Origin of the sequence: Eggerthia catenaformis OT 569 = DSM 20559 (genome assembly GCF_000340375.1) — a bacterium.
Lineage (GTDB): Bacteria > Bacillota_I > Bacilli_A > Erysipelotrichales > Coprobacillaceae > Eggerthia > Eggerthia catenaformis.
Genome location: NZ_KB446647.1, coordinates 207875 through 322065, shown reverse-complemented (window position 1 = coordinate 322065; position 114191 = coordinate 207875). Strand labels below are relative to the sequence as shown.

Below are 114191 nucleotides of genomic sequence, written 5' to 3'. Positions count from 1 at the left end.
ATATATTAAAATTCTATAATTTTATGAAAGAATGTTTTGTAAACAGAGGATTTATAGTATAATAAAAAGGAAAGGGGTTGGAAATAGTGTCATATGCTATTGAAATGCTTAATATCACGAAAGAATTTCCCGGTATTAAAGCAAATGACAATATCACTCTTCAAGTAAAGAAGGGTGAAATTCATGCACTTTTAGGTGAGAATGGTGCTGGAAAGTCTACATTAATGAGTGTACTGTTTGGTCTTTATCAACCTGATGAGGGTCAAATTAAGATTAATGGAAATGCTGTTAAGATTAATGATCCGAATGATGCAAATAAATATAATATTGGAATGGTACATCAACATTTTAAATTAGTACACAATTTTACTGTATTGGAGAATATTATTCTTGGTATTGAAGAAAAAGGAGCTTTTGGTATTCTAAAAAGAGATAATGCTCGTAAAAAGGTTGTTGAGCTTTCTACAAAATATCATTTGAATGTTGATCCTGATGCAATTATTGAAAATATTACTGTGGGTATGCAGCAGCGTGTTGAAATATTAAAAATGCTTTTTAGAGATAATGATATTCTTATTTTTGATGAACCAACTGCTGTTTTGACTCCTCAGGAAATTGATGAACTGATGCAAATTATGAAAAAATTAAAGAATGAAGGAAAATCAATTATTTTCATTACTCACAAACTTAATGAAATTAAGGCTGTAGCTGATCGTTGTACAATTATTCGTAAAGGGAAATATGTTGATACGGTTGATATAGCTGATGTAACAAAAGAGCAACTGTCTGAAAAAATGGTAGGGCATAAAGTTAATTTTATTGTTGATAAAACTGATGCTAATCCCGGTGATACAGTATTAAAGGTAGATCATCTGACTTATCATCCTAAAACAGCTAATAAAGCCTTATTAAATGATATTTCTTTTGAAGTAAGAAAAGGAGAAATTGTTTGTATTGCCGGTATTGATGGTAACGGACAGACTGAGCTTATATATAATCTGACAGGTTTAAAAACGCCTACTAGTGGAAAAATTTTATTGAATGATCAGAATATTACAAAAAAGTCTATTAGAAGCCGTAATGATTCCGGTATGAAATGTATTCCTGAAGATAGACATAAGCATGGTCTTGTTTTGGATTATTCTTTGATGGAAAATCTTAATTTAAAACAGTATTATAAAGAACCGTTTTCTAAAAATAATTTATTAAAATTTGATCAGATGAATGAATATGCAGAAAAGCTGATTGAACAATATGATGTACGTAGCGGAGAGGGTGCTAAATCATCAGCACGAGGTATGTCCGGCGGAAATCAGCAAAAAGCTATTGTTGCCAGAGAAATAGAGGCGGAAGGAGATTTACTGATTGCTGTGCAGCCTACTAGAGGATTAGATGTAGGAGCTATTGAATTTATTCATAAGAGAATTATTGCAGCCAGAGATGCTGGTAATGCTGTTTTATTAATTTCACTGGAATTAGATGAAGTTATGAATGTTAGTGATAGAATTCTTGTCATTTATGAAGGTGAGATTGTAGGTGATCTTGATCCTAAACAAACAAATATACAAGAATTAGGTTTATATATGGCCGGTTCAAAGAGAGGTACACAGTATGAAAAATAAATTTGCTGAGCTGCTGCATAAAGAAAGTGTAAATTCTTTTGTTGCCTCATTAATTGCAATTTTCTTCGGTTTACTGTTTGGTGTTCTTATTATTTTTATTTCATTTCCACAAGGTGCTTTGGAATGCTTTGGCATTTTACTCGCTGGAGGTTTTTATAAAGGTCTGGAATCATTATCAATGGTATTCTATACTGCTACACCAATTATGCTGACAGGTCTTTGTATTGCGTTTGCCTATAAATGTGGTGAATTTAATATTGGAGTACCGGGACAATATTTAGTGGGTTCATTTGTAGCTATGTTTATTGCGATTAGATGTACTTTTATTCCTGCTCCTCTTACATGGCTTGCTGCTGTTATTGCTGCCGGTCTTGCCGGTATGGTATGGGCATTGATCCCTGGTATTTTAAAGGCATATCGTAATGTTAATGTAGTTATTTCAGGAATTATGATGAATTATATTGGCTTGCTGCTGGTTATTCAGGGGATTAAGAGTACTATTTATAATTCAGAAGGTGCTGAGTCAATGACGGTAGAACAATCTCGCAGCCTGCCGCGTACTTTTATAGATGATTTTTTTACATCTGATGCAGAACTTCGCTTTTTTGTTGGAATAATTATTGCGGTTTTATTATGTGTATTGGCATGGTTTATTATGAATAAGACAGTATTCGGATATGAATTAAAAGCTTGCGGATTTAATAAAGAAGCTGCTAAATATGCTGGAATGAATGAAAAAAGATGTATTATTATGTCAATTGCTATTGCAGGGTTCTTTGCCGGAGTAGGTGGAGCACTGCCATATTTATCAGGTGCCGGACGTAAACTTCAGATTGTTGAGAAATTACCTGCTGAAGGTTTCAATGGTATTCCAATCGCATTACTTGGATTTTCTAACCCTATTGGATGTATCTTTGCCGCTTTGTTTATCGGTTATTTAAATGTTGGTGGCAATTATCTTCAGTCTTTAAATGTTCCAATTGAAGTTATTGATGTTATTGTTGCTATTATTATCTATTTTGCTTCATTTACTTTACTTATTAAGACAATATTGAATAAAAAAGCAAAATCTGTTAAAGGAGGTAAATAAATAATGCATATCATTTATTTCTTGTTTTCTCAGACATTATTATTTGCTATCCCATTACTGATTGTAGCATTAGGCGGCATGTTTTCTGAACGAAGCGGTGTTGTCAATCTGGCTCTTGAAGGTATCATGGTTATGGGAGGTTTTGGTGGTATTCTCTTTATGCATCATATGCAAAATGCGATGATTCTTAGTGGTACGCCTTTATTGCTTGCATCACTTCTTGTTGCCGGGATAGTAGGCTTGATTTTCTCATTACTTCATTCATTTGCTGCTATTCATTTAAAAGCGGATCAGACAATTTCCGGTACTGCTTTAAATATGTTAGGTCCTGCATTAGCTATTTTTGTTGCTAAAACTCTTCAGGACGGAGTACAGAACATTACTTTTGAAAATGAATTTAGAATTGCATCAATTCCGATATTATCTAAAATTCCTTTTATTGGTCCAATGTTTTTTGAAAATTTTTATCTCACAACTTTTTTAGGAATAATCATCTTGCTTATTTCGTGGTATGTATTGATAAAAACTAAATTAGGTCTTCATATCAGATCATGTGGTGAGAATCCTCAGGCTGCTGATGCTGCCGGTATCAGTGTTTATAAGATTAGATATATTGGCGTATCTATTTCCGGATTTTTAGCCGGTATAGGAGGCTTAGTTTATATTCTTCCAATTTCTACTGAATTCACCGGAACTGTTGCCGGCTATGGTTTCTTGGCATTAGCAGTTATGATTTTTGGTAACTGGACTCCATGGAGAATTGCCGGTGCATCTTTCTTCTTTGGTATTACTAAAACATTGGCTTATACTTATGGCTCTATTCCATTTCTGGCTTCTTTATCACTTCCAGATACAGTTTATAAGCTCATTCCTTACGTTGCTACGCTTGTTTTACTGGCATTTACTTCTAAACATTCAGCAGCTCCATTAGCTGATGGTATTCCTTATGATAAATCTAAACGATAAGAGTCGCAATGCGACTCTTTTTAAGTCTTTTACTTTTTAAATTATATAGATTATTATATAATAACTAGGGAGGATTTTATGAAAACAGATTATCAAGTGAATGGATATACTTTACATGTAATTCCATCAGATAAATTTAAAGATATTACAATTTCAGTTTATTTCAAAAAGGACTTATCTAAAAAGAATAAAACTTTAAGAAGTATATTAGGCTTTGTGATGGCAGCAGCTACATCACATTATCCATCACAAAAACAATTAGCCGGCTATTTAGAAGAACTATATGGTGCTAATTTATCTGTCAATGTTATGACTAAAGGGCAAAGCGATATTATTTGCTTTAAAACAGTGGCAGTTAATCAGGAATATCTTCCTGATCATTCACCAATGCTTTTATCACAGATAAATCTTATAAAAGATGTTATTTTCAATCCTTTTGTAAAAAACAATAGTTTTGATCATACCTTAACAGAATTGAAGAAAAATGAAATAAAAGCCCGTATACAAGCCTCACTGGATGATAAAGTTACCTATTCAGCAAATCAGCTATTTTCCTTAATGGGACATGGAACACCATTAGAAATATCTTCTACAGGCTATTTGGAAGATATTGAATCTATTACAGAAAAAGATCTTTATGAAGCCTATATAGATATGATTCATAATGATGAAAAACATGTTTATATAGCCGGTCATATTAAAGAAGAGGATATTGCTTTATTTAATACTCTTTCATTTCCTCAGTCAAAGCCTCAGCTTTTAAGCTGTTATCATTTTAAAAGTACACATAAAGATTTTGTAGAAATTATTGAAAAACAAAATATTATCCAATCAAAGCTTAATCTTGGGTATCAAACTGATACTTATTTCTTAGATGATGATAATGAAGCTATGACAGTGTTTTCTGATTTGTTGGGTGGTTATTCACAATCAAGACTTTTCTTAAATATACGTGAGAAAAACAGTCTTTGCTATTATATTAATAGCATCTATGATCCATATCATGGTGTTATGAGTATTTCCAGTGGAATTGAAATGGAGAACTATCAGAAAGTAAAAGAACTGATTAATTATGAGATTAATGAATTAAGAAAGGGACATTTTTCAAAAGAAGAATTAGAAATGACTAAGATGATGATTATATCTTCACTTGCTAAAGCTTATGATTCTATACCTTATCTTATTTCTCTTGCATTTAATAGAGATATCATCAGAAAAAAACAGTCAATAGAAGACTATATAGAAGTAATAAACAAAGTTAAAAAAGAAGATATTCAAAGATGTGCAGAAAAAATCAGATTGGATACAGTTTATTTTTTAACAAGAAAGGAATTCCATGGATAAAATATATTACTCAGATATTAAAGAAACACTTTATCATGAAAAAATGAAAAATGGTCTTGAGGTGTTTTTAATGCCTAAAGATAATTTTAATAAGACATATGGTCTTTTTACTACTGATTTTGGATCAATAGACAGATCATTTATACCTTTAGGAAAAGAAAATATGATTACTGTACCAGATGGAGTTGCTCATTTTCTAGAACATAAGATGTTTGATCTGAAAAATGGAGATGCTTCAGAAGAATTTGCTAAATTGGGAGCATCAAGTAATGCTTATACTTCTAATGTACGCACTTCTTATTTGTTTTCTACAACACAAAATGAAAATGAATGTACAGAACTTCTTCTTGATTTTGTTCAAGAACTGAATGTTACAGAAGAATCAGTTGAAAAAGAAAAGGGCATTATTATTCAGGAAATAGGTATGTATGATGATAATCCTGATTGGCAGTCTTACTTTGGAGCAATCAAAAATCTGTATCATCAACACCCTGTAAAAATAGATATTGCCGGTACTGCTGATACAGTTAGAAAAATTGATAAGACTATTTTATATGATTGCTATCGTACATTCTATCAGCCAAGTAATATGGTCTTATTCATAGCAGGACATATTCAACCTGATAAGTTAATGGATATTATTAGAGATAATCAGGATAAGAAATCTTTTGTTTCCATGCCGCTGGTGACAAGAGGTGATTATCAGGAAGATAAAAGTGTTTTTTGTAGAAGAGAAGTCAAATATATGGATGTATCGGCAAGTAAGGTTTCTATTGCTTTAAAAATTAATGATATACCATCTAATATTCAAGACAGATTAAACAGAGAACTTGCTTTTACTATCTTACTGGATATGTTATTTAGCAAATCAAGTGATATAAGAGAAGAATGGACTCTAAGAGAGTTAATTAATGATTCATTTGATGTTACATTTATACAAGAGAGAGATTATTCTTTATTTTTTATGTCTAGTGATACTGAAAAGACTAATGAATTAGAAGAAGTTTTTCATCAATTTATTAAAAATATGAAAGATTATTCTGCTGATCCGGTTATATTTGAAAGAATGAAAAAGAAAAATATAGGAATGATTATTCAGGCATTTAATTCACCTGAAACAATTGCTTCATTATTCAGCAGATATTATTTTGAGGGAATTAATGCTTTTGATTTGATATCTTTAATTAATAATTTAGATATTAAAGAAATTAGAAAGATATCAAATTTATTTGATGATGATTTAACTTCGACTTTTCTTATCATCCCGGAGGGTAAGAATATTGACTAAAGTAAATGCTATGATATAATGTGGATGACCTAAGAGTATATGCATTTCCTACATATTTGATAAGGGAATCTGATAATTATCATTTGTGTTGAAGACCTATTTAATTAGGGATCCTAATAATGATGATAAGATACCCACCTGTATATACAACAGGGATAGTCAAGTCTCTTAGGTCATTTTTAAGGAGCTTATTATGAATCAAGAAATGGATTTATTAATTAAAGAAATTAATTTTTTAGCTAATAAAAAGAAAACTGAAGGTCTGACTGATGAAGAATTGGTAAAACAGAAAGCTTTACGTGATAAGTATATTGAGAATTTCAGAAAAGGATTTCGTCAGGAACTTGAACATATCCGGGTGATTGATTCTCAAGGAAATGATGTAACTCCAAGAAAGATGAGAAAAGTGAATTAAGAGGTGTTCATAGCACCTTTTTTATGTTATTCTATGAAAGAATGCTATATAGGGGGAAATTATAAGAATGGATACAAATTTATCAATAGCGACCATTAGATCACTTGGTATTGATATGATTAATAAAGCTAAATCAGGACATCCGGGTATGGTATTAGGATCTGCACCCGCACTTTATACACTTTTTACTAAACAGCTTGCAGTGAATCCGCAATTACCGGATTGGCAGAATAGGGATCGCTTTGTATTAGCAAGTGGACATGCTAGTGCGTTATTGTATAGTTTATTGCATCTTTCCGGTTATGATTTAAGTATAGAAGATTTAAAGCAATTTAGGCAGTGGAGAAGCAAAACTCCGGGACATCCTGAATATAAATTAACACCCGGTGTTGATGCTGCTTCCGGGCCATTAGGGCAAGGTATTCCAATGGCTATTGGAATGGCTATGGCTGAAAAGTTCCTTGCTGAAAAATTCAATAAAGAAGATCTCCAAATTGTTGATCATTACACTTATGCACTTTGTGGTGATGGCGATATGCAAGAAGGTGTTACATACGAAGCATCATCACTTGCTGGACACTTATCTTTAGGAAAATTAATTATTATTTATGATGCTAATGATGTAACGTTAGATGGACCATTAAGCTATTCTTTTTCAGAAAATGTTAAACAGCGGTATTTAGCTATGAACTGGCAGGTTATTGAAGTTGCTGATGGAAATGATACTAATAGTCTTGCTAAAGCCCTTAAGAAAGCAAAAAAAGAGATATATAAGCCTACAATCATTATTATGAAAACTATTATCGGCTATGGATCATCTAATCAGGGTACTAATAAAGTCCACGGCAATCCCTTAGGAGATAAAGATGGAAAACAGACAAAATTAAATTATCATTTTGATTATGAAAATTTTTATGTTCCTGATGAAGTTTATAATGATTTTAAAAAGAATGTTTTTAATAGAGGAAAACGCCAATATAAAAAATGGGTTACTCTTTTAGAACAATATAAAAATACATATCCTAACGATTATGAAAGTTATAAAAAAGCTATTAATGGGGAGTACCATTTGGATTATTCTGAACTGTTGTCTGAATATGATATTTCCAGCTGTGAAGCAACAAGAGATACAAGCAGGAAAGTTATTCAATATACTGCTAAGCAGAATCCTACTTTTTTATCAGGAACTGCTGATTTAGCATCTTCAACAAAGACTTTGATTGATGGAGAAGATCGTTATTCGCCCGAAAATTATCAAGGCAGAAACCTTTATTTTGGTATCAGAGAATTTGCTATGGTTTCAATCATGAATGGATTAACTTTACATAAAGGAATTAAAGTATCTGCCGGTGGTTTTTTAGTGTTCAGTGATTATTTTAAGCCGGCTTTGCGTATGGCTTGTTTAATGAAACTTCCTATTATCTTACCGTTATCCCATGATTCAATTGCGGTTGGAGAAGATGGCTCAACTCATCAGCCTGTAGAACAACTGGCAATGCTGCGTTCAATGGTTAATATGCATGTTTTTAGACCGGCTGATGCTAATGAATTAATGGCTTGTTGGAAAATAGCCTTAGAAACAAAAGATAGTCCTAGTGCTCTTATTCTAACTCGCCAGAAAGTCGATAATATTACTCAGGCTACTTATGAACAGGTTTTAACAGGAGCTTATGTTGTTTCTTATGAAAAAGAAACATTAGATGGAATTATTATAGCTACAGGATCTGAAGTCAGTCTTGCCTTAAAAGCACAAAAAGAGCTTTATTATAAAGGTAAGGATGTAAGAATTGTATCTATGCCATGTAATGAACTCTTTGATTTACAATCTGATGATTATAAAGAATCAGTATTACCATCCCAGTGTCGCAGACGCTTATCAGTTGAGATGGCCAGTGACTTTGGCTGGAGCAAATATGTAGGATTGGATGGCTTATCATTATCTGTTAATACTTTTGGAGCATCTGCTCCAGCAGATATTATTATTAAAAATTACGGATTTACTGTTGAAAATGTTGTAAATACTTATTTAAAACTTAAATAAGATGACAATTAAAAAGAAGTTTGATATAATTCTAATATTACTGGAGGTGTAAGTAATGGAAATAGCTGGATATATTATTTGTACCATCATTGGAGCAATTGTTGGCTTTTTCTTAGCTCGTTATAACTTTAAGAAAAATCTGAAAAAGAATCCGCCAATTAATGAAAAAATGATTCGTGCAATGTTTAGGGAAATGGGACGTAAACCAAGTGAAGTACAAATCAATAGAATTATGAAAAGTATTAATGATCAGTATAAATAAAGCTATCTGTCTCTATTTATGCATCAAAATAAAAAACCAAGTATATTGCTTGGTTTTTTTAAAGCCATGAAACTTTATTTTCAGTTTTATTTTTTATTCGTTCTATATTACTGCGATGCTTATAAACAATCAATAAAACGATACATAAGTTTGTAAATATGCCAGAAAGGCTATATCCAATAAATGGTGAAGCAATTAGAATCGCAATAGAACCTAAAATTGACGAAAGCGAAACATATTTGCTGATCTTTAAAGTTATCATAAAAACACAAACACCGATAATAAAACCAATCCAGTTTGTATATAAAGCATAAGCTATTGCACTGGAAACTCCTTTGCCGCCTTTAAAACCGGCAAATATAGGATAACAGTGCCCAAGAATACAAATAAATGCACAAGGGTATATAATATCAGGATTAATATTGAAATGTGATGCAATCATTTTTACTATTGCGATTGCTACAATACATTTGCTGGCATCTAGTAATATAACAGAAAAACCTGCTTTTTTACCCAATACTCTGCCGGCATTAGTGCCTCCTAAATTTCCGGATCCTTTCTCTCTGACATCTGTATGATAAAATAACTTGCCTATAACTAAAGCAAAGGGAACTGACCCATACAAATAACTTAAGAGAAAGCAAACAATGGTTATTAGTATATTCATAAGCTCACCTCATTTAAAAATTATACATGACTTTTTAATATTTGCATAGTTTCTCATATGAATTTTTTAAGAAAATAAATAGTATCAGATATTTCTAAATGATTATATCTTCAACTTTTATTAAAAACATGATAAAATAAGGAGTCATTAAGGAGTGTGAAAGAATGTCAAATAATCATTATGATGAATCAGATATACAAATACTAAAAGGTCTAGAAGCAGTCAGAAAAAGACCGGGAATGTATATTGGTTCTACTGATCATCGTGGATTACATCATTTAGTATGGGAAATTGTAGATAATTCTATTGATGAAGCTATTGCCGGATATGGTAAAAAGATTACAGTCACTTTACATAAAGATAATAGCGTGACTGTTACTGATGAAGGACGTGGTATGCCAACAGGTATTAATGCAGAAACAGGAAAACCTACTACTGAAGTTATTTTAACTGTTTTACATGCAGGCGGAAAATTTTCTGCTGAAGGCGGTTATAAGACATCAGGAGGTCTGCATGGAGTAGGGTCTTCTGTTGTAAATGCATTAAGTGAATTACTGGAAGTAATAGTTTATCGTGATGGTGAAATACACTATCAGAAATTTGAAAAGGGAGCTACACAGATAAGCAAGCTAAAGAAGCTTGGTAAAACAAATAAAACAGGAACTACTATTCATTTTCTTCCTGATAAAAGTATTTTTAATAAGATTAATTTTAACTTTTCCACAATAAGTGAACGATTAAGAGAAGATGCTTTTCTGCTTAAAGGGATTACAATGGAGCTTATTGATGAGAGAACAAAGCCTGAAAGAAAAGAAAGTTATTTTTATGATAATGGTTTAGAAGCTTTTATTGAATGGATTAATAATGATAAAAAAGCTATTTCTAAGGTTATTAATATTGATGATACAAGCAAAGAAATTGAAGTGGAATTGGCTTTGCAGTTTACTGATGGGTATCAGGAGAATATTGTTTCTTTTGTTAATCTGGTAAGAACTAATGATGGGGGAACTCATGAAATGGGATTTAAGTCCGGATTAACAAAGGTTTTTAATGAATATGCAAGAAAATATAATTTTTTAAAAACAAAGGATAAGAATCTTGAAGGAACAGATGTTAGGGAAGGCTTAACAGCAATCATATCTGTTAAAATACCTGAACAGTATCTCCAGTTTGAAGGTCAGACAAAATCAAAGCTTGGATCTCCTATTGCTCGTAACATATTAGAAAATGTGACTCAGGAGCGTATTAATTATTATTTAGAGGAAAACAAAGCTGAAGCAGAAGAGCTTATTAAGAAAATGATTAAAGCTGCCGGAGCTAGAAATGCTGCCAGAAAAGCAAGAGAGTTGGCAAGAACCGGTAAGTCTAAAAGGGAAAAGCAAATTCTTTCAGGTAAACTTGCTCCAGCACAGTCTAAAAACAAGCATAAAAATGAACTATACCTGGTAGAGGGAGATTCTGCCGGCGGAAGTGCAAAACAGGGTAGAGATCGTAGATTTCAGGCTATTTTGCCTTTAAGAGGTAAAGTTGTTAATACTGAAAGAGCCAGTATGGCAGACATTATAAAGAATGAAGAAATTGCAACCATGATTAATACTATTAATGCCGGATATGGCAGTGATTTTAATGCTGATGATTCTGCTTATGATAAGGTTATTATTATGACTGATGCTGATACTGACGGTGCACATATTCAGATTCTTCTTTTAACTTTTTTTTATCGTTATATGAAAGGACTTATTCAGTCAGGTAAGGTTTATATTGCAATGCCGCCTCTTTATAAGGTTTCAAAACGAGAGGGTAAGAAAAACAAGATTATTTATTGTTGGGATGAATCAGAATTAGAATCAGCTAAAAGAAAAGCAGGTCGTGGCTATTCTATCCAAAGATATAAAGGTTTAGGTGAAATGAATGCAGATCAGTTATGGGAAACAACTATGAATCCTGAAACAAGAACATTGATTCAGGTTACTATTGAAGATGCTGCTCTTGTTGAAAGAAGAGTCTCTGTTTTGATGGGTGATAAAGTTGAACCTAGAAGAGAATGGATAGAAGATAATGTTCAATTCTCTTTAGAAGATGATTTTGATTCATTTACTATGGATCAGAAAGATTTAATAAGACATACATAGGAGGAAATAATGGAAGAAAATAAAGATAAAATACTCATTATGTCTTTAGATGATATAATGGGAGACCGTTTTGGCCGCTATTCAAAATATATTATCCAAGACCGTGCACTTCCTGATGTCAGAGATGGCTTAAAGCCTGTACAAAGACGTATTCTTTATGCTATGTATAAAGAAGGGAATCTTCCCGGTAAGCCATATCGTAAATCTGCTAAGACTGTGGGTAATGTTATTGGTAATTACCATCCACATGGAGACAGTTCAGTTTATGAAGCAATGGTAAGACTTTCCCAGGAATGGAAAATGCGTATGCCGCTTATTGATATGCAAGGTAATAACGGTTCTATTGATAATGATCCGGCCGCTGCAATGCGTTATACAGAAGCACGTCTTGCTCCGATCTCACTGGAATTGCTTAAAGATATAGATAAAGAAACAGTTCTTGAAACATTAAATTTTGATGATACTGAATATGAGCCTACTGTATTGCCGGCAAAATTTCCTCATCTACTTGTAAATGGTGCAACAGGCATATCAGCCGGATATGCTACAGATATACCTCCACACAACTTAGAAGAGGTTATTGATGCAACAATACATCGTATCAAACATCCGCACTGTTCTTTTGAAGAATTAACCGGTTTTATCAAAGGCCCGGATTTTCCTACCGGTGCTATTGCAGAAGGAAAAAAAGATATTCTTAATGCCTTAAAAACAGGTAAAGGTAAAGTGACTGTTAGAAGTAAAACAGAAATTATTCAGGAAAAGAGCATAAATAAGATTGTTATTAGTGAAATACCTTATGAAGTCAATAAAGCTGAGCTTGTCCGTAAAATTGATGAAATTAGATTTAATAAAGATATTGATGGTATTATTGAAGTCAGAGACGAGAGTGACCGTTCCGGATTAAGAATTGTTATTGATTTAAAGAAAGATGTAGATACTGTTAATACCTTGAATTATTTCTTTAAAAATACAGAACTGCAAAAGAATTATAATTACAATATGGTTGCTATCAAAGATAAAAGACCTGAGTTAATGGGAATTGAAAAGATCCTTGATGGTTATATTGATCATGCTATCGAAGTTGTTACTAAGAGATCCCAGTTTGATCTTAATAAAGCAAGAAATAGAGAACATATTGTAGAGGGACTAATTCATGCTGTCAGTATATTAGATGAAGTTGTTTATACAATAAGACATTCTCATGACAAAGCTGATGCAAAGATAAATCTGCAAAATAAATATCAGTTTAGTGAAAAGCAATCCGAAGCTATTGTAATGCTCCAGTTATATCGACTAACAAATACTGATATTGTTGCATTACAGGAAGAATTGAAGTCTTTACAGGAAACAATTGAAACACTTGTCAATATTCTTAATAATGAAAAAGTCTTAAGATCAGTTATTATCAATGAGTTAAAAGAATTAAAGAAGGCTTTTCCTTCACCAAGACTTACTGAGATAAAAGATTCCATCACTGATACTTCTATTAATGAACAGGCTATGATTATTGCAGAAGATTGCTATGTAACAGTTACAAGAGATGGCTATATTAAAAAAGTTTCTGAGCGAAGCTATAAAGCAAGTGAAGATAATACATTTGGTAAGAAAGATGATGATTATATGGTTTCATTGCATAAAGCTGTAACTCTGAATACCTTATTAGTATTTACTGATGCCGGTAATTATTGTTTTATTCCTGTTTATAAGCTTGAAGAATTTAAATGGAAAGAATTAGGTAAGCATATTAGCTATCTGGTTAAAATGGGCAATGATGAAAAAGTTATCAGTACTGTTCTTATTAAAGATTTTAATGTTCCTTATTATATTATCATTGCGACAAAAGATGGACAGATTAAACGTGTCTTATTAAAAGATTTTGAAGTTTCAAGATATTCTAAGGCTTATAAATGCATTAATCTTAAAAAAGAGGATAGAGTAGTTGATATTGCCTATACAAAAGGGCATAATGGTCTTGTATTAGGAACAAAAGCCGGTTATGCAACGCTGTTTAGCGAAGAAGAAGTAAGTGTTATGGGATTAAAGGCGAGTGGCGTAAAAGCTATGAATATTAAGAATGATGAGCTTGCTTATATGTGCTGTTTTGATCCATCAGTTGATGAATCCTTGCTTTTATTTACAAAGCCGGCCGGTATAAAGCGAATTCATGTAGGAGATATCCCGGCGGCTAAAAGAGGTGCTAGAGGTATTATTGTCTGTAAAAAGCCAAAAACAAAGGAACAGATTGTTATAAAAGGTATCGTTGCTCATACGAAAGATCAGCTCACTCTCTATAGTAATCAGGAACCTCTCAATCTTTATGCTAGAGATTATTCTTTTACCGGCACTGCCAATCGTGTGAGTACAATTAAAGGACTAAATAGTGAAATTGATTATATTTATTATGCTAATGAACAGATTATAGGTTCAGATGATAAGGAAAATGATAAAGAAAATAAAGAGCCGGTTATTGACATGAATGTAGAAGATCATAATTTATTTGATGAACTTAATTATTCTAATGATAATAAGGAAACAAGACAACCTTATCAAGAAGAAACACATCATAAAATAAAGAAAATAAAAGAATTTAAAACAATTACTTTAGAAGATCTTTTAGACGATGATGAATTTTAAAAAGGAGCATTTAGTAATGAAAGAAATTAAATGTTATGGATGTGGAGCTATTATTCAGACTAACAGTCCTAAAGAGCCCGGCTATTTGCCGGAAAAAGCATTTAATAATGAACGAGTACTCTGTCAAAGATGTTTTAAACTTATGCATTACCATACAAAGATAGAAACATCAGCAGAAAGTATTGACTTTGTTAAAATTCTTTCTCAGATAGGGCAAAAGGATGCTTTAGTTGTTTATATAGTTGATTTATTTGATCTTTATGGCTCAATGATTCCCGGATTTATGAGACATGTAGGCTTTAATGATGTTTTAGTACTTGCTAATAAAAGAGATGTGCTGCCAAAATCATTAAAAGATGACAAATTAGAGCGTTATGTAAGACGGCAGTTGAAAAAAGAATCTATTAAACCTTTAGATGTTATCATAACAAGTGCTAAGAAAAATTATAATTATGATCTTATTTATGAATCTATAAATGAATTGAGAAAAGGTCGAGATGTCTATGTTACCGGAACTACAAATGTAGGTAAATCAAGCTTTATAAATGGATTATTAAAGCATTATGGAGGAATAAAAGGATTTATTACTGTCAGTGAATTTCCCGGAACAACTTTAGGAATGATTAAAATTCCATTAGATGAGAATAGTGCAATTTATGATACACCGGGTATTATTAATAATCATCAGATGACATCACGAGTAACTCATAAAGATTTAGTTAAAATTATTCCTCAAAGTGAAATTCGTCCTGTTACTTTTCAGCTTTCGGGAAATCAGACATTATATTTTGGAGCTTTAGCCAGATTGGATTATTTAGGAGATAAAGGTTCATTTACCTGCTATTTCAGTAAAAATCTTCCTATTCATAGAACAAAGCTTGAAAATGCTGATAATCTTTATAATCGTCATATGGAATTAAAAATAGGTATTGATATTAGTAAAATAGAAGATTTTGAAACAATCAGCTATATGGTAAAAGAACCATGTGAAATTGTGATTTCCGGCTTAGGGTTTATTTCAGTAAATGCTTTAGGAATCATTAAAATACATGTTCCTGTCGGTATCGATGTTATTATGAGGGAGAGAATGATTTAATATGCTAACAAATAAACAGAAAAAATATTTAAGAAGTGAGGCACATTCACTTAATCCTATTTTTCAGATAGGGAAAGATGGTACAAGTACTAAACAGATTAATTCTATTAATGATGCATTAAAGGTTAAAGAATTAATTAAAGTAAAACTTCTTGGGACATGTCCGCAAAGTATAAATGAAGTCAGTATTGATATATGCTCAAAAACAAGAGCTGAAGTTGTTCATATTATTGGACATACTATTATTTTATACAAACAATCAGAAAAAAGGATTTACAAGCTGCCATGAAAATAGGGTTATTTGGCGGAAGTTTTGATCCTATTCACAAAGGACATATTGCTCTCGCAAAGAAAGCCATTGAAACACTTTCTTTAGATTCTTTCTGGTTTATTCCTGCTAAGAATAATCCTTGGAAAGAAAATAAAATTGCTGATGATGAAGACCGGATAAAAATGATTGAAATCGCAATTAAGAATTTAAATAAAGTGAAAGTATCAAGAATTGAACTTGATTCAAATGATAAAAAGAATTATACCATTGATACAATAAAAAAATTACTTGTTCTTTATCCAGATAATAAATACTTTTATTTGATTGGTATGGATCAGGTTTGTGCTTTTAATTACTGGAAATCGGCAGAACAGTTTCCATCCCTTGTTCAGCTTGTAGCGTTTAATAGAGGGGGATATCCTAAAAAACATCCTAATCTTGATAAATATCATTTTATTAAGATTGAAAATATTCTTATATTAGCTAGTTCTACTGAAGCAAGGGAAGGTAATCTTGAAATACTTGATCAGGAGGTTCTTCGCTATATTTCTTCTCATGGTCTTTATTTAGATACAATGATTGAAAAAAGAATGAAGAAAAAAAGATATGAACATTCTTTAAGTGTTGCTGCTCTTACGAAAGAATTTGCCTTGTTTAACCATGTCGATCCACTTAAAGGATATATTGCAGGTATATTGCATGATGTTGCTAAAGAAATGGATATGGATCTGGCAAGAGAAATGATGAAAGCCTATTATCCTAATCATCTCCATACCTCACCTGCAATATGGCATCAATGGCTGTCAAGTTATATTGCCAAATATGAATTTCTTATTGATGATCAGGAGATATTAAAAGCAATAGAGGATCATACAACTGCTTCATGTGATATGTCTGTATTAGGAAAATGTCTTTATTGTGCTGATAAGCTTGATCCTTTAAGAGGATATGATTCATCAAAGCAGATAGAAATCTGTAAAAAAGATATTCATGAAGGTTTTAGAAATGCTCTTATAGAGTTTTATGATTTTTCAAAGAAAAAGAACAGGAAAATAGATTCTATTTTCTTTGATGTTTATAACAAATATGTGAAGGAGTGAAAAAATGGATAAATTAGAATGTATTGTTAGAGCTATGGATGATAAAATGGCAACGAATATAGTTGCGATCGATATGCGGGAAGCAAGTCCGATGTTTGATACTTTTGTTTTATGTACTGCCAATAATGTTCGATTGCTTCAAGCTATTAGAGAAAGCATAGAAGATTCCTGCGCTTTAAACGGCTTTGAAATCAAACAGATAGAGGGATTAAGAAATTCTAAATGGATTTTAATAGACTGCGGTGATGTTGTTTGTCATATTTTTGAGGATGAAGAACGCAATAATTATGGTTTAGAAAAACTATGGAGCGATATGCCGCGTATTAATATTGAGGGATATTTATCTAAATGAGTTATCAGCAATTTGCTTATTACTATGATTCATTGATGGATCCACAGTTCTATAACGATTATGAAGATTTTATTCTTAAGCATACTGATGCTGACTTCTTTCTTGAATTAGGCTGTGGTACCGGTGAAATTGCAATCAGACTGCTCAAAAAAGAAAAGTCTATCTTAGCAACTGATTTAAGTGAAGATATGCTTTATATAGCCAGCGAGAAAGCATCTAGTGAAGGATTATGTTTAGATGTTCAGCAAGCTGATATGATTGATTTTCAAGTCACTCATCCGGTGGATTGTGTACTTTGCTTGTGTGATTCGCTTAATTATATTATTGATAAGAATGATATAATTAAGGTTTTTTCCAATGTTTACCAGGCATTGAAACCCAAAGGAATATTTATTTTTGATATTAATAGTATGTATAAATGTAATATTATATTAGATAATTACCATGAAGAATCACATGATGAGGATTATGATTTTTATTGGGATGTTACTAGTAATAATAGAGGAGATATTTATCATCATATCATTATTAATGATCTTGAGAATAACGAACAAATAGATGAAATTCATCATCAGAAAACATATGAATTAGATATTTATAAAAGTTTATTAGATAATACTGGCTTTACTTATGAAATATTCAGTGATTTTGATAAGTATAATGAAGAATCAGAAAGACTGATATTTGTCTGTAGAAAAGGGGAATAGTATGATAGGAATTATTGGGGCAATGGAACAGGAAGTTGATCAACTGTTATCATTAATGAAAGTTACTGAAGATAGTTATGATTGCGGCTATCATTTTTATAAAGGATTAATGGCAGATAAGGATGTTGTAGTTGTTCAAGGAGGTATTGGAAAAGTTAATGCCAGTTTATCTGTTGCCATTCTTTTAAAAGATTATCCAATAGATTATGTCATTAATATTGGATCAGCCGGAGGATTGAAAGAACAAGAAAATATTGGTGATATTGTTATTGGAGAAAAAGTTATTCATCACGATTTTGATCTAACCGGATTCGGCCGTCCAATAGGACAAGTCCCTGATATGCCTCACTATTTTGAAGCAGATTCAAAGATGATAGAATTAGCTCATCAGATACTTGAAAAGAATAATCAGAAAGCATTTATTGGTGTCATTGCATCTGGGGATCAGTTTGTCTATCGGGAAGATCAAGTTCATTCTATTTTAAAGAATATTCCTGATGCTTTATGTACTGAAATGGAAGCAGCCAGTATTGCTCAGATTTGCTTTATTTTTAAGAAGCCTTTTCTTATTACCAGAGGTATTAGTGATGTTTACAATAAAGGCAGCAACTCTATTCAATTTGATCAGTATTTGGAAAAAGCTTCCCGTTCGTCTGCACTTATGTGTTATGAGATGGTTAAAGCATTATGAGTATAGAATTATTAGCACCGGCCGGAGATTTTGATTCATTAAAAGCTGCTATTGAAAATGGTGCAAATGCTATATATCTTGGATCAAAGCTCTTTAGTGCACGTGCTTTCGCAAAAAATTTTTCCTTATCTGAAATTAAAGAAGCTATTGATTACGCTCATCTTAGAGATGTGCGTATTTTTGTGACAATCAATGTCCTTTATAATGATCAGGATCTTCCTGAACTTATTAAATTGTTAGATGCACTATATGAATATCAAACGGATGCTTTACTGATCGCTGATATAGGATTGTTAAAGCTGGTCAGACATAGATATCCTGATTTTGAAATTCATGTATCTACCCAAATGACTATTCATTCTTTAGAAGCCGTTCATTATTTTGAAAGCCTTGGAGTTAAGAGAATTGTTTTAAGCAGAGAAAATACTATTGAAGAAATTAAATATATATGTAGTCATACAAGTCTTGAAATAGAAGTATTTGCACACGGAGCTCTATGTGTCTCTTATTCAGGACAATGTCTAATGAGTAGCATGATAGGGCATAGAAGCGGTAATAAAGGAGCCTGTGCCCAGCCATGCCGTCTGCCATATCAGCTAGAAGAAGATCAGACTCTTATTGATGACTATTCTTTTCTTTTATCACCAAAAGACTTATGTACGATAGATAATATAGCAGAATATATTAAAGCAGAGGTAACATCTCTTAAACTGGAAGGACGTATGAAAAAACCTGAATATGTAGCTGCTATTACCAAAGCTTATCGCAAGGCAATTGATCATTTAATTAAGAATACACCTAATTATAATGATGAAGATATCTATGACATGAAACAAATGTTTAATAGAAAATATACCTCCGGTTTTCCTTTTCATGATCAGACAATTATTGATACTTCATTTTCCGGCAATAGAGGAATAGCAATCGGTAAAGTGACCGGTTATTCTAAAATGAATCATCTGGTTCATATTAGATTAAATAAATCATTGAATCAGGGAGATTCTATTCGCTTTTTAGCAATTGATGCCGGTCGTCCAGTCAATAAAATGTATAAGAATGGTAAACTTGTGTCAAAGGGATATCCTAATGATCTCATTGATATTGAATTTGACATACCTGTTTATCAAGGTCAGGTAGTAAGAACTGTATCTTTAGAAACAATCAAAAAGTTAAATACAATAACCAAAGAAAAAAAATATAGATATATAGATATGTTCTTCGAAGCTTCTCTTAATAAACCTGCTAAACTTACTGCAAAAACAAACAAATATTGTTCTACCATTCAAAGTGATATTCTTATTGAATCTTCAAAAAATAATCCTACTTCACAGGAGCGTATAAAACAGCAATTATCTAAATTAGGAGGAACTATTTTTGGTCTATCAAATATTGATATTTATATTGAAGATAATCTGTTTATTCCTATTACTTTATTAAATAATTTAAGAAAAAAAGCTGTTAAAGATTTAGAAAATCAGATCCTTAATAACTGTATTCATAACAAAAAGATTAATAATGATATAATACTTAAAAATTATAAAAATAAGGAAAATGATATTTATGTTATAGTTTATCAGATAGAACAACTGAATACTGCTCTCAGCTATACAAATAATGTTTATTTCTACTATGATAAAAATATTGATGAAGCTATTTCTTTATTTAAAAAATATCAAACATCAGTTAAATTTTACCTGCCTCATATTAATAAAGATAATGATTTAAAGAAAATGAAAGCTGATATACGACTTAATGATGCATCATTAATAGTTAATGATTATGGGAGTTTAAATCTATTTAGTGATCATGACCTTATTTTAGGAACAAGTTTTAATATTACCAATTCATTAAGTGCTTCTGCATTTAATAGACCATTTATTGCTTCTTATGAAATAACACATGCAATAATTGAAAAAATAAGCAACCATAATAAAGTCATTATTCCTGTCTATGGAAAAACAGTTAATATGATTACAGAGCATTGTCTCATTTCCCAGCATTATTTTGGAAAGAAAGTGCCACACTGTCAAAAATGTAAAGGACACCAATATACTCTAATAGATAGAAAAAAAGAAAAATTTGATGTCCTAACTGATGAAAGATGTAGAAATCATATTTTGCATAACAGAGCAATTTATCTTCCTGAAATAAAGAAAGGAAATAGAGTTATTATTCTAACAAATGAAGATAATAATCAGACTCAAATGATTTTAGATCATTTCTTTTCTAATAGTTTAAAAGAACTCAAAAAATTTATTAATACAACAAGTGGATATTATAAAAAATAAGATTTTTTATAATATCCTAAATTGAATTATCAAAAAATACATGTTATAATGTGATACATAGGAGGAAATGATGATGGCTTTAGATATGGATTTAGCCCAGCGATTAAAAGCATATCGTAATTTCAAACACCTCACTCAGAAAGAAGTAGCAGTTCAGTTAAATGTCCCACACTCTGCTATATCAGATATTGAAAATGGTAAACGTGATGTAACAGTAGGGGAATTGCGTATTCTTTCTCATCTTTACGGTAGAAGCGTTGAAGAAATTATGAGTGGTAAGAAATACGATTATTACAATATTGCAAATATTGCTCGTTTATTATCTGAATTACCCGATGAAGATCTTAAAGAGGTAATGTTTATTATTGAATATAAACGAAAAAGACTTCAAGAAAATGAAGATTAGTTTTCTGTATAATAAAAGAATGTGAGATTCACATTCTTTTATTATACACTTTAACAAGTTCCTTAAACTCTTTTAGCATTTTTATGCCATCCGGTAAAACAATCTCATTGACAGGGTAGTGCTGAGTGTGATGATAATAAGTAACAGTTATCTGATTATTCTTTATATCCACAATTGCATAAGTTCCAAATCCATAGCTTCCTCTATTCATCATAGTACTGCCAGGATTAATAAAATGAATATTATCAATAACTGTATGACTGGCAACATGTGTATGTCCATGAAAACATATATTACAATGATGCTGTCCGGCTTTTTTTAACATATTATCATAACCTTCATAGACATGCTCTTTATGGCCATGAGTAATAAGAATATTGTCTTTGTAAACAATGTATGGAAAATCTTCATTGTCATGATTACCTCTAACAACAATATGATAATCCTTTAACAATAAATCATTTTTTCTTAAGGAAGAATCACCGCAATGTATAAGTAAATCAGTATGATTCTTATATCTTTCAGTAATTTCTTTAAAAATATCATTAAACATATGTGTATCACTTACAACTAGTATTTTCATGCTTTTCTCCCATTAATCATTTGTAAATTTATTATATCAAAAGAGTGATAAATTTGATAGGAAGTGTTTACATTATTAGTAAAAGTTGTTAGAATATGATTATAGAAATTAAAAAAAGGAGTAATAAGAAATGAAAACTATTTTATTAGTATGTTCAGCTGGTATGTCTACAAGTTTATTAGTAACTAAAATGGAAGCAGCAGCTAAAGAATTAGGTGAAGAAACTAAAATCTTTGCATTACCTTTCTCTGATGCACCAAGAGTATTAGAAGAAGTTGATTGTATTTTACTTGGCCCACAGGTAAGATTCCAGAAAACAGCAATCGAGAAATTAGCTGCTTCAAGAAAAGCAGGTCCAATCCCTGTTGATGTTATCGACATGAGAGATTACGGAACAATGAATGGTAAAGCTGTTCTTGCGAAAGCGTTAAAAATGTTAGGTTAAGATAATTTAGAAGAGGAGGTTCCATATGGAAACTCCTTTTTTTCTTTACTTATATTTGCTATAATATTGATACATTACAGATAGGAGCTGAAATTGATGGAAAAAGGTATTATTACAGTTGTAGGTAAAGATCAGGTAGGAATTATTGGTAAGGTATGCACTTTTTTAGCAGAAAAGAAAATTAATATTCTTGATATTTCTCAAACTATTATCCAAGGTTATTTTAATATGATGATGATAGTTGATACCTCTAATTCCGATACTTCTTTTAATAAGTTAACAGAGCAGATGAAGATATTAGGGGAAGATATAGGCGTAAAAATTCGTCTACAGCATGAAAATATATTTGAAAAAATGCATCGTTTATAGGAGAGAGTAATGATTAATATATTTGAAGTTTCTGAAACTAATAGAATGATAGAAGAAGAGAATCTTGATGTACGTACAATTACAGTCGGAATCAGTTTACTAGATTGCATTGATACAAATATAGATAATGTCTGTGATAATATTTATCATAAAATTACTAAAATTGCAAAAAACTTAGTTCCAACAGGAAAATCAATAGAAAAGAAATATGGTATTCCTATTGTCAATAAACGTATTTCTGTGACTCCGATTGGTACAATTGGAGCATCATGTGCACATAGTAAAGATGATTTTATTAAGATTGCTAAAACTTTAGATCGATGTGCAAAAGAATTAGATGTTAATTTTATTGGCGGCTATAGTGCGATTGTATCAAAAAGCATGACAAAGGCTGAAGAAATGCTTATTGAATCAATACCTGAAGCAATGAAACAGACTCATTTTGTCTGTTCAAGTATTAATGTAGGATCTACAAAAACAGGTATTAATATGAATGCAGTAAAAAAAATAGGTGAAATTATTAAAGAAACTGCTTATTTAACTGCAAATCAGGATTCTATCGGTTGTGCTAAATTTGTTGTGTTCTGTAATGCACCTGATGATAATCCTTTTATGGCCGGGGCATTTCATGGCATCAGTGAAGGTGACTGTATCATAAATGTAGGTGTCAGCGGTCCCGGTGTCATGCATAATGCAATTAAGCAATGTCAGGGAAAAAGCTTTGGTGAACTTTGTGAAACAATCAAGAAAACTGCTTTTAAAATCACAAGAGTTGGACAGCTGGTCGCTTTAGAAGCCAGCAAGATGCTGAATATTCCTTTTGGAATTATTGACTTGTCTTTAGCTCCCACTCCAGCAATAGGTGATTCTATTGCTGACTGTTTACAGTCAATGGGCTTAGAAAAAGTTGGTGCTCCAGGTACTACAGCTGCTCTTGCGATTTTGAATGATCAGGTAAAAAAAGGCGGTGTCATGGCTTCTAGCTATGTTGGCGGTCTTTCCGGAGCTTTTATTCCTGTTTCAGAAGACCAAGGAATGATTGATGCAGTTAATGCAGGTGCTCTCAGTATTGAAAAACTTGAAGCTATGACATGTGTATGTTCTGTCGGGTTAGATATGATTGCGATTCCGGGAGATACAAAAGCAACAACTATTTCCGGTATTATTGCTGATGAAATGGCTATAGGCATGATTAATCAAAAAACAACAGCTGTTCGTATTATTCCGGTTATCGGTAAAGAAGTAGGGGATATAGTTGAATTTGGTGGTCTTTTGGGTTACGCTCCTATCATGAATGTTAATAAATTTTCATGTGATGAATTTATAAACAGGGGAGGACGAATTCCTGCACCTATACATAGTTTTAAGAATTAAGGAGGTCTCATGACTTCCTTAATCTTTTTTAAATAAATGCATTTTTATTGAATCCTTAAAAAAGAGTAATTATAATAGCTAATATATGGATTGGAGGCATCCGGAATTTCCGGATAATTATGAAACAGCTACAATTAACTGATTATAATAAAATTAAAAAATATTTAGATATGGCTGATTATGAAGGCTATAATTCTAATTTTGTTACTATGATGATGTGGAATCATGAATATCATATTGAATATGAAATTCATGAACATTTCTGTATTATGCTACATAATTATAAAGGTATCAAATACTTTGCTATGCCTTTTACAACTCCTAAGTATTATCAGGAAGCTATGGACTATATGCTTTCTTATAGCCAGAAACATCATTTTACATTTATGATTGATTGTGCCGTTCCATCATTTATAAAAGAAATAAAGAAAATTTATGGTGACAGATTTATATTTGAACGTACTAGAGACTTTGATGATTATGTTTATGATAAAGATATGCTTAAAACTCTTTCAGGTAAAAAAATGCAAAAGAGAAGAAATCATTATAATAATTTCTTAAAAGAATATCCAAATCATCAGTATCGTTCTTTATCTATTGATTCAGATTTTGATTTAATACTTTCCTGTTTAAATAAATGGGAAACTGATAAGAATGCTAGTGAATCATTATCATCAGAAGTTTATGGAATTATGTTTTTATTGTCCAGTAATCATTTATTAGATATTAAAATAGGTGGTATATTTATTGATGATGATTTAAAAGCTTTTATTATTGCTTCACCACTAAATCATTCGACAATTCAGATACATGTAGAAAAAGCGGATAAAACTATCAGAGGATTATATCCTGCTATCTTAAAAGAATTTCTTGATCATGAATATTCTTCTTATCAATATGTGAATAGGGAAGAAGATATGGGCCTTCAAAATCTCAGAATATCAAAACAAAGACTTCATCCTTCCCATATGATAGAAAAATCAAGAGTCTTTTTTAACTCATCCTATATTAGATTAGCAAACAAGAATGATACAAATAAAATAAAAAAATTATGGTTTGATCATTTTGAAGATGAAGATTCATCATCCACTGAATATGTCTTTAATTATCAGTATAATCCTGAAAATACCTATGTTATTAGTTTTCATCATAAAATAATTAGCGCTTTACAGATTCATTCATTATCTGTCAGTGGTTATAAAGATTGTTATTTTATATACGGTGTTGTAACAGATCGGCCTTATCAAAATCAAGGATTAATGAAAAAGCTCATGAATAGAGTATTAGATGATTATAAAGATAAAAGATTATATCTTCAGGCTTATCATCCTGAAATCTATCAGTCATTTGGTTTTAAAGCTTCTCATACTCATCAGCTTATTCAGCTACAAAAATCAGAATATCGAAAAGAAAGCAATGCAATATTCGATAATAACTGTGATTATTTATCTATTTATATGGCATACTGTAAAGATTATAAAGAATATGGAATAAGAGATAAAAAATATTATCATGATCTTAAAATTCGCTTAGAAGCTTATCATGAGAATATTATAGGCTTTAAAAGTAATCATCAAGATATTGGCTATATGATTTATCATGAAACAGAAGAAGAGTTATATATTAGTGAATTTATTATATTAAGACAGTTAGAAGATATCCTTTCCTTAATTTCCAGTTCTTTTCATAAAGAGATTTTTATCGAATGTCAAAATGATTTAAATATCCATGTTAAAGTAAAAGAGATAACTGCTATGATGTGCAATCAAGAATCTCATACACCAATAAGCACTAGATTTATAAATGAAATATACTAAAAAAGAAAAACAGAAGTAATCATGATTACTTCTGTTTAAATAACATATAACTTCGCATAATGTATATTATGTAATTTTTATAGTATATGATTAACTATTATATAGAAACTAGACAATACTATTAGGAATAAATTTATACATAATATATATAAGTAGATAATATATTTTTCTTTTTTATAATTATTATATAGTGCTAGACTAGAAACAATAACCATACTAGTACAAAGCAAATAATAAATAATATCTAGAATAAATCTCTTATGTGAAATGCTTAATCCAAAGATAAATAATAATAAACCTAACAATGTTGCAGCTAATGACAAGATAATAACTTTTCTAGGATTATTATCCATTATCATCTCTCTTTAATTCATTTAAAATTGAATATCCAATACCAGGATTCTCTACATTAAAGTTATCTGCAATTGTAGCTCCAATCACTGCATAGCTTTCCAAAACTCCTAAATTAACTGGATTCATTAGAGTTTTGCTATAGATAATTAATGGTACATGCTCTCTGGTATGATCAGTACCAGTCCATGTAGGATCATTGCCATGATCTGCCGTAATCATCAGCAAATCATCATCATTCATTTCTTTCATTAGATCAGTTAATTGTTCATCAAATTTAACAATAGCATTTCCATAACCAATAGGATCTCTTCGATGACCATAAACAGCATCAAAATCAACTAAATTTACGAAAATCAGTCCTTTATGATCTTTTTTAGCTAAATCAATAGTTTTATTCATGCCATCAATATTATTATCAGTATGGATTTCTTCTGTAATTCCTGCATGGTCAAATATATCAGGTATTTTACCAACTCCAACAACATCATATCCATTTTCCTTTAAACTGTCCAATACAGTCTTATTAAATGGTTTTAAGGCATAATCATGACGATGTGGTGTTCTTTTGAACTCCCCTTTTTTCTTGCCTATATAAGGTCTGGCAATCACTCTTCCTACTTTCCATTCATCTTTCATTAAAAGATCTCTTGCGATTTCACAAGCTTTATAGAGTTCTTCTAATGAAATAATCTCCTCATTAGCAGCTATCTGAAATACAGAATCAGCAGATGTATAAACAATCCATTGACCGGTCTTAATCTGTTCTTCTCCTAATTCATCTAAAATAACTGTACCACTTGACGCATAATTACCTAAGCATTTTCTGCCTGTTTTTTCTTCAAATAGTTTAATAAATTCTTCAGGAAATCCAGTTTCAGTAAACGTCAGGAATGGCTTCTCTACTTTAAGTCCCATCATCTCCCAATGTCCTGTCATTGTATCTTTTCCATTTGATACTTCTTTTAAAGCAGCAATAGTACCTAAATGATGTTTTATAGGGTGAATGCCTTTAAAATTACCAAGATTTCCTAATCCTAATCTTTCAAGATTAAGAACTTTTAATCCACCACAAACATCGCAGATATGAGCAATGGTATTAGCACCTTTATCACCAAACTTTTCTGCATCTTCAGCATTGCCAATTCCCATTGAATCACAGACTATCACAAATATACGTTTATACTCTTTATTCATTTTTACCTACCTTCTTTCTATTACCTGGATGAAATCTGTTATAATCTTCAACAAGCTTCTCATTTGCTATATGAGTGTAAATTGTTGTAGTTACTAAATTACTATGTCCTAATAGCTCTTGAATACTTCTTAAATTCGCTCCTCCTTCTAATAAAGTTGTCGCATATGTATGTCTAAGCTTATGAGGAGAAACAGAAGCCTTAATTCCTGCTTTTAATGATATATGAGATAAAATACGATAAAAATTCTCACGAGATATTTTTTCTCCTTTTTCAGTTAAAAATATATAGACTGATTTTTTTTTATTTAATGCAAGCCTTGCAGAATTTAAATAATCATGGATCAGTTTACATGTTATATCATCTAAAGGAACAATACGCTCTTTATTTCCTTTTCCAATAATTTTTATCTGTCTCATTTTTTCTGAGAAATCATTTGTCTTCACATTAATAAGCTCGGATACTCTTATTCCGGAAGAAATAAGCAATGAAATCATACAATAATCTCTCATTCCTTTAATGCTGGCTATATCAAGAGAATGAAGCATAGCAGCAATATCTTTAATAGATAATACTGATGGAAGCTTCTTTTGTGTTTTAGGAAGATCTATTGATGATAACGGGTTTTCTTTAATTAATTCTTCCTTATATAAATAAGAGAAAAACTGTCTTAATGAAATAACCTTTCTTTGAATAGATGCAGAAGCATAATGAGTATTCAAATAATGAAGATATTCCTGAATATCTTTAACAGTTATTTGATTAAAGTTTTTCTTTTTAATTTCAAAAAACAAAGAAAGATCTCTTATATAAGCCATTGAAGTATTCCGGCTTAACCCTTTTTCTATTAATAAGTAAGTTTGAAAATCTTGTAGAATATCATTCATATTTAACCTTTATTTAATAAATCACTTGCTTTCATCAAATGAAGAGAATTATTTTCATTAAGTTCCTCAATAAAAGTATTGATATCTTCACCCTTCTTTTTTGAAGAAGTCATATCAAAAATAGACATCTGTACTTTTACATCCTTAATATTCAATGTATCATTCATCCCTATACCAATAAGTCTTATTTGCTGATTAGAATAGTTTCTTCTTAGAAGTATTATAGCATAATTATAAATATCTTCATAATCATTTGTATAGTGGTTAATAACCATCTGTCTTGTTAATGAATGCATATAGTCGCTTTTTAAAGTAATGCCTATATGATTTGATACCAGATTATACTGCTTAGCACGCTCTGATAGAGCCAGAACAATATTCTTATAAGCTTCTTCTATTTCCTCAAGACTATCTAAATCTCTTTCAAAAGTCATAGAATGACTTATACTTTTGGCATCACTTTCATCATATTCTATTTTAGAATCATCTTTTCCATTAGCTCTTTGATAATATATGAGTGCCTTTCTACCCAAAATCGTCCTTAATACAGTGTAATTACTATAATTCGCCACATCACCTATTGTCTTTATATTATTCTCAATAAGCTTAGGAGCAGTTTTTTTACCAATCCCATACATTTCATTAACAGACAAAGGCCATAAAATCTCTTTAATATTACTTTTTGTAATAATTGTTATACCTAAAGGCTTTTTCATATCACTTGCCATCTTTGATAGAAATTTATTGGGAGAAATTCCAATAGAACAAGGTAAATTCAGCTTATTTAAAATCTCCTGTTGAATCTTATAAGCTAAAGCATATGGCTGCATATAACTCTCGGTAATCATTTCGCTAAAATCTGCATAGCATTCATCAATACTGGCAATCTGAATCATTTTTGTGTAGCTACGTATAATATCAAAAAACTGATTTGAAAGAGAACGGTACAAATCAAAATGAGGACTAACAATAATGAGATTTTTGCATTTTTCTTTTGCCTGATATAAAGGCATTGCTGAATGAATACCATACTTTCTTGCTTCATAACTGGCAGTAGAAACAACCGCCCTTCTAGAATCTCTAGAAATAACCACCGGTTGATTATTTAATGACGGATTCTTACTAATTTCTGCACTCACAAAAAAAGCATTTAAATCAATATGAAATATAACTCTCATTTATAAATCCTTTTTTTGCTGAAGCAATGCTTTTGCATTATTAATTGCTTCATTAGTAATCACATTACTTGACAGCATTTTTGCAATTTCAGCAACTCTTTCCTGATTATTAAGCTCTTTTATGGAGCTATATGTCTCAGCATTATCAGACTCTTTAATAATTGAATAATGATGTTTTGCATGAACCGCCACCTGAGGTAAATGTGTAATACAAATCACCTGTTTAAACGCTGATAACTGTTCCATTTTTGCACCGATTGCATCAGCGGCTTTTCCACTGACACCGGTATCTACTTCATCAAAAATAATAGTATCTGTTACATTATCAACAAAAGTAATAGTTTTAATAGCCAGCATCATACGAGACATCTCTCCTCCACTTGCTGACTCACTAATAGGTATAAACGCACTCCCTCTATTCATAGCAGCCATAAATATAATTTTATCAGTTCCACTCTTATTTAAAGAGCTTTTGTCAAAATGAACTTTTAATAAAGCTTGAGGCATATAAAGATCTTCGAGCTGATTCTTTATTTCTTTTTCAAACTCAATAGCTGCATCTTTTCTTAAATAATGCAGTTTTTTAGCTTTTTCAATTGCCTGATTATATAACAGATTTTTCTTCTTATAAAGTTCAGCAATTATACTTTCTCTATTCATAGATAATTCTATTTTTTCTTTTAGGTTTTCTTTAGCAGCAATTATTTTTTCTATAGAATAGCCATATTTGCGCTGTATTTTTTGAATTTTAAATAATTCTTCCTGAAGTTCATTAAAACGATACTCATCAAAAGAAAAAGAATGATAATGATTCATAATCTCTGAATAAATATCTTTTAAATTATAATACTCATTATAAAGATGATCATAACTATCTGAAAATACATTGAAATCTTTAAGTTGATTTAATTCATCAATTGCATCAGATAAATATTCAAGTACTCCACCATGTGAACCATTGAATAATCTATCAAATTCATTAATATGAAGATTCATTTTTTCATAATTCTTCATTAAATTGAGCTCATTTTCAATTTCTTCAATATCTTCATCTGTATATGAAAAATCTTTAATTTCATTATACTGTGACTGATAATATTCAATAGCCTCATCACTCATTTCTTCTTCAGAAATCATTTTTAGCTTAGATTCAATCTTCTTATAATTATTATAACTAGATTGATAATCATCAATCATATCCTGAGAAATCTTAGCATATTGATCTAAAATAGAAAGATGTTTATCAGCAGAAAATAAGGATTGAGTCTCAAATTGAGAATGAATATGAATAAGATAAGGTGCTAATAATTTTAAGGCATTATTTGTCGCATTACGATAATTAATCTTGATATGTGATTTACCATTTTCATATATTTCTTTTGTTATTATAGTTTCATTATCAAAATCTATATTAATAGAGTTAAAAATAGCTAAAAGCTCCGTTGATTTTTCAAGATAAAAAACACCTTCAATAATAGCTTTATCTTTTCCTTTACGTACCATCGTATTTGAAGCACGGTTACCTGTAAGCTGTCCAATAGCATCTATAATAATAGATTTTCCTGCACCGGTTTCACCTGTTAATACAGACATATGATCATGAAAATCTATCTGCATTTTATCAATAATCACAAATGATGAAATATATAAACTATTAAGCATAAAATCACTTCCTTTCAAAATTAAAATGTGCCTGCTCTACAACTTCTTTTATATCTATATTAATATTCTTATTTTCTTCTAATTTAAAATAGGCTAAAAATTCAATATTCCCTTCTCCGCCTGTAATAGGTGAAAATGTTAATCCATGACAATAAAAAGAATCTTCCGCAGCAAATTTTAATACCTTTTTAATAACTTCAATATGGACATTTTTATCCCTAACAATTCCCTTTTTTCCTACATATTCTCTTCCTGCTTCAAATTGTGGTTTAATTAAAGCAATAACTTCACCATCCAATGAGATAATATCTTTTAATGGATGAAAAATATGGCTTAAAGAAATAAAAGAGACATCAATAGAAGCAAAAGATGGCTTTCCATTCTTAAAATCTTCTAATCTACTGTAACGAAAATTTGTTTTTTCCATCACAATAACTTGAGGATGATTTCTTAGTTTCCATGCTAACTGATTAGTTCCAACATCTAATGCATAGACTAAAGAAATACCATTTTGGAGTGCACAATCAGTAAATCCACCAGTAGATGAACCAATATCAAGCATTATTCTATTTTTAAGGTAAATATTAAAATAATGAATAGCTTTTTCAAGTTTCAAACCGCCACGTGAGACATATCTAAATTGTTCCCCTTTAATAGATAATTTTGTCTGTCTTTCTATTTTTATTCCGGGTTTATCAAGAATCTGATGGTCATCATGTATTATTCCAGCCATGATAGCTCTTTTGGCTTTCTCTCTTGATTCAAATAGCCCCTGCTCTACACAGAGAATATCAACTCTTTCTTTACTCATTTACTACCTCTTTAATTAGACTATATAAATCATTAAGACTTATTTTTTCTTGATTCATTAGCTCTTCAACTGATCCATGTGCTACATAATGATCCTCTAATCCTATAAAATGCATATTAACAGAATTCTGCTTATTAGCATAATAATAAGCAATTGCCTCTCCTAACGATCCTTTCTTCATTACTGTTTCATAAACAATAATTTTAGTCTCTTTTATTTCTTCTAGCAATTTATAATCAATAGGTTTTAAAAACAATGCATTGATAAGATTAATTCTGTAATTATTTTCATTAGCAGCTTTTCTTATTTTACTAACACTATCACCATATGTGATAATAGTAACAGAATTATTTTCACTATAAAGTTCCTTTTTCCATTGCCCTATTTTCATAATCTGATCATTATGAACAGGGAGTCTCATTAAGGTGCTTTTTGAATATCTAATAATATAGGGTTTATCCCTTAATCGATAAGCTGTATTCATCATCGCTTCAGCTTCCAACTGATTTGACGGTACCATAATAACTACATTCGGTAAAGGCATAAATAATCCTAAATCAAATACTCCGTGATGCGTAGAACCATCTTCTCCTACTAATCCGACACGATCAATACCAATCAAACAAGGTATATTCATTCTGGCAATATCATGATTTAGCTGATCATAAGCTCTTTGAGAGAAAGATGAATAAATACTTAAGAAAGGAAACATGCCTCCAATTGATAGACCACCTATAAACGTCATTGCATGTTCTTCCGCAATACCTACATCAAAACAGCGTTCAGGATACTTCTCAAATACTTTATTCAAACAGCTTCCGGTAATCATTGCAGGTGTAACAGCACAGATATCATTATAATTGGTCATCATGTATAGTAAATGCTGACTAATTGCCTGACTCCATGTCTGTTCATTCTTTGAATAGGAAGGTAAAATCCCTTCATCAAGATTAAATGAAGATACACCATGATATAAGCCAATCTTATCTTTTTCTGCTTTAGGATATCCTTTACCTTTAATCGTTTTAACATGTAATACAACGCTATGATCTATATCTTTTACAGTACTTAATGCTTGGATAAGATCATTCATATTGTGTCCATCAATGGGACCTATGTAATCAAGACCAAAATGAGAAAACAATGTATCATCTAATACCTTATCCTTTAATGCATCCTTCATTTTCTTGGTTGCCTCATATATTTTCTTGCCGGCATTTGTTTTAGATAAGAAATGTACATAATTCTGTCTAGCACGCTTAAAGCCTTTAGAAACTCTAACATCAGATAAAAAATCAGATAATCCTCCAACATTTTTTGTAATAGACATATTATTATCGTTTAAAATAATAATAACTTTAGTATGACTGCTGCCTATATAATTCAAAGCTTCAAATGACTCTCCGCTCATAATTGCAGCATCACCTACAAAAGCTATAACTTCATAATCTGATTTTTTTAAATCTCTAGCAGTTGCAAGCCCAATACTTGCTGACAAAGCAGTAGAAGAATGTCCAGCCTCCCATATATCATATGGACTTTCACTTCTTTTCTGAAATCCGCTTAATCCTTGATATTGTCGCAAAGTATCAAACTGACAAGCTCTACCGCTAAGTATTTTATGAATATAAGCCTGATGTCCTACATCAAATAATATTTTATCTTTTGGAAAATTAAAAACATAGTGCAAAGCTACAGTTAATTCTACAACTCCAAGATTACTTGAAAAATGTCCTCCGGTTTTTGCAACAGAATGCATAGTAAAATCTCTAATTTCTGAAGAAAGATTTTCCAACTGTTTTATATTTAATTGTTTTAGAAATTGAGAATCTTTAATTTCTTTAATATCCAAATTAATTCACCCTTTTTATGACTTTCTCAATAATTTCAATAAGTAAGCCATGATTTAATTGTAATCCATATATATCTTCTAAACATTTATTAAACAATTCAGTTATATATTTTTGCGACTTTTCTATCCCTAAAAAAGTAACATACGTAGACTTATGATTTGTTGCATCAGAACCAGTATTTTTACCTAATTCATTAGGATTACTAATTACATCAAGAATATCATCTTGTATTTGAAAAGCTAAGCCCAAATGAAAACCTAAATCAGTCATTGGCTTAAAATCTTCCTGTTTAGCAATAATTGATGCTATTTGTAAAGGAGCAGCTATCAGACAGCCTGTTTTATAATGATGAATATTTTCTAGTTCAGATAAATCAGCACTCTTATTTTCAAAATATATATCCTGCTGCTGTCCATAAATCATACCATTCATTCCAGAAGCATTAAATAAAAGTTTAATAATTTCTATTTTTAAATGGTCTTCAACATCAAGACCGGCAATAACATTCATTGATTCATTCAACAGCCCGTCACCGGCAAGAATAGCAGTAGCTTCATCAAACTGTTTATGACAAGATGGTTTCCCTCTTCTTAAGTCATCATTATCCATAGCAGGAAGATCATCATGAATAAGTGAATAAGTATGTATCATTTCAATAGCACAGGCAATATCAAGATACTCATCATACTTAATTCCATAAGCATGTAAAGCAGTAAGCAATAAAGAACCCCGCAATCTTTTTCCTCCGGACATTGTTGAATAAATCATTGCCTCTTTAACCTTACCTTCTTTTAACTGACTAAGAATCTCATACAGTCTCTTATTAATCAATTCAATCATTTGTTTCACCTTCATAGGATTTTAACTGATTATCTTCAAAAATTTTAATTACTCTATCCTCAATATTTTTTAGTTTATCATCACAGTATTTAGACAAAGCTATACCTTCTTCATATAATTTGATACTTTCATCTAAAGAAACTTCGTTTTTCTCAAGAATAGAAATTATTTCTTCTAAACGATTCATTGCTTCTTCATATGTATATTTTTTATTCATTCTACTTACTCCTCTTATTGAATCTTTGCTTTCTTCGTACCATCATAAAAATGAATATCCACTATATCATCTTTATGAATATCATTCTTTGATTTAATAATTTTTTCTTCACTCTTAACAACAGAATAACCTTTAGATAATATTTTTAAAGGACTCACTAAATCAAGCTTTTCAATACACATCTGAAAACTCATTTTTACTTTCATAAGATTGTTTTGAAAATAATGAGTCAAACGATCTTCATTAACATTCTTTTTTATACTTTCCTGCTGTATTCTATTCTTCATTGCATTACCCATTCGCTCATTTTTAGAAAATAATTCATTATGACAATCATTAATAGTCAGACGAGCATGCTTAGATAACTTATCTTTAAAAGCAGCTAATCTAATAAATTCATTCTCATATAAATAACCCGGATTCTTAAAAATATAATAATTCTCAGATTGCGTGAGAAGCATTTTTTTATTTTTTATATATGTTTTTACAAGATTATTAAGTTTATTATATGTTATGTATAGATGTTTTTTTAGCTCTTTTTGATCCGGAGTTGCATATACCGCAGCTGCGGTTGGTGTTGCTGCTCTGTAATCACTTACAAAATCAGTAAGAGTAAAATCAGTTTCATGTCCGATACCGCTAATAAGAGGTGTTTCCAGCTTATAGATACATTTAACAAGATCCTCCTCATTAAAGTTCCACAAGTCTTCTAAAGAACCTCCTCCTCTGGCTAGAATGATTGTTGAGCAATGTAATTTATCAACAAAATTTAAAGTATCAATAATTTTCTTATAAGCTTCCACTCCCTGTACAGGAATAGGAAAAATAACAATATTAACAAAAGGAAATCTGAGTTTTATAGTTCTTAAAACATCCTGTAAAGCAGCACCTTGTTTGGCAGATAAAACAGCAATTCTGCTTGGAAAAGAAGGAATTTTCTTTTTATGATTCTGATCAAACAATCCTTCCTTCTCCAGTTTCTTTTTTAGGATTTCAAAACGATAAGCCAAATCCCCAATACCGGCTTCTCTCATATCTTTAATATAAATCTGATATGTACCTGTTTTTTCATATACTGAAACATGACATCTTACTTGTACTTTAAGTCCATTTGTCACCTTAAAAGGAACTTTTTTTGCATATGAAGAAAACATAATAGCATTAATGCTTGCGTATTTATCTTTCAAGGTAAAGTACATATGGCCACTGGCATGAGGACGATAATTTGATATTTCACCTTCAATAAAAAGATTCTGCAACTGATAATCATTATCTAATACTGCCTTAATATATTTATTAAGAGCATGTACACTTAAATATTTTCTTTCCATTTAAACAATATCGTTAAGAACACCATTAATAAATTTATAAGAATCTTCATCACAGTATTCTTTAGCATTAATAACAGCCTCATTAATAACAATGCTTTTATCAAGATCAGAATCAAGTAATTCACTGGTAGATACAAGTAAAATAGCTGCCTCCATTTTATTAAGACGATTAAAACTCCATCCTTTTTTCAGCTGTTTTTCAATAACCTGAATATAGTTATCCTTGTTTTTGAGAACATTTTCTATTAACTGAATACAGAATTCATAAGCCCTCGCCCCTTCTATTAGCTGATCATCAGCTTTTATATAATTTTTCATATCAGTCCAAGAAGCATCCACAATCAAATTCTGATAAACGCAAATGATTGCTTTCTGTCTTGCAACTTGACGTATTGTTTTAGCCATAAAAATCCTCCAATTATAACCTCATTCATTTTATCATAAAATCCTATAAATTGGAATTACTGCATTAAAAGAGTAATGAAAAAGACATCTATCCTAACAGATAAATGTCTCATATGATATTACGCTTAAAAATCAATACTTTCAACACAGATATCAACTGATTTTACAGCTACATTAGCCATGTCTTTAACTGTATTAGCAATCATTCTTTGAAGTTCTTTTGTTTTTTTAGTGACTTTAATACCATATTTTACCTTAATATGTAAAGTAATGCTTACCTCATTATTCTCAATCTGACAATTGACTAATTTTTTTGTACCCGGCATTGCAAATCCTTTTGAAGCATCAAGACTAACATCTTTATCTTCAGCTATAACCTGTTTTGCGATAATATCAAATACCTGAATACTCATCATGATATCTCCATTAATTGGACTTTCCTTATATGTATAATATTCATTCTTTGCCATAAATGTACACCTCTCTCAATCTCTATTGTATAAGAATTTGATAAATATTACAAGAAATAAAAAGGAATCATTCAATGATTCTATGAATGATTCTTTATATTATATTATGCACGTCCTACATATTTTCCATCTGTAGTATTTACTAATACAATTTCTCCTTCAGAAATAAATAATGGTACTCTAATTTCATATCCCGTTTCAATTTTAGCTAATTTAGTGGCACCCTGAGCAGTATCACCTTTGATTGCCGGTTCAGTTTCAGTAACAGTAAATGGAACATTAACAGGTAAAGAAACACCTAAGATTTCTCCTTCAAAGCTTGTTACTTCAACTTCATCACTTGCTTTCATAAAATTTTGTTCCCATACTAAACGGTCTGCAGGGATTTCAATTTGATCATATGTCTCATTGTCCATAAATACCAGCATACCGCCATTATCATATAAATACTGCATTTTACGCTTTTCAATATGAGCTCTTGCAACCTTTTCACTGTTTCCAAACGTGATTTCAGTCGTTGATCCAGTTCTCATATTCTTCATCTTAACCTTGATATTTGCAGCTGCTCTAGCTGTTTTATTGTGTGAATATTCAAGCACTATATATAAGTTACCATCATACTGAAAAGTTATTCCCGGTCTTAAATCGCCAACATTAATCATTTTTTGTTTTCCTCCTCATAGTCTTATAGATTATAACAAATAACTAATCTCTTGTAAAATAGATTTTTAATTAACACCATTGCCAGTTTAATACTGATAAATTTGTTTGATCAATCGTAATTATTAAGTGCTTACTTATTTTAGGAAAAATACATTCAATTTCCTTATTATTTTCAAATCCCTTTATTCTATAACTAACATCAGCAACCTGACCACTTGAATAATCATAATTAGCAATTTTCTTAATAAAATAACGTTTCATATAAACTTCTATTTGTCTTTGCTGATTAAGCTTATCTTCATATTTATACAGTGTATTTTTCTGAATTATAAAGGAACTATAAATCACAACAAAGGACAGAAGAATACAATAAATAATCAATGTAATTTGTAAGACATTCCCTTTATCGCTTTTAGCTATCACAATTCTCATTTTGCTTTATACATATCACCAATCAGATATGATATCTCCTGACTATTTCTTTTAATTTTCATTATTAAATAGTTATCTCTATTTATAAACTGGACATCATCTATATTATCAATAATTATTTCATATCCGGGCTGCTTAACCAATCTATGATTATCTATCTTAATTGTATACTTCAGATTATCATGAGTTTGGCAAGTAAGCTCCTTATGACAGGAAATAACTGATGAAACAAGCAGATAATCTGAAAGCTGCTTTGCACCTAAAGATAAGTCTTCATTATATGTCAGTTGAACTGTATAAGTGTTTTTTATTAAGGTAAAAGCATTGAATATGATAATAATTGTAATAGATAAAGAAAATAATACCTCTATTAGCGTAAAACCTCTTTGATCTTTAATTCTTCATCCCTCCCATTTTCAATAATTTCTAATTCTTTTTGTTGTCCTTTTAAATGATGTCTATTGATCTTAGTGACAGAGTGATTTAAAACCGTAATCAGACTAATAAATAATACTAATACAGTCGTGTAAATCATAAAGGCAAACAATGATTCTACCAAAGATGATCCTTTATTATTTAACATAAAAGACACCGCTTCCTACCTGAAAAACAAAGCGTACTTCGTTATAAGGTGTTCTTAAAACTAATGTTTTTGCAATTTTAATATGACCTTTCTCATTGTAAGAAAACATATGTCTGTTCCTGAAAAAATAACCCTTGTTTAAAATAACAGTTTTCTTATAATCATTATCATTCATGACAATTTTATCCTGATAAACTTCACATATTACTTTTCTTTTATTCACCAATGCTCTCATTTTCGCTTCATAAAAAATTCCGGAAATCAGACTCACCTGTTCTTTTGTATTAATAGTTTTTTTATGATAAACAAAGCTAAAAGAAGAAATAATAATCATAATAGAAACCACAAACAGCATCTCTATCAAAGTAAAGCCTCTATTATTTAGCATATGCCTGTCCATTACTGATATAGATTGATTTTCCATTAGGACACTTTGTCTGTTTAGTGGTCAGATAGGGATGTGATCCGGATGTTAAATCAGAAATGCTTGTAGGTAGATGTTCATGCTCTATTTCATATAGGATAATCTGACTATTGACAACTTCTATCTGGGCATCACAACTTTTATTCTTCACAACCTTATTTTTACTTGTAACATTAGGAATCACAAGGAGCAGAATAATAAGAATTACTGAGACGCAAAACACCATTTCAATTAAAGTAAAACCTTTTTTATTAAACATATAAAACCTCACTTTCAATAAAATTATACATAGTAGATAAAAACTCATAAGAAGATTTATTAGATAATTGTGCTAACAAAAAAGCAATTGCAATTATCATATATTTCTGCCAATAGAAAGTATTCTTTTCTATACCAATAAAATATACTCCGTTTTCAATGAATATAACTATATAAAGCTCATGAGAAAATCCCGGTAAGTAGCCATTATAATCTTTCATTTTATACTTAAAATATTCTGATAAATAATAAATATGATTAATCAACCTATAATAAGCAATTTTTCTTAGTTTTAAAATATATTCAGTATGTTCTATAAGACTATCAAAAATATTTTCTATATCAAATTCCTCATTCCATATTAACTGACTGTCATGCTCTGAAAGCTTTAGTAAACCGGCTAATTCCATAATATCTTTAGATACTGCCAATAATATTCATCATTGGCAGTATAATAGCTAGGTAAGTCATTATGACAAAAAATGCCACAAAGGTATAGACAGCAGGAATAAAACATTTTATAAATCGGTTAATTTTTTCTTCTATCTGATTTATTGAAATATCAATATAATTTTGCATTGAACATATTTTCTTTGGTGATTTTAGATACATTTTATACATAGTTATAAAAAGTGGATCAAAATATTCAAGATTTTCAATAATATTTTCAAATAAATCACCTTTACTAATATACGAATATATCTCATAGATCACAATTTTAATATCACTTCCGGTCATTCTCTCATTTAATAATTTAATAATCATATTAGTATCAATCTGATCTTTTAGAAGTTCATTAAAATAAATACTAAACTTTAAAGTAAAATACTTCTGTATATACTTTTTTAAGTATGGCATACGCAGAAATTTTTCTATTTTCATATAATCCTTATTTCTTAAGGATATAAAAAAGCTAAAGAAAAAAAGAAAAACTGAAGTAAAGACAAGAATGATCAATATCGGAACTATTCTGATCATATTAAAAAGAATAAGAAAATAAATAGAGTAAGATATTGAAAAGGAAACAAACAATTCATTAACCTTAGGAAACAGAATAAATATAGAAAATAACGAAAACATTAATAAGAAAAGCAGAAGAATTAATGGATAAGTCAACTGACTCACCAGCTTTTTCTTTGTGCTATCAATATTTTTGCAAATATCTAAAGCATTCCTAATAGCATCTGATAAAATTAATTTTTTGCTGAAAAACTCATAATATTCAATAAACTCTTTAGACAGATGCTTATCAGCAATTACCTGCTTCAAATCCGCACCTTTATCAATATTCTTCAGCATTGAAGAAATAGCCTTATGAGATGAAATATCTTTACAAATAAGTAATGTATCCTGAATACTGTATCCCTGCTCTAAAAGATGATACAGATTTTCTAGAAAAAGATAATCATTATTCATTAAGTTCTTCCTCAAAAAGATAACTGCTGCAATATTCTTCTTTAATAAGATACAAAGCGCTTTTTCTAAAAGTTAAATAATTTATTTTTCGACGATTGAAATAATCTTTTATTTCTTTGCGATTAAGCATTTCAGGAAGAATTAAAGCCTTTTTTAACTCCAAATCATATTTCATTTTTTGAGAAACAATGCCTATTAAGACATCTTCCAAATCGTCTTTATCAATACCAAGATTTATGAGTCTTTTTATAACCAGCAATGCATTAGAAGCGTGAATTGTAGACAATACTAAATGTCCTGTTAATGCCGCTGTAATAGCCAGTTTTGCTGTTTTTTCATCTCTTATTTCACCAATCATAATAACATCAGGATCATGCCGTAAAATCTGTCTTAAACTACCGACATAATCAATTCCTATAAGTTCATTCATTTCAATCTGCAAACAGTGTTCCTTTTCCATTTCTATCGGATCTTCCAATGTCACAATATTTCTGCCACCCATATCAATAAGTCTATCCAGCATTGCGTATAATGTAGTTGATTTACCACTCCCTGTAGCACCTGAAACAAGAAACAGTCCTGATTTAATTATGCAGATATTCTTTAAGAAATCAGTAAATTCTTTAATCTGAGATAATTCATTTAAAGTAATCTTATTATGATTATTCAGAATTCTAATAACCATACTTTCAAAATGCAGTCCCGGTAAGTAAGATAATCTTAAGTAATAAATATGATCATTAATAAAATAATGAAAAGCACCTGTCTGAGGTACAAGACGATAATTAACATTAATAAATGATCTATATTTTAAATAATTCATAAGCTTGCTTCCTTCTTCATTATTTAAATCATCATAATGTATAAGCTGTCCGAATATTCTAAATTCAATGGAAAGTTTCTTATCCAGCTTCAAATGAATATCCGTAGCTTTTTTACAGACAGCATGATAAAATATCATTTCAAATAATTCATCCATATTCAGCACCCTAAGTTTTTAATAAGTTTATCAACACTGATCATAAAATAATGAATAAATTCTATTCTTTGATGAGGAGTGAGGAATTTGCGGCAAAGAAGAATATAAACAATCAATAATTCTTCTTTTCCTAGAGTTTCTAAGCTTACTGATGTTTTTAATTCTCTTTGATCATATATTTCAATACTAAATGGAGAATAAGAAAGATTCCTGAAAAAGTCAGAAAGCTCTGTCTCATCTTTAGCTAATTTATTAGCTAAATCAAATCGCTCCTTTGAAAGACAAATATGGTTTTTGTTTCCATCTGTTTTTGTTATTCTAATCATTTCAAAAGCAATTTTTGCAAGCAGTTCATTCAATAGTGAGATCTTTATTTTATCTAAACAAATAACCTCGTAATATCCATTATTTGATACATTTATTCTACATATACTTTCCAATCATATTCCTCCAATCTGTAATCCCTTCTAATATAACTATTCCCATAAAAAAAGAAATTTTCTCAAGAAAAAAGAAAAAATCTACAAAACAATTATTTGTTTTGCAGATATGGATTATCAATCTGTTCGATTTTTAGGGTTGTTTCCGGACCGTGACCACTATATACAGTAGCATCAAATTTCAACTGACTGAGCATAAAGCAAGTATCAGACATATCAGTTATTGAAGAACCGGGAAAATCATATCGTCCAATATTTCCTTTAAATAATGAATCTCCTGTAAACAATGCATTCTCTTTCTCAAAATAAATCAGTACACTGCCGCAAAGATGACCGGGAGAAGGAATAATCTGCACTGACTGATCCAGAAAAGTCATCTTTTCACTAAAAAGCTCTATATGTCCATAATATCTGAATTCTTTGCCAAATTGATTAGAAAGATTATAAATAGGATCTTTTAAAATTTTAGAAGAATCCAATGAAGCATATATTTTTATATCTTTATTAAAATTCATCAATTCAGGAATACCGGCAATATGATCATAATGAGCATGAGTAAGCAAAATAGCTTCTAATAAAATATTATGATCACTGAGATATTTAATAACCGGTTTAATAGGGTATCCCGGGTCAATGCAGATAGCTTTGTGATTATTAATAACCAAATAACAATTTTCCTGAAGGAACTCTAAAATAAATTTTTTTATCATATCTTTTCTCCTATAAAAAAATAAGCCCTAAAGCTTATTTTTTTTCTCTATGAACAGTCTTTTTATTACATCTTGGACAATATTTTTTAACTTCCATTCTACTAGGATGAGTTTTTTTATTCTTAGTACCGATATAGTTTTCTTCACCACATTCAGTACATTTATAGATGATATTTTCTCTCACGTTCTACACCTCCAATAAGCTTGCTTACATATCATATCATACGGATTTATAAAAATCTATCTTTTTTTTTAAAACTATCCTGTATAGCCATATTTTTTAAAATAAAGATCCATAGCATATCTAAAAGTTCTTGGAGCAGAGTTATTGTTGATCTGCATTTCCACCATAACAATACAAGCAACTTGTGGTCCGGACTTACCATTATAAGGTCCGTAGCCAATAAATATATGGTTAAAAGCTGTCTGATTGCTTCCAACCTGAGCTGTACCTGTTTTTCCAGCAACTTTATAAGGATATCCAGCAAACCCGCCACTAGGTGTTCCAAACTCTACAACCGCTCGCATCCCTTTCTGAATTTGAGTAAATGCAGTTTTATACTGACTAACATCATCAACAACGGTCTTTTTAAATTGATGCAATGTCACTCTCTCTCCCTCATCATTAGTGACATAAGAGCTTTTATAAAGATGCGGTTTTACCTTTACACCTCCATTAGCAAGAGTAGCAGCATAAGTTGCTAGTTGCATAGGAGAATAGGTATCATACTGACCAATAGAGAAATCAAGCAAATTACCTGGTAATTTACTAGATCCTCGATATCCTAGTGTTTCAGCAGGTACATCAAGACCGGTCTTAACACCTAAACCTAATTCACCTGCGGCATTTCTTAATTTAGTAAAAGCATTATTATTAATTCTTAAAGGCTGATTTTTGCGATAAACACCGCCGCCAAGCTTAATAATAATTTTCATCATATAAATGTTAGATGAATAAGCCATAGCTGTTACCTCATTTAAATTTCCCAGACCACGCAAATTCCATGAATGCTTTGCCGGTGTTCCCGCAATTTGAATACCTTCAGCAGTATCTGCCTCATAATGATTAGCTTTAATAATGTTATTTTTAAAGCATGTATATAAAGTAGCTGCCTTCATAGTAGAACCAATTTCATATGCTTCTAAATAATTTCCTGATTCCCAATCAACAATTTCACCATTATTCATTCTTCGCTTGCCAGCCATAGCAATAATATCACCGGTTGCCGGTTCAATAAGGACACAATAAATATGCTTATTATAAGGCTCGCCGGAATGACTTTTCAATTCATTATGAAGATAGTCAGAAAGCTTTTTTTGAATCTCATAATCGATAGTCAGTTGAATATTACGCCCATTATTTCCATTACTTTTCTTTTTAACAATCGGATTGCCATTAGAAGAATACTGAAGCTGATAAGCACTTTTACTTCCGCTTAAAACATCTTCATACTGTTTCTCTATACCAGATGTGCCAACACGTGAATCATTACTGTAATTAAGTGCTAAAAGCTGATCCTTCAATGTAGCTGGAAGCCCCTGTTTTTTAGTAGTAACCTTACCTAAAATGCTTTTCAGTGCAGTCTTATGAGTATAAGCTCTCTTCCAGTCACTAGTTACCTTTACTCCTCTTAAAAGTTCAGTATTTTCACCAATCAGGCTAGCCTCTTTTACTGAAATTCCTTCCAATAAAACAGCACTTCCTGATGTACATGACTTAATAGCATAAAAAAGCTTATAATATTTAATATCATCTTCAGACATTTTTTCTTTTAATATTTTATCAGTAATACGTTCAATCTCCAGATTATAAAACTTTGTATTAAAATCTTCCTGACCTCTTAGCTGTTTCTTTTCTTCATTAGTAATTAATGATTCAACATAGTTCTTATCTTTCATGATAAGATAATCTTTTAATTCTCTTGTAGTTACAGAAGAAATATCAACATTACAGTTCTTTATCAGAAAGTTAACCATTGCTTTTATCTCTTCTTCTTTAATATCTTTAACCGAATAATAAGTAGCACAAATAACATTCTCATTATATACAAGTTTTTCATAGTTACGGTCAGATATTTCTCCGCGCAGAGCATCTACAGTAAAGGTATTTGTACTGTACTGTTCAAGCTTAGTCATATAATAATCATTATTAGAAATCTGTATTACAAACAAACGTAAGGCATAAATAGAAAAAACAGCAATCACAAAACCTATAACAATCCAAAAACGTCTGCTAAGAGTATTCTCAGAAGTATTCTTGATTGCCTGATTAACTTCTTTAGTTCCTTTAAAACGAATATGCTGCTTATTAAACATTTTTATCACCTCACATTATTCATCCACAGACAAAATAGCCATAAAAGCTTCTTGTGGAATCTCAACACTACCTACTGCCTTCATACGCTTCTTTCCTTCTTTTTGTTTTTCAAGCAATTTTTTCTTACGTGAAATATCACCGCCATAACACTTTGCCAAAACATTCTTTCGCAAGGCCTTGATGTTGGTACGGGCAATAATTTTTCCCTGCAAAGCTGCCTGAACCGGAACTTCAAACTGCTGAGAAGGGATTAGCTCTTTAAGTTTCACACAAAGGGCATGTCCTCTTTCCCTAGCAAAATCTTTATGTACAATAGAACACAGTGCATCAACCTGCTCACCATTTAACAGAATATCCATTTTCATTAAAGCTGATTTGCGATATCCGGATAATTCATAATCATAGCTGGCATACCCTTTAGTATAAGACTTCAACTTATCAAAAAAATCAAATATAATTTCAGATAAAGGCATACTATAAATAACTTCACGCCTAGTATCATCTAAATATTCAATATTTATATATTCTCCTCTTTTACCCTGACATAATTCCATAATACTGCCAATATAGTCTTCAGGGGTCAATATCGAAACCTTAACATACGGCTCCTCTATTGTCTTGATATAATTAGGTTCAGGAAGAGCTGCCGGATTATCTATTTTTATCATTGTTCCGTCAGTTAAATAGCAATGATAGATAACACTGGGAGCAGTAGCAATTAAATCAAGATTAAATTCTCTTTCCAGTCTTTCCTCAATAACATCCATATGAAGCAAACCTAAAAATCCACATCTAAAGCCAAAACCTAATGCCTGTGATGTTTCAGGCTCAAAAACCAAAGATGAATCAGAAAGAGAGATCTTTTCTAAAGCTTCACGAAGTTCTTTAAACTTAGCATTATCAACCGGATAAAGCCCGCAAAAAACCATCGGATTCATATGCCTATATCCTGGCAAAGCCTGATGAGAAGGATTTTCTAGTGTCGTTACAGTATCACCGACATGAATATCCTTAATATCTTTAATACTGGCAGCTATCCAGCCGACTTCTCCGGTTACAAGCTGCTCTTTTTTTATTTCTGCGGGTGTTCTGACTCCTAATTCAGTAACTTCATAAGAACTATCAGTAGCCATAAAATGAATATGATCACCGGTTTTTATACTGCCTTCTTTTACACAGACAAGAATAATAACACCACGATAAGAATCATAAAAAGAATCAAAAATTAAAGCCTGAGTAGGATTATTAATATTTCCTTTCGGAGCTGGGAGTCTTAAGACAATCTGCTCCAGTACATCTTCAACATTTAAACCTGTTTTAGCAGATATTAGCGGTACATCATGAGCAGATAACCCAATATCATCTTCAATTTCCTGAATCACTCTCTGTGGCTGTGCACTAGGTAAATCTACTTTATTGATAACCGGAAGAATCTCCAAATCATTATCAAGTGCCAGATAGACATTTCCTAATGTCTGAGCTTCAACACCTTGTGATGCATCGACCACCAAGACAGCTCCATCGCAGGCAGCCAGTGAACGAGAAACTTCATATGAAAAGTCAACATGACCCGGTGTATCTATTAAATGAAAAAGATACAACTCTCCATTCTTCGCTTGATAAGTAAGTTGAACCGCATTCAGTTTAATAGTAATTCCTCGTTCTCTTTCTAGCTCCATATCATCAAGCATCTGTTCTTTTAAATCACGATTACTTACAGTCCCTGTCAACTGCAAAATGCGATCTGCCAAAGTACTTTTTCCATGATCAATATGAGCAATAATAGAAAAATTTCTAATATGTGACTGATCAATCATAACTATCCTTTCTCTTCTAATAATCTATCAAGTATTTCCACTTTTTCCCCTCTTAATACAATAACTGGAAACTGTTTAAAATATGGCTGTTCTCTTAAGTTAATTAAACGTCCTGTAACAGCAACAAGACTGCCAATTTTACAAGCTCCATTAACCATTTCCGCCATCCCATTCCATAACACAGCCGGAATAAGATCAAATTCAATTTCATTTTCACCAACCTGAAAAGGCTGTTCCAGTCTAAGAATCATAAGTGCATCCTTGTTAGGATTGTTTTCAAATACTGTTTCATCAGGGAGACTCTCAATTCTCCCTACTACAAATACATGATTATACATATCATTAACTCCTCCTTATTTTTATATTAATAAGTTTTTTTATTTTATAAGGACAAAGGCAATCGCATAATTATGTTCATGACTAATTGATATCAAAGCATGAGGATCATTTAAATAAGGACTGCCATCAAAATTATTCAAAATACTGATATCTTTAAATTTCTTACCACCAAGACCTAAATGATAAGCTTTAAGATAAGCTTCCTTTCCGGCAAACCTGCCACCAACAAATTCAAGCTTTCTTTTATCTGAACTGAGCTTTAAAAAATAAGCGTATTCTTCATCAGAAAGAATATGCTTAATAAATGTTTGATTAGAAATATCCAGCCGACGCAAATCGACCATATCAACGCCTATTCCCTTCATCAATCTTTAAACTTCTTTTCATAAAGATTCATCAGCTCGTCAAGACTCATGTTATCATCAATTTCATCAATAAGAGAATTATCTTTCTTAAAATCAAGCTTAAACTTGCCGGTACGCTCTTCAATAATCTTCAGATCATCCTGTGACTCATCAGTTAAAGAAGCGATATTTCTCAATCTATTTTCAACTGAATCAATAACTTTTCCATCCCCATTAATATCATCCAATTCAGGATTTTTACGGTTCTTATAAGTGTCTTCAGCATCTTCATTAAAAGCTCTTAATTTCTTTGCCAGTTTAGATTTAGCAGATTCTTTTTCTTTAACAGCTACAATCTCTTCTTCCTCTTCCGGTCCATAGAAAGGTGATAAGATCTGTGTGAATCCATCAGGCTTTCTTTTATAAACTTTCCGTTTGACAGGTATATTTTTTTCCTCTGTTTTAGTTTCTTCTCCTTTAGAAGTTATTCCGAACATTGGGGAAATAACCTGACTCATTCGATAAGTTTCTTTTTTCTTTTCAATAGGCTTTGGATCTTTCTTTACTTCTTTTTTCTTAATACTTCCTTTAGTCTCATTTTCCTCAAAATCATCCTCAAAAAGCATCGGCTTACTGAATTTCTCTTGACGTCTTTGTTCAACAATCGGATCAATATAAGGTTTTTCTACAACCTCATCAGTATCATCTTCTCCAAAAAACCAGCTCTTAAGACTCATAATCATATCCTCCTATTCACAGCCATTAATAAACATCTGTACTTCTTCTTTTGTCTTTCTTAATTTAGAAACAAAACGTCCTATTTCTTTACCCTGATTATAAGCAACAAAAGAAGGAATTCCCAATATTTCTAAATCAATACAAAGATCAATCATTTTATCACGATCAACATAATAAAAAATATAATCTTTATTTTCATTAATAATATCATTAATATAAGTTTTCATAAAATGACAATCAGGGCACCATTGAGCACTGAATATCATAATACATTTGTTTTTTATTGCATTTTTATAATCCTCTACTGATGTTATTTCTATTAATTCATTCATAACATTACCCCCTTACATGTACCTTTAATTGATATATAGGACCAAATGGTGAAAACTTACGTTCATATTCAGTCATAATATTATCGTCATAGCCATCACTATGATGTAAATCCAGACAGACATCATCCCAGATAAATTCTTTATCTGAAGCAATAGAAACAAGTGAATATTCAAAAAGTTTTCTATTGTCTGTCTTAAAAATCAGAGAGCCTCCCGGCTTTAAAATTTTCTTATATAGATCTAAATATTTTTGATATGTAAGTCTTCTTTTAGCATGTCTTGATTTTGGCCATGGATCAGAAAAATTAAGATATATCCTATCAATTTCATGATCACTAAAAATATCACCTAGTCTGATTGCATCATCTTTCACTAAACAAAGATTATTTAAGTGCTCATGATTCAAAACTTTTCTTAAAGCCTTCTCCATTACAGTAGAATACTTCTCAAGGCCAATGAAATTTATATCAGGTTCATTTAGAGCATGATGAATGATAAAATCACCTTTCCCCATACCAATTTCTATTGAAATCGGATGATCATTGCCAAAGGATTGATGCCATTTCCCTCTCATATTTTCGGGTATAACATAGACAAGATCAGGGTATTTTTTTAAATTATCATTTGCCTGCGGATTATTTCTTAACCTCATAAAACCTCCATTTTTATAAATATATCATAAATTCACTCAATAGGCTATCAATTTCCTCTTGGCTAAGTGAGCGATAATCTCCTTCTTTTAATGCATCATCAAGGATTAAAGGACCCATGCTGATTCTTTTAAGCTGCAAAACTTGTTTTCCTCTAGAACTAATCATTCTCTTAATCTGATGATATTTTCCTTCCATAATAGTAATACGAACATAAGATTGGTCCTCAAATTCTTCTAAAACTTCAATATCTCCCGGTAAAGTTTTAAAATCTTTTAATTTAATGCCTTCTCTAAATGCTTTAATATCTTCATGGGTAATTCTACCTGATATATAAGCTTCATATATTTTTTTAACATGGTGTCTAGGAGAAAGTAATGCATGAGCCAGCTTTCCATTATTAGAAATAAGAATCAGTCCGGTCGTATCCTTATCAAGTCTTCCAACCGGAAACAAATTATCATGATAATCATCAATCAGATCAATAACAGTAAGTTCAAATGGATCTCTAGATGCACTTAAGCACCCTGCCGGTTTATTAAGCATATAATAAACAAATGGCTGATATCTGACAGTTTTACCATTAAACTTTATTGTATCCTGTTCATTAATATGTAATTTACTGCTTAAGACTAGCTGATCATTAACCATTACCCTTTTTTGCTTAATAAACGATTTCACCTCTTTACGGCTGCCAAGTCCGGAAAGATGAAGATATCGATCAAGTCTCATAATTAACCTCAAAGATAAAATGCTTTCTCTGATTTGTATCATCAGTATATTCAAAATAACACTTTAAAGGACTTTTCTTTGTCACCAGACCGCTTAAGCTAATGCCTTTATAATAAGACTTGCCTTTATCAATGTAATTAGATTTTAAAGAATACTGTTTAGTATCAAAAAGACCTAAACTGGGATGATAACTGTCTTTTTTATAAGAACTGTATGATAAGCATTTAATATTCTTATATGTCCCTTTAGGTTTATCAATAATCAGATCATAACGATATGAATTGTTCATTGAAGAGTAAAAGAGTCTGGCCTGAAAATAAGGTTTATGAGGAGTTACCGAACCGGATTGAATCTTATTGATAATCTGATGATATTCTTTTAAGGAATATGTTTCTTCAGATTTTACATTATCTTTACTGCTACATCCGACAGTTAATAAGATAGCTAAAATTAAAAGTATTTTTTTCATAATAATTCACCTTTATTATTATAACATAAACAAAGAAAAAGGCTAAACTATTTTAGCCTTAATTCGATGTTTATGAAATTAGTAAATAACATTTATGGAAATATCATTGATTAATTTCAATGATAAAATCAGCCTTAAATATCTGACCTTTCTCTAACCTGACAATGCTTTCTTTATCTTTAAATTCACCATTAAAATCAACATAATCAGTATGTCCAACCCATGGTTCAATGGCTAATAAACCTCCCGTATGTTTACTTGTCCAGATACCGACATGATCAAAATTATGCATATGAAAAACAATTGATTTAGAGTTTGATAGAGATTTTAACGCTATTGATTCACTCTTAAAATCAGGAATCACAATAGCATCAGAATTGAACATAGCCTGTCTGATAAAGAAATGTCTTTCATTTTCAAGCAAAGGCAATACCCCTCTGCTCATGCCTCCACGGGCAGGACAAATCAGTTTCTGACTGACTGTTTCTTTTTGGGAAAATTCAATATAGTAATCATTAGCATCCTCTCCTTCTATAAAAGGACAGGCAAATGCCGGATGACCGCCTATCTGAAAATAAATTTCTTTCTCTTTTGTATTCTTTACTTCAAAAATAGCTTCAAGAGTATTGTTATTCAAACAATAAGTAACTGTTAAATCAAAATCATAAGGATACATGCATTTTGTTTCATCATTAGATTCTAAATGTAATATTACCTGATGCTTATCCTGACTTAAAACCGCATACTCACTATTACGAGAAAAGCCATGCTGATTCATTTTATAAGTCTGACCATTAATTCTAGTCTGTCCATCTTTGAGAGCTCCTACAATAGGAAATAAGACCGGTGCACTATGGCCCCATAATGAAGGATCCTGTTTCCACATATAATTAATATGATCCTGAACACCTATAATCTTAGAAATCTCAGCACCTAACGGTTCAATCTCAACATATAAAAACTCATTTTCTAATTTAATCATAGACTGCTCCTAAAATTTCAATATACCATCAACCATCGTATGCATAATATCAATATTAGCATTAAAGAAAATTAAATCAGCTTTAGCACCAGGTGCAATTCTTCCTAAATCTTTCCTATTTAAAGAATCAGCCGGATTTCTAGAAGCATAATTAACAGCTTTTACCAAAGAAACATTTAAATGTTCAACAGCATGTCTGACTTCTTCATTCATACCGGCAATAGATCCTGCAATTGTTCCATTCTCCAGTTCAGCACGTCCATCCTTAACAAAAACCTTTTGTCCTCCCAGCATATATTCACCAACAGGCATTCCTGCCGCCTCTAACGAATCAGTAACAAGAACAAGCTTGTCATCGTCTTTCATCTCTGCCAGAATTCTTGCTGAAGGCCATTTAACGTGTTTTCCATCAAGAATTAATTCAGCATAAAGTCTTTGATTAAGCATAGCAGTACCTACAATACCCGGCTCACGATGATGAAGAGGAGTCATCGCATTATATGTATGTGTTGTAGAATTAGCACCATAATGAATAGCTTTTACTGTTTCTTCAAAAGTAGCATTACTATGACCTACAGAAACAGAAACCTCATGCTTTGCAAGATAATCAATTAATTCTAAGGCTCCTTCTCGCTCCGGAGCAATAGTAATCTTCTTAACCAACTCTTCATGTCCATGACAAAGTGCTTTATAATTTTCTATACTAGGGGCAATAATTGCACTTTCCGGTTGAGCACCTTTATACTTTGCTGAAATAAAAGGTCCCTCTAAATGAACACCAATAATTTTAGCACCGGTCACTTCATCCTTATACTGTCCAATCGCATCCATTGCTCTGGCAACATCTTCAATAGGCATAGTCATTGTTGTTGGTAAAAAGGATGTAACACCTGTTTTTAAATGTTCTCTACTCATGATTTCAAGTGATTCTTTGGTGGCATCCATAGTATCAGCACCCTTACGTCCATGAGTATGAACATCAATAAATCCCGGAGATACATAAAGTCCTTGGGCATCAATAACTTTTGCATCATCAGAATTCTGAAAACCTAGAATCTTATCATCATCAATCAGTAAATCAGATTCAATAATTTCATCTTCCAAAATAATTTTTCCATTTCTAATTAATGTTTTCATATCTTCCTCCTGATATCAGTATAACATTTATGATTAAAAAGTAAAAATGAAATACGTAATTAAATATCATACTTTCTTTGTCTTAAAAGCCCAGTATTTAGTAATAAGATAATTTAAAGGAGCAATAATAATAAGAATATAAATCAAAGCTGAATCTGCAGAAACAGAAAATACTTTTAAAAATATATAAAGTAAAATTTCTTTTAAAATAATACCTGTAGAAAAATATGTCATAAAATTTTTCCCTAAAGAAAATAACCTATTTCTTTTTTCTCCATCCCTCTTCTTATAAACAATAAATTCATTAAATACAAAGGAAACAAGCGTACTCACAATAAAGCCGACAATAACACTCAGATAAGGTGTTATCATCAAATACTTCAAACAAATAAGATATGAAAAATATTCAGCAGCAGAACTACTAATACCGCCAATTGTATATTTAATTAATTCAATAATCATTATTTTCACCTGTTTTATATTATATAAATAAATGTTTTATTAAGCAATTAAAAAGCAGGAAAATCCTGCTTACTTAATCTTTTCAAAGTCTGATGCACCATGTTTACATAATGGACAGATAAAGTCATCCGGTAACTCTTCTCCTTCATAAACATATCCGCATACCTTACATACCCAGCCTTTTTTACCTTCAGTTTCAGGTTTAGGCTTAACATTATTCTGATAATATGTATAAGTCATTGTTTCAGTATTAGACAGGACACGAGCTTCTTCAATAGCACATAAATACATATGATGACTATCTAAATCAATTGTCTGTTCAACTTTTAAAGCCATTACAGCATTAATATACTGTGGCAGTATTACAAGACCATTATCTGTACGTGATACTTTCATTCCGGCAAATTTATCTTTTGTACGCCCGGAAACAAAACCATATTTTTCAAAAACACTGAATGGTGCTTCCTGAGAAAGACAGTTAACATTTAATTTACCCGTTTTCATAATGATATGATCTGTATAATTCTTTTTATTAATACAGACAGCTAATCTCGTCGGATTCTCTGAAACCTGTGTAACAGTATTGACAATACAGCCATTATCCTGCTTACCATCATGAGTTGTCACAACATATAATCCATAACCTAGTCTAAATAAAGCTGTTAAGTCATTTTTATTAGCTTCCTCACTAGAATTAATATACTCACTGCATAATTCATCAGCCAATTTCTTCATGCTTTCAATACTGTCTTCATGCACAGCTGAATTAATAGTAACCTTAGTTTCAGCATAAGTCAGATTTTTACAAGGTGTCAGCATTTTTTGCATAATTCTGGCAGCCATCGGTGCCCATGTTCCATTCTCTATAAATGCAATATGACGCTTAGAAAAATTTCTTTCTGTTAAATGATCAATATATTCTCTCATATAAGGGAAAATATCTGCATTATAAGTTGTTGTTGCAAAAACAATCTTGCCATAACTAAAAGCATCAGCAACAGCAGCACTCATATCACATCTTGCCAGATCATAAATCTTAACATCAGGACATTTATTTTTCTGAAGCATATCTACAAACTTTTCAACAGCTTCCCTAGTATGCCCATAAACACTTGTATAACAAATTAGAATACCATCCTTCTCTGTCGCATAGCTTGACCATTTATCATATAAATCTAAATAATAGCCAAGATTTTCTTTTAATACAGGACCATGTAAAGGGGCTATAGCCTGTATATCAATTGCTTCCGCCTTCTTGAGAAGACTCTGAACCTGCATTCCATATTTTCCAACAATACCAATATAATATCTTCTTGCCTCATCAATCCATTTTTCATCATGATCCAATGCTCCAAACTTACCAAAAGCATCAGCACTGAAAAAAACCTTATCATGCATATCATAAGTCATCATAACTTCAGGCCAATGCACCATTGGAGCAAAAATAAACTTTAACACATGAATACCCAAAGACAACTCTTCGCCATCTTTAACAATCAATCTGTTCTTACCAAACTCTTTACCGAAAAAACGTTCCAGCATATTAAATGTCTTATTATTACCAACCAGAATTGTTTCGGGATAGACATTTAAAAAATTCTCAATATTTGCAGAGTGATCAGGTTCCATATGCTGAATAATTAAATAATCTGGCTTACGATCATTTAATGCAGCACTTAAATGATCCAGCCATTCATGTTTAAAATGAATATCCACAGTATCCATAACAGCAATTTTTTCATCCTTAATAACATAAGAATTATAAGCCATTCCATGAGGAACAGCATATTGTCCTTCAAATAAATCTATCTGATGATCATTAACCCCTACATATTCTATAGAGTCCGTAATTGCTTTCATATTCTTTATATCCCCTCTCCTTTTCACTCTACATATTATAATATATCTTTATCATGATAGCAATATCACAAAATAAAATTACTTTCTTTTTATACATATGAGTTGACAATCCTATTATATTGTGTACAATATAATTGTAATTAATTAAAGGAGATAAGATTATGTCAAAAATTTTAAACAATAATGAATTTGAAAATGAAGTACTTAAATCATCTATTCCGGTATTAGTTGATTTCTATGCTGACTGGTGTGGTCCATGCAAAATGATGGGTCCGGTATTAGATTCTATTGAAAAAGACTATAAAGGAAAAGCAAAGATTGTAAAAATCAATGTGGATCAAGAACCTGAATTGGCCGCTAAATATGGCGTTATGAGTATCCCGAATTTCAAATTATTTAAAAATGGGCAAGTAAAAGATGAGGCTTTAGGAGCTATTGGTAAAAATATCCTTACAGCTAAACTGGATGCATTATTATAGGAGGTTTTTATAATGAATTTTTATGATTATAATGTGATCAATGCAGCCGGTGAACCGGTAAGTATGAGTGATTTTAAAAATAAGGTTGTTATGGTTGTAAATACAGCTACCGGATGCGGCTTTACGCCACAGTATAAAGATATAGAAAGCATGTATGAAAAATATCATGATCAGGGATTAGAAATAATTGATATTCCCTGTAATCAGTTTGCCGGTCAGACACCGGGCAGCGATAAAGAGATTCATGATTTCTGTACACTAAACTATCATACACAGTTTCCACAAATGAAAAAATCTGATGTCAATGGGAACAATTCACTGGAGTTATATGAATATCTGAAGAATCAGCAGTCTTTTAAAGGATTTGGTAAAGGTGTAAAGGCTTTAGCCATGAGTGCTATGCTAAAAAAGATTGATAAGGATTATAAGAATAATTCCGATATTAAATGGAACTTCACAAAATTTATTGTTGATCGTGAAGGCAATGTTGTCGCAAGATTTGAGCCTACTGTAAAAATGAGTGAAGTTGAATCATTTATTCTTAGTCTATTATAAAAATATCCCTTAAAGTATTTTGGCTTTAAGGGATATTTTAATTAACCAACTGTTTTTTTGTTAGTATATCATATTCTTCTTTTGCTTCTTTTATTTCCTGAGGAGTATTTTCTTTTAGCTGATAAGATTGTGATGATTCACTATAAATAAGATACGGTTCTATTATTTCCACCAGCATATTGATTTCTTCCTGCTCATTAAGCTCATCAAATCTTTGATCTTTCTCAAAAAAATCAATATAAAGCTTATTTGCAGCAGTCTCACCAAAAGCCTTCACAAGCTTTTCATAAAGATGCAAATACATATCATGAGCACCTTTATTATATCCTGAAAGAGTCCCCTGTTCATTACCATTCTGATACCCTTTATTATAAATATCTAATAAGAGTTCTTCTTTTTCTTCAAAATTCATATTAAGCCTCACTATACAATTAATTAGGCATACCATATGCCTAATTAATTGCAATATCCAATACTTTTTTAACCTCTTTTTTTATTTGTTCATAAGTCATACCAATATGTGCTTCAAAAATTTTCTGATCATCTACATAAAATGTAGGAGTGGCATAATAATCAAATTTATCCGCAAATTCAGGTTCCTTTGATTCTTCAACAGCATGAATCTCGATTTTTTCATAATCAGGATTCTCAGCATACAATTCTTCTAAAGCTTTATGTGCCTTATGACAATAACCACAATCATCTAAATAAAACATTGTAATTTTTTTCATAGTTTTCACCTCTTTTTTATTATACTAAGTTCTCTATTATTCTCAAATAATATGCTTATTCTTTATTTTCAATAAAATAATACAAAGATTCAGTACTTAAACTGTCATCAAATAAATAATGATAATCATTAAATTTTTTTATATCCTCTTTATCGGCAATCCGGTTTTCAGCCATAAATCTAACCATTGCCCCTCTTGCCATCTTTGCTTTAGTAGCTTTAGTAATGATCTTTCCTTCTTTATACTCGCCAAAAACAATATGAATCATATGATCATTTTCTTGAAGATAGTTTTCAACACACTTGGAATACTCTTTAGAAGCCAGATTAATAATCAAATGATCTTCATCAATAACTTCTCTATAGATTAAATCATCCCAATAGTCATAAAGACTTTTAGTATCATTAATCCCTGCTCTGGATTGCATTTCAAGACGATATAAACAAATTCCATCTAAAGGTTTTAAGACACCATAAAATGCTGATAATATTCTTAAATGCTTTTGTATATAATCAAAAGCACCGGTACTGAATATTTGTGGAGCCATATGTTTAAAAACAAGTCCATCATAGCTTAAGACAGCTGGTGATAAAGCCTGTTTTAAATTCATCATTCTAATTCTTTCCTGATTCAATAAAACTAATTTATCATTACATTTCCATAATTCTTTTAATTCTTCATAGCTTAATGATTGAAGATAATTTAATAATTTATAACTTTTTGTTAAATAAACAGGTAAATCGGAATATCCCAGAGAATCATCAAAGATCATATTTTTAGCCGGTGATAAAATAATTCTCATAGCATTTCAGCCATTTCTTTTGGATTATCAGCAGGCTTGACTTTCTCTAATGCTTTTTCAATTATTCCTTCTTCATTAATCAGATAAGTTGAACGTACAATTCCCATATATGTCTTTCCATACATCTTTTTTTCTTTCCATACATCATAAGCTTCAATGACTTTATGATCCGGATCAGCTAATAATGTAAAGGGAAGATTATATTTTTCCTGAAATTTCTTATGTGATTTTACTGAATCTTTACTGACTCCCAAAATAACAGCATTTTTTTCCAGAATATCAGGATAAACCTGTGCAAAACCACATGCCTGTTTTGTACAGCCTGATGTATTATCTTTAGGATAAAAATAAAGAATAACTTTCTTTCCTAAATAATCACTTAATTGGTGTACTTCTCCCTTTTGATCTTCCAACTTGAAATCAGGTGCTTTTGTTCCTAGTTTTAGCATTATTTTTCCCCTCCATATGTTTAAGCATGCTCTTACCGGTAATAGCTGCTAATAAAGATAATATTTTAATGATAAGTATTCTATGCTCTTTTGACAAGGCTGTCATAGCTTTCATAATAGCAAATATATTTCTAAAGTTCATGTTTGAGAAATCAGTCATTGTTACGATATTAGCTTTTTCTAAAACAATAAAAAGACTTTCCACAAATATTTCTCTTTGATCATTAGGAATACGTTCAAGCCATTTCTTAAAGATTTTTTCTATTCGAATACTTTCCTCATTACGATAAACAGCTTCCTTAAAATGATTTCCATCAACGATCCAGTTTTCACCATAATGCTGATTTAACCCTTCTTCAAAACTTGCAACCATGTGCCCCAATTCAGCATATTCAAATGTCATCGCAATAATAGAAAATTCAGGAGTAAAAGCATGAATCTTTTTTTTAATTTTATTATATCTTTCAGTATAATGAAAGCTTTCTTTAAGACCGGGGCTATCAAAAAGATAAAATTCATTTATCTTTTCAACTGTTCTATTTTGACAATTTAAGGCACCGAATAAAGCTAAATTTCCTCCCTTAGAATGTCCGCCGATAATATATTTCTTAAAATGGCCCTTAAAAGAACAATCAATTGTAGAATTTAAATAATCTACAGCAGATAGCTGAGCAGGTACAGAAGTCATATAGATCATCATCCAGTTTTCTTTCCATCCGGTTAAACTATTATCAGTTCCTCTGAAAGCAATAAAATAGTGATTTTTAGTATATTCTATATGAATACCGGAAAACTGAATAATATCTTCATAACTTGTCTGATCACAATAATGATAAAATTTAACCTGAGAAAATCTTTTTGACTGTGTCATCAGATAAATCAGTTCTTTATTTCTCTGTTTGGTTTTTTCTTCATCATCACTATTAGCATTATCATTGCGGACAAGAGCTAAATAAACTTCATTAATGCTAATGCCTTCATAATAAAAATCACTAAAATCTATATAAGATAGTATTGAAAAAATCATTGCATCTATCTCATTAAAAGGATCATCCTTAAAATCAATTGAACCTCTAAATCTTAAATAAGTAAAAATATTTTCCTGAATCAAAGTATCATCCCCTTATAATAAATAAAGAGGAAAAGTCCTCTTTATTTATTAACATCTCATTAGTATTGCTTATAGACTTAAGATATATAAGCAACATAACAATATTTACCTATTCTTAACAATTAACATTGTAATTATCTATAAATATAATGTCAATCAATAAAATTCTTTCAAATGATTAATGTGAATAGACAATATTCCCATGATGAATAGTATATTTTACTCTACCGGTCAGCTCATGACCGATAAATGGTGAATTTACTGATTTTCCCTTAAAATCATTTAAGCTTACAGTCCATTTTTCATGTGGATCAAAAATCACAATATCAGCTTTTTTACCTATTTGAAGTGTTCCGCAATCAAATTTGTAGAATTTTGCCGGATTAATAGTCATTTTTTCTAATGCTTTAGTTAAAGTTAAATGACCGGGCTCAACTAAATGAGTAATAACCAAAGCTAATGATGTCTCTAATCCAATCATTCCACTTGGGGCCTTATCGATACCTCTCTCTTTCTCTTCTTTACTGTGAGGAGCATGATCAGTTACAATCATGTCAATAATATCATTTTTAAGTCCCCAAATAAGTTTGAGACGATCTTCTTCTGTCCTAAAAGGCGGATTTATTTTAGCATAAGCACCATATTTAAGAACATCTTTTTCTGTCAAACATAAATGCTGAGGGGTTACCTCACAATAAACATTAACTCCCAGTTTTTTCATTAATTGAATGATATCAACACTCATTCCGCTAGATAAATGTTGAATATCTATTTTTGCACCTGTTTTTTTAGCAAGAATGCAATCACGAGCAATAAGCACCTCTTCTGCTTCTTTACATGCTCCCTTAATTCCTAGCTGTCTGCTTACTTCTCCTTCATTAACACCTGAAGATCCAATCAACTGAGCATCTTCCTCATGAAGAGATATAGGAAGATCAAACCTGTGCGAATATTCAAAAGCTTTTAATAAAATCTGCGGATCACCTATTGGGATACCATCATCAGTAAAGCCACATACTCCTGCCTGATAAAATGCTTCCATATCAGTCAATTCTTTTCCTTTAAGACCAAGGGTAACATTAGCACACTGATGAATAGATAAAGGAAGATTTTGTGCACGATTCATAATATCATGATATACATCTAAACAATCTACAGCCGGAGATGTATTAGCCATTAAAACAACTGTTGTAAAACCACCGGCAATAGCTGCCTTAGAGCCACTTTCAAGATCTTCCTTATATGTAAATCCAGGATCCCTGAAATGCACATGAGCATCCACCAGTCCCGGAGCAACTACCAGTCCTGATGCATCAATAGTTTTGTAATTACCTTTAATTTGTCCCAGTTTCTTAATTATCCCATCTTCAACCAAAATATCCATCACTCTATCAATTTGTAGACTTGGGTCAATAACTCTACCATTCTTTATTAAAAGCATACCTATCCTCCTTTAATAAATCTATTATAAAATAAAAAAAACATCATCTCAACTTAGATAATAAAAAGAAGCAAACAAAAATTGTTTGCTTTAAAAATCATTTATGAAAAAGTTTATTTTCCTGATATTTTGGTTCACAAGTAAGATTAACACCTAACTTCTTAAAAACTTTAACGTCTATCTGAGATAGTATGACTGAAGAATGTGCTTCTAAGCCTTTAAGTCTAGGAAGCATAGCATAAGCCTGTCTGGCTGCAGAATTATCTAATGCAGCAATTGATAAAGCAATCAAAATCTCATCTAAATGAAGCAATGGATTATGATTACCTAAATAATTCACTTTCAATTCCATGATAGGTTCTATAACTCTAGGTGATATTAGCTTAACATCATCAGCAATACCGGCTAAATATTTTAAAACATTAAGAATTAAGGCACTGCTTGCTCCAAGTAATGAGCTTGTTTTACCGGTAACAATCACTCCATCATCAAGCTCCATAGCAGCTGCCGGAGCATCTGTTTCTAAAGCTTTATTATTAGCTGCCTTAACCACATTTCTATCAGCAATTGAAATTGATGATTTCTCCATCAGAAGCTGAATTTTATTAATTGTATTAGCTGATCCCTGCCCTTTTCTTTTATCACATAGAGCCTGATAATAACGTCTGATAATTTCCTGATTACTGGCATCTCTTGTAATCCGATCATCAATGATACAATATCCTGCCATATTTACACCCATATCTGTTGGTGATTGATAAGGGCTTTTACCGGATATTTTTTCAAACATAGCTTTTAATACAGGAAACACTTCAACATCACGATTATAATTAACAACTGTTTCCCCATAAGCTTCTAAGTGAAAAGGATCTATCATATTGACATCATTTAAATCAGCTGTAGCTGCTTCATAAGCAGCATTAACAGGATGATTTAAAGGAAGGTTCCAGATTGGAAATGTTTCAAATTTAGCATATCCTGCTTTTACTCCACGTTTAGCTTCATGATAAAGCTGGGATAAGCATGTTCCCATTTTACCGCTTCCAGGTCCGGGTGCAGTTACTACAACCAATGGACGTTTTGTTTCTATATAGTCATTTCTGCCAAATCCTTCTTCACTAACAATATGAGGAATATCTGAAGGATATCTCTCAATAATATAATGACGATAAACACGAATCCCTAAAGCCTTCAGCTTATTCTCATAAGCTAGAATAGCTGAAGATTCAGTAAATTGTGTAAGAACAACACTGCCTACATATAATCCAAAATTTGTAAATTCATCAATCAGTCTTAATAAATCCATATCATAGGTAATACCAATATCTCCACGTACTTTATTCTTTTCAATATCCTTTGCACGTATCGCAATCACAACCTCAGTCTGATCCTTTAAATGTTTAAGCATTCTAATCTTGCTGTCAGGCTGAAAGCCTGGCAATACTCTTGAGGCATGAAAATCATCAAAGAGCTTTCCACCAAACTCAAGATAAAGCTTTCCGCCAAAATGAGCTATTCTTTCTTCTATATGTTTAGACTGCAATCGTAAATATTTATCATTATCAAATCCAATTTTCATATTAAACCCCCATTAGCTATTAATATACATATAAAAGTACCTCAAAAGCAAGTATAAAATAATAAAGCTTCTCCTAAAGAAGCTTTATTTAACAAGTTTATCAATAACTTTAATCATTTCCTCTATTTTTTCTTCTTGTTGATGGCTTTTTACAGCTTCTAAGACACAATGTCTCATATGAGAAGCCAAGATTTCTTTGTTTGCTTTATTTAATATTGCCTGAGTGGCCATCAGCTGATTAGAAATATCAAGACAATAACGATCTTCCTCAATCATTTTTAAAATACCGTCTATCTGTCCTTTAGCAGTTCTCAAATATCTTTCTATCATCTTAGTATCAGCCTGCATTATGAATCTCCTTGATAGTCCCAACAGTATAACCTGCTTCTTCAATAACTTCTTTTAATGCATCGTCAGATGCATTCCCTTTAATAAATACTTTATTTTCAAACAATGAAACATCAACATGAACTCCTTCAATACTATTAATTGCTTCTAGAACATGATTCCGGCAATTCTTACACATCATATCAGTGACTTCTATTATCTTATCATAATTTTTTTCATTATACTTTTTATTAATTATGATTCCTGTAATCTCATATCCAGCTTCTTTAACAGTATCTTTAAACATCTGATCAGTCACTTTCTTATTAAAAACATTAATATAAGCTTCCTTATTTTCTAATGAAACTTCAGCTTCTACATTATCTAAAGCATTCAAAGCATTGGCTACATGTTTTTGACAATGGTTACACATCATTCCTTCAATTTTTAAAATCTTATCACAATTTTCTTTTGTAATCATAATATCTTCCTCTTTTTTAGTTACCTGTATATTTTCTTTAACAGGTATCTCCTTCGTTTTAAATAATCTTAATCTTAAAGCATTACTAACAACAAATACACTTGAAAAACTCATCGCCAGAGAGCCAAGCATAGGTGACAGCTTTAAGCCAAAAGAATGATAGAATAACCCGGCAGCAACGGGAATACAAAGAGAATTATAGAATAATGCCCAGAATAGATTTTCTTTAATATTCTTAATAACAGCATGTGATAAATCAATAATTGTGATTAAGTCTCTTAAATCATTCTTCATTAAAACAATATCACTTGATTCAATCGCAATATCAAGACCTGAAACAAAAGAAATACCCACATGTGCTCTCGTAAGAGCAGGTGCATCATTTATGCCATCACCAAGCATAGCAGTTATATACCCTTCTTCCTGAAGTTCTCTAACTATTCTTTCTTTATCGGCCGGTAATACTTCAGATCGATAGTCTATATCCAATTTATCTGCAATTGCTTTTGCAGTAAGCTCATGATCACCGGTAAGCATTATTGTATTTATATGTCTTTTATGAAGTTCCTGAATCACCCGGGCAGCTGATGGTTTTAATGAATCAGCCAATGTCATTAGACCAGCATATTTTCCATCAATCGCAAAATATAAAACAGTCTTTCCTTCTAAAGAGTAATCCTGATTGGCAACAGTAATATGATTTTCAGTCATCATTTTTAAATTACCTGCCAATACTTCACTACCATTAATAATACCTCTGATTCCCTGTCCCTGAATTTCATTATAATCAGTCACCTCTAAATAATCTACTGATTGATACTCAGTAATAGCCTGAGCTAAAGGATGTGAAGACATTGCTTCTAAAGATATTCCATATTGTAATAATCTTTGATCATTCTCTAAAACATCAATAACCTGAGGTGTTCCATTTGTGAGAGTACCGGTCTTATCAAAAATAATCATATCTATTTTATTAGCTGTCTCCAAAGCTTGTGCATCTTTAATTAATAATCCCATCTTAGCAGCTTTTCCTGTTCCAACCATAATAGCAGTCGGTGTTGCCAAGCCAAGGGCACAAGGACATGAAATAACAAGAACAGAAACCGCCATATTTAAAGCAAAATGAAAAGACTCACCGGCAATAATCCAAATAATTAATGTAATAAGAGAAATAAAAATAACTGCCGGTACAAAATAACCGCTAATAATATCAGCAAGTCTGGCAATAGGTGCCTTAGAACTGCCTGCTTCCTCAACAAGAGAAATAATCTGAGAAAGAGTAGAATTCTGATTTTCTTTTAATGTTTTAAGCAACATACGTCCATTATTATTCATTGTCGATCCAATAACCATATCACCTTCATTCTTTGTAACAGGGAGACTCTCTCCGGTAATCATTGATTCATCAACACTTGCTGATCCTTCTATGATGACTCCATCAACAGGAATACTTTCTCCACTTCTTACAACAACAACATCTCCAACATGAACATCTTCAATAGATACTTTTTTTTCTATTCCATCTACTAATATAGATGCTGTATCAGGAGCAAGATTCATCAGTGATTCAATAGCAGCACTTGTTCTTTGTTTGCTTCTCGCTTCAAAATATTTACCTAATGAAATAAGTGTCACAATCATTGCTGATGATTCAAAATAGAGATTCATGTGATAGTTATGAGCTGATGATAAATCATTTATCCCCATATAATAAGCCATCATATACATCGCATAAAGACTATAAATAATAGAAGCACCTGATCCTATCGCAATCAATGAATCCATATTAGGAGCTAAATGAAACAATGATTTAAAACCGCCAATAAAATAATGCTTATTAATATAAATAACAGGTATTGTAAGCAATAATTCAGTTAAAGCAAAAATCATCATATGCTTTTGACCTAAAAAAATTGAAGGAATTAGCGGCCAATTCATCATAGAACCCATAGACAAATAAAATAAAGGAATCATAAAAACAAATGATGCAACAAGAGCCTGTCTTCTCTCTTTTAAATCATCTTTCTTTTTTACTGATGATTCCTCTTTTTCATCATATAAAGCAGCATCATATCCGCCTTTTCTAACAGCTTCAATAATATCAGATGAAGTCAATTTATCCGGATCATAGTCTACCTCCATATTTTCAGCAAGCAGATTTACATTCACATCACTGACACCATGAAGTTTTCTAACACTCTTATCAACATGTGCCTGACATGAAGCACATGTCATTCCCATTACATTAAATTTTTCTTTCAATACCTACACCCCCTATGGGTATATAATATACTTATAACTATTTAATGTAAAGAAAAAAGACCGATAAAGGTCTTAATCATCATTAGTAATAAATTCATCATATATAGCACGTATAGCATCATCAAAATAGATGTTCCTTACACCTACAATAATATTTAATTCTGAAGATCCCTGATCAATCATTTTTATATTAATATTTTTCTTAGCCAAAGCATTAAAAACACGAGCAGCTGTTCCTCTTCCGTCTTTCATACCTCGTCCGACAATTGCAATTAACGAAAGATCAGATTCCAATTCAATGTGGTCAGGATTAACAGCTCGATGAAGACCAGATAGAACAGATTGTTCTTTTTTTATAAATTCTTTAGTATTCACAACAATGGTCATTGTATCAATGCCGGAAGGCATATGTTCAAAAGATAGCTTTTCTTCTTCAAAAACCTGTAACACCTTACGCCCAAAACCGATCTCTGAATTCATCATGTCTTTTTCAATCATAACTGTAGTAAAATCTTTTTTACCGGCAATTCCGGTTAAAATATGCTCCGGCTTATGAGCCGTTGTTTCAACGATTAAAGTACCGGGATCATCAGGTTGATTAGTATTTTTAATATTAATAGGAATACCCTGACTTCTTACCGGAAAAATAGAATTTTCATGAAGAACAGATGCCCCCATATAAGATAATTCTCTTAATTCTTTATATGTAATAATACGAATAGACTGAGGCTTATCAACAATACGAGGATCAGCAATTAAAAAACCATTTACATCAGTCCAGTTTTCATAAAGCTTAGCATGGATGCATTTAGAAACAATACTGCCTGTCACATCGCTTCCACCTCTTGAAAACGCCTGAATAGTATGTGAGTGATCATTCTTATAACCATAAAACCCCGGTATAACTGCATAGTCATGCTTTTTAAGTTCTTTACTTAAAAGAGGATCAGTACGATAAGCATCATAGTTGCCATTAATATCGACTCTAATAACATCTTTAGGATCAATAAAATCATATCCCAGATAATAAGCTAGGATCTTCCCATTCAGATATTCTCCTCGACTAACTGTATAATCAAATCCCGCTCCATTCATAATATCATTTTTTATTTGATCAAATTCATCATCTAATGAAAAATCAAGTGAAAGCTCATTAATAATCTCATTAAAACGATCAGTAATCTGAGTAAATATATGGTTAAAATGATCTGATTTTCTATTGGAATAAGCTAGAATCAATAAATCTGTAATCTTTGTATCATCTTTAAATCTCTTCCCCGGTGCACTATTAATAATATATCTGCGATCAGGATCACTGCCAACAATATCATAAACCTTTTTAAACTGGCTGGCATCAGCTAAAGATGAACCGCCAAACTTTACTACCTTAATCATAATGCTTTCCCCCTGCACATTCTATAGAATACCTTTAAAAATCAGAATAATCAATATTATTTAATATATCTTTTAATCACAACAGATATTTTCTTATAAATAAGAAAGGTTATGAAAGAAATCATACCATATTTAAAAAGATTAAAAGGGAACAATGAAAAGAAAAACATAGTTACAGTATTTTTTACTAATGGATTAATTACTGATACCATCTTTACAATACTTTCCATAGTTATACCGAAAATCTTGGCATATAAAGGGAAAATCAGCAGCCAATTAGAAATAATAGCAACAACTGATGTCCATAGTGTTGCCAAAGCAACACCTATAACTGCATATTTTTTAGTACGATGCTTACGATATATAAATGAAGCTGTACCCATAAAAACTGCAGATAAAATAAAATTTGAAAATTCTCCTATAAAGAATGTAGATGTTGGCTTAATCAGCAGTTTAATAATAATTTTTATAACTGCCGTTAAGACTCCTAAAAAAGGTCCAAAAAGGAAGCCTGAAATTAAAACAGGAAGATCTGAAATATCAAACTTCACAAATGTCGGAGCAAAAGGCAGACTAATTTCTATAAACATCAGCAGCGCTGCAATAGCTCCCAGCATTGATACGATTACAAGTGTTTTTGTATTTATTTTTTTTTCCATAATTGTCCCTTCTATGGTGAAAAAAATCTCCCATTATATTGGGAGATGAAAAAGTATATATGACACCATCTTTTTCCATCCGGACTATAACCGTCGGTACCGGAATTACACCGGTTCATGCTTACGCTCGTGGACTGTACCACCGATCAGGAATCTCACCTGCCCCAAAGATATATTTTAAAGACATTTTTATCTTACTATTTTTAGAAAATTTGTAAAGACCAAAAGAAGATTTTATAGACTTTTTTTATTGATTCATATATACTTTATAAACGAGGTGAGTCGTATGGCAATGGATCAGAAACAGCTTGTTAAAGAAATTGAAGAAGAAAGAAAATGGACACCTGCAAAAATATTTGTAAGTATTATTTTACTTCCTCTTATGCCTTTTTTATTCATCTATAGATTAAAAATAAATAGAAAACTAAAATTTATTTTAATGATTCTCTATTTTATCTTATTAACAAGTATTTATCAGATTGCCTGTATTAAACAAGGACCTTTATTAAAAAGCATCAATCTCTATGAAAAAGAAGCATCTATCACATTAAAAGAGAAATATCAGATAAAATATAATACTTCTCCTTCATCAAAGAAATTAAAAATAGCAAGCGTTAACTTTAAATCCAGTGATAGATCAAAAGCTACGGTAGATAAGAATGGTTATGTTACACCATTACAGAAAGGAAACTGTAAAATTACTATCAGTATTACTGATAATCATCACACAACAAAAGAAAAAGAAATTATTATTCATATAGTAGAGTAAGTTTGTAACTTACTCTACTATTTTTTCCTATAATATTAACTCTTCTTTAGCATCCTTTCTATAATAAACCTAATATAACTTCTTATGCAAAGAACTCATCCACCGCTTTCAATGAGTGCTAATATACAAATGATAGTTCTGTTACAATAATTCAATTTGTTCCTCTATTCTCAATTTCTAACGATTGAAGCTATTCTTAGTACCAATAGTATTTATTCAACCTTTTAAATAATTTTATTTTCTATTAATCTTCTGCCATTCCTCACTTTTATACCTTTACTTTAGAAATAATCAGTTCACTTTTCATTCCATTAAACTCAATATAATTATCTGCTTCAGGATGAGAATAATCTTCTGCTTTCTTCCCTTGATACTCATAATATACATGAGTAGCTATTCCTTTCCTCATTGTTCTAAAATAGTAATCACTCGGAATAATCATCTTAGAAACAGCAGATAGCTGATTTAATTCTATAGCTCCTTTATGAGATACTAGATTAATTTGCATATCCACATTTGAATCAATCTCTATTTCACTCTTATTTCCTTCTAAAGTTACTTCATTAACTTTTCCATTAACTTCTATTTTTTCATTTTCAATATTAAAAATATTAAGTTTTTTTGCATTTACAACAACTTCAATTTTACCCATATATTTATGTGGGATAAGAACCTGAATCATAAGATTCTTTTTCGCATCAGTCTCTGTTGCATCATTTAACCTTTGAATATCCAGATCAATTGTATTCTTTTTGTCATCAATCTTAATTTTATAATCACTCTGTAACCTATCGAGAATATTTGATAATAAAGACACTATTATCTTTTCACCATCCCATGCTTTTAGCATAACACTATGTACACTGCCAAGATTTACATCATAATCCTTCCGGCTATCAATATCATATTCGGTTCTGCTTTCATATATATATTCAGACTGTTTTCTCTCATTAAATAAAAGCTCATCCACAGATATCTTAAACAATTTTGCGATAGCAATAAGATTTTCAATATCAGGTATTCCTGCATCAGTTTCCCATTTGGTAATTGCCTGTCGTGATACTCCAATTTTTTCAGCCATCTTTTCCTGTGACATACCCGTCTGTTTCCTATAGTTCTTAATTTGTTTTCCTAAATTCATTTTAATATGCTCCTAACTTTTATCACAAACTACCAAAATGCCTTTTGAAAAACAAGAAACATTTGATGTCAGTAGTTGTTTTTCATGCTACTGATAGTAGCATTTACTGCATATTTATTTATGTTCTTCAAAATATCGAAGAAATTCAGGTGTTTTAGACCAATATTTTATTCCCCAATTTTCAAAATTCCATTCTTCCATACTGACGACAAAATTAAATGAAAAATAATCAATATTGATTTTTAAAGGATATAATAGCTTACATATTTCTCTAACTTGTTCTATACACCCCAGTTTCATTTTATCACTAATCACAAATTTGTATATAGTATTACCCTCAATATATTCTTTAATAATTCGTTCATTTTCAATATCCACATTAATCATGATCGGTATTTGAATTCCTATAGCAAATAATTTTTTATAATCTTTTATCTCGAATTGAATCTTATTATCAAACTGATAGTATGAACATGGCTCATGATGTATTTGCTTTAAAACATATTTTCTTCCGTCTTTAAAAACTAAATATGAATATCCGCCTTTACCCTTCCCTAAAAACTTCTCAATTTCATACTCCGCTCCATTCACACTAAGCTTTTTCATTTCTAATCCTTTCCCCTTCAGATCCATCGTTTCATGTCCTTATAAATTCTAATTTCCATCCCTATCCCCGGTTTCAGTAAAACCAAAGGAATGATATAATTTACGAGCTACTACATTTTCAGATTCATATGACAGCCAGCAATACTCTGCTTTGCCACAAGGAAAGGATTTAATGAAATTCAAGTCAAGAACAATAGCTTCTTTTCCAAAACCTTTTTCTGATACTTTTGGTCTATCATTAAACGCCAAAGGTTATAGTTTCCTCTTGCTATATCAGGTGCATTATCCCAATAATCATCTATATCATAGCCAATCATAATAAATCCAACAGGAATTTCACCATCATAGATGCCAAATGGAAATGCAAATCCATTTGCCGTAATAGCAGTGTATGCTTCAACTATACTGATATCATTTGTGGCAACAAATTCTTTTTGTGACTCTGATACATGCAATTTAGTTATTTCCTATATATTTTTTCCATTTACTTTTTCCAAATGAAGCATAGTACCATTTCCTCCATAAATTTTACTTTATTGAATTGAATTTCTAATCCAATTATCCAAAAAATTTAATTGCTCATCGGTATGAAACCAATGTTCTCCATTCTCCATGATTGTAAGATTAGCACCAATTTGTTCGGCAAACATAGTTATGGCTTCTTTTGAAGTTAAAATATCTTTTTCACCATATAAAACAGATGTAGGAATATTCCACTTGATAAAGTGATTTCTTACATATGATAAATATTTCCAAGATAATGTCTCACCAAACTTTGTTTCAATCTCTTTCTTACTTCTTAATTCATCTTCCGTAATATTTGACCGCTTCATCAGATCCTCTATCAGCTTTTCCATATCCACGACAGGAGAAATAAACATTGCTTTTTTAATTGGATATTCTGATAAAGATATCAAAGAGAAATAAGCTCCAATACTATTTCCAATTATTATAATATCTTTATATTTAGAAGTAATATCGTCAAAATATGTTTGAAATTCTTTCTTAGAATCCCATGGCAATTCTGATCTATAATCAAAACCAATAACTTCATATTCATCATTAAAGAACTTCTTATAATAATTACTCTCATTAACGGAACCAGCTTTGCCATGTATGTATATAACAGCAGTTTTCATTTTAATCACCTCAGGAAGCGTTTGATTATCTATCTCATTTTCGCTTCTTTGCGAATACTTCCCCATTTGTTAGCCAAGTTTTTCCATTGTCAAAAGATGTTCTGTTTTCCCAATGAAAATTTGAATCGAATATGTTATCAAACACCCATAAGTTTAGACCATTATCATTATTTAGATTTGTTAAGATAATTGTATCTTCCACTTTTTCAGCTTCTAAATAAACCATTTTCCCCAAACAAGTATAACAAATATCCCATTTTTGTTTTTTAGGATTGTATATTCTTATTGTTGTTCCATACTCTGCGTCAGGCTGAGGATTAGATATTCTCTCTTGTCTTGATGGACAAATGAAAACATCTTGTATTCCATCTCCATTTAGTATATCTGAAAATATCCATTCTCCAATTACATGTCTTTCATTTTCAGTACCTTTGCCATCAATCCATTCAATATCCCACTCACCAACTAAATCACTAAATATATTTTTTTTATTGCTTTTTTCTCCTACTAATGCTTTATAAAATTCCATCTCATTTTCTCCTATTTTTCGCATAATCTAACTAAATGCTCAACAACACTTAATTTTCTCATTATTATTGTTATTAAAAGCTGGTTTTCAAGATAATTTGTATTTAATCTTTTTGGACTTGCACCTTTCGGAAGATACATATACAAACATTCAGAACCAATGATAAACTTTTCATCTCCAAAGTCTTTACATTTTTCAGTCCTGCTTTTTCAAGTATTTCTACCAAAAATGTCATTTTAGGTATTCTATTTTTCCCTGTCGGCATTACTCCTCTCAATAGTGCAATTATTTCCATATTTTAATACCGCCAATACTTCAATTTTTTTATTTTATTATATTAATATTAAACTGCCAGCAAACTCAGATTTATAACCTTATAGTCTATAAAAATTATTATAATTTACTTTATTTATTATATAGCACCAATTAAGAAGATACTACAAACATTCATCCCTAATCAGTTTTTCAATAATTCTATTATGCGTTCCGCCATCCCCTCAGGATGCAGAGATGCCATACCAGTATTCAATTTTCCCCTTATATTCGAATGTATTTTTTTGCATAGCATAATTATTACATGATTCAAAAGTTCTCTATATTGTCTTATAGCTTATGAAATGAAGAACTTTACAAATATATTTAAGGTCATCTTTACTGTATTCATCAGTTGAAAAAGCTTTTTCAAGTAGCTTAAGTCCCCCTATCTTACCCATAGAAATCATTAAGAAATCTCTTAATACAATAAGTCTTGTAACTAGCCAAGGAAGCTATTACGGGGTGATAGCCCCATCACAAATTGCATTTTTTATGCCGATTTTTCTAGTAACAAGCATTCTTAGTACTATACTTCCTCCCATTGAGCATCCATAAAGAACATCTATGGTTTCAATGTTCTTTGCTATCAATATATCGGCAATATCATCAGCAATTTTTTCAACACTCGTAAAATTCTCCTTTGGATGTTCTTCATCATATCCCGGTAAAGCAGGAACAATAATATGACAGTTATCCTTTAATAAAGCAATAACAAAGTCAAAATAATTCCACATTACATAAGAGGGATGTATAAGCACAACTATCTTTTCATTATTCAAACCATATTCATGAATCATCATAAAATTTCACTTACAAACTCAAAATCATTTATTATTTTCTAATCTATTTTCTGTTTCTTTTAGATGATTTTCATATATTAAATCATATATATGAAAATCATCTCCACAATGACGTATCCTATCCAATTTCATTCCAAGGTGCCGGTATCTTAAACTTTTATCCATATCATCTGTATCCAGAATAACCGGTATCTCTTTTTCTTTTGCAAGTTCATAAACAAACTCCATCATTTTTCTCATATATCCTTGTTTCTGAAATTCAGATCTCACAACTAATACTTCTATCTTTATATATTGCCGTTTTGATTTACGCATTCTATATTCGATAGTATTACCATCAGAAAAACAAGCAGATATAAAAGATTTCATTTTTCTCCATCCGCCAAGAGCTTTCTTTTCAGCTAATATCATCTTTATGCCATCAATAAACTGAACTGTCCCAACACCTTCTCCTGCTAATATAAGGTATCCTTCCCTATTTTCTGATGTCGTATAAAGCATCCCGCTCTTATATGATGCTTGAACAATTGCATTAATATATATAAACATATCTTCACGATTTGGTATATACTTAACCAGTCCTTTATCAGCAGTATTATATTTATAGTCACTAAACGTGTTTGCAATATATCTTGATATAGTTTCAATTTCACTATCTGATAATTCTTTTAATTTTTGCATTGCTTATCTCCACTTCATCTAAAAATTACTTTCATGCTTTCGTCTTTCCTATCATTTCTATAGATATATCTGGAAATATTTTTAACAACATCCTCCTACTATAATCCTTATAATCATTTTTTACATTCATAATAGCAGTATATCACATATACTTAATGAATATTTTCTGATTATAAAAAGGATAAATAACTTTCATTATTTATCCTCAATATAATTATTTAGCTTTACCTTGATTTGCAACAGCTTCCATTTTAGCTTTTAAAGCTTCCTGATCTCCTAAATAATAATGTTTGATTGCATTAAAATTATCATCAAATTCATAAACCAGAGGAGAACCTGTAGGAATATTGACATTAATGATATCTTCATCAGAAATATGATCAAAATATTTTACCAGTGCACGTAATGAGTTTCCATGAGCTGCAATAATAACACGTTTACCTTCTAACATATCTTTTTTGATTGTCTCATTAAAATAAGGTACTACTCTCTCAATCGTAGTAGCTAAAGATTCATTATCAGGTAAGAGTGCAGGATCTACATTCCTATACATATCTTGTTTCTTAGCACTTCTCTCATCATTTTCATCTAATTCAGGTGGTTTTACATCAAACGAACGTCTCCAGATCTTAACTTGTTCATCACCATATTTTTCTGCTGTTTCAGCCTTATTCAATCCCTGAAGTCCACCATAATGTCTTTCATTTAATTTCCATGATTTATTAACCGGAATCCAGTTTCTGTCTAATTCATCTAAAACATGATTTAAAGTATGAATAGCTCTTTTTAAATATGAAGTATACGCTACATCAAAATCATATCCTTCTTCTTTTAATAATTTGCCGGCATTAGCAGCTTCCTGATGTCCTTTATCACTTAAATCAACATCAGTCCATCCGGTAAATAAATTAAGCTTATTCCATTCGCTTTCACCATGCCTTACTAAGACTAATTTCATCATATGATATCCTCCTATTTCTAATTTATAGAGTAACATAAGACTAACTATTAATCAAACAATATCATAAAAAAGATAAAGCCTATACTTTATCTTACTTGTAGAATAAAAAAGTAAAATAAATTTTTTCCTCTAGGTACATCATAATGTTCTATTAGAGAAAGATATCCTTTATTTAATCTAAGATTCTTCTCAATTAAACTAATTTCACTTGTATAAATAAAAACATATCCATCACTTCTTACCAACTTAGGAATACGTTTAAAGAAATTATCATAAAGATATTCTAATGCTTTCTTATCTTTCATTTGTGCATATGTAGGCATATCGGTGATAATTTCATCAAACATCTCATTATTTACAAATCTTAAACAATCCTTATTAACATAATTAATATCTAAATTAGCTGCTCTTGTATTACGTTTAGCAGCCTCCAGCCCTTTAGCATAAATATCAATACCTATAGTAAAAGAAACAGGCTTTAAAAGACATCTTTCTATCAATGTAATACCACTGCCACAGAAAGGATCTAGAACTTTGGCATAAACATCCATATAAGGCTTAGCTAGCTGTAATAATGTATTAGCAACATAAGGTTGCATAGAATTAGAAATAATCTCTTTACGATAATCAAAACGCGGATTATCCAAAGAAGTGATTTTAAGATAAGCATTTACTTTATGTGGTCTTAATTCTCTTAAAAGAATCTCTATTTCATAATTACTTGTTACATTCAAGAGTCTTTTGGAATAAGATTTATTGAAATGACTGACTAACTTTGAAATAAGAGCCGGATTCTTTATCTTTAACTGATCAGTAAGCTTATAATAAAAAGCTTCCTCAGTATCAAAAAGAATATTCAATAGTTCTAAAAGATTACTATTTTGAAAACAATCACTAATATACTTATCATTTATATCCATTGCTGAACAGTTTTTAATTGGAATAATCAGTTCATTATAATTACGAATAGGCAATAAGTCATATAAAGAATTCGTGCGCACTAAAACACCTTGTGCCACAGGCTTATATTTAAGATTCAATACATATTCAAATAAAGTAAATTGATAAAATGGTAAAGATGTTAAAATAACATCGACCCCTTTATGTAAGAGTCTGATACTTTTCTTTTTATGAGTGATATAGGAAAGAATTAATGGATTCAATATCTTAAGCTGAGCATCAATATGCTTAGAATCAGTAACACAATCAGTTAGAAGATTACTTCTAATCTGTCTTAATTCATCAGTAATTGATTTACAATCCTGTCTGGCAAGAGCTTTTAGATAAGCTTCCTTAACATACTCAGTTGTTTCATGATAGTAACTATTTAAAAGCAATTCTTTTATATTATATCTATGATAATGTCCCAATACTAAAGCAGCATTTTTTCTTATTTTAGAATCACCGGATTCTAAAAAAAATTTTAATTTATCAAACAAACGCGAATCAGTTAACTGTTCATCTTCTTTAAGTGTATTTTTTAAAAGAATTAACTGCTCCCTAAGATCTGTTTCATTTATTATAGAACGAACGATTTCTTCCCTCATTTTCACACCTCATAATATGCGTGCATTATATCATAATACCTTACAATATGACAAGAAAAAGAAAAGAAAACGATCATAAAAGACCGTTCTCTGTAATAATACCATCAAGTTTAATATCAGAATCATGAGGTAAAGTATTTTCAATCTCCTGATATGAATAGGCAAGACCAATCTTCAAACAGTGAACAGATTTTAAATAGCAATCATAAAATCCTTTGCCATATCCTATTCGATAATGATTCTTATCAAATAAAAGAAGAGGCACAATCATAAAATCTAAATCTTCTTTAGATATTTCCTGATCTGAATTTGGTTCATCAATCCCAAAATATCCTTTATGAACATCATTTAAAGATTGAATAGGATAAAAATGAAGATCATTATGTTCAACTCTTGGAATATAAAAGTTCTTAATATCCAAGTACTTACTGATAATATTTCTTGTATCTGCTTCATTTTTATAACTCATATAAATAGCAATATGGGAAGCTTTTTTAAAAGCATCCATATTTTCCAGATGACTTATAATTAAAGAGTTATAATCATTAAATTGTGAATCACTCATCTGATATCTTAATTGAATCATTTGTCTGCGTAATTGTATTTTATCCAATTGCCTTATCTCCCATATCAAACTTAATCAGCTGATTAAGTTCAACAGCATACTCCATTGGCAATTCACGAGAAAAGGGTTCAATAAATCCCATAACAATCATTTCTGTTGCTTCTTCCTTAGTTAATCCCCTGCTCATTAAATAAAACAGTTGTTCTTCTGAAACTTTTGAAACTGTAGCTTCATGTTCTATTGATGAATCATTATTAGAGACAATATTAATAGGAATTGTATCACTAGCAGAAATATCATCTAGGATTAAAGTATCACACTCAATATTACTTTTTGCATTAACAGCCTTTTTACCATGTCTGACAATATCTCTAAAATTAGATTTTCCGCCATTTTTAGAAATAGATTTAGAAACAATCTGTGATGATGTATGAGGAGCTAAATGAATCATTTTAGCACCTGAATCTATTTCCTGATGTTCATCAGCAACAGCAATTGTAATAACATTACCTCTAGCATATTCTCCGGCTAAAATACAGCTAGGATACTTCATTGTAATACGAGAACCGATATTTCCATCAACCCACTCCATAAAGCCGCCTTCATGAACAAGTGCACGTTGAGTAACAAGATTTAAAACATTACGTGACCAGTTCTGAATAGTTGTATAGCGGCAATGTGCATTCTTACCAACAATAATTTCTACTACACCCGCATGTAATGAATCCTGTGAATAAGATGGTGCCGTACATCCCTCAACATAATGAATATCAGCACCTTCATCAACAATAATTAAAGTTCTTTCAAACTGTGCCATACCAGCGGAATTGATACGGAAATAAGCCTGTAACGGTTTATCCAGCTTAACTCCGGGCGGTACATATATAAAAGAGCCTCCTGACCATACCGCACCATTTAAAGCAGAAAACTTATTATCACGATATGGGATAACAGTATCAAAATACTTTTTAAAGATATCAGGATGTTCTTTTAGTCCTGTATCTATATCTAAAAAGATAACTCCTTTTTCTTTTACTTCTTCCAGCATATTATGATATACAGTCTCAGATTCATATTGAGCACTTACTCCTGATAAAAACTTCTGTTCAGCTTCAGGTATTCCTAATCTATTAAAGGTATTTTTAATTGTTTCAGGAACATCTTCCCAATTATTTCTGACACCATCTATAGAGCGGCTATAGTATGTATATTCATCAAAATTCATAAAAGACAGATCTACTCCCCATGTAGGCATAGGTTTTCTTAAAAACTCCTGTAATGCATCTAAGCGATATTGAAGCATCCATTCCGGCTCGCCTTTGATCCGAGATATTTCTCTGACTATCTCGTCATTTAATCCTTTTGGGGTCTTAAACAAAGAAAGATCTTCATCCTTGAAATCACTGTCTATAGAAGTTTGCGGAATTTCAAAATCTTTATCCATCACATTCCTCACTTTCTTCAATCAGCTTCTCAATAGCGTTCCAGCCAATTGTTGCACATTTAATACGATTTGCCTGTTTATAAGTATTCTTAAAAGCCACCGCTTCCTGTAACAGACTCTCATCATAAGACTCTCCCTCTATCATCTTCATATAATTATTGATGATAGCCTTGGCCTCTTTTTTAGTAAGACCTTTTAACATTTCAGTCATTATTGATGTAGAAGCTGTTGAAATAGCACATGCTTCTCCATCAAATCTAATATCTGAAATGAAGTCTCCATCAAATTTAGCTTCTACATCAATATTATCAATACATGTAGAAGAATTCATATTTATTTTTAAATAATTATTATCACCGGTTAATTGATGATTTCTAGGATTCGAATAGTGATCCATTATAATTTCTCTTAAAAACAGAGGATTATCCAAAGAACGCATCTAAAAAATCATCTCCTTTCTTACATATATCAATGAACTTATCAATATCATCATAGGTATTATATAAATAAAAAGAGACCCGAACCGTAGAATTCACTTGTAAATATTCTTTAAGAATCTTTGCACAGTGATCCCCTGCTCTTACAGCTATCCCATAAGTATTAAAAAGAGAAGCGGCATCCTGTGAAAAGACATTCTTAATATTCATAGCAATAGCACCACCGGCATCTTTATTATAAATGTCTACATTATTTAAACCTTCAAGCTTATTAATCGCATAATCTCTTAATTTTTTTTCATAATCAGCAATATGATTCATGCCCAGCCCTTCAAGATAACGCACAGCTGCCCCAAGACCTATTGCTCCTGCTATATGAAGCGTTCCTGATTCAAAACGATAAGGAACCTCTTTTAATGAGAGTTCACCATATGAGTTATAGCGGGCATTACTGCCTCCTCCGTAACGATAAGGCTTAAGTTTTTCTAGCAATCCCCTTTTACCATAAAGGACACCGATCCCGGTCGGACCCAGCATCTTATGTCCTGAAAAAGCTAAAAAATCAATATCCATATCTCTCACATCCGTCTTACTATGAGGGACAGACTGTGCTCCATCCCCAACAACAAGAATTCCATGGCTGTGAGCATACCTACATATCTCTTTAATAGGAAGATAATATCCTAATACATTTGTAACTAAAGCTAATGAAATAATTTTGGTATGACTATTAACTGATTTTTTTACATTATTCATAGTAATCATTCCATTATCCAATGGAATATACCTGATTTTAGCTCCTGTTTTCTTAGCTATATCAAACCAAGGTAAAGTATTAGAAGCATGTTCAGCTAATGAGAGTAGTATTTCATCGTCCTTCTTTAAATAAACCTCTCCCCAGCCATAAGCAATCATATTAAGTCCATCAGTAGTTCCTGAAGTAAAAACAATTTCTTCCTTATACTCAGCATTAATAAAATGCTTAATATTATCTCTAGCCTCTTCTAAATGCACATCTACATCATGACTTAAATCATAATCTCCTCTTTCGGCATTTACACTATAAGAAGAATAATATTCGCTCACCGCATCAATAACACATTGAGGCTTTAATGTTGTTGCATTATTATCTAAGTAAACAAGATCATGTCCATGCATCTGAATATGATTTTTAAACATTGGAAAATCATTTCGTATCTGCTTAACATCAAACATTCTAAGCACCTACCTTAGAAAGACTATGCTCAAAACGAGACTTAATCATTTCATTATCGACAATATCAACAACAGGCTTAAGATAGCCATAAGTAATCAGCTGCATTGCCTGTCTTTTTGAAAGACCGCGTGATTCTAAATAATAGAGATGTGAAGCATCCATTTTTCCTACACCGGCCGCATGAGATGCCGCTACATCATAATCATCAATTAATAAATAAGGATTAGCAGAAGCATATGCATCTTTATCAAATACGATAATCTTATTAGTCTGATGAGATTCACTCTTATGCATTCCCTTTTTAATTGTTCCAATACCATCTATAGTCATCTTTCCGGAATCTTTACTGACTCCATAATTATCCATAATCCCAATAGTGCCGGGTGCATTAGAAATTAAGTTAATACGATAATACTTTTCTTCATTACTATCGCTTAAAGCAGCCATACGTAAACGTATTTGAGCATTTTCTCCATTCATAGAATATTCAGCATTTCCCCTAATAGAAGCATCGGATAGTTCAGCATAACCTATCTGTACAGAAGCATTAGCAGCAGTTTCTCCATAATCATTAAAATTGATAAGTGACTGATCATCAGAATGATTCTCATTAAATATATTAATTTGAGCATTCTCACCAATCACCAGTTTTCTATTGAGGACAGCATTATTGTTTAATAATCTTGTTTCAACAAGATTTACCTGAGTTGAAGGAGCAAAGTAATAATTAATATCAGTTTCAATATGATCAGCATTTAAAAAGACATGACAATCAGTTTTCTGATAACCTGAAAAATACAGACTGTTTCCCTTTCTTCTAATAGCTCCAGGAAGACTCTCATCAATAACTTCACCATTTGAAAAGACAATATAGTTAGTATAAACTGAATTATTTTCCATGATTGCCACCAAATCCAAAAATTGAATCATAAAGATCATCATTTGTTTCTTCCGGCATAAGCCATTTATAGCCTTCTTTATTGATCTTTTCAACAAGTTCAAAACCACCCTCTTCAACAATTCTTCCATCAACAAGGATATGAACATGAGTTGGATGAATCTGCAGATATAATCTTTCATAATGTGAAACAATAAGTAATCCTAAAGAACTTTCTTTTTTCATTTTATTAACTGTATCAGAAACAATAGTCAAAGCATCAATATCCAAACCGGAATCTATTTCATCTAATAAAGCTATCTGCGGATTTAATAGCTTCATCTGAAGAATTTCATTACGCTTCTTTTCTCCTCCGGAAAAACCCTCATTTAAATAACGATGAGCAAGATCTTCATTCATTTTCAATTCTTCAATAGCCTCGTCCATCTCTTTCTTAAAGTCATAGAGTCTGATTGGTGTTTCTCTTTTAGCATTCATGGCTGTACGAAGAAAATCACTATTAGTTACACCGGGAATCTCCTGAGGATACTGCATTGCTAAAAAAAGACCGGCTCTTGCTCTTTCATCAGTAGACATAGATAAAAGATCCTGGCCATCTAAAGTTATTGTCCCTTCAGTAACTGTATATGATGGATGCCCCATAATAGTAGATAATAAAGTAGATTTCCCATTGCCATTAGGACCCATTAAAGCATGAGTCTCTCCTTTATTTACCGTAATTGTAATACCTTTTAAAATCTCCTTGTTTCCTGCTGAAACATGAAGATTCTCTATTTTTAATATTGACATATTCTTTGTTCACCTCGACCTGTATTATAATATTAATCATCTCTTTCTTCAAATATAATGATAATATTCTCAATTCATGTGAGAATTTGTGTTTTTATTTCAAACATTGAAAAACAATGAATTATGTGTATAATTAAGGTTATATGTTTAAGGAGGAACTTATGAACACAAAAAAATTAACAGGCCTCACTCTTGCAGGTCTCTTATTTTTGAGTGGATGTCAGGCCGGCAAGACAGCTGGAGGCAAATCTGTAGTCGCATCCACAAGCCAAGGTAATATATTTGCTGATAGTATATATTCTACTTTAAGCAATACATCAAGCGGAAAAACAGCCTTATTTTCTTATGTTTTAGATACATTAATCAGTAAAAAATATCCCGCTACTAATGCTATGAAAAAAAATGCTGCTGATATGGTAGAAAACATTAAGGCTTCTTATAAGTCACAGAAAGGTGATGATTATGAGAAAAAGCTTAATAGTGATTTAAAATCAGCCGGATATAAGAGCATTGATGATTATAGAAAAAAAGTCATTTATTCTTATCAGTATGCTGAACTGATGAAAAAATATGTTAAGGATCACTTCGATGAAGTTGTTGAGGATTATTATAACTATGCTTCTCCTCGTAAATTATCTATTATTAAAGTATCTGCAATGAATACAAGCAATCCTACCAAAATCGAAAAAGCGAATCTCAAAGAAGTTCAGGATCTTTTAGCAGCAGGAAAAAGTTTTGCTGATGTTGCAAAAGGATATAGTGCAGATACTACTAAGAATGCTAAAGGTAATTTAGGTATTGTCGATAAGAAGGTAAGTAGCCTAAGTGATACTTATGGTTCTGCAGTCTATGATGCTGCCTTCACTTTAACAGAAGGAAAAACCAGCAGTGTTATTACCGGCAAGGGAGGATTTTATCTTCTTCATTGTGATTCTACAAAAAAAGAAGATATTAAAAAAGAATTAAAAACCGTTGATATTAATTCACCTTTAATTACCTATGATAATTATATGGTTTATTTAGCTTTTAAGACTTATAAGATTAATTATAAGGATAACACTATTAAGGCTGCAATTGAGGAAACAATTACAAAGAATCTTAATAAACGTAAGGAAGAAAGGAAATAAACATTATGTCTGATAAAGAAAAACAAGTAGAAACTTCTTCCTTTAGGAAGGTTCACAAGGTTGAAGTGGAGAAAAAGCCGTTAGAGCTTTCAAAGAAAACAATTGGTGCAATAGTACTTGTGATTGTATTAATCATCGGAGGAATGACAGGTTATCTTATTTATTCAAATAATAATGGTGACAAATATACAAGTAAAGTAACCGGAGGATCAAAAGAAGTTATTACCGGTGATGTTACCATTACAAAACAGGGATATTATGAATACCTTCTTGATAACTATGGATCTAATCAGATCTTAACAGATGCTTACAATAAAATTGCTTCTAAAGAAATTACTGATACCAAAAAGATTAATGAAAAAACCGAAGAATTAGAAAACAAATATAAGTCTAATTATGGCTCATTAAAAGCCTATGCAACTGCTCAAGGATATTCTGATGTAAAAGAGCTAGAAGAAAAGGTTATTATTCCCAGTGCTAAGCTTGATTTAATGGAAGCAAAGTACCTAGATGATAACTTTAAGAAAATAATTGATAAATATCAAGTTTCTTACTTAAAAGTCATTACTTATTCTAAAGAATCACAAGCAGTAAATGCAATCAAAAAAGCAACTGATTCAAAAGCTTTTAATCAGCTTGCTAAAGAAAATTCCGGAACTTATAAAGATTATGGATTGGTTTCCAAAGTTTCAAGCACAACAACAATTGATGCTAATATCATCAAGAAAGCAGAAACATTTTCTAAGATCACTAAGAACGGTATCTATAAAGATGCTGTTAAGCTTTCAACAGGAAGTTATGCAATTGTATATATTTACAATACTGATAAAACATCAAATAAAAGCAGTATTATTCAGTCACTAGGATCTAATGAAGATGTTAAAAAGGATATTGAAGCTTATTATCTAAAGAAATATAAATTTACTGTCTATGATAAAAAACTCAAAAAAGCAATCAAAGAACTTAATAAAGATTTTGTAGACTAAAGTTATCAGCTTTAGTCTTTTTTCTAGCTAATATAAGTTCTTTGATGTAAAATAAGATTGGAGGTATTGATATGGACAATTGTATTTTCTGTAAGATTGTAAACAAAGAGATTCCCGGTAAAATTATTTATGAAGATGATATCTGTCTTGCTTTTTTAGATCTTTCTCAGACTACTGACGGTCATACTCTTCTAATTCCTAAAAAGCATTTTAAAAATGTTTTAGAAACAGAGAATGCTACACTTTCTCATATGATTATTGTAGCTAAAGATCTGGCAAACAAGATTGTTAAAAAGACAGGTGCTAAAGGATGTCATATTCTAACAAATGCTAATGAGGCTGCCGGACAGACAGTTCCTCATTTTCATATTCATATTATTCCTAGATTTAATGAATCTGACAGTATCTCAATTAATTTTACAGATCGCAGCAAAGAAACTGATCTAGATGAAATCGCACATAAAATTCTGTCTTAAAAAATTAATGTATGAAAAAAGATAGTATCATTATTTGATACTATCTTTTTAGTATTATTCAGAAATACTATATTCTCTAACCATAGATTCAGCTCTTGCTCTACGACGTTTGGCATCAATGATACACTTATCAAATAAAGCATCAGCATGCTCCGGATTAACCTTAACCAGTTGAGAGAATCTGTTTTCAGTCATTAAGAAATCTTTAAACTTATCAAAATTAGGTGCTTTAGAATCAATAGTTAATGGATTCTTGCCTTCTTCTGCAAGTCTTGGATCAAATCTTAATAAGTTGAAATAGCCACATTCAACAGCAAGTTTTTCCTGTCTGCTGGAGTTTGCTAATCCACCTTTGATATGATGTTCATTACATGGTGAATAAGCAATAATCAATGATGGTCCATCATAAGATTCAGCTTCTCTTAAAGCTTTGATAGCCTGCATCGGATTAGAACCTAAAGCAATCTGAGCAACATAAACATGACCATAAGCCATTGCAATCTGAGCAAGATCCTTCTTAGCTACCTTCTTACCACTGGCAGTAAACTTGGCAATAGAAGCAGCCTGAGAAGATTTAGATGATTGACCGCCTGTATTAGAGTAAACCTCAGTATCTAAAACAAGAATATTGACATTCTGATCATTAGCTAAAACATGATCTAATCCGCCATAACCAATATCATAAGCCCATCCGTCACCACCGACAATCCACTGAGACTTAGTTACTAAATCAGCTTTCATATCTAGAAGTTCTTTAATAGGCTGATTAGAAGAAGCTTCAAGCAGTCTCACTAAATCATCATATAATTCTTTCTCCTGTGCCCTCTGACCCTTGATAGAAGCATATTTATCAAGCACTTCAGCAAGTTCAGGCTCAACATCATCTTTATTGTTATCAATAACTTCTAAAATTCTCTTAGATTTATAATTTTCAGCAAGTTTCATACCAAAACCAAATTCAGCATTATCTTCAAATAAAGAATTAGCCCATGCCGGACCATGTCCTTCCTTATTGAATGTCATAGGTGTAGATGGACAAGAACCGGCATAAATAGATGAGCAACCGGTTGCATTCGCAATTCTCATATCTTCACCAAACAACTGTGAAGCCAAACGATAATATGGAGTTTCTCCACATCCCGCACAAGCTCCGGAAGCTTCAAAATAAGGTTTCATAAAGCCAACACCTTTTACCATAGTAGTTGGATACTTATCATCTCGATATTCAACATTATTGAATATATATTCAGAAAGATCAGAATGTACTAATTCTTCTTTAACCGGAGTCATTACAAGAGCTTTTTCACCCTTCTTGCCTGGACAGACCCCGGCACATAATGAACATCCGACACAGTTATCAGGAGAAATTTGAATTCTAAATGATAAGCCATCAACATCTTTACCCATAGGCTTTAAGACGTCATTACTGATATCTTCAGGAGCATTCTTAATTTCTTCATCAGTCAATAAGAAAGCACGGATAGTGGCATGAGGACATACCATTACACACTGATTACATTGAATACAGTTGTCTTTATTCCATTTAGGAACATTAATCGCAATAGCTCTCTTTTCCTTAATAGCTATACCATTTTGCATTGTTCCATCAAGCTTATCTAAGAAAGCAGATGTAGGTAAATCATTACCTTCTAAAGCATTAATTGGGGCAACGTAATTATCAAAATAATCATCACCGGTAAGTTTATGTGTTGTATTTACTGTCAAATCAGCCCATGCCTGATCAACCGGTACTTCAACAACCTGATCTTTACCTGCATCAATAGCCTTATAGTTAGCCTCAACAATTGCATCACCCTTAGAGCTATATGATTTCTTAGCCATTTCTTTCATCTTGGTAATAGACTCTTCTAATGGCAGAATATTTGTATTTAATGCAAAGAAAGCAGACTGAAGAATAGTATTAGTATGTCTTCCCATATGACATTCTTCAGCAATCTTATTTGCATTAATAATATAGAACTTAGCATGTTTTTCAGCCAACTGCTTTTTAACTCTATTTGGTAAATAGTTCGCAACTTCATCTTTAGTAAATTCAGTATTCAATAAGAAAATACCGCCATCTTTTAAATTACGAAGCATATCATATTTAAACACGTAATTATCTAATGAGCAAGAAATGAAATCAGCTCGATTAATATAGTAAGTAGAACGAATTGGTGTAGGACCGAATCTTAAATTAGAACGCGTTGCTCCGCCTGCTTTCTTAGAATCATAAGCAAAGTAAGCCTGACAATATAAATCTGTATTATCACCAATAATCTTAATAGAAGACTTATTAGCAGAAACTGTTCCATCAGAACCCAGACCATAAAACAGACACTGAGTTGCATCAGTCTTGACTTTAAAACTCTTATCCTCTTCTAATGATAAATGAGTCACATCATCAACAATACCGATCGTAAACGGATGCTGTGGCTTATCCTTAGCTAAATTATCAAAGACAGCTTTCACAGCTTTGGCAGTAGTATCTTTAGAACCCATACCATAACGTCCGCCAATAACCTTAATATCAGTATCTTTTAATGTTTCAACAACATCAAGATATAATGGTTCACCGGTAGATCCCATTTCCTTAGTACGATCTAAAACAGCAATATTCTTTACTGTATCCGGTAATACCGATAATAAATATTTAGCAGAGAATGGACGATATAAATGAACTTTAATTAAACCGGTTTTTTTACCCTGTTCATTTAAAGTATCCACAACTTCTTCAACCGCCTGAGTCACAGATCCCATAGCAATAATTACACGTTCTGCATCTTCCGCTCCATAATAATTAAATGGTGCATAATCTCTTCCTGTAATTTCAGAAATCTTCTTCATATAATCAGCAACAACATCAGCAACATTGGCATAATGTGCATTCTGTGCTTCTCTAGACTGGAAATAAACATCATCATTAGTGGCACTTCCACGTGTAACAGAATTCAGATGAGGATTTAAAGCTCTTGACTTAAACTTCTTTAATGCTTCTTTATCTACTAATGAAGCTAAAGTTTCATAGTCCATAACTTCTACTTTCTGAATTTCATGAGAAGTTCTAAAACCATCAAAAAAGTGCATAACCGGAACAGAAGCCTTAATTGCTGCTAAATGAGCAATACCTCCTAAATCCATAACTTCCTGTACTGAATGTGAGCATATCATAACCACACCTGTTTGACGACATGCATAAACATCCTGATGATCACCAAAAATATTTAATGATGACGTTGCAAGTGCTCTTGCAGCCACATGAAATACTCCCGGCAATAATTCTCCCTGGATTTTGTAAAGATTAGGAATCATTAGTAATAAACCTTGTGAAGCTGTAAAAGTTGTTGCAAGTGCACCACCTTGCAAAGCCCCGTGAACAGCTCCCGCAGCTCCTGCTTCTGACTGCATCTCAATAACATTGACAGATGAACCAAAAATATTTTCTCTTCCTTGGGAAGCCCATTCTTCTGCGTGTTCTGCCATTGGAGAAGATGGTGTAATAGGATAGATAGCAGCTACTTCACTAAATGCATAGGCTACATGAGCAGCAGCTGTATTGCCATCCATAGACAAATATTTCTTTGACATATTCTTATATAACCTCCTATCCATATTATACACTTAACACATTGATAATTCTACTTTAAATTACTATATCAAACAAAAAACAGTTACTATTCAAAAACTATTTTCTAACAGCCTCTTCTCTTTTCATAATGATAATGATAAAATAAAAATGCATTGATAAGGAGAGTACTATGAACGAAAAAAACTGTATTATTGGGCAATCGGGAGGTCCTACCGTAGCTATAAATGCATCTTTAGCGGGTGTCATATCAAGAGCACAGGATTTAGGGTTTAAACATATCTATGGAATGATTAATGGAATTAAGGGTCTTATTGAAAATCGCTATACTGATTTAAACCTTATTTTCCAGTCTCCGGAACTTCTGAATACCTTAAAAGAATCTCCGGCTATGTATCTGGGAAGCTGCCGCTATAAATTAAAAGATATTAATCAGGATAAAAAACAATATGAATTACTCTTTCATAAATTTGAAGAACTCAATATTACTGACTTCTACTATATTGGAGGAAATGATTCAATGGATACTGTTGCAAAATTATCTGAGTATGCCAAAATAACTCATTCTGATATACATTTTGTCGGTATTCCAAAAACTATTGATAATGATTTGATGGGAACCGATCATACACCGGGATTTGGCAGTGCTGCTAAATATGTAGCCAGCTCCATGCTGGAAATAGCCTATGACAGCTCTATCTATAATCTAGACTCTGTTACTATTGTTGAAATCATGGGTAGAAATGCCGGCTGGCTGACTGCTGCCAGTGCTCTTGCCAGAAGCAGCTTTAATGAAGCACCTGATCTTATTTATCTTCCTGAAGTTCCTTTTATCAAAGAAAACTTCTTAAATGACATTAGAGAAGTCTTTAAAAGAAAAAGATCAGTTATTATTGCTGTCAGTGAGGGTATTAAAAATGCCGATGGGGACTATTTAGATCAAGACTCAAAATATGTAAAAAAAGATGCCTTTGGTCATATTCTTCATTCCGGTACAGGCAAAGTATTAGAAACCATAGTCTTTAAAGAATTTCAATGTAAAGTAAGATCTATTGAACTTAATGTTTTACAAAGATGTGCCATGCATAATGCTTCAAAAACAGATATTGAAGAATCATTCCGGATCGGAGTAAATGCCGTCAATGCGAGTGAAAACCATACAGGTATTATGATGTGCTTCAAACGTCTTTCTAATCATCCTTATCTTATTGAAACTGAATATAAGAATGTTGTTGATATTGCTAATAAAGAACAAAGAATCCCTATTGAATGGATAAATAAAAAACACAATGATATTACTCCTGAACTTTACGACTATCTCTATCCATTAATCCAAGGTGAAGTCAATGTAACTTATAAGGATGGCATACCATTCTATATTAATATTTCACATCTCAAATAAAAAAGAAGGATATCATCCTTCTACCAAAGAAAGAGCGACTCTCTTTCTTTTTTTATCAATCTCATAAATATAAACATCTATAATATCACCAACATTCACAATATCTAAAGGATGCCTGATTTTATGTTTAGCCATCTTAGAAATATGAATCAGTCCATCCTCATGTAAGCCAATATCCACAAAGGCTCCAAAATCAACTACATTTCTAACAGTCCCTTGCATTTTCATTCCTTGAGAAAGATCATCAATAGTCAAAATATCACTCTTTAATACCGGTGCAGGATAATTGTCTCTTGGTGTTCTATGAGGAGCCATAAAAGCATTTATCAGATCATTAATTAAATAGTGTGAAAAATGAAGTTCTTCTTTTATCTTATCTTTATTAACATACTTTAATGCTTCTATCATTTTTTCTGTACCAATATAAGCTCTTGAAAGATTCAAATAATTCAATAATTTATCAGCATCCTGATAATTATCAGGATGAATAGCTGTTTCATCTAAAACATCTGAACCATTCATAATTCTTAAAAAGCCCACAGATTGTTCATATGTTTTAGGACCAACCTTACTTACATTAAGAATCTCTTTACGATTTTTAAATGGACCATGCTCTTCTCTATAACTGACAATATTCCACGCAATAGATTGTGAAAAGCCCGATACATACTGCATCAGTGAAGCTGATGCAGTATTAATATTAACACCTATCTGATTAACAGCTTTCAATACAACATAATCAAGCTGTTCAGATAATTCTTTCTGATTCATATCATGCTGATACTGTCCAACAGAAATAGACTTAGGATCAATCTTAACAAGCTCAGCTAAAGGATCCTGTAATCTTCTGGCAATAGAAACTGCTGAACGCTCTTCTGTCTGGTAGTTCGGAAACTCTTTTTTAGCAAGTGTGGAAGCACTATAAACACTGGCACCCGCTTCTGAAACAATTACATACTGAATATCAAGATGATATTTATTAATAAAAGAAGCTATAAAACGCTCTGATTCTCTAGAAGCAGTTCCATTGCCAATCGCAATAACTTCTATATGATAATCATAAATCATCCTCAGCAAAGTTTTTTCATCCTGATCATGGCGGACTTTAGGAAGAGATATAAAAACTTTATCAATGTCAAGGACTTTACCGGTTGGATCAACAGCCGCCAACTTACAGCCTGTTCTAAAGCCCGGATCAAGACCTAGTACATATTTATTTTTTAATGGTGGCTGCATCAACAGATGTTCAAGATTCGTACTGAATATCTTTAAAGATGCTTTCTCTGCTGATTGCGTTAATTCATTTCTTATTTCCCTTTCAGCTGCCGGCAGAATCAGTCTATCAAAGCCATCCTTTACTGATCTTTCAAGAAATGCCCTGAATGCTGTCTGTTTATTTCTTGAAACCCCATAATAAATATACTGATAATACTTTTCTTTATCAATTTCTATTGAAACACTTAATATTTTTTCTTTTTCTCCACGATTAATAGCTAGTATACGGTGAGCCGGTAAATTTCTTAAACGTTCTATATAATCATAATACATTTGATAGATTTCATTCTCATCTTCTACCTGTTTCTTTTTCTTAGTTCTTATAAAGCCATATTTCATGATCATATCTTTTGTGTATTTGCGATATTTTGCTTCATCACTTATTTTTTCAGCAATGATATCACTTGCTCCCTGTAATACTTCTTCAATGTTTATAACATCATCATTAATATAATCTTGAGCTAACTTATTTAAATCGCCTTTTGATGGACAAGAAAAAATATAAGCAGCTAATGGTTTAAGTCCATTATTCATCGCAATAACAGCTCTTGTTTTTCTCTTTTCTTTATAAGGACGATAATAGTCTTCAGCCTCACTTAAGCTTGTACAAGCTAAAATAGATGCTTTTAATTCATTACTAAGTAAGCCTTTCTCATCTATTAATCTGATAATATCATTTTTTCTTTCAAAAAGCTTAAGTCCATATTCATATTCTTTCTGTATTTCTCTAATAGCATCCTCATCCAATCCTTGAGTCATCTCTTTACGATAACGGGCAATGAAAGGAACTGTACTCCCCTGTTCTAACAAACCTAATACAGATAGAACCTGCTTACCGGAACAATTCAGCTTTTTAGCAGTCTTTTCAATAATCAACTCATTCATTATTCATTTTCCTTAACTGATGATATTCTACCAAATGATTATATTCACTGATAGCCTCTTTAATATCTTCATATATTTCCTTATTTAGCATCTGTCTTAGTTCTTCTTCATCTACAAATCTATATTCTGTATGCTCTTCACTGATGACAACATGATTATTTACAGGAATACATAAAAAACCTATACCTACTGTCTGATAGTTCTTTCTGATTTTTGTAAAAGTATAAACAGGCTTGAGTATTTTAATATCAAGTCCTGTCTCTTCTTTTAATTCTCGAATTAATGCTTCATGCGGTGTTTCTCCATATTCTAATCCGCCACCGGGAAGCTCCCAATAACCAAGACCATCAGATGATGGTCTTACTCTTTTCATAATAAGTGTTTTACCACGATAAATAACAATTCCCTTAACAGTAATATGAAATTGTATTGTCTTTTTATCCATAACTAAGCCTCCTTTACTATAGTAACATTTTTTCTATCATAAGTGATGTAATAATTCTTAAAAATGTTATAATCTTTTACAGAGGTGAAAAATAAAATGGATTTTAACAAAGAAGTATTAAAAATTAAAGATGATATGCTAAGAGATCTTAAAACATTATGTTTAATTCCTTCAGTTATGGATATGTCTACTGCCAGTAAAAATCAGCCTTTTGGCAGAGAATGCCGTAAAGCATTAGATCAAATGTTATCTTTTGGTCAAAGAGATGGCTTTATAACCGATGACTGTGATGGATATGCGGGTCATATTGATATCGGTGAAGGTGAAGAAGCTTTTGGTATACTTGGACATCTTGATGTCGTCCCTGCCAATCCTACGGGATGGAAACATCCTCAGTATGACTGTACACTAGATGGCGAGTATTTGTATGGACGTGGCGTTGCTGATGACAAAGGTCCCCTGTTAGCTGCTTATTATGCTGCAAAAATAGTGAATCAAATGGATTTTGATAAGAAATATAAGATTCGCATTATTTTTGGATGTAATGAAGAAAACGGCAGTGCCTGTGTTGATTATTACTTTAAGCATAGACCTTATCCTGTTATGGGCTTTACTCCGGATGCTGACTTCCCTGTTGTTTATGGAGAAAAAGCTATCTGTCGCTTTAGTGCTAAAGGAAAAGCTGAAAACAATGATCTTATTAGTTTTTCAGGCGGTACTGTAATTAATATCGTTCCCGGAGAAGCTACAGTTCATGTAAAAAAAGACCTTACAGATGCATTCTTTGCATTTATTAATGAGAATCATATACAAGGTGAAGCTACCGCTTTAGATGAAAAAAACTTTAAATATGTTTTAAAAGGAAAGAGTGCTCATGCTTCTCTTCCGGAAGCCGGTATTAATTCTATCAGTCTAATGGCTCATTTCTTAAATCAGCATATTGATAATGATTTAGTAAAATATATTGATGCTCATTTCTATAATGATGTTCATGGTGAAAAACTATTGGGTAAAAAATGGGAAGGTGCAATGGGAGTATTAACTTCTAATCTTGCTCTTATTGACTACAAAGATAATGTTTTTGAATTTTCGGTAGACATGAGAATGCCTCACGAACTTACAAAAGAGATCCTTGTTCCTATATTAAAAGAAAAAACAAAAGGAATGAATTTAGAATATGATTATACAGATTCATTATATGTTGATCCAAATTCTGAATTAATCCAAAAGCTTCATAATTCTTATGTAGAATTTACAGGTGATCATATCCATGGACCACAGGCTATTGGTGGAGGCACATATGCAAAAGAAATGCCTAACTGTGTAGCATTTGGATGTGAATTCCCGGGCAGAGATAATGCTATGCATCAGGATGATGAACATATTTTATTAGATGATTTGCTTGTTTCAACTGCAATCTATGCTAAAGCACTCTATGACCTATTACAGAAATAACTTGTCAGTAAAAAAAAGGTTTGTTATAATAAAGGCACCCTTTAAGGTGCCTTTATTTATGCGGTCGTGGTGGAATGGTAGACACGCAGCTTTGAGGGGGCTGTGGGAGTACTCCCGTGTGAGTTCAAGTCTCATCGACCGCACCATTTTATTAATCAGAACTTCTTGTGAAGTTCTTTTTTATGCCAGAATATTCAATATACCCGTTGATTGTAAAAACAAAATCATCATTATAACCGGCATAATATATTTAATCACAAAGAAATACATACGCTTTCTGGAAAAATAATAATTATTAGTTTCCACCTCATCAGCTATCCATTGAGGACCGACTATCCAGCCAATTAAGATACACGATAACAGTGAGATAAAAGGCATCATAAAGCTGTTACTCAGATAATCAATACAGTCTAAGATTTGTCCTGTTGTTCCATTAGGAAGAGGTAATTTAAAATAAAAGATACTATATCCCAAAACAACAATTGCTGATATGAGACTATAAATAAATGTTAAAATAATAGTTATTTTCTTTCTTGAAATATGAAATAATTCCATACAGTTTGCTGTAATAGATTCTAATACAGAAATACATGATGTTAATGTAGCTAAAGCAGTCATAAAAAAGAATGCAAATCCAATAAGATAGCCTATTGAGCCCATTGCATAAAAGACTTTAGGCAATGAAACAAACATCAATGCAGGACCGGCATTCATACCTGCTAAACCGGAAAAAACATAAATAGCCGGCACAATCATAGCTCCTGCCAGTAAAGCAATAGATGTATCAAAAATCTCTATCTGTCTGACAGATTTAGAGAGATTAACATCTTTATTTACATAGGATCCATAAGTTATCATAATTCCCATAGAAACACTTAAAGAGAAAAACAGCTGACTCATAGCATCTAAGAGAATCTGAAGAAATCGTCCTAAAGTCAATCCTTTAAACTGAGGAGTCAGATAAATCATTAATCCTTGTAAGCCTGTACGTGTCACAGTACCCTCTGTTTGTTTTAAAGTCATTGTATAAATAGTAATTCCTACAATAATAAAAAGCATCAAAGGCATCATCATCTTAGAAACTTTTTCAATACCATTCTGTACACCAAAATAAACAATCAATGCTGTTACAAGCATAAATAATACTGCAAAAAATACAGGTGAATAAGATGATGTAATAAAAGATGTAAAATAATGATCAGCAGCTGCTTTTGCAGAAGCACCGGTTAAATAAATTGTCATATATTTACTGACCCAGCCGCCAATAACTGCATAATAACACATGATAAGCACCGGAACTAAAAATGTCAGGATGCCTAAAGGCTTCCACTTTCTGGATATACTTTGATAAGCATAGATAGCACTCTTCCCTGTTTTTCGGCCAATCGCAATATCAGTAATCAGTAAAGTAAAGCCAAATATTAATACTAAAATAAGATAAATAAGAATAAATAAACCACCACCATCTTTAGCAGCTAAATAAGGAAATCTCCATAAATTTCCTATTCCTACAGCACTGCCGGCAGCAGCTAATACAAAACCTATTTGCCCGCTAAACCCTGATAATTTCTTTTTTTCCATAAACAAACGCCTCTTTTCCAAAAACACATTGTAATAGTATATAAAAATAAAGCAAATCTCATATGTTTCGTATAAAGAATATATTGACTTGAAAAGTTTCTTAATAGTAGAATATTATAGTATATTTAATTAAATATTTATTTATATAGCTAAGAATTAACTATATTGTTATTTTAAAGAAACAGGAGATTATATGAATACTATTACAGAACATATTGGACAAAGAATAAAAATGTATCGTAAGGTACAGGGATTAACTTTAGAAGAATTAGCATCAAGGATACATAAAAGCCGTTCAACAGTAAGTAAATATGAAAATGGTGATATTATTCTGGATGTAGAAACTCTTTATGATATTAGCAAACAGCTTCATATTCATATTAATCAGTTAACTGATTATCATTTTGAAAAAAGCTATGCTCATACTATCACTCCTAAACATTTTCATCGTCATGGTCCTTTCTATGAAACAAAACGTCTTTACTTTTATTTTTATGATGGACGCTCAAGAAAAATAAAAGATGGCATTATTGATATTCTTGATGCTCAAAATGAATATGATCAGTATCAGACTACTTTGTTTCTTTCATCACTAACCGATACCGGTCGCACAAGTGAGAGCTTTTATCAGGGTGATGTATTATATAGCGATATTCTTATTCGTTTTTCATTTATTAATCAGCTTAATCCTCTGGAAGAAGACTTATTATATATTTTTAATCCTTTAGAACGCAGAGAATATACAGAAGGATTATTATGTGGCATCTCAAGTGCTGACTATAAGCCCTGTTCTTTTAAATGTCTCGTTGCCCTATCACCGCAAATTATCAATGATAGTTTTATTAAAAAGCTTATGATTGACTCAAAAGATCTTAAAAAATGGAAAAAACTAAATATGATGTTGATTGATAATATCGACTAGAATAAAAAGAATTCAGATTATATACTGAATCTTTTTAATATATGACTGTTTTTTCTTTTCTCCATCTATTCTATAAATTACCCTTCATCTATATCCGGACTGCTCACAAATCTATATTCAGTAAAATAAAAAAACAGGTATAACCGTGATATGTCGGTTATACCTATATATTTTAGAAGTCTACTTCTAAGTCATAATAGCAGGCTTTTAATAATTTTTCCATTTCTTCCTGAGAAGGCTGACGCGGATTAGATCCTGTACAAGCATCAGCAATTGCATTTTTAGCAATTTCCGGAAGTCTTTCTAAGAATACCTCTTCCGGTACAAATCCATTTTCTGTTGGATATGAATCTTTACCATAATTTTTAATACAATGAGGAATATTTAAGGCATCATTCATGCCTCTTAAATAAGCAATTAAATTAGCAATCTTTTCTTCATCAGTTGTACCGCCAAGTTTCATTTCATCAGCAATAAATGCATAATGTTTTTTAGCAACTGGATCTTTAGCATTAAAAGCAATAACTTTTGGCAAATACATAGCATTGGCAGCACCATGAATGATATGTGCACCATAATCCTGGAAAATAGCTCCAGTCTTATGAGCCATTGAATGAACAATACCTAATAATGCATTAGAGAATGCCTGACCGGCTAAGCACTGTGCATCATGCATATTATCTCTAGCAGTCATGTCGCCATTATAAGAATTTACTAAATCTCTCTGAATCATTTTAATTGCCCATATAGCAAGAGGATCAGTATAGTTACAATTTGCTGTAGAGACATATGCCTCAATCGCATGTGTCATAGCATCCATACCGGTATGAGCCACCAATTTCTGCGGCATTGTTTCAGCTAATTCAGGATCAACAATCGCAACATCCGGAGTAATTTCAAAATCAGCAATCGGATATTTAATACCTTTAGTATAATCAGTAATAATTGAGAAGGCAGTCACTTCAGTAGCAGTACCGCTAGTAGAAGAAACAGCACAGAAATGAGCTTTCTTTCTTAATTCAGGAATACCAAACACTTTACACATATCTTCAAATGTGCATTCCGGGTATTCATATTTAATCCACATCGCTTTAGCAGCATCAATTGGAGATCCGCCGCCAATCGCAACAATCCAGTCAGGTTCAAAATCAAGCATAACTTTTGCACCTTTCATAACAGTATCTACTGATGGATCTGATTCAATACCTTCAAATAATAAGACTTCCATTCCGGCTTCTTTCAGATATGCTTCAGCACGATCTAAAAAACCAAAACGCTTCATTGAACCGCCGCCAACACAAATGATTGCTTTCTTTCCTTTCAAAGTCTTAAGAGCTTCTAAAGCTCCTTTCCCATGATATAAATCACGTGGTAATGTAAATCTTTGCATACTTAAATTCTCCTTTCATACATGCAAGATATATATTCTTAACATCTGTATATTATATTATCAAAGAATGCGCTTTCTGTCAATGTGAATTTATTCACGTTAGTTTGAACTAACTTATTTTTTCTTGTTATGATCAAGATAATTTTAATTAAAAAATAATCGGATATTTTTTCCGATTATTTATTATCAGTAATAGTGATTTTATCAATAACCCATGTTTTATCTTTTTTAACAAGAGTCATAATCCATTTCTGTTTTTTAGCCGGCATCTTATCCAGATAATCCGTTTTTACTTTCTTAAAATAGTCAGGTGCAACTCCATCAATAATGCTTTTCAGCATTTCACTACGCCCCTTACTTGTATAAATAGCCTGTAATTCAGATTTATGTGCATTGGTGTAATCAGTTACTAAGTTTCTCATTGTCGTCGTCATTTGAATAGTAGAAAAAGAATTCATATCAAGATATTCTACAACTGCTGACACTGTTTTTTGATCACCATTATAGTCATTATTCATCTGATAAGATCTTATAATAGCTTTTAAAACATCATCAATAAAATCTGAAGCTGCTTTTTTAGTAGTTTCTGAATAATCACTAAATTTTACTCCGGAAGTTTCAAGTGATTTAGTGAATGTATTCATTAAAGTCTCCTTAAAATTTGTGATTTTTAATGTATTAGCAGCTTCCACCGAACAAAGCTTTTCTGCTTTAGCAAAATCACCATCTTTGCAGGCAGTAAGAAAAGTTTCAGTATGTGCTAATACATCCTTCTTATCATTTGAACCACAGGCAGTTAAGCCAATAACTAAAAACAAGCCTAAAACAAAAGTTAATATTTTTTTTCATCATAAACATCTCCTCCCAACCATTATAACAAATAATCGAAAAAATACTATGTATTCCTATTTTTTAATTCATTAAGGTCAAATGGTGTTTCCTGGTAAACATAATAATTAAGCCAGTTCGCAAATAGAAGATAAGCATGGCTTCTCCATTTAACCTGTATTTCACAGGAAGGATCATCATCCAGATAATAATTTTTTGGTATTTCTGCAATAATGTCCGGATTATGAATATCCCTTTTGTATTCCTTATCTAGTGTATCTGCATCATATTCAGAATGACCTGTTACAAAAAAGCGAGACCCGTCTTTACTGGCAACAAGATATACCCCCGCCTCATCACTTTCAGCTAATATATCCAATGAATCAATACTGGAAATATCCTCTTTTAAAAGAGCCGTATAGCGTGAATGAGGTGCATAAAATTGATAATCAAAGCCTCTTAATATTCTTCTTTTCATCTTAGCGGCATTAATATGATGTTGATAAACACCGGTCAGCTTTTTTTTAAGAAGATACTTATCAATACCATAATAATAATGCATCGCAGCCTGAGCTCCCCAGCAGATAAAAAATGATGAGAAAACATGTTCTTTTGCCCAATTAAAAATATGCACAAGTTCATTCCAATAGTCAACTTGTTCAAATTCAAGTTTTTCTACCGGTGCTCCGGTTACAATCATGCCATCATAAAAACGATCTTGAATATCATTAAAAGTATAATAGAAACTTTCCAGATGTTTTTTAGAAACATGCTTTGATTCATGAGAAGCCATTGTTACCAGATCAACTTCCATCTGTAATGGTGTATTGGAAAGCAGTCTTAATAATTGTGTTTCAGTCACTTCTTTAGTAGGCATTAGATTTACAATCATTATCTTTAACGGTCTGATTTCCTGTGTTGCTGCTCTTGTCTCATTCATTACAAAAACATTTTCACTTTGTAATATCTTATTAGCCGGTAAATTATCAGGTATTTTAATAGGCATATTACATCCCTCCTTTTATTTAAAAGTTAAAAGATCATGAAATGATTTCAACAGGAATGAATCTGTCATACCTGAAAGATAATCTATAATGCTTTTTTCTTTAGCCTGTTTATCAGAAGTGAAATCATAGACAATCTCATTTTCATAAATCTCATCTCTTTCACCAAAATATGCCAGTTTCTTTAAAAAATTTAAATAATGTCTTAATATAACCGGATATTTACTTTCCTCTGCTTTAATGCTTTCTAAAGAATTATAATCATATAAAAACTGAAATAATGAGTTTAATATTAGACCAACATACTCACTATGAACCTTAACTCTCTTTATTTCATAAATATGTTTATAATTAAAAGCCATAATCTGTTTCATTTTCTTTAAAGATTCATCACTTAAGGCGATACCTTCTTTAGAAGAATATTTAATAACATCAGAAATAAAGTAATTAACAATAGAACCATTATTAATAGCAGATAAATGAGTTCCCTCCTGATTAAGCTCTTCTTTGAGGTTATCTATCTCTTCTTGAGTAATGACACCTAAATGTAAAGCATCTTCAATATCTCTTGCCAGATAAGCAATCTTATCACTCATTTTAACAACACAGCCTTCATAAGTAAAAGGCTGATATTGTCCCGGTTTTTTAAATTCTAAAAGATTAATAGGATCTTTACGAGGAATAATAATTTTCTGATTAACCTCTCCACAATGAGAAATAATACCATCTCTTACAGCATAAGTCAGATTCAGATTATGATAATGATGTTCATCATCTTCTAACAGTTCTATAGAATCAACAAAATGTAGACTATTTCTCTCATGCCAGAATGAATCTAAATGGTATTTATGTGCAATCTGATTTAATATTTTCTCTCCGCCATGGCCAAAGGGTGCATGCCCAATATCATGTCCTATTGCAATAGCCTGTGTTAATTCAGTATTTAAGCCTAATTCTTTAGCAATGCTATGACTGATTGAATCCACAAGATTAACATGTTCACTGCGAGTGCATACATGATCATCATCAATCGCAAAAAAGACTTGTGTCTTATGTTTCATTCGACGATATCCTTCTGAAAATAATAAACGTGTATAATCACGAAAAAACGGACTTCTAAGATCATGTTCTCTTTGATAAAGAGGATGTTCTCTTTGAATAGAAATATGATATAGAGAGTGATGCTCATTCATGGCATAGTCTTTTAGTTTTTTCATCTTATCATCCTTTCTTTATTGTATTTATGGTATATTAATAATGGAGGTATTTCAATGAAAAATTTAGCAATAAATCAATTAAGATGCTTAATTGAAAATGAAACGGATATGATTACCAATATGGCCAATATATCAGCTTATATTAATGATCTATTAGATGATATTAACTGGGTCGGCTTTTATCTTTATAAAGATAATATGCTTGTATTAGGTCCCTTTCAAGGACATGTAGCATGTAATAGAATAAAACCGGGGCAAGGTGTTTGCGGTACTTCAGCAAAAGAAAGAAAAACTATTATTGTTGATGATGTTCATTTATTTAAAGGTCATATTGCCTGTGATTCTCAGAGTCAAAGCGAGATTGTTATCCCTTTAATTAAGAATAATCAGCTGTTAGGCGTATTAGATATCGATTCACCTATAAAAAAACGTTTTACAGATAAAGATCAGAAACTTTTAGAAGATCTTGTCTCAATGTTTATCACTTATCTTTAATCTTCATTATGAAGATTTTTTTCTTTATAAAAAAGAATGCATTAACTTTGACTTTCTATTCATTATCACATATGGTTAGATTATACTAATCAACAAAGCTGAATTGAAAGGAGAATGTAATGAAAATCGTTTATTCAACAAGATCAGGGAATACTGAAACATTTGTAAACAAATTAGGTTATGAAGATACATTAGAAATAACAGATGGCAGTGAAACTGTCAATTCAGATTATGTATTAATTACATATACTGACGGGTATGGAGAAATCCCCTATGTTGTAGAAGATTTTCTCCAAGCCAATAATGCTTATCTAAAAGCAGTTGTTGGTATGGGAAATAAAGACTACCATGAAGAAACATTTGCTTTTGCAGCAGATGAGGTTCAAAAACTCTATGATGTTCCCGTTTTAGGAAAAGTTCATGAAGAAGGCACAGAAGAAGATGTAACAGCTATTAAGAGTGCTATTGATTTAATGTAATATAAAAATGCTTTGTTTATTAGAAATAAAAAATTAAGGAGAATATTATTATGTCATTAATAGGAAAAGAAATACAAGAATTTAATTTAAACGCTTATGATCCAAAAACAGAATCATTTGTAAATATAACAGATCAGGATTTTAGAGGAAAATGGAATGTTTTAATGTTCTATCCGGCTGACTTTACCTTTGTATGTCCTACTGAATTAGAAGACTTACAGGAACAGTATGCTTTATTACAGGAATTAGGTGTTGAAGTTTATTCCGCTTCTACTGATACACACTTTGTTCATAAGGCATGGCATGATCATAGTGAAGCAATCAGTAAATTAACCTTTAAAATGCTGGCGGATCGTTCAACTGTCTTTTCAAAACAGTTTGATATTTTAGATGAAAAAACGGGATTAGCACAGAGAGGAACATTTATCATTGATCCTGATGGTATTATTCAGGCTGCTGAAATTAATGCCGATGGAATTGGCAGAGATGCATCAGCATTAATTGATAAGATTAAAGCTGCTCAGTTTGTTAGAAAAAATCCCGGTCAGGTATGTCCGGCAAAGTGGAAAGAAACAGGTGAAACATTAACTCCGGGATTAGATTTAGTAGGTAAAATTTAAAGTGATGTTAGATACACAGTTAAAACAACAATTATCATCATATCTTACTCTTTTAGAAAATAATATTGTTATTTCCTTGTCTTTAGGAGATGATAATTCTTCTAAAGAAATGAAAAAGTTTATTGGAGAAGTTTCTGAAACTTCTCCTAAGATTTCGATAAAAGAAGAAAAATTAGAATATACACCAAGCTTTGCGATTAATACAGAATATTCATCTTCAGGTATTGTGTTTGCCGGTATTCCTCTCGGGCATGAATTTGAATCATTTGTTTTAGCCCTATTGCAGGTTGGCGGAAGAGCACCAAAGATTGATGATAATCTAAAAAAAAGAATTCAGGCTATTGATAAACCATTACATTTTGAAGTCTTTGCTTCACTGACATGTCATAATTGTCCGGATGTTGTTCAGGCATTAAATATTATGTCTGTCTTAAATCCAAATATTTCTAATACTATGATTGAGGGTGGTACATTTAAAAATTTAGTCTCCGAAAGATCTATTTTAGCTGTACCTGCTATATTTCTCAATAAAGAGGAATTCTTTAATGGTAAAATCTCACTAGAAAAGATAGTTGATTTAGTATCAGATAAAAAAGATATGTTATCTTATGGAGTTTTTGATTCATTGATTATTGGCGGAGGTCCGGCAGCAATGATGGCAGCTATCTATTTAGCTAGAAAAGGTATTAAAACAGGTTTATTAAGCGATAATTTTGGCGGACAGGTTAAGGATACAGCTGAAGTTAATAATATTCTGGGAATTCCTTCTATTGAAGGTCCTGAATTTATGAAACAAGCTAAGGCACATGTCTTAAATTATCCTGTAGAAATCATTGCAGGCTATAGAGCAACAAATATACAAAGAACAAATAATATTATTGCTGTAAGATTAGAAAATGATCAGATTCTGCATGCAAAGACAGTTATTCTATCACTAGGTGCTAAATGGAAACAGTTAGGTATTCCCGGTGAAAAAGAATACTTAAAGAAAGGCATCGCTTATTGCGTACACTGTGATGGTCCATTATTTAAAGACAAGAATGTGGCTGTCATTGGTGGTGGGAATTCCGGTGTGGAATCTGCTATTGATCTTGCTCGTATCGCTAAAAAGGTAACACTTATTGAATTTATGCCAAGACTGGCAGCTGATCAGATTTTGCAAAATCATTTAAAGCAACTGCCAAATGTAGAAATTATCACCAATGTCTTAACCAAGCGATTATACGGTGATAAGACTCTTAAACATATTGAATTTGAAAATCGTAACAATCATAAATTATCTTCAAGAGATATTGACGGATGTTTTATTCAAGCCGGACTTGTTCCTTCAACTGAATGGCTTAAAGATACTATTCACTTGAACAGCCGTGGAGAAATCATTACAGATAAACAAGGTGCAACCAGCCTGCAAGGCGTGTTTGCAGCCGGTGATTGTACCGATTCCGCTTTTAAACAGATTATTATTGCCTCAGGCAGTGGTGCCACTGCTGCTCTAGGAGCTTTTAATTATTTAATCAGAGAATAAAAGAAGTCAAAATTTTTGACTTCTTTTACTTATGAATTTTATTGTTCAAACAGTTTCTTACAAATTCCGGATCAAAATGTTTAGTTCTAGTTCCGGAATATCCCATATCAAGTGAAGATATCTTTTCTATTTCTTCATTTGTCAGATTGAAATCCCAGATATTTATATTCTCTTTGATTCTTTCTAAATGTGTTGATTTAGGAATAATGACTACCCCTCTTTGAACATTCCATTTTAATATCACTTGTCCTATTGTCTTATGATATTTATCAGCAATTAATTTAAGCATAGGATTATCAAAAGGATTATAACGACCGCCGCCAAGGGGTGCCCAGGCTTCAGGAATTACATGATAATATTTCATTGTTTCCAAAGCTTGAGTCTGAGGAAAATAAGGATGTAATTCAACCTGATTAACCATTGGTTTAATAGTAACGGTCTCACAAAAATTAGTAAGAACATTTGGATAAAAGTTTGAAACTCCTATACTTCTTAATTTTCCTTTGCAATAAGCATCTTCCATAGCTCTCCAGGCAGCAAAATAATCTCCCATAGCCTGATGCAACAAATAAAGATCCAAATAATCCAATCCGCACTTCTTCAATGAAGTATTAATAGCCTGACTGGCAGTTTCATAACTCTGCATATCCTGAACCCATAATTTAGATGTAATAAATAAGTCCTCTCGCCGGCATATTCCTTCTTTTATCGCTTGTCTGACTGCTTCTCCAACAGCATCTTCATTTGTATAAACAGCAGCTGTATCAATTAAGCGATAGCCAACTTTAATAGCCTGATAGACTGATTCCTGACACTCTTTTTTATCAGGAACTCTAAATACTCCAAAACCTGCCATCGGCATTTTAATGCCGTTATTTAAAGTCACATATTCCATATATAAGCCTCCTGTCTTCATTATAAGACAAACAATTAAAAATCCCAATACTTAATATGTATACCTTCTATGCTTTTTAATTATACTGATAACTTGCTTGCCGCCCCTTGGTCAACAATAACAGTCACATCATTATGCTTCTGTAAAATAGAAGCAGGTAAATCAGTAGTAATCTCCCCTTCAATCATTGCTTTCACAGCATCGGCCTTTCTTTCTCCGGTTGCGATTAGAAGTATCTTCTTTGCATCCATAACATTCTTAATACCCATTGTAATTGCACTTTTAGGAACGGCATCAATATTGCCATTAAAGAATAATTGAGCATTATCTTCAATAGTACTCTTTTTTAATGCTACATGGTGAGTAACAGAATTAAAATCTGTACCCGGTTCATTAAATCCAATATGACCATTACTGCCAAGTCCTAAAAGCTGAATATCTCTTACATCCTGATCAAGCATCTGATTATATAGTTGGCAAGATTCATTGATATCGCCTTCACCGCGAGGCACATGAATATTTTCTTTTTTTATATCTAATTGATTAAATAGATTATGCCACATAAAATAATAATAGCTTTGTTCATGTGTGATAGGAAGTCCATAATACTCATCTAAATTATAAGTTCTTATATCACAATAAGATGTTTTATTCTTTTTATGGTCCTCTCTCATCAATTCATAAAGTCTAAGCGGTGTAGATCCTGTTGCAAGACCTAAAACAGCATTTCCCTTTTTAACCGTTTCCAGCATTACCTCCAATGCTTTCTGACTAGCTTCTTCATAATTCTTCACTCTAATAATTTTCATCTAATCACCTCATTTCTATTATACCCTGAAAAATAAATAAATAAATAATAAATTTTCAAAATATGAAAATTATTATAAAGATATAGGAATTTTTGAGCAAGTTTTTTAGAGTTTTTAAAATAGCTTTATTTATCTTATAAGTTATTGTAGAATAGAAAGCAGATGGAGGTAATCAAAATGACAAATATTAAAGGTATCGGTGCTTCTAGCGGGATTGCTTTAGCAAAAGCATATAAACTGGAAATGCCAGACTTAACAGTCACAAGAGATACAATTGAAAATCCTGATGAGACAATTGCATCTTACAATGAACATGTAGCTGCTGTTAAGATAGAAATTCAGAAGATTAAGGAAGCTGCTATTAAGAATTTATCTGAGGAAGAAGCTGCTGTGTTTGATGCACATATGCAGATTCTTGAAGATCCTGAACTGGCAAGTCAGGTTGAAGCTAAGATTAGAGATGAGAAATTAAATGCCGCGGCGGCTTTAGAAGATGTTGCTTCAACATTTATTACTATTTTCTCAAGTATGGATGATGAATATTTTAAAGAGAGAGCAGCAGATGTAAAAGATGTCTCTACTCGCTTAAAAGCTCATATATTAGGAAAGTCTTTGCCTAATCCGGCATTAATTAATGAAGAAGTAGTAATCATAGCTAATGATTTAACTCCTTCAGATACTGCACAGTTAAATAAGAATCTGGTAAGAGGATTTGTTACTAATATTGGTGGAAGAACTTCACATTCTGCAATTCTTGCAAGATCTATGGAAATACCTGCTGTTGTTGCTACTAATACTATTACCCAGACAGCTAATAATGATGATTTTATTGTAATGGATGGTACTAGCGGTGAAGTCTTTATCAATCCTGATGATAACATCATTAAAGAATATCAGGAAAAAAAGAAAGCTTTTGATGATTATAAAGCTGAACTGAAGACTCTAGTCGATGCCAAGTCTGTTTCTGCTGATGGTCATGAAGTCTTACTGGTTGCTAATATCGGATCTCCTGCTGACTTAGAAGCAGTTAAGGAAAATGGTGCTGATGGTGTTGGCTTATTTAGAACTGAATTCTTATATATGGAATCTGATGAGTTGCCTTCTGAAGAAGCACAGTTTGAGGTCTATAAAGAGGTATTAGAAAATGTTAATGGACCGGTTGTTGTTCGTACATTAGATATTGGCGGAGATAAGAAACTTCCTGCTCTTCCATTACCGGAGGAAATGAATCCATTCTTAGGTGTACGTGCTATTCGTTTATGCTTACAAAAACCGGATATCTTTAGGGTTCAGTTAAGAGCATTATTAAGAGCTTCTGTTTATGGAGAACTGCATATAATGTTCCCAATGATTGCCACATTACAGGAATTTAGAGATGCTAAAGCAATCTTAATGGATGAAAAAGCTAAGCTGGAAGCTGAAGGCTTTAAACCTGCTGATAATATTGAAGTTGGTATTATGATTGAAATCCCTGCTGCCGCTATTCTTGCGGATCAGTTTGCTAAGGAAGTTGATTTCTTCTCAATTGGTACAAATGACTTAATTCAATATACATTTGCTGCTGACCGTATGTCATCTACTATCAATTATCTTTACCAGCCATTCAGTCCTTCTATCTTACGTTTAGTACGTAATACTATTAAAGCGGCTCATGATAATGGCAAATGGACCGGTATGTGTGGAGAAATGGCCGGTGAAGCTAAAGCAGCTCCATTATTGTTAGGTCTTGGACTTGATGAATTCTCAATGTCTGCAACATCAATTCTTGCTCAGAGAAAGAGAATCAGATCATTAAGTTATGCAGACTGTCAGAAGCTTGCTGATCAATGCACTGATAATGCCGCAACAATGGAAGAAGTTATTGAAAAAGTAGTTAGTGCTACTGGTATTGATGAATAATACACAAAAGCTGCTTTAAGCAGCTTTTTTTATAGCCTTTTGTTAAAAATAGATTAACTTTATATATTATATAAATATAATATATATATTTATATAATTGTTTTATTAAATATTTTACATAATCTTAACATTAACTATATAAAAAAATAATGATTTTAGTTTATAATAAATGTGTGTAAATTAAGAAAGGACTATAATTAAAGGAAAAGATATGAATATTATAAATATTATAAATTTACTTGGCGGTTTAGGTTTATTCCTTTTTGGCATGAATTACATGAGTGATGGAATAAATCAAGTTGCCGGCAGTAAAATGAAAGATCTGCTGGAAAAACTTACCAGAAATAAATTTAAAGGATTCTTAGTTGGTGTCTTTGTTACCGGCATTATTCAATCATCCAGTGCCACTACTGTCATGCTGATGGGTTTTCTTAATGCAGGAATCATGGATCTGGCTCAGGCAACCGGTGTGATCCTTGGTGCTCATATTGGTACAACTATTACTGCTGTCTTAATTGCGATTGATGTCTCAGCTATATCTACTGTCTGTATATTCCTTGGTGCTGTTCTCGTACTCTTCAGCAAGAAAACGGCTCATAAGTATATTGGTCAGATTATATTAGGATTTGGTATTCTATTCTTTGGATTGAAGTATATGTCCGGGGATAGTGCTATGGGAGTATTAAAATCAAGTGCTGCTTTTAAAACATTTATATCCCATGCTAATAATCCATTGATTGGTATTGGAGTAGGAGCATTGATGTGTGCTATTCTACAGTCTTCCAGTGCTTCCATTGGTGTATTGCAAGTACTTGCCTTACAAGGATTAATGCCTCTCAATTTTGCAATTTATCTGATTATTGGCGTTAATGTAGGAAGTGCTATGCCTCTTTTCCTTTCATCAATCGGTGCTAAAACGAATGCCAAGCGTGCTGCCCTTATCTATTTTATCTTTGATATTGTCGGTATGCTGATCTTTACTCCGGTTGCTTTATTCACACCATATACTTCTTTTATTACGTCTCTAACCGCAAATGGAAGTGTTCAAGTAGCTATTGCTCATATTATCTTTAAAACTGCAACAGCTTTCTTCTTACTGCCGTTTGTAGATACACTTGTTAAATATATTGAGAAAGCTATCCCATCTAAGGCTCATGAAACAGAATTAAGATTCCTTTATATTGATGAAAAGCTAAATGATCCTATTTCATTGGTACCTCAAATAAAAAGTGAACTGGAACGCTATATATCACTTGTACGATCTAATTTTACTGCTTCATGTCAAGCGTTTGTAAATAAGGATATTTCAGAAAAAGATAAAATAATGCATAATGAAGAGCTTATTAACTGGCTTCATAATCATATTACTGATTTTATTATAACTATTACTAACAGACCTTTATCTAATGAAAATTCAGCATTTATTGGACGTATGTTTCATGTTTTAATAGATTTAGAGAGAATTGGTGATTATGCAGTTGATATACTTTCAAAAACTGAACAGACAATCGATGAGCAGCTATCGTTTTCAAATGAGTCTATTGAAGAATTTAAGACAGTTTATGAAAATGTATTAGTTCTCTTTAATGAATCAATACATGTATTAAAACAAGATAAAGTCTATGAGCAGGAAAAATTAGGCTTAAAGAATACAAATAAATTTATTAAAGAATTAAATGCTAAAGCTTTAGATAAGCATATCGCACGTTTAAGAACACACGAATGTCATACTGAATCAGGAGTTATATTTACAAAGCTTTTACAGGATTTAGAAAGAGCTGCTGACCACTCATTCAATATATCTAAAGCCGGCAAAGATGATTCTGCAGTCATCAGCAGAATGTAAAAAATGGATCTTTTGATCCATTTTTTATATTCCCTTAAATAATAATCTGATTCATAACATAGCCGATAGATTCATGAAAGACAAGTGAAGCATCGCTATCTCTAACAGTTCTATCTTTATTAATCAGAATTAAATATTTACCATTGAAGTAATCAATCATGCCGGTAGCCGGATAAACATTAAGAGATGTTCCTCCAATAATCAGACAATCAGCATGTTCAATCGCATTAATTGCTTGCCTGTAAGCATCAGCAGGCAATGTTTCACCATATAAAACAACATCAGGACGAATCATCCCTCCACACTTACATAATGGAATACTGACATTATTTTTAAATAAATAATCAGAAGGATATCTTTTAAAACAGCAATCACAATAATTATGTAATACTGTTCCATGAATTTCATATACTCTCTTTGACCCTGCCTTTTGATGAAGTCCATCAATATTCTGTGTAATAATACAATCAAGTTTCCCCTTTTCTTCCATCAAAGCCAATTTATTATGAGTATCATTAGGCGTAATGTCTAAAATATTCATTTTCTGACGATAGAATTCATAAAATACTTTACTATTATAATAAAGACATTCATGAGAAAGTAAATACTCAGGACTATACTGTTCAAATTCTATACCCAAATTATTATAAAGACCTTCCTTGCTTCTAAAATCCGGTATACCGCTTTCCGTAGAAACTCCCGCTCCGCCAAAAAAGACTATATGTCTAGATTCATTAATAATTTGATTTAATTCATAATATTTATCACTCATCTTATTTCTCTCCATCAATATAAATATTAAACTCTTCAGGAAGAAATCTTGGACATACATTTTCTTTAGTTGCTATAACTGAAGCAGCAAGCCTTGTTCCAATAACACAGGCTTCAGCAATCGTTTTTCCATAAGTAAGTCCAATGACCACCCCTGCAAAGAAAGAATCACCGCATCCTGTTGTATCAATAACATTAACTTTCTGAGCAGGACATACTCCGGAATGTCCCTGACTGTCTGCCCATACAGCTCCATTCTGACCCATCGTAACAATCATAGAAGAAACCTGAGCAATCTTTACTTTATTTGTCAGTATATTCATCATTTCTAATGGTAATACGTGTTCATAAGATTCAGAAAAGAAAATCTCTGCTTCTTGCTGATTACATACAAAGCAGTCTGTCTTCTTAATTAAATCTCTTCTTTCAACTGCAATGCTCATATTAGAAACAATTGCATAAACATGTTTCTGATATTTTTCTGCAAGATGAAAAATTCTTTTTAATATAGAAGGTTCCATATCAATTTCTAAAACAACACTATCAGCATTAGAAATTAATTCATCACCTGATTCATCCAATATCTCATTAATAAGATCAAGATGAGGTCTTTTAGATATTGAAGCAACAACATCTCCTTCATTATTAAAGACAGACAGCCATGTCCCTAAACCATCCTCTGTATATCTGACATAGTCAGTATTTACTTTATGTCTATTTAGTTTTTCAACTACATCGGATGAAATGCCTGAATGATCTAATACAGTAACAAAGGAGGGTCTTAATTCCAGATTGGCAATATCTTCAGCTACATTACGTGAAACTCCGCCATGCACCTGTACGACTCTGCCGGTATTTCTTCCTCCCGGTATATACTGAGTAATAGGATAACCTTTAATATCAACAAATGTTGCTCCAAATACTACAATTCCCATAACTATTCTCCATTCTTTGATATAAAACTCTCATAAATCGCAATAATGAATAAAAACATAAATAAAACTAAAGATATATATGATTTATAATAGAAACTTATAGCCGCTCCGACTAAAGAAATAAAAATGATACCCAAATAAAAAACTATAATAAAACTGAGCTTTCCTCTTTTCTGTGATTCATATTTATAATGAAATTCACTTCTTTTTTCTTTCTTATATTTCTTAGGCTTCTTAGGATGATATTTGAATACATAAAGATTATTAGCAGTCTTTCTTTTTTTCTTTTCACTTTTATATTTAAAATGATATTCAGGTGTTTTCTTAACTTCTTTTACCTTTTCAGGACGATATCTGAATCTATATTCACTAATTTTCTCCTTGTTTTTAACAGTTTTAGGCGGGTGATACTTAAACTGATAAATTTCTCTCTTTTCTTGTTTAGCCTGTTTATCAGGAAAATATTTAAATCTATATTCAGACGCTTTCTCAGCCTTAACTCTTTTTGGTGCATGATATCTAAAATGATAAGTCTCTTTTTCTTTAATCGGCTTCTTAGTTTCATAATGAAATCTGATTGGCTTTAGATCTTTCTTTTTTGCTGATGGCTTTAAAGTATAGAATGAATCTCTAGCCTGACGGCTTAAATGATAAGAATACTCTTTTACGGCTTTTGTTCTTTGTTTATTATATAAACTACTAAAAGTTAGTTTTGTTTTTGCCCTATTAATCTTCTTAGAAGATATTTTCTTTGTTTTTCTAAAAAAGCCTGTTTCTTTTGTTGCATAAGCCTTTTTTTTCTTATTTATCTGATAAGATTTATATTTTCGTGACGGCTTCCCTTTTCTAAACATTTCAATCACCTACTACAGCATCATACAATAGAATGTATATGAAAACAAATAAATTCTTTATATTAAAAGAAAAAGTGTTCGAGGAACACTTATGGTAATGGCTTTTCACTAGATAAATAAAGATCATAGCACTCTTATCTGGTTATCTTAATATTAACTGCTTCAGATATTTCTTCTAAATGCTTGACAGATATAGTACCCGCATATTGGCTGGGATGAAGCAGGATGCCTTAATAGCCATGCAGTCGCAATAGCTGAAGGTGTAACATGATACTTATCTGCTAAAGCATTCAGTACCTTATTCAGTTTCTGATAATCAGGATGATTAATAAATGATCCTTCACTCCATAATGCCTGTAAAATACTCCATGGCTGAATAGTGATATCATGTAGTTGACAATAGTCAAGTACCCCTCCATCTTTATCCTGAGCGCATATTTCTTTCATATTCACATTTAATCCGGTATCCATTATAACAGAGTGAACAATAGATAACTGAAACTGCTTGATACTCAAAGGATAATATATATTTTTCAAAAGTAGAATGCTTAAAATGAATAGTATTTAAAAAACAATAACTTCTTTTGTATTTTTTGTTATACTATAAAAAAGGAGACTATTATGAATGCACAATATTGGATAGATAAATTAGACTTAGAGCCTCATATAGAAGGAGGATATTTTAAACAAACTTTTGTTTCTTCAGAATATATAAATCTTGAAGATGGCAGAATTAGAGAAGCTTCTTCAAATATATTATTCTTACTGACAGCTTCTAATCCTTCCCATCTTCACCGCTTAAAATCTGAAGAAACATGGTTTTATCACTATGGGCATAGTCTTTCCATTCATATGATATATCCGGATGGGCATTATGAATGTGCTAAGATAGGTAATGGAGAAAATGAACTATTATCTTATACAGTTAAAAGAAATGTTATTTTTGGAAGCAGTATTGATAGTGATTGTGATAATGATTATTCAATTGTAAGCTGTGTTGTATCACCTGCCTTCCATTATGAAGATTTTGAAGTATTTACTCAGGATGAGCTGATCAAACAATACCCCCATCATCGGAATATTATCAAAAAGATGGCATATAAAAAGATTTAAAAGGATGAAGATATTCTCTTCATCCTTTTAATTATTTAGATGCATTAGCATCATAGAATTCTTTAGCGTTTTTATATGAATAGTATTTACCGCCAGCTTTATAGTAATCCTTTTCTAAAATAATAGGCTGATCATATTCACCTTTTATGGAAGCTGTCTTTCCATCAAATAAAGCATATTTATTAGTCTGAGTATTCTTTAGAGCAATATATTCAGTACCGAACATTTTAACAGTCAATAAGCTGGTAATACTATAATCTACACTTTTCTTATCTTTAATTCTTGTCAATTTATTTGGTTCAGAAAGATAGAACTGACCGCTTAAATAAACAGTTTTATCATTTTTATTACATCTGGCAATCTCTTTATTCTTAAAATCAACAAAAACTGTCTGATCTGCATCACGCACTGATACATAATTATCTAAAACTGAAACAATACTATCATAGGTCATAAGAATATTACCATCCTTATCGACAAGAGAATATTTATCACCTACTCTTATTTTAAAATAAGGCTTACTTGTACGTCCATATAAACCGGTAGAGTATAATTTTCCGTTAATTGTTGTTTTTAAAACACCCTTACTATAAACCTCTATCTTAGAAGAGCCATTAACCTCTTTTAAATAAGAATCAGCATTATAATAAGATATTCTATTGTTATTATCAAATTCAATAGCTGTTTCCCCATTTGCCTTAAGTACTGTTTTATGTTGATAGATAATACATTCATCTTGAACAGTTACTGATCCCTTTTCTTTTTCAGCTGTTATTTTACCGTCAACCACAAAATAATCTTTATTGCCAAATACGACATATGAATTACGATCTTTTTTATTAGTTAGTGAAGCATTGTAACTAGAATCAGAATCAACTGCAATCACAAATTTCTCATTTTTTAAATCAACTACATAATTCTTTTTATTATAGATAAAAGAAGCAATCTGACTTACCGGATTTTCAGTAAGATAAACAGAGCTATTAAGACTATTATAGTCCATCTCATTAAGAAGTTTACCATTCACTGAATAAACATAAACTTTACTGCTGTCAGCAACTATAGATATATACTTTGTTGATGGAAGTGTTAGAATCCTTAATCCCGTACCTTCCTTTAAAACCTTTAAATTGGAGTCAACGAGCTTATCTTTTTCACCATCTTTACCTTTTAATAAATATGTCCCTCCACTGTGTTCAATTTCCTGATATTCATCTTTCTTAATTTTTTCTTTACCATCAGTATCAACAATAGCTGATTTCTTATCATCAAGATACTTTACAAGAGCATATCCATTCACGAAATCAGATTTAGCAGAGTAAATAAAATCTGTTTTCTTAGTTCCATCAAATCCATAAATAGCATACTTTTCAGAAGTCCAGTTCTTTAGAAAAAAAGAATCAGAAGCTGATTTATTTCCACTTTTTCCTTCTTCTTTCTTACTGCTGCATGCCGTTAAAAACATAAGGCTTACACATAATGTAACTAAAATTTTCTTTTTCATAAAATCCCCTTTCAATATTAAAATAGTAACACTTTATATTAATAAATCAAGAAAAAAGCAAATTGAACAAAAGATGTGGTTTTTATTCCACATCTTTAAATCTTCAGGATGCAATTTTCTTTCTTGTGATAAGAGCTATTCCAAGAAGTGATCCGATCATCATGATCATCTGCATCATGATGTCTGAATGATCTCCCGTGTCCGGCTTCTTTGGCTTCTCATTAGGCTTCTCCGGCTTATGCGTGTTCTTGATCTTAATATCCTTTGCATTGCTGCTGTCAATCTCACTCTCATAACCCTTGACCTTATCCTCAGTAACCGTATACCTGATCTCCTTACCGTTCTCATACTTGTCAAGGTTCTTCCATGTATATGTCCATCCGTTGCTCTTGTCAAGCACGATGCTTTCCTTCTCTTTTCCGTTAGCATATAAGCGAACAGTAATGCTTGCAGGTCTGATCTTATCCTTATCGTTTTCATCATCCCATGTCTTTGTGACCTTAAGCTCCGT

119 protein-coding genes, 1 tRNA gene and 1 riboswitch are annotated in these 114191 nt (G+C 31.5%); of the genes, 39 read left to right on the top strand and 81 right to left on the bottom strand.

Translation table 11 applies throughout. The annotated features are described in order from the left end of the window. Positions 1-86: 86 nt before the first annotated feature. The 8 genes from HMPREF9943_RS04070 (at position 87) to HMPREF9943_RS04035 (ending at position 9028) form a co-directional block, all read left to right on the top strand. Positions 87-1622, top strand: a complete 1536-nt coding sequence (locus HMPREF9943_RS04070) for an ABC transporter ATP-binding protein (protein ID WP_040402594.1) — start codon at positions 87-89, stop codon at positions 1620-1622. After that, positions 1612-2712: an ABC transporter permease gene (locus tag HMPREF9943_RS04065; protein WP_004802277.1), complete on the top strand. Its 1101-nt coding sequence runs from the start codon at positions 1612-1614 to the stop codon at positions 2710-2712. The genes HMPREF9943_RS04070 and HMPREF9943_RS04065 overlap by 11 nt, the downstream gene beginning before the upstream one ends. Positions 2713-2715: 3 nt before the next feature. Beyond that, on the top strand, positions 2716-3678 hold the full coding sequence (locus HMPREF9943_RS04060) for an ABC transporter permease (RefSeq protein ID WP_004802275.1): 963 nt from the start codon (positions 2716-2718) through the stop codon (positions 3676-3678). A gap of 78 nt (positions 3679-3756) precedes the next feature. Continuing rightward, positions 3757-5022, top strand: coding sequence for an EF-P 5-aminopentanol modification-associated protein YfmF (gene yfmF / locus HMPREF9943_RS04055; RefSeq protein ID WP_004802273.1), 1266 nt, complete (start codon positions 3757-3759; stop codon positions 5020-5022). After that, positions 5015-6310, top strand: coding sequence for an EF-P 5-aminopentanol modification-associated protein YfmH (yfmH, locus tag HMPREF9943_RS04050; RefSeq protein WP_004802270.1), 1296 nt, complete (start codon positions 5015-5017; stop codon positions 6308-6310). The genes yfmF and yfmH overlap by 8 nt, the downstream gene beginning before the upstream one ends. A gap of 193 nt (positions 6311-6503) precedes the next feature. Further along, the gene (locus HMPREF9943_RS04045; RefSeq protein WP_004802268.1) at positions 6504-6725 is read left to right on the top strand and encodes a DUF896 domain-containing protein; all 222 of its coding nucleotides are present in this window, start codon (positions 6504-6506) and stop codon (positions 6723-6725) included. 67 nt (positions 6726-6792) lie between these two features. Further along, positions 6793-8766 carry a transketolase gene (gene tkt / locus HMPREF9943_RS04040; protein ID WP_004802267.1) on the top strand — a complete coding sequence of 658 codons (1974 nt, stop codon included), beginning with the start codon at positions 6793-6795 and terminating at the stop codon, positions 8764-8766. A gap of 55 nt (positions 8767-8821) precedes the next feature. Next, a complete protein-coding gene (locus HMPREF9943_RS04035; protein ID WP_004802265.1) occupies positions 8822-9028 on the top strand; it encodes a YneF family protein in 207 nt (68 codons plus the stop codon). Between the two features lie 58 nt (positions 9029-9086). Here the strand turns inward: HMPREF9943_RS04035 and plsY are convergent, their stop codons facing one another. After that, a complete protein-coding gene (gene plsY / locus HMPREF9943_RS04030) occupies positions 9087-9695 on the bottom strand; it encodes a glycerol-3-phosphate 1-O-acyltransferase PlsY (protein WP_004802263.1) in 609 nt (202 codons plus the stop codon). 164 nt (positions 9696-9859) lie between these two features. Here plsY and parE point away from each other — a divergent pair, with 164 nt between their 5' ends. The 10 genes from parE (at position 9860) to HMPREF9943_RS03980 (ending at position 21375) form a co-directional block, all read left to right on the top strand. After that, a complete protein-coding gene (gene parE, locus HMPREF9943_RS04025) occupies positions 9860-11827 on the top strand; it encodes a DNA topoisomerase IV subunit B (RefSeq protein ID WP_004802261.1) in 1968 nt (655 codons plus the stop codon). 9 nt (positions 11828-11836) lie between these two features. Then, positions 11837-14464, top strand: a complete 2628-nt coding sequence (parC, locus tag HMPREF9943_RS04020) for a DNA topoisomerase IV subunit A (RefSeq protein ID WP_004802259.1) — start codon at positions 11837-11839, stop codon at positions 14462-14464. Between the two features lie 16 nt (positions 14465-14480). Beyond that, on the top strand, positions 14481-15560 hold the full coding sequence (yqeH, locus tag HMPREF9943_RS04015) for a ribosome biogenesis GTPase YqeH (protein ID WP_004802256.1): 1080 nt from the start codon (positions 14481-14483) through the stop codon (positions 15558-15560). 1 nt (position 15561) lies between these two features. Then, positions 15562-15849: a ribosome assembly RNA-binding protein YhbY gene (gene yhbY, locus HMPREF9943_RS04010; protein ID WP_004802255.1), complete on the top strand. Its 288-nt coding sequence runs from the start codon at positions 15562-15564 to the stop codon at positions 15847-15849. Next, positions 15846-16931 carry a nicotinate-nucleotide adenylyltransferase gene (locus HMPREF9943_RS04005; protein WP_004802253.1) on the top strand — a complete coding sequence of 362 codons (1086 nt, stop codon included), beginning with the start codon at positions 15846-15848 and terminating at the stop codon, positions 16929-16931. The genes yhbY and HMPREF9943_RS04005 overlap by 4 nt, the downstream gene beginning before the upstream one ends. Before the next feature lie 4 nt (positions 16932-16935). Continuing rightward, positions 16936-17283 (top strand): ribosome silencing factor, encoded by a 348-nt coding sequence (rsfS, locus tag HMPREF9943_RS04000; RefSeq protein ID WP_004802252.1) that lies wholly within the window; start codon positions 16936-16938, stop codon positions 17281-17283. Next, positions 17280-17990, top strand: coding sequence for a class I SAM-dependent DNA methyltransferase (locus tag HMPREF9943_RS03995; RefSeq protein WP_004802250.1), 711 nt, complete (start codon positions 17280-17282; stop codon positions 17988-17990). Before rsfS ends, HMPREF9943_RS03995 begins: the two co-directional genes overlap by 4 nt. A gap of 1 nt (position 17991) precedes the next feature. Beyond that, positions 17992-18681 (top strand): 5'-methylthioadenosine/adenosylhomocysteine nucleosidase, encoded by a 690-nt coding sequence (locus tag HMPREF9943_RS03990; RefSeq protein ID WP_004802249.1) that lies wholly within the window; start codon positions 17992-17994, stop codon positions 18679-18681. Next, complete coding sequence (locus HMPREF9943_RS03985) at positions 18678-20969, top strand: U32 family peptidase (protein WP_004802247.1); 2292 nt, start codon at positions 18678-18680, stop codon at positions 20967-20969. The genes HMPREF9943_RS03990 and HMPREF9943_RS03985 overlap by 4 nt, the downstream gene beginning before the upstream one ends. A 73-nt stretch (positions 20970-21042) precedes the next feature. After that, positions 21043-21375 carry a helix-turn-helix domain-containing protein gene (locus tag HMPREF9943_RS03980; protein ID WP_026624266.1) on the top strand — a complete coding sequence of 111 codons (333 nt, stop codon included), beginning with the start codon at positions 21043-21045 and terminating at the stop codon, positions 21373-21375. A gap of 28 nt (positions 21376-21403) precedes the next feature. Here the strand turns inward: HMPREF9943_RS03980 and HMPREF9943_RS03975 are convergent, their stop codons facing one another. After that, positions 21404-21958 (bottom strand): metallophosphoesterase family protein, encoded by a 555-nt coding sequence (locus HMPREF9943_RS03975; RefSeq protein WP_004802243.1) that lies wholly within the window; start codon positions 21956-21958, stop codon positions 21404-21406. Between the two features lie 130 nt (positions 21959-22088). Here HMPREF9943_RS03975 and HMPREF9943_RS03970 point away from each other — a divergent pair, with 130 nt between their 5' ends. The 4 genes from HMPREF9943_RS03970 to HMPREF9943_RS03955 all read left to right on the top strand — a co-directional run bounded on the left by HMPREF9943_RS03970 (position 22089) and on the right by HMPREF9943_RS03955 (position 25963). After that, positions 22089-22403: a PTS sugar transporter subunit IIB gene (locus HMPREF9943_RS03970; RefSeq protein WP_004802241.1), complete on the top strand. Its 315-nt coding sequence runs from the start codon at positions 22089-22091 to the stop codon at positions 22401-22403. 96 nt (positions 22404-22499) lie between these two features. Continuing rightward, the gene (locus tag HMPREF9943_RS03965; protein ID WP_004802239.1) at positions 22500-22772 is read left to right on the top strand and encodes an ACT domain-containing protein; all 273 of its coding nucleotides are present in this window, start codon (positions 22500-22502) and stop codon (positions 22770-22772) included. 9 nt (positions 22773-22781) lie between these two features. Then, the gene (locus tag HMPREF9943_RS03960; RefSeq protein ID WP_004802237.1) at positions 22782-24146 is read left to right on the top strand and encodes a PFL family protein; all 1365 of its coding nucleotides are present in this window, start codon (positions 22782-22784) and stop codon (positions 24144-24146) included. A gap of 119 nt (positions 24147-24265) precedes the next feature. Beyond that, the gene (locus HMPREF9943_RS03955) at positions 24266-25963 is read left to right on the top strand and encodes a GNAT family N-acetyltransferase (RefSeq protein WP_004802236.1); all 1698 of its coding nucleotides are present in this window, start codon (positions 24266-24268) and stop codon (positions 25961-25963) included. 345 nt (positions 25964-26308) lie between these two features. Here HMPREF9943_RS03955 and HMPREF9943_RS03945 read toward each other — a convergent pair whose 3' ends face one another. From HMPREF9943_RS03945 to HMPREF9943_RS03775, 36 genes are all read right to left on the bottom strand, one after another. Further along, positions 26309-27511: a phosphopentomutase gene (locus HMPREF9943_RS03945; protein ID WP_004802231.1), complete on the bottom strand. Its 1203-nt coding sequence runs from the start codon at positions 27509-27511 to the stop codon at positions 26309-26311. Continuing rightward, positions 27504-28397 carry a site-specific tyrosine recombinase/integron integrase gene (gene xerA / locus HMPREF9943_RS03940; protein WP_004802229.1) on the bottom strand — a complete coding sequence of 298 codons (894 nt, stop codon included), beginning with the start codon at positions 28395-28397 and terminating at the stop codon, positions 27504-27506. The genes HMPREF9943_RS03945 and xerA overlap by 8 nt, the downstream gene beginning before the upstream one ends. A gap of 2 nt (positions 28398-28399) precedes the next feature. Next, positions 28400-29575, bottom strand: a complete 1176-nt coding sequence (dinB, locus tag HMPREF9943_RS03935) for a DNA polymerase IV (RefSeq protein ID WP_004802228.1) — start codon at positions 29573-29575, stop codon at positions 28400-28402. Beyond that, positions 29576-31237: a DNA repair protein RecN gene (gene recN / locus HMPREF9943_RS03930; protein ID WP_004802227.1), complete on the bottom strand. Its 1662-nt coding sequence runs from the start codon at positions 31235-31237 to the stop codon at positions 29576-29578. A gap of 4 nt (positions 31238-31241) precedes the next feature. Then, complete coding sequence (locus tag HMPREF9943_RS03925; RefSeq protein WP_004802224.1) at positions 31242-32048, bottom strand: TlyA family RNA methyltransferase; 807 nt, start codon at positions 32046-32048, stop codon at positions 31242-31244. Then, positions 32041-33900 carry a 1-deoxy-D-xylulose-5-phosphate synthase gene (gene dxs, locus HMPREF9943_RS03920; RefSeq protein ID WP_004802223.1) on the bottom strand — a complete coding sequence of 620 codons (1860 nt, stop codon included), beginning with the start codon at positions 33898-33900 and terminating at the stop codon, positions 32041-32043. Before dxs ends, HMPREF9943_RS03925 begins: the two co-directional genes overlap by 8 nt. Position 33901: 1 nt before the next feature. Further along, positions 33902-34741 carry a polyprenyl synthetase family protein gene (locus HMPREF9943_RS03915; protein WP_004802221.1) on the bottom strand — a complete coding sequence of 280 codons (840 nt, stop codon included), beginning with the start codon at positions 34739-34741 and terminating at the stop codon, positions 33902-33904. Further along, entirely contained in the window at positions 34734-34958 is a 225-nt protein-coding gene (xseB, locus tag HMPREF9943_RS03910) for an exodeoxyribonuclease VII small subunit (RefSeq protein WP_004802219.1), read from the bottom strand. Before xseB ends, HMPREF9943_RS03915 begins: the two co-directional genes overlap by 8 nt. A gap of 14 nt (positions 34959-34972) precedes the next feature. Then, positions 34973-36289, bottom strand: a complete 1317-nt coding sequence (gene xseA / locus HMPREF9943_RS03905) for an exodeoxyribonuclease VII large subunit (protein ID WP_004802218.1) — start codon at positions 36287-36289, stop codon at positions 34973-34975. Beyond that, positions 36290-36694: a transcription antitermination factor NusB gene (gene nusB / locus HMPREF9943_RS03900; protein WP_004802215.1), complete on the bottom strand. Its 405-nt coding sequence runs from the start codon at positions 36692-36694 to the stop codon at positions 36290-36292. 125 nt (positions 36695-36819) lie between these two features. Further along, positions 36820-37164, bottom strand: a complete 345-nt coding sequence (locus HMPREF9943_RS03895; protein ID WP_004802214.1) for an Asp23/Gls24 family envelope stress response protein — start codon at positions 37162-37164, stop codon at positions 36820-36822. A gap of 104 nt (positions 37165-37268) precedes the next feature. Then, positions 37269-37826, bottom strand: coding sequence for an elongation factor P (gene efp / locus HMPREF9943_RS03890; RefSeq protein WP_004802212.1), 558 nt, complete (start codon positions 37824-37826; stop codon positions 37269-37271). 70 nt (positions 37827-37896) lie between these two features. Beyond that, complete coding sequence (locus tag HMPREF9943_RS03885) at positions 37897-38250, bottom strand: hypothetical protein (RefSeq protein WP_155957272.1); 354 nt, start codon at positions 38248-38250, stop codon at positions 37897-37899. A 5-nt stretch (positions 38251-38255) separates the two neighbouring features. Then, positions 38256-38630, bottom strand: a complete 375-nt coding sequence (locus HMPREF9943_RS10465) for a competence type IV pilus minor pilin ComGF (RefSeq protein ID WP_425244742.1) — start codon at positions 38628-38630, stop codon at positions 38256-38258. After that, complete coding sequence (locus HMPREF9943_RS03880; protein ID WP_004802209.1) at positions 38630-38842, bottom strand: hypothetical protein; 213 nt, start codon at positions 38840-38842, stop codon at positions 38630-38632. The genes HMPREF9943_RS10465 and HMPREF9943_RS03880 overlap by 1 nt, the downstream gene beginning before the upstream one ends. Then, the gene (locus HMPREF9943_RS03875) at positions 38832-39230 is read right to left on the bottom strand and encodes a prepilin-type N-terminal cleavage/methylation domain-containing protein (protein WP_004802208.1); all 399 of its coding nucleotides are present in this window, start codon (positions 39228-39230) and stop codon (positions 38832-38834) included. The genes HMPREF9943_RS03880 and HMPREF9943_RS03875 overlap by 11 nt, the downstream gene beginning before the upstream one ends. Next, positions 39220-39525, bottom strand: coding sequence for a competence type IV pilus major pilin ComGC (gene comGC, locus HMPREF9943_RS03870; protein WP_004802205.1), 306 nt, complete (start codon positions 39523-39525; stop codon positions 39220-39222). Before comGC ends, HMPREF9943_RS03875 begins: the two co-directional genes overlap by 11 nt. Continuing rightward, complete coding sequence (locus HMPREF9943_RS03865; RefSeq protein ID WP_040402591.1) at positions 39518-39955, bottom strand: hypothetical protein; 438 nt, start codon at positions 39953-39955, stop codon at positions 39518-39520. The genes comGC and HMPREF9943_RS03865 overlap by 8 nt, the downstream gene beginning before the upstream one ends. After that, positions 39942-40940: a type II secretion system F family protein gene (locus tag HMPREF9943_RS03860; RefSeq protein WP_004802202.1), complete on the bottom strand. Its 999-nt coding sequence runs from the start codon at positions 40938-40940 to the stop codon at positions 39942-39944. Before HMPREF9943_RS03860 ends, HMPREF9943_RS03865 begins: the two co-directional genes overlap by 14 nt. Then, a complete protein-coding gene (locus tag HMPREF9943_RS03855) occupies positions 40933-41919 on the bottom strand; it encodes an ATPase, T2SS/T4P/T4SS family (RefSeq protein WP_004802200.1) in 987 nt (328 codons plus the stop codon). Before HMPREF9943_RS03855 ends, HMPREF9943_RS03860 begins: the two co-directional genes overlap by 8 nt. A gap of 2 nt (positions 41920-41921) precedes the next feature. Further along, complete coding sequence (locus tag HMPREF9943_RS03850; protein WP_004802199.1) at positions 41922-42359, bottom strand: hypothetical protein; 438 nt, start codon at positions 42357-42359, stop codon at positions 41922-41924. A 92-nt stretch (positions 42360-42451) separates the two neighbouring features. Then, on the bottom strand, positions 42452-43069 hold the full coding sequence (locus tag HMPREF9943_RS03845; RefSeq protein ID WP_004802196.1) for an MBL fold metallo-hydrolase: 618 nt from the start codon (positions 43067-43069) through the stop codon (positions 42452-42454). A 34-nt stretch (positions 43070-43103) separates the two neighbouring features. Further along, positions 43104-43253, bottom strand: a complete 150-nt coding sequence (gene rpmG / locus HMPREF9943_RS03840; RefSeq protein WP_004802193.1) for a 50S ribosomal protein L33 — start codon at positions 43251-43253, stop codon at positions 43104-43106. Between the two features lie 74 nt (positions 43254-43327). Then, entirely contained in the window at positions 43328-45385 is a 2058-nt protein-coding gene (locus tag HMPREF9943_RS03835) for a peptidoglycan D,D-transpeptidase FtsI family protein (protein WP_004802191.1), read from the bottom strand. Between the two features lie 15 nt (positions 45386-45400). Continuing rightward, positions 45401-47203: a translation elongation factor 4 gene (gene lepA / locus HMPREF9943_RS03830; RefSeq protein ID WP_004802189.1), complete on the bottom strand. Its 1803-nt coding sequence runs from the start codon at positions 47201-47203 to the stop codon at positions 45401-45403. Positions 47204-47205: 2 nt separating this feature from the next. Next, the gene (locus tag HMPREF9943_RS03825; RefSeq protein ID WP_004802188.1) at positions 47206-47541 is read right to left on the bottom strand and encodes a single-stranded DNA-binding protein; all 336 of its coding nucleotides are present in this window, start codon (positions 47539-47541) and stop codon (positions 47206-47208) included. 39 nt (positions 47542-47580) lie between these two features. After that, a complete protein-coding gene (locus HMPREF9943_RS03820; RefSeq protein ID WP_004802186.1) occupies positions 47581-47907 on the bottom strand; it encodes a holo-ACP synthase in 327 nt (108 codons plus the stop codon). After that, positions 47907-48623, bottom strand: coding sequence for a hypothetical protein (locus HMPREF9943_RS10050; protein WP_004802184.1), 717 nt, complete (start codon positions 48621-48623; stop codon positions 47907-47909). Before HMPREF9943_RS10050 ends, HMPREF9943_RS03820 begins: the two co-directional genes overlap by 1 nt. A 12-nt stretch (positions 48624-48635) precedes the next feature. Then, positions 48636-48956 carry a thioredoxin family protein gene (locus HMPREF9943_RS03810; protein WP_004802183.1) on the bottom strand — a complete coding sequence of 107 codons (321 nt, stop codon included), beginning with the start codon at positions 48954-48956 and terminating at the stop codon, positions 48636-48638. A 4-nt stretch (positions 48957-48960) separates the two neighbouring features. Beyond that, positions 48961-49608: a tRNA (guanosine(46)-N7)-methyltransferase TrmB gene (gene trmB, locus HMPREF9943_RS03805; RefSeq protein ID WP_004802180.1), complete on the bottom strand. Its 648-nt coding sequence runs from the start codon at positions 49606-49608 to the stop codon at positions 48961-48963. A gap of 13 nt (positions 49609-49621) precedes the next feature. Next, positions 49622-50338 (bottom strand): pseudouridine synthase, encoded by a 717-nt coding sequence (locus HMPREF9943_RS03800; protein ID WP_004802179.1) that lies wholly within the window; start codon positions 50336-50338, stop codon positions 49622-49624. Further along, positions 50328-50807 carry a hypothetical protein gene (locus HMPREF9943_RS03795; RefSeq protein WP_004802176.1) on the bottom strand — a complete coding sequence of 160 codons (480 nt, stop codon included), beginning with the start codon at positions 50805-50807 and terminating at the stop codon, positions 50328-50330. Before HMPREF9943_RS03795 ends, HMPREF9943_RS03800 begins: the two co-directional genes overlap by 11 nt. Before the next feature lie 103 nt (positions 50808-50910). Continuing rightward, complete coding sequence (locus HMPREF9943_RS03790; RefSeq protein ID WP_004802174.1) at positions 50911-51789, bottom strand: aldose 1-epimerase family protein; 879 nt, start codon at positions 51787-51789, stop codon at positions 50911-50913. A gap of 9 nt (positions 51790-51798) precedes the next feature. Next, the gene (gene nagA, locus HMPREF9943_RS03785) at positions 51799-52926 is read right to left on the bottom strand and encodes an N-acetylglucosamine-6-phosphate deacetylase (RefSeq protein ID WP_004802172.1); all 1128 of its coding nucleotides are present in this window, start codon (positions 52924-52926) and stop codon (positions 51799-51801) included. Between the two features lie 66 nt (positions 52927-52992). Then, entirely contained in the window at positions 52993-53388 is a 396-nt protein-coding gene (locus HMPREF9943_RS03780; RefSeq protein ID WP_004802171.1) for a GtrA family protein, read from the bottom strand. Between the two features lie 69 nt (positions 53389-53457). Continuing rightward, the gene (locus HMPREF9943_RS03775) at positions 53458-55248 is read right to left on the bottom strand and encodes a flavin reductase (protein ID WP_004802169.1); all 1791 of its coding nucleotides are present in this window, start codon (positions 55246-55248) and stop codon (positions 53458-53460) included. A gap of 161 nt (positions 55249-55409) precedes the next feature. Between HMPREF9943_RS03775 and trxA the strand changes: the two genes are divergently transcribed. Both trxA and HMPREF9943_RS03765 read left to right on the top strand, forming a co-directional pair. Then, positions 55410-55727 carry a thioredoxin gene (gene trxA / locus HMPREF9943_RS03770; RefSeq protein ID WP_004802167.1) on the top strand — a complete coding sequence of 106 codons (318 nt, stop codon included), beginning with the start codon at positions 55410-55412 and terminating at the stop codon, positions 55725-55727. Between the two features lie 12 nt (positions 55728-55739). Next, positions 55740-56282 (top strand): glutathione peroxidase, encoded by a 543-nt coding sequence (locus HMPREF9943_RS03765; RefSeq protein WP_004802165.1) that lies wholly within the window; start codon positions 55740-55742, stop codon positions 56280-56282. A 37-nt stretch (positions 56283-56319) separates the two neighbouring features. Here the strand turns inward: HMPREF9943_RS03765 and HMPREF9943_RS03760 are convergent, their stop codons facing one another. The 11 genes from HMPREF9943_RS03760 to HMPREF9943_RS03710 all read right to left on the bottom strand — a co-directional run bounded on the left by HMPREF9943_RS03760 (position 56320) and on the right by HMPREF9943_RS03710 (position 67519). Continuing rightward, positions 56320-56694, bottom strand: coding sequence for a hypothetical protein (locus HMPREF9943_RS03760; RefSeq protein WP_004802163.1), 375 nt, complete (start codon positions 56692-56694; stop codon positions 56320-56322). A gap of 40 nt (positions 56695-56734) precedes the next feature. After that, positions 56735-57013, bottom strand: coding sequence for a glutaredoxin family protein (locus HMPREF9943_RS03755; RefSeq protein WP_004802161.1), 279 nt, complete (start codon positions 57011-57013; stop codon positions 56735-56737). A 55-nt stretch (positions 57014-57068) separates the two neighbouring features. Continuing rightward, complete coding sequence (gene yaaA / locus HMPREF9943_RS03750) at positions 57069-57815, bottom strand: peroxide stress protein YaaA (RefSeq protein ID WP_004802158.1); 747 nt, start codon at positions 57813-57815, stop codon at positions 57069-57071. Next, positions 57812-58264, bottom strand: a complete 453-nt coding sequence (gene bcp, locus HMPREF9943_RS03745) for a thioredoxin-dependent thiol peroxidase (RefSeq protein ID WP_004802156.1) — start codon at positions 58262-58264, stop codon at positions 57812-57814. Before bcp ends, yaaA begins: the two co-directional genes overlap by 4 nt. Next, positions 58236-59375, bottom strand: coding sequence for an Mbeg1-like protein (locus tag HMPREF9943_RS03740; RefSeq protein ID WP_004802153.1), 1140 nt, complete (start codon positions 59373-59375; stop codon positions 58236-58238). The genes bcp and HMPREF9943_RS03740 overlap by 29 nt, the downstream gene beginning before the upstream one ends. 178 nt (positions 59376-59553) lie before the next feature. Beyond that, the gene (locus HMPREF9943_RS03735) at positions 59554-60816 is read right to left on the bottom strand and encodes a dihydroorotase (RefSeq protein ID WP_004802152.1); all 1263 of its coding nucleotides are present in this window, start codon (positions 60814-60816) and stop codon (positions 59554-59556) included. A gap of 97 nt (positions 60817-60913) precedes the next feature. Next, positions 60914-62395 (bottom strand): DUF1846 domain-containing protein, encoded by a 1482-nt coding sequence (locus HMPREF9943_RS03730; RefSeq protein ID WP_004802150.1) that lies wholly within the window; start codon positions 62393-62395, stop codon positions 60914-60916. Between the two features lie 84 nt (positions 62396-62479). Further along, a complete protein-coding gene (locus tag HMPREF9943_RS03725) occupies positions 62480-62743 on the bottom strand; it encodes a metal-sensing transcriptional repressor (RefSeq protein ID WP_004802149.1) in 264 nt (87 codons plus the stop codon). After that, positions 62733-65465, bottom strand: a complete 2733-nt coding sequence (locus HMPREF9943_RS03720; protein ID WP_004802147.1) for a heavy metal translocating P-type ATPase — start codon at positions 65463-65465, stop codon at positions 62733-62735. The genes HMPREF9943_RS03725 and HMPREF9943_RS03720 overlap by 11 nt, the downstream gene beginning before the upstream one ends. Before the next feature lie 72 nt (positions 65466-65537). Continuing rightward, on the bottom strand, positions 65538-66860 hold the full coding sequence (locus HMPREF9943_RS03715; protein ID WP_004802145.1) for an aspartate kinase: 1323 nt from the start codon (positions 66858-66860) through the stop codon (positions 65538-65540). Positions 66861-66916: 56 nt separating this feature from the next. Then, the gene (locus HMPREF9943_RS03710) at positions 66917-67519 is read right to left on the bottom strand and encodes an ECF transporter S component (RefSeq protein WP_004802143.1); all 603 of its coding nucleotides are present in this window, start codon (positions 67517-67519) and stop codon (positions 66917-66919) included. A 63-nt stretch (positions 67520-67582) separates the two neighbouring features. Continuing rightward, a riboswitch (FMN riboswitch) is annotated at positions 67583-67695 on the bottom strand. A 110-nt stretch (positions 67696-67805) separates the two neighbouring features. On the opposite strand from HMPREF9943_RS03710, the gene HMPREF9943_RS03705 reads away from it, so the two are divergent. Next, entirely contained in the window at positions 67806-68288 is a 483-nt protein-coding gene (locus HMPREF9943_RS03705) for an Ig-like domain-containing protein (RefSeq protein ID WP_004802142.1), read from the top strand. Positions 68289-68556: 268 nt separating this feature from the next. Here the strand turns inward: HMPREF9943_RS03705 and HMPREF9943_RS03700 are convergent, their stop codons facing one another. The 16 genes from HMPREF9943_RS03700 to sufC form a co-directional block, all read right to left on the bottom strand. Then, positions 68557-69429 (bottom strand): helix-turn-helix domain-containing protein, encoded by an 873-nt coding sequence (locus HMPREF9943_RS03700; RefSeq protein WP_004802140.1) that lies wholly within the window; start codon positions 69427-69429, stop codon positions 68557-68559. A 114-nt stretch (positions 69430-69543) separates the two neighbouring features. Beyond that, a complete protein-coding gene (locus HMPREF9943_RS03695) occupies positions 69544-70062 on the bottom strand; it encodes a serine/threonine-protein kinase (protein WP_004802138.1) in 519 nt (172 codons plus the stop codon). A 152-nt stretch (positions 70063-70214) separates the two neighbouring features. Then, positions 70215-70490, bottom strand: coding sequence for a hypothetical protein (locus HMPREF9943_RS10250; protein WP_004802136.1), 276 nt, complete (start codon positions 70488-70490; stop codon positions 70215-70217). A gap of 78 nt (positions 70491-70568) precedes the next feature. Next, positions 70569-71174, bottom strand: a complete 606-nt coding sequence (locus tag HMPREF9943_RS03685; RefSeq protein ID WP_004802134.1) for an alpha/beta hydrolase — start codon at positions 71172-71174, stop codon at positions 70569-70571. Positions 71175-71208: 34 nt separating this feature from the next. Further along, positions 71209-71703: a hypothetical protein gene (locus HMPREF9943_RS03680; RefSeq protein WP_004802132.1), complete on the bottom strand. Its 495-nt coding sequence runs from the start codon at positions 71701-71703 to the stop codon at positions 71209-71211. 103 nt (positions 71704-71806) lie between these two features. After that, positions 71807-71998: a DUF1697 domain-containing protein gene (locus HMPREF9943_RS03675; protein WP_004802131.1), complete on the bottom strand. Its 192-nt coding sequence runs from the start codon at positions 71996-71998 to the stop codon at positions 71807-71809. 475 nt (positions 71999-72473) lie between these two features. Further along, the gene (locus HMPREF9943_RS10245; RefSeq protein ID WP_004802128.1) at positions 72474-72818 is read right to left on the bottom strand and encodes an alpha/beta fold hydrolase; all 345 of its coding nucleotides are present in this window, start codon (positions 72816-72818) and stop codon (positions 72474-72476) included. Between the two features lie 24 nt (positions 72819-72842). Then, entirely contained in the window at positions 72843-73499 is a 657-nt protein-coding gene (locus HMPREF9943_RS03665; protein ID WP_004802126.1) for a GNAT family N-acetyltransferase, read from the bottom strand. Between the two features lie 214 nt (positions 73500-73713). After that, on the bottom strand, positions 73714-74457 hold the full coding sequence (gene gpmA / locus HMPREF9943_RS03660) for a 2,3-diphosphoglycerate-dependent phosphoglycerate mutase (protein ID WP_040402633.1): 744 nt from the start codon (positions 74455-74457) through the stop codon (positions 73714-73716). A gap of 89 nt (positions 74458-74546) precedes the next feature. Then, positions 74547-76007 (bottom strand): TRM11 family SAM-dependent methyltransferase, encoded by a 1461-nt coding sequence (locus HMPREF9943_RS03655; RefSeq protein ID WP_004802121.1) that lies wholly within the window; start codon positions 76005-76007, stop codon positions 74547-74549. Positions 76008-76080: 73 nt separating this feature from the next. Further along, complete coding sequence (locus HMPREF9943_RS03650; protein WP_004802120.1) at positions 76081-76620, bottom strand: 5-formyltetrahydrofolate cyclo-ligase; 540 nt, start codon at positions 76618-76620, stop codon at positions 76081-76083. After that, a complete protein-coding gene (gene sufB, locus HMPREF9943_RS03645; protein WP_004802119.1) occupies positions 76613-78016 on the bottom strand; it encodes a Fe-S cluster assembly protein SufB in 1404 nt (467 codons plus the stop codon). Before sufB ends, HMPREF9943_RS03650 begins: the two co-directional genes overlap by 8 nt. Next, positions 78009-78455: a Fe-S cluster assembly sulfur transfer protein SufU gene (gene sufU, locus HMPREF9943_RS03640; RefSeq protein ID WP_004802118.1), complete on the bottom strand. Its 447-nt coding sequence runs from the start codon at positions 78453-78455 to the stop codon at positions 78009-78011. Before sufU ends, sufB begins: the two co-directional genes overlap by 8 nt. Beyond that, positions 78439-79668, bottom strand: coding sequence for an aminotransferase class V-fold PLP-dependent enzyme (locus HMPREF9943_RS03635; RefSeq protein WP_004802117.1), 1230 nt, complete (start codon positions 79666-79668; stop codon positions 78439-78441). Before HMPREF9943_RS03635 ends, sufU begins: the two co-directional genes overlap by 17 nt. A 1-nt stretch (position 79669) precedes the next feature. Next, complete coding sequence (locus HMPREF9943_RS03630) at positions 79670-80569, bottom strand: SufB/SufD family protein (protein ID WP_004802116.1); 900 nt, start codon at positions 80567-80569, stop codon at positions 79670-79672. Then, complete coding sequence (gene sufC / locus HMPREF9943_RS03625; RefSeq protein ID WP_004802115.1) at positions 80559-81356, bottom strand: Fe-S cluster assembly ATPase SufC; 798 nt, start codon at positions 81354-81356, stop codon at positions 80559-80561. The genes HMPREF9943_RS03630 and sufC overlap by 11 nt, the downstream gene beginning before the upstream one ends. Positions 81357-81517: 161 nt before the next feature. On the opposite strand from sufC, the gene HMPREF9943_RS03620 reads away from it, so the two are divergent. The 3 genes from HMPREF9943_RS03620 (at position 81518) to HMPREF9943_RS03610 (ending at position 83945) form a co-directional block, all read left to right on the top strand. Then, positions 81518-82483: a peptidylprolyl isomerase gene (locus HMPREF9943_RS03620; RefSeq protein ID WP_004802114.1), complete on the top strand. Its 966-nt coding sequence runs from the start codon at positions 81518-81520 to the stop codon at positions 82481-82483. A gap of 5 nt (positions 82484-82488) precedes the next feature. Continuing rightward, entirely contained in the window at positions 82489-83469 is a 981-nt protein-coding gene (locus HMPREF9943_RS03615) for a peptidylprolyl isomerase PrsA (RefSeq protein WP_004802113.1), read from the top strand. A 71-nt stretch (positions 83470-83540) separates the two neighbouring features. Then, positions 83541-83945: an HIT family protein gene (locus tag HMPREF9943_RS03610; RefSeq protein WP_004802111.1), complete on the top strand. Its 405-nt coding sequence runs from the start codon at positions 83541-83543 to the stop codon at positions 83943-83945. A gap of 54 nt (positions 83946-83999) precedes the next feature. On the opposite strand, the gene nifJ is transcribed toward HMPREF9943_RS03610, so the two are convergent. Beyond that, complete coding sequence (nifJ, locus tag HMPREF9943_RS03605; RefSeq protein WP_004802110.1) at positions 84000-87533, bottom strand: pyruvate:ferredoxin (flavodoxin) oxidoreductase; 3534 nt, start codon at positions 87531-87533, stop codon at positions 84000-84002. Positions 87534-87703: 170 nt separating this feature from the next. On the opposite strand from nifJ, the gene HMPREF9943_RS03600 reads away from it, so the two are divergent. Next, positions 87704-88933: a 6-phosphofructokinase gene (locus tag HMPREF9943_RS03600; protein WP_004802109.1), complete on the top strand. Its 1230-nt coding sequence runs from the start codon at positions 87704-87706 to the stop codon at positions 88931-88933. 12 nt (positions 88934-88945) lie between these two features. Here the strand turns inward: HMPREF9943_RS03600 and HMPREF9943_RS03595 are convergent, their stop codons facing one another. Next, entirely contained in the window at positions 88946-91093 is a 2148-nt protein-coding gene (locus HMPREF9943_RS03595) for a Tex family protein (RefSeq protein ID WP_004802108.1), read from the bottom strand. Next, positions 91086-91538, bottom strand: coding sequence for an NUDIX hydrolase (locus HMPREF9943_RS03590; protein ID WP_004802107.1), 453 nt, complete (start codon positions 91536-91538; stop codon positions 91086-91088). Before HMPREF9943_RS03590 ends, HMPREF9943_RS03595 begins: the two co-directional genes overlap by 8 nt. A 96-nt stretch (positions 91539-91634) precedes the next feature. Between HMPREF9943_RS03590 and pepV the strand changes: the two genes are divergently transcribed. Beyond that, a complete protein-coding gene (gene pepV / locus HMPREF9943_RS03585; RefSeq protein ID WP_004802106.1) occupies positions 91635-92993 on the top strand; it encodes a dipeptidase PepV in 1359 nt (452 codons plus the stop codon). 60 nt (positions 92994-93053) lie between these two features. Further along, positions 93054-93139, top strand: a tRNA-Leu gene (locus HMPREF9943_RS03580). Between the two features lie 34 nt (positions 93140-93173). On the opposite strand, the gene HMPREF9943_RS03575 is transcribed toward HMPREF9943_RS03580, so the two are convergent. Then, positions 93174-94574, bottom strand: a complete 1401-nt coding sequence (locus HMPREF9943_RS03575) for a sodium-dependent transporter (protein WP_004802105.1) — start codon at positions 94572-94574, stop codon at positions 93174-93176. Between the two features lie 193 nt (positions 94575-94767). Between HMPREF9943_RS03575 and HMPREF9943_RS03570 the strand changes: the two genes are divergently transcribed. Further along, entirely contained in the window at positions 94768-95496 is a 729-nt protein-coding gene (locus HMPREF9943_RS03570; protein WP_004802104.1) for a helix-turn-helix domain-containing protein, read from the top strand. Between the two features lie 172 nt (positions 95497-95668). On the opposite strand, the gene HMPREF9943_RS03565 is transcribed toward HMPREF9943_RS03570, so the two are convergent. The 4 genes from HMPREF9943_RS03565 to HMPREF9943_RS03550 all read right to left on the bottom strand — a co-directional run bounded on the left by HMPREF9943_RS03565 (position 95669) and on the right by HMPREF9943_RS03550 (position 99935). Beyond that, positions 95669-96886 (bottom strand): iron-containing alcohol dehydrogenase, encoded by a 1218-nt coding sequence (locus HMPREF9943_RS03565; RefSeq protein WP_004802103.1) that lies wholly within the window; start codon positions 96884-96886, stop codon positions 95669-95671. Between the two features lie 176 nt (positions 96887-97062). Beyond that, complete coding sequence (locus HMPREF9943_RS03560; RefSeq protein ID WP_004802102.1) at positions 97063-97704, bottom strand: hypothetical protein; 642 nt, start codon at positions 97702-97704, stop codon at positions 97063-97065. Between the two features lie 77 nt (positions 97705-97781). Beyond that, positions 97782-98720, bottom strand: a complete 939-nt coding sequence (gene metA, locus HMPREF9943_RS03555; protein ID WP_004802101.1) for a homoserine O-acetyltransferase MetA — start codon at positions 98718-98720, stop codon at positions 97782-97784. A gap of 15 nt (positions 98721-98735) precedes the next feature. After that, positions 98736-99935 carry a deoxyguanosinetriphosphate triphosphohydrolase family protein gene (locus HMPREF9943_RS03550; protein ID WP_004802100.1) on the bottom strand — a complete coding sequence of 400 codons (1200 nt, stop codon included), beginning with the start codon at positions 99933-99935 and terminating at the stop codon, positions 98736-98738. Between the two features lie 54 nt (positions 99936-99989). Between HMPREF9943_RS03550 and HMPREF9943_RS03545 the strand changes: the two genes are divergently transcribed. The 4 genes from HMPREF9943_RS03545 (at position 99990) to ahpF (ending at position 103054) form a co-directional block, all read left to right on the top strand. Continuing rightward, entirely contained in the window at positions 99990-100430 is a 441-nt protein-coding gene (locus HMPREF9943_RS03545; protein ID WP_004802099.1) for a GAF domain-containing protein, read from the top strand. Between the two features lie 119 nt (positions 100431-100549). After that, complete coding sequence (locus tag HMPREF9943_RS03540; RefSeq protein WP_004802098.1) at positions 100550-100909, top strand: class Ib ribonucleoside-diphosphate reductase assembly flavoprotein NrdI; 360 nt, start codon at positions 100550-100552, stop codon at positions 100907-100909. Between the two features lie 50 nt (positions 100910-100959). Further along, a complete protein-coding gene (gene ahpC / locus HMPREF9943_RS03535) occupies positions 100960-101529 on the top strand; it encodes an alkyl hydroperoxide reductase subunit C (RefSeq protein WP_004802097.1) in 570 nt (189 codons plus the stop codon). Between the two features lie 4 nt (positions 101530-101533). After that, positions 101534-103054 (top strand): alkyl hydroperoxide reductase subunit F, encoded by a 1521-nt coding sequence (gene ahpF / locus HMPREF9943_RS03530; RefSeq protein WP_004802096.1) that lies wholly within the window; start codon positions 101534-101536, stop codon positions 103052-103054. A 25-nt stretch (positions 103055-103079) separates the two neighbouring features. On the opposite strand, the gene HMPREF9943_RS03525 is transcribed toward ahpF, so the two are convergent. Together HMPREF9943_RS03525 and nagB are read right to left on the bottom strand one after the other, a co-directional pair. Beyond that, entirely contained in the window at positions 103080-103949 is an 870-nt protein-coding gene (locus HMPREF9943_RS03525) for an aldo/keto reductase (RefSeq protein ID WP_004802095.1), read from the bottom strand. Between the two features lie 80 nt (positions 103950-104029). Continuing rightward, on the bottom strand, positions 104030-104758 hold the full coding sequence (gene nagB / locus HMPREF9943_RS03520; protein WP_004802094.1) for a glucosamine-6-phosphate deaminase: 729 nt from the start codon (positions 104756-104758) through the stop codon (positions 104030-104032). Between the two features lie 177 nt (positions 104759-104935). Between nagB and ptsP the strand changes: the two genes are divergently transcribed. Continuing rightward, complete coding sequence (ptsP, locus tag HMPREF9943_RS03515; protein WP_004802093.1) at positions 104936-106657, top strand: phosphoenolpyruvate--protein phosphotransferase; 1722 nt, start codon at positions 104936-104938, stop codon at positions 106655-106657. Between the two features lie 211 nt (positions 106658-106868). Further along, the gene (locus HMPREF9943_RS03510) at positions 106869-108503 is read left to right on the top strand and encodes a Na/Pi cotransporter family protein (protein WP_004802092.1); all 1635 of its coding nucleotides are present in this window, start codon (positions 106869-106871) and stop codon (positions 108501-108503) included. A gap of 34 nt (positions 108504-108537) precedes the next feature. On the opposite strand, the gene HMPREF9943_RS03505 is transcribed toward HMPREF9943_RS03510, so the two are convergent. The 4 genes from HMPREF9943_RS03505 to HMPREF9943_RS03490 all read right to left on the bottom strand — a co-directional run bounded on the left by HMPREF9943_RS03505 (position 108538) and on the right by HMPREF9943_RS03490 (position 111600). Beyond that, complete coding sequence (locus tag HMPREF9943_RS03505) at positions 108538-109275, bottom strand: NAD-dependent protein deacylase (protein WP_004802090.1); 738 nt, start codon at positions 109273-109275, stop codon at positions 108538-108540. 1 nt (position 109276) lies between these two features. Continuing rightward, the gene (locus HMPREF9943_RS03500) at positions 109277-110209 is read right to left on the bottom strand and encodes a carbohydrate kinase family protein (protein WP_004802088.1); all 933 of its coding nucleotides are present in this window, start codon (positions 110207-110209) and stop codon (positions 109277-109279) included. A gap of 2 nt (positions 110210-110211) precedes the next feature. Beyond that, positions 110212-111063, bottom strand: a complete 852-nt coding sequence (locus tag HMPREF9943_RS03495) for a hypothetical protein (protein WP_004802087.1) — start codon at positions 111061-111063, stop codon at positions 110212-110214. A 162-nt stretch (positions 111064-111225) separates the two neighbouring features. Further along, complete coding sequence (locus HMPREF9943_RS03490) at positions 111226-111600, bottom strand: aldo/keto reductase (RefSeq protein ID WP_241431578.1); 375 nt, start codon at positions 111598-111600, stop codon at positions 111226-111228. Between the two features lie 84 nt (positions 111601-111684). Here HMPREF9943_RS03490 and HMPREF9943_RS03485 point away from each other — a divergent pair, with 84 nt between their 5' ends. Beyond that, positions 111685-112176 (top strand): cupin domain-containing protein, encoded by a 492-nt coding sequence (locus tag HMPREF9943_RS03485; RefSeq protein WP_004802082.1) that lies wholly within the window; start codon positions 111685-111687, stop codon positions 112174-112176. A gap of 31 nt (positions 112177-112207) precedes the next feature. Here HMPREF9943_RS03485 and HMPREF9943_RS03480 read toward each other — a convergent pair whose 3' ends face one another. Both HMPREF9943_RS03480 and HMPREF9943_RS10175 read right to left on the bottom strand, forming a co-directional pair. Then, the gene (locus HMPREF9943_RS03480; RefSeq protein ID WP_004802079.1) at positions 112208-113680 is read right to left on the bottom strand and encodes a hypothetical protein; all 1473 of its coding nucleotides are present in this window, start codon (positions 113678-113680) and stop codon (positions 112208-112210) included. Between the two features lie 103 nt (positions 113681-113783). Further along, on the bottom strand, positions 113784-114191 hold a 408-nt coding region (locus tag HMPREF9943_RS10175), incomplete at its 5' end, for a Cna B-type domain-containing protein (protein ID WP_004802077.1).

Bases quoted from the DNA above. Each gene is read 5' to 3' on its own strand.
- HMPREF9943_RS04045 (WP_004802268.1), top strand. From the start codon at position 6,504: ATGAATCAAGAAATGGATTTATTAATTAAAGAAATTAATTTTTTAGCT.
- HMPREF9943_RS03795 (WP_004802176.1), bottom strand. From the start codon at position 50,807: ATGAAAAAAATACTTTTAATTTTAGCTATCTTATTAACTGTCGGATGT.
- HMPREF9943_RS03485 (WP_004802082.1), top strand. From the start codon at position 111,685: ATGAATGCACAATATTGGATAGATAAATTAGACTTAGAGCCTCATATA.
- nagA (WP_004802172.1), bottom strand. From the start codon at position 52,926: ATGAAAACATTAATTAGAAATGGAAAAATTATTTTGGAAGATGAAATT.
- HMPREF9943_RS03590 (WP_004802107.1), bottom strand. From the start codon at position 91,538: ATGGATAAAAAGACAATACAATTTCATATTACTGTTAAGGGAATTGTT.
- recN (WP_004802227.1), bottom strand. From the start codon at position 31,237: ATGCTTAATAGTTTATATATTTCATCATTTGTGATTATTGATAAAATG.
- HMPREF9943_RS03510 (WP_004802092.1), top strand. From the start codon at position 106,869: ATGAATATTATAAATATTATAAATTTACTTGGCGGTTTAGGTTTATTC.
- HMPREF9943_RS04005 (WP_004802253.1), top strand. From the start codon at position 15,846: ATGAAAATAGGGTTATTTGGCGGAAGTTTTGATCCTATTCACAAAGGA.
- HMPREF9943_RS03595 (WP_004802108.1), bottom strand. From the start codon at position 91,093: ATGAATGAGTTGATTATTGAAAAGACTGCTAAAAAGCTGAATTGTTCC.
- parE (WP_004802261.1), top strand. From the start codon at position 9,860: ATGTCAAATAATCATTATGATGAATCAGATATACAAATACTAAAAGGT.
- HMPREF9943_RS03820 (WP_004802186.1), bottom strand. From the start codon at position 47,907: ATGAAGGGAATAGGCGTTGATATGGTCGATTTGCGTCGGCTGGATATT.
- yaaA (WP_004802158.1), bottom strand. From the start codon at position 57,815: ATGAGAATTATTTTATCACCGGCTAAAAATATGATCTTTGATGATTCT.
- rsfS (WP_004802252.1), top strand. From the start codon at position 16,936: ATGGATAAATTAGAATGTATTGTTAGAGCTATGGATGATAAAATGGCA.
- ahpF (WP_004802096.1), top strand. From the start codon at position 101,534: ATGTTAGATACACAGTTAAAACAACAATTATCATCATATCTTACTCTT.
- yfmH (WP_004802270.1), top strand. From the start codon at position 5,015: ATGGATAAAATATATTACTCAGATATTAAAGAAACACTTTATCATGAA.
- HMPREF9943_RS04035 (WP_004802265.1), top strand. From the start codon at position 8,822: ATGGAAATAGCTGGATATATTATTTGTACCATCATTGGAGCAATTGTT.
- HMPREF9943_RS03780 (WP_004802171.1), bottom strand. From the start codon at position 53,388: ATGATTATTGAATTAATTAAATATACAATTGGCGGTATTAGTAGTTCT.
- yfmF (WP_004802273.1), top strand. From the start codon at position 3,757: ATGAAAACAGATTATCAAGTGAATGGATATACTTTACATGTAATTCCA.
- HMPREF9943_RS03705 (WP_004802142.1), top strand. From the start codon at position 67,806: ATGGCAATGGATCAGAAACAGCTTGTTAAAGAAATTGAAGAAGAAAGA.
- HMPREF9943_RS03575 (WP_004802105.1), bottom strand. From the start codon at position 94,574: ATGGAAAAAAAGAAATTATCAGGGTTTAGCGGGCAAATAGGTTTTGTA.
- gpmA (WP_040402633.1), bottom strand. From the start codon at position 74,457: ATGAAATTAGTCTTAGTAAGGCATGGTGAAAGCGAATGGAATAAGCTT.
- HMPREF9943_RS03970 (WP_004802241.1), top strand. From the start codon at position 22,089: ATGAAAACTATTTTATTAGTATGTTCAGCTGGTATGTCTACAAGTTTA.
- HMPREF9943_RS03790 (WP_004802174.1), bottom strand. From the start codon at position 51,789: ATGATTAAATTAGAAAATGAGTTTTTATATGTTGAGATTGAACCGTTA.
- ahpC (WP_004802097.1), top strand. From the start codon at position 100,960: ATGTCATTAATAGGAAAAGAAATACAAGAATTTAATTTAAACGCTTAT.
- xseA (WP_004802218.1), bottom strand. From the start codon at position 36,289: ATGGAAAGAAAATATTTAAGTGTACATGCTCTTAATAAATATATTAAG.
- HMPREF9943_RS03505 (WP_004802090.1), bottom strand. From the start codon at position 109,275: ATGAGTGATAAATATTATGAATTAAATCAAATTATTAATGAATCTAGA.
- HMPREF9943_RS03550 (WP_004802100.1), bottom strand. From the start codon at position 99,935: ATGAAAAAACTAAAAGACTATGCCATGAATGAGCATCACTCTCTATAT.
- HMPREF9943_RS03665 (WP_004802126.1), bottom strand. From the start codon at position 73,499: ATGCAAAAATTAAAAGAATTATCAGATAGTGAAATTGAAACTATATCA.
- ptsP (WP_004802093.1), top strand. From the start codon at position 104,936: ATGACAAATATTAAAGGTATCGGTGCTTCTAGCGGGATTGCTTTAGCA.
- HMPREF9943_RS10050 (WP_004802184.1), bottom strand. From the start codon at position 48,623: ATGAGTCTTAAGAGCTGGTTTTTTGGAGAAGATGATACTGATGAGGTT.
- trmB (WP_004802180.1), bottom strand. From the start codon at position 49,608: ATGAGGTTAAGAAATAATCCGCAGGCAAATGATAATTTAAAAAAATAC.
- pepV (WP_004802106.1), top strand. From the start codon at position 91,635: ATGGATTTTAACAAAGAAGTATTAAAAATTAAAGATGATATGCTAAGA.
- HMPREF9943_RS03875 (WP_004802208.1), bottom strand. From the start codon at position 39,230: ATGCTAAATAATAGAGGCTTTACTTTGATAGAGATGCTGTTTGTGGTT.
- HMPREF9943_RS03980 (WP_026624266.1), top strand. From the start codon at position 21,043: ATGGCTTTAGATATGGATTTAGCCCAGCGATTAAAAGCATATCGTAAT.
- sufU (WP_004802118.1), bottom strand. From the start codon at position 78,455: ATGCGTTCTTTGGATAATCCTCTGTTTTTAAGAGAAATTATAATGGAT.
- nusB (WP_004802215.1), bottom strand. From the start codon at position 36,694: ATGGCTAAAACAATACGTCAAGTTGCAAGACAGAAAGCAATCATTTGC.
- HMPREF9943_RS03755 (WP_004802161.1), bottom strand. From the start codon at position 57,013: ATGAAAAAAATTACAATGTTTTATTTAGATGATTGTGGTTATTGTCAT.
- HMPREF9943_RS03995 (WP_004802250.1), top strand. From the start codon at position 17,280: ATGAGTTATCAGCAATTTGCTTATTACTATGATTCATTGATGGATCCA.
- HMPREF9943_RS03945 (WP_004802231.1), bottom strand. From the start codon at position 27,511: ATGAATAAAGAGTATAAACGTATATTTGTGATAGTCTGTGATTCAATG.
- HMPREF9943_RS03480 (WP_004802079.1), bottom strand. From the start codon at position 113,680: ATGAAAAAGAAAATTTTAGTTACATTATGTGTAAGCCTTATGTTTTTA.
- xerA (WP_004802229.1), bottom strand. From the start codon at position 28,397: ATGAATGATATTCTACAAGATTTTCAAACTTACTTATTAATAGAAAAA.
- HMPREF9943_RS03525 (WP_004802095.1), bottom strand. From the start codon at position 103,949: ATGGAATATGTGACTTTAAATAACGGCATTAAAATGCCGATGGCAGGT.
- nagB (WP_004802094.1), bottom strand. From the start codon at position 104,758: ATGAAAATTATTAGAGTGAAGAATTATGAAGAAGCTAGTCAGAAAGCA.
- parC (WP_004802259.1), top strand. From the start codon at position 11,837: ATGGAAGAAAATAAAGATAAAATACTCATTATGTCTTTAGATGATATA.
- HMPREF9943_RS10245 (WP_004802128.1), bottom strand. From the start codon at position 72,818: ATGATGATTCATGAATATGGTTTGAATAATGAAAAGATAGTTGTGCTT.
- HMPREF9943_RS03915 (WP_004802221.1), bottom strand. From the start codon at position 34,741: ATGATTGAATTGATTAATAAGAGACTGTATGAGATTCTTAGTCAGTTA.
- trxA (WP_004802167.1), top strand. From the start codon at position 55,410: ATGTCAAAAATTTTAAACAATAATGAATTTGAAAATGAAGTACTTAAA.
- HMPREF9943_RS03955 (WP_004802236.1), top strand. From the start codon at position 24,266: ATGAAACAGCTACAATTAACTGATTATAATAAAATTAAAAAATATTTA.
- HMPREF9943_RS03610 (WP_004802111.1), top strand. From the start codon at position 83,541: ATGGACAATTGTATTTTCTGTAAGATTGTAAACAAAGAGATTCCCGGT.
- xseB (WP_004802219.1), bottom strand. From the start codon at position 34,958: ATGAATAAAAAATATACATATGAAGAAGCAATGAATCGTTTAGAAGAA.
- HMPREF9943_RS03975 (WP_004802243.1), bottom strand. From the start codon at position 21,958: ATGAAAATACTAGTTGTAAGTGATACACATATGTTTAATGATATTTTT.
- HMPREF9943_RS03680 (WP_004802132.1), bottom strand. From the start codon at position 71,703: ATGGAATTTTATAAAGCATTAGTAGGAGAAAAAAGCAATAAAAAAAAT.
- metA (WP_004802101.1), bottom strand. From the start codon at position 98,720: ATGCCTATTAAAATACCTGATAATTTACCGGCTAATAAGATATTACAA.
- HMPREF9943_RS03800 (WP_004802179.1), bottom strand. From the start codon at position 50,338: ATGAGACTTGATCGATATCTTCATCTTTCCGGACTTGGCAGCCGTAAA.
- HMPREF9943_RS03630 (WP_004802116.1), bottom strand. From the start codon at position 80,569: ATGGAAAATAATTCAGTTTATACTAACTATATTGTCTTTTCAAATGGT.
- HMPREF9943_RS03760 (WP_004802163.1), bottom strand. From the start codon at position 56,694: ATGAATTTTGAAGAAAAAGAAGAACTCTTATTAGATATTTATAATAAA.
- HMPREF9943_RS03570 (WP_004802104.1), top strand. From the start codon at position 94,768: ATGAATACTATTACAGAACATATTGGACAAAGAATAAAAATGTATCGT.
- nifJ (WP_004802110.1), bottom strand. From the start codon at position 87,533: ATGTCAAAGAAATATTTGTCTATGGATGGCAATACAGCTGCTGCTCAT.
- HMPREF9943_RS03685 (WP_004802134.1), bottom strand. From the start codon at position 71,174: ATGAAAACTGCTGTTATATACATACATGGCAAAGCTGGTTCCGTTAAT.
- HMPREF9943_RS03735 (WP_004802152.1), bottom strand. From the start codon at position 60,816: ATGCTTTTAATAAAGAATGGTAGAGTTATTGACCCAAGTCTACAAATT.
- HMPREF9943_RS03545 (WP_004802099.1), top strand. From the start codon at position 99,990: ATGAAAAATTTAGCAATAAATCAATTAAGATGCTTAATTGAAAATGAA.
- dinB (WP_004802228.1), bottom strand. From the start codon at position 29,575: ATGAGAGTTATATTTCATATTGATTTAAATGCTTTTTTTGTGAGTGCA.
- bcp (WP_004802156.1), bottom strand. From the start codon at position 58,264: ATGCTAAAACTAGGAACAAAAGCACCTGATTTCAAGTTGGAAGATCAA.
- HMPREF9943_RS03695 (WP_004802138.1), bottom strand. From the start codon at position 70,062: ATGGATCTGAAGGGGAAAGGATTAGAAATGAAAAAGCTTAGTGTGAAT.
- sufB (WP_004802119.1), bottom strand. From the start codon at position 78,016: ATGGATAAAGATTTTGAAATTCCGCAAACTTCTATAGACAGTGATTTC.
- tkt (WP_004802267.1), top strand. From the start codon at position 6,793: ATGGATACAAATTTATCAATAGCGACCATTAGATCACTTGGTATTGAT.
- HMPREF9943_RS03845 (WP_004802196.1), bottom strand. From the start codon at position 43,069: ATGATAAAAAAATTTATTTTAGAGTTCCTTCAGGAAAATTGTTATTTG.
- HMPREF9943_RS03615 (WP_004802113.1), top strand. From the start codon at position 82,489: ATGTCTGATAAAGAAAAACAAGTAGAAACTTCTTCCTTTAGGAAGGTT.
- HMPREF9943_RS03990 (WP_004802249.1), top strand. From the start codon at position 17,992: ATGATAGGAATTATTGGGGCAATGGAACAGGAAGTTGATCAACTGTTA.
- HMPREF9943_RS03710 (WP_004802143.1), bottom strand. From the start codon at position 67,519: ATGGAAAAAAAAATAAATACAAAAACACTTGTAATCGTATCAATGCTG.
- HMPREF9943_RS03500 (WP_004802088.1), bottom strand. From the start codon at position 110,209: ATGGGAATTGTAGTATTTGGAGCAACATTTGTTGATATTAAAGGTTAT.
- plsY (WP_004802263.1), bottom strand. From the start codon at position 9,695: ATGAATATACTAATAACCATTGTTTGCTTTCTCTTAAGTTATTTGTAT.
- yhbY (WP_004802255.1), top strand. From the start codon at position 15,562: ATGCTAACAAATAAACAGAAAAAATATTTAAGAAGTGAGGCACATTCA.
- yqeH (WP_004802256.1), top strand. From the start codon at position 14,481: ATGAAAGAAATTAAATGTTATGGATGTGGAGCTATTATTCAGACTAAC.
- HMPREF9943_RS03880 (WP_004802209.1), bottom strand. From the start codon at position 38,842: ATGTTAAATAATAAAGGATCATCTTTGGTAGAATCATTGTTTGCCTTT.
- HMPREF9943_RS03715 (WP_004802145.1), bottom strand. From the start codon at position 66,860: ATGATTAAGGTAGTAAAGTTTGGCGGTTCATCTTTAGCTGATGCCAGC.
- HMPREF9943_RS03730 (WP_004802150.1), bottom strand. From the start codon at position 62,395: ATGAAAATTGGATTTGATAATGATAAATATTTACGATTGCAGTCTAAA.
- HMPREF9943_RS03855 (WP_004802200.1), bottom strand. From the start codon at position 41,919: ATGGATGAATTATTTGAAATGATATTTTATCATGCTGTCTGTAAAAAA.
- HMPREF9943_RS03540 (WP_004802098.1), top strand. From the start codon at position 100,550: ATGAAAATCGTTTATTCAACAAGATCAGGGAATACTGAAACATTTGTA.
- HMPREF9943_RS03985 (WP_004802247.1), top strand. From the start codon at position 18,678: ATGAGTATAGAATTATTAGCACCGGCCGGAGATTTTGATTCATTAAAA.
- HMPREF9943_RS03495 (WP_004802087.1), bottom strand. From the start codon at position 111,063: ATGTTTAGAAAAGGGAAGCCGTCACGAAAATATAAATCTTATCAGATA.
- HMPREF9943_RS03835 (WP_004802191.1), bottom strand. From the start codon at position 45,385: ATGTTTAATAAGCAGCATATTCGTTTTAAAGGAACTAAAGAAGTTAAT.
- HMPREF9943_RS03565 (WP_004802103.1), bottom strand. From the start codon at position 96,886: ATGCAAAGATTTACATTACCACGTGATTTATATCATGGGAAAGGAGCT.
- HMPREF9943_RS03765 (WP_004802165.1), top strand. From the start codon at position 55,740: ATGAATTTTTATGATTATAATGTGATCAATGCAGCCGGTGAACCGGTA.
- sufC (WP_004802115.1), bottom strand. From the start codon at position 81,356: ATGTCAATATTAAAAATAGAGAATCTTCATGTTTCAGCAGGAAACAAG.
- HMPREF9943_RS03810 (WP_004802183.1), bottom strand. From the start codon at position 48,956: ATGAATGAATTAATAGAAATAACATCAGTAGAGGATTATAAAAATGCA.
- HMPREF9943_RS03635 (WP_004802117.1), bottom strand. From the start codon at position 79,668: ATGTTTGATGTTAAGCAGATACGAAATGATTTTCCAATGTTTAAAAAT.
- HMPREF9943_RS03620 (WP_004802114.1), top strand. From the start codon at position 81,518: ATGAACACAAAAAAATTAACAGGCCTCACTCTTGCAGGTCTCTTATTT.
- HMPREF9943_RS03960 (WP_004802237.1), top strand. From the start codon at position 22,782: ATGATTAATATATTTGAAGTTTCTGAAACTAATAGAATGATAGAAGAA.
- HMPREF9943_RS03775 (WP_004802169.1), bottom strand. From the start codon at position 55,248: ATGAAAGCAATTACGGACTCTATAGAATATGTAGGGGTTAATGATCAT.
- HMPREF9943_RS03925 (WP_004802224.1), bottom strand. From the start codon at position 32,048: ATGAGTAAAGAAAGAGTTGATATTCTCTGTGTAGAGCAGGGGCTATTT.
- HMPREF9943_RS03825 (WP_004802188.1), bottom strand. From the start codon at position 47,541: ATGTATAATCATGTATTTGTAGTAGGGAGAATTGAGAGTCTCCCTGAT.
- HMPREF9943_RS04065 (WP_004802277.1), top strand. From the start codon at position 1,612: ATGAAAAATAAATTTGCTGAGCTGCTGCATAAAGAAAGTGTAAATTCT.
- efp (WP_004802212.1), bottom strand. From the start codon at position 37,826: ATGATTAATGTTGGCGATTTAAGACCGGGAATAACTTTTCAGTATGAT.
- HMPREF9943_RS03725 (WP_004802149.1), bottom strand. From the start codon at position 62,743: ATGCAGGCTGATACTAAGATGATAGAAAGATATTTGAGAACTGCTAAA.
- comGC (WP_004802205.1), bottom strand. From the start codon at position 39,525: ATGTTTAATAAAAAAGGTTTTACTTTAATTGAAATGGTGTTTTGCGTC.
- HMPREF9943_RS03895 (WP_004802214.1), bottom strand. From the start codon at position 37,164: ATGGCAAAGAATGAATATTATACATATAAGGAAAGTCCAATTAATGGA.
- HMPREF9943_RS03675 (WP_004802131.1), bottom strand. From the start codon at position 71,998: ATGGAAATAATTGCACTATTGAGAGGAGTAATGCCGACAGGGAAAAAT.
- HMPREF9943_RS03700 (WP_004802140.1), bottom strand. From the start codon at position 69,429: ATGAATTTAGGAAAACAAATTAAGAACTATAGGAAACAGACGGGTATG.
- HMPREF9943_RS03965 (WP_004802239.1), top strand. From the start codon at position 22,500: ATGGAAAAAGGTATTATTACAGTTGTAGGTAAAGATCAGGTAGGAATT.
- HMPREF9943_RS03860 (WP_004802202.1), bottom strand. From the start codon at position 40,940: ATGAATAATGATTATCTTTTTCTAGAAAATCTGTATCATCTTTTAGAG.
- HMPREF9943_RS03655 (WP_004802121.1), bottom strand. From the start codon at position 76,007: ATGAGGGAAGAAATCGTTCGTTCTATAATAAATGAAACAGATCTTAGG.
- lepA (WP_004802189.1), bottom strand. From the start codon at position 47,203: ATGATTGATCAGTCACATATTAGAAATTTTTCTATTATTGCTCATATT.
- HMPREF9943_RS03600 (WP_004802109.1), top strand. From the start codon at position 87,704: ATGAACGAAAAAAACTGTATTATTGGGCAATCGGGAGGTCCTACCGTA.
- HMPREF9943_RS04060 (WP_004802275.1), top strand. From the start codon at position 2,716: ATGCATATCATTTATTTCTTGTTTTCTCAGACATTATTATTTGCTATC.